The organism is Streptomyces telluris (assembly GCF_024519335.1).
Classification (GTDB): domain Bacteria; phylum Actinomycetota; class Actinomycetes; order Streptomycetales; family Streptomycetaceae; genus Streptomyces; species Streptomyces telluris.
Map to the genome: position 1 here is coordinate 1 of NZ_JANIID010000010.1, position 113,388 is coordinate 113,388.

Here is a 113,388-nt window from a genome sequence, read left to right on the forward strand (position 1 = left end):
CGCGTCCCGTACGGCACCCGCCGCGTCCCGTACGGCGGGCGCGCCTCCCGCCCCTGCCCCCGAAGCGGCGCAGTCCCCCGACGCCCTGCTGATCCGCCGGACCATGGCGGAGATCGAGCCCGTGGCCGACAAGGCGACCTCGTACTTCTACGCGCTGCTGTTCATACAGCACCCCGATCTGCGGGCCCTCTTCCCCGCCGCCATGGACACCCAGCGCGACCGTCTCTTCCGGGCGCTGCTGACCGCCGCCCAGCACGCGGACGACTCCGCCACGCTCACCACGTACCTCTCCCGGCTGGGCCGCGGGCACCGGAAGTACGGCACCCTGCCTGAGCACTACCCCGCGGTCGGCGAGTGCCTGATCGCCGCCCTCAGCCGCTTCGCGCCGGCCACCTGGAACGGGCACACCGAAGCGGCCTGGGTCCGCGTCTACACGGCGATCTCCCAGATCATGATCGACGCCGCGGCGGAGGACGAACGGCACTCGCCCGCCTGGTGGCAGGCCGAGATCGTCACCCACGAACTGCGCACGCCGGACATCGCCGTCGTGACCGTACGGCCCGACCAGCCCTACCCGTTCGTCGCCGGCCAGTACACGAACCTGGAAACCCCCTGGTGGCCGCGTGTGTGGCGGCCGTACTCCTTCTCCGCCGCGCCCCGCCCGGACGGGCTGCTCTCCTTCCACGTCAAGGCCGTACCCGCAGGCTGGGTGTCCGGCGCCCTCGTCCACCGCGCCCGCCCGGGCGACGTCCTGCGGCTCGGTCCCCCCACCGGTTCCATGATTGTGGACCACAGCACTGACAACGGCCTGTTGTGCCTGGGCGGCGGCACCGGCATCGCGCCGATCAAGGCGCTGGTCGAGGACGTCGCCGAGCACGGGCGCTGCCGCCCGGTCGAGGTCTTCTACGGTGCGCGCCAAGCCGGTGACCTCTACGACATCGACACCATGCTGCAGCTGCAGCGTGCGCACAACTGGCTCTCGGTCCGGCCGGTCGTGTCCGACGGCCCGACCCGCGGGCTGAGCGGTCAACTGCCCGCCATCGTGCGCCAGTACGGGCCCTGGACCGCGTACGACGCCTATCTCTCCGGGCCGCCCGGAATGATCCGCAGCGGTGTGGACACCTTGAAGGGCATCGGCATCCCGTCCCACCGCATACGGCACGACACGATCGACGGCCTCATGGCGCCCACGCCGGGCTGATCCGAGCGGTCGCCCGGCTGGTCACCCGAGGTCGTCCGCCAGCAGGGCCCGTACGCCCTCGATGTTCGCGTCGAGGTAGGCGCGCAGCGACGGGGGCACCAGCTCCACCGAGGCGATCCCCTCCCGGGTGAACGGGATCCGCACCACCTCGTACGTCCCGTGCGGCTCGTCCACCTCGGGGCCGTGGCGCTGCGAGAGGTCCATGGACGCGAGCCGGCAGACGAAGAAGTGCTGCACCTTCACGCCGTGGGCGGCGTGGTGGAGCGAGTGGGAGACGGTGTCGACGAATGCGGGGACGACGTCGACGACCTTGGCGCCGAGCTCCTCGTCGACCTCGCGGTGGAGCGCGGCGACCACGGTGCTGTCCTCCGGCTCCATGCCGCCGCCCGGGGTGATCCAGTACGGCGCTTCGCCGGGCTTGGTGCGCTTGATCAGGACCATCTCGAAGGCGGCGTGGGGGCCGGGGTCGCCCCCGCTGTCGAGCAGGATGGCACGCGCGGTGCGCTTGACCACTGGACGTTCGGTCATAGGGGACATCTGCCGCGCGATGCGGTCGGCGAAACCCCTGGCGGCAACCCTTTCTCTCCTCTTTCTCTCCTCTGTCTCACCAGGAAACGGCGGCCTCACCAGGAAACGGCGGCGCGCAGGAGCCACTCGTGTGCCCGGGCGAGGTGCGGGTGGGCCAGCGTTCCGGTTCGTACGACGAGGAAATAGGTGCGCAGCGGGGGGACCGGCGGGTCGAGAAGGGCCACGATCTCCCCCGTGTCGAGGGCGTCCTCACACAGGTAGCGGGGCAGCACGCCCAGCCCGGCGCCCGCGATGACGCAGGAGAGGACGGCCCGCAGGTCGGGGGCGATGACGCTGCCGGAGGCGGCGGGCTCGGTGTCGAAGACGGTGCTCCAGTAGCGCGTGACGAGCGGCAGGGTCTCGTGGACCTCGACCACGGGCAGGTGTTCCAGGGCCCGGACGCCCTTGTCGCGGACGACGGCCGGGCCGCCCAGGCGGGCCGCCCAGCGCGGCGCCGCGACGAGCACGTGCTCCTCGTCGCAGAGCGGGGTGGCTGTTAGCAGGCGTCCGCGTGGGCGCGAGGTGGTGATGGCGAGGTCGTGGTGGCCGGCGGCGAGGCTCTCGAAGAGGTCGTCCGCGGCGCCGTGGGCGGCGCGCACGGCCAGGCCCCGGGCGATGAGGGGCGCGAGGGCGGGGAGCGCGCGCAGGTCGGTGAACTCCGGGGGACCGGCCAGATGGAGGGTCCGGTTACGCGATCCCTCGTCGTCCATGCCCGCTTCGGTGATCTCCAGCAGGGCGTCGACGTGCGGTGCGATCTTGTGGGCGAGCTCCTCGCCGGTGGTGGTGGGGCGCACCCCGCGGGCCAGACGCAGGAAGAGCGGGCGGCCCAACTGGGTCTCCAGCGTGCGGATCTGGCTGGTGACGGCGGGCTGCGAGAGGCCGAGCAGGGCCGCGGCCCGGGTGAACGACCCGGCCCGGTGCACCGTGACGAACGTGCGCAACAGGGCCAGATCCATGCTGTCTCCCTGACTCGGAGCCTCCCGGTCGTAGGGGAACTATAAATAAGTCGATAGGGCTGTGTCGCCGGTGTGATTGGACACTGACGCAGAGTCAACTAGCCTGGACCGGGTGGTCATTCGTGCGTGGTTCGCGCGTCCGACCACGACGGCTCGAGTCAAGAGGGGGGAGACTCGAGCCGTCCTTACGGGCGGGCCGGGCCGTCGTCCGGGCGGGCCGCCTCGTCCAGCGCCGCAAGGACGTCCGCGACGAGATCCTCGGTGTCCTCGACGCCCACCGAGAAGCGGATGAAGCCGTCCGGCACGGCGTCGCCTCCCCACCGCCCGCGCCGCTCGGCCGTGGACCGCACGCCGCCGAAGCTGGTCGCCTCGTCGACGATGCGCAGGGCGGCCAGGAAGCGCTCGGCATGAGCCCGGTCCGGCAGCACGAAGGAGACCACGCACCCGAAGCGCCCGCCGCGCATCTGCTGCAGGGCCAGGTCGTGGGCGGGGTCGGAGGGCAGCCCGGGGTGGCGCAGGGCGGTCACGTCGGGCCGGTCGCGCAGGGCCTCGGCGAGCGCGAGCGCACCGGCCGCCTGCCGGTCCACGCGCAGCTGCAGCGTCGCCAGGGAGCGGTGGGCCAGCCAGGCCTCCATGGGGCCGGGGATCGCGCCGGCGACCTTGCGCCAGTCGCGGACGGCCGCGGTGAGCCGTGGGTCGCGTGCGGCCACGTAGCCCAGGAGGAGATCGCCGTGGCCGGTGAGGGCCTTGGTGCCGCTGGCCACGGAGAAGTCGGCGCCCAGTTCCAGGGGGCGCTGGCCGAGCGGGGTGGCGAGGGTGTTGTCGACCGCGACGAGCGCGCCGCGGCGGTGGGCGGCGTCGGCGAGGCGGCGGATGTCGCACACGTCGAGGCCCGGATTGGAGGGCGATTCGATCCACAGCAAGCGGGCGCCCTCCAGCGCCGCGAGCTGGGCGTCCCCGGCGGTCGGAGCGGTGCGCACGGCGATGCCGAACGCCTCCAGGCGCTCGCGCAGCGCGGGCAGCAGCTGATAGCCGTCCGAGGGCAGGACCGCCGTGTCGCCGGGCCGCAGCTGCGAGAGGAACACGGCGGAGATCGCGGCCATCCCGGAGGGGAAGGCGACGGCCTCCGCCGCCGGGCCGGGGTCGCCGGGGGCCTCCAGCTCGGCGATCGCCGTCTCCAGGGCGGCCCATGTGGGGTTGGCCTCGCGCCCGTAGGTGTACGGGCCGGAGACCTCGCCCGGCAGGTGGTAGTGGGCGGCGAAGGCCGGGCCGGGGAGCGCGGGCTCGTTCGCCCGCGGCTCCGGCAGGCCCGCCCGCACGGCCCGGGTGCCGTCGCCCGTCATGCGCGGACCTCCTCGGACTCCCCGGCCCTTCTCGGACTCCCGGCCCTTCTCGGTTCCCGCCGGCTCTGCTCGGTCCTGGTCAGCTCTCCTCAGCCCCTTCTCAGTCCTTGTCGTCCGGCAGGATCATGTGCATCGCCCAGGCCACCACCGAGATGATCACGCCGCCGACCAGGGCGTTCCAGAAGCCGTCGACGTGGAAGGCCAGCCCCAGCTCCTTGGCGAGGAACGACGTCAGCATCAGCATCAGCGCGTTGATCACGAGCGTGATGAGGCCGAGGGTGAGGATGAACAACGGGAAGGACAGCAGCTTCACCACCGGCTTGACGATGAAGTTGACCACGCCGAAGACGAGCGCGACGAGGATCAGCGTGAGCACCTTGCGCAGCGTGTTCTCACCGGAGAGCGTGATGCCCTTGAGCAGCCAGATGGCGACCGCCAGGGCCGCCGCGTTGGCGATCGTCTTGACTACGAAATTCTTCATGGTGAGATCGTTGCAGACGCAGCATGTGGACGGACCACGACCGAGGAGCGGCGAGGGGTGGACGGCAGATGAAGGCCTTCCGGCTGGATGAACTGGAGGGGGAGCGCCTCGCGAACGACGGCGCCTACCTGCAGTTCCTGGGCGAGCGGAACATGTCGGTCGGGCTGTACGCCCTGGACGCCGGGCAGATGGACCCGCAGACCCCGCACGCCCAGGACGAGGTCTACGTGGTGATGAGCGGCCGCGCGTCGATCACCGTGGGGGAGGAGACGACCCAGGTGGGCCGCGGGAGCGTGGTCTACGTGCCGGCCGGCGTGACGCACCGCTTCCACCACATCAGCGAGGCCCTCAGGGTTCTGGTGGTCTTCTCTCCCCCTGAGAGCTGAGGGTTCGCCCCGGCGACCCGTAGGGGGACGCTCAGGGGTCGACGGGGGCTCCGCAGGCCCCGCCGGACCCCCTGCCCGCCCTAGCATCGAAAGCAAGGCCGGAGCACCCGCGCTCCGGGTCCACGAAGCGGAAAGCAGGGACGAACGACATGGCTGAGAAGGGGATTCTCGCAGGACTCCCGTGGTGGGTGAAGTGGATCGCCGTGCCGGTCCTCGTCCTCGTGGTGTTCGGCAGTCTGATCATGAGCGTGCTCGGCTTCGTCATAGCGCTGGTCTTCAAGGCCCTGCTGCTGGTCGCGCTCATCGGCGGGCTGATCTTCGTCGTCAAGAAGTTCACGTCGTCGTCCTCGTCGTCGAAGGGCGACTGGTAGGGCCCGCCGGCCGGCGCCCCGGCCGCCGCCCCGGCCGGTCGTCGCCTGGACCGGTGTTGACGGCTCTGGCAATTTCTCTGCCCTGAATCCCCCGGAACGACTCCGCCCCGTAGTCGAGTCGCTACGCTCCAGAGTCATAGAGCTCGTAAGCTCAGTCTCGATCTCTATCGGTAGCTGAAGAATCACTCCTGGTGATCTATGGATGCCGTCGAGCGGTGGTGTCTATGGGGCGCGAGGAGCCAATCCCGGGCCAAAACGACGAATACGGGGCATTGGGCGATGCGTGAAACGGTTCAGGCAGAAGTGATCATGACCTTCCTCGTCTCCGAGGAGCTGTCCTTCCGGATCCCGGTGGGACTGGACTACGACAGCAGCGATCCCTACGCGGTGAAGTTCACCTTTCACCTTCCCGGCGACGCGCCTGTGACCTGGGCCTTCGCGCGGGAGCTGCTGCTCGACGGGCTCAGCCAGCCCTCCGGCGAGGGCGATGTGCACATCGCCCCCGCCTCCGCCGAGCACCTCTCGGACGTCTTCATCCGGCTGCAAGTGGGCTCCGAAGGGGCCCTGTTCCGGGCCGGTGCGGCGCCCCTCGTGGCGTTCCTCGACCGGACCGACCGCATCGCCCCCCTCGGCGAGGAGCGCTCGGTCGCCGACTTCGACTACGACCTCGCCGCCGCGCTCGACAACATCCTCGCCGGCAACACCGAGGGGCAGAACGCCGGTTAGCGGCCCGGCGTGCCTCCGCCGGCCACGCCCTCGTCCCGGACCGGCACCCGCTCAGTGCGCGGGGGCGCGCCCTTCGGCGCCGTCCCGGCCCCCAGCGCTCCTGAGCCGGCCTTCTCTCCGGAGTCCGGCGTCCCGCCGGGCCCCGTGGCGCCCGGGAAACCGGCCCCGTTCCCGCCCGGCCCGTCCGCCGCGCCCGCCGTGCCCATGGCGGAGAGCAGCTGTCGCGCCAGGCCCAGACCCGTACCCCCCATCGTCAGCGCCTTCGCAAACATCTCGGACATCCCGTCCGCCCCGTTGAGCAGCACCATGTGGTCAACGTTTCCGAAGGCTTCAGCCCCCGCACGTACGATCTCGGGCCACTTTTCGGCCAGTTGTTGCGCGACCACCGCCTCCTGGTTCTCCGCCAGGGCCGCCGCCCGTGCCTTGATCGCATCCGCCTCCGCCAGACCCCGCGCCTTGGCGGCCTCGGCCGTCGCCAGACCCTTCGCCCGCGCGGCCGCCGCCTCCGCCTCACCGGTCGCCCGGGTCGCCTCGGCGGCCGCGGCGCCGCGCGCCTTGGTGGCCTCAGCCTCGGCGCCGGCGGCGGCCTTCACCCGCGTCGCCTCGGCGGCCGCCGCCAGCTCCGTCTCCCGGGCCCTCGCCTGGGCCGCGGAGATACGGGCGTCGCGCTCCGCCTCGGCCAGGGTGCGCTTCTCGTAGGCCGCCGCGTCCGCGGGCTTGCGCACGTCCGCCTGGAGCTGCTGCTCCCGCCGGTGCGCCGCCAGCTCCGCCACCCGCGTCTCCTGGACCACGACCTCCTGCTGGGCCGCCGCCTCCGCCAGCGGACCGGCCTGCCGCGCCTTCGCCGCCGCGCTGTCCCGCTCCGCCTGATAGCCGGCCTGCAGGATCTCGGAGTCGCGCTGCGCCTGGGACATCCGGGCCGCGGCCTGCTGCTCGGCCTCGGTCGCCAGCCGGTCGGCCTCGGCCTGGGCGATGCGGGCGTCCCGCTGCACCGCCGCCGCGTGCGGCGCCGACAGGTTCTTGATGTAGCCCGTCGGGTCCTGGATCTCGTGGATCTGCAGCGAGTCGATGATCAGACCGAGCTTCTCCATCTCGGTGCCCGAGGCGGCCCGGGTCTCCCCCGTCAGCCGCTCGCGGTCACGGATCATGTCCTCCACGGTGAGCCCGCCGACGATCGAGCGCAGATGGCCCGCGAAGACGTTGTGCACCCGGTCGCCCATGAACTTCTGCTGGTCCAGGAAGCGGCGCGCGGCGTTGGCGATCGACACGAAGTCGTCGCCGACCTTGAATATGACCACGCCGTGGACCTTGAGCGGGATGCCCTGCTTGGTCACACAATCCACATGGAGATCGGCCTCATTGAGGTCGAGCGACAGCTTCCGGACCACCTGGACCCCGGGCAGCACGAGGGTCCCCCGCCCCGTGACGATCCGGAACCCCATCCCCTCCTCAAGGCCCTCGGTCCGGTGCTTGGAACCGGAGATGACGAGCGCCTCATTGGGCTCGGCCACTCGCCACATCAGTTTGAACAGCCCGACCACGACGGCCACGGCGACGAGGACGATCCCCGCCACGATGCCGATGAGCATGCGTGCAGCCCCCCTTCGGGACCCCACGACGGGGCCCCTCAAATCCCTTCTGCCCCGGCGGTATCACCCGTAAGCGGCGGCCGGACCGTGCCTACGCGGCCGGACCATGCCTACGCAGCCGGACCACGTCTACACAGCCGGGTCATGCGTAGGCAGCCGTCACGTACACCGTGCGCGGCGGCTGGTACTCCATGACCACCACCAGCGCCCCGCGCTCGATCCGCTCGCCCGGCTCCACCGCATAGGCCAGGAAGGCCTCGGCCCCGCCCCGGACCCGCACCATCACCTCGCCGACCAGCCCCGGGCCGACCGTGCCCGTCACCCTGCCCTGCTCCCCGACCACCGGCAGCTCCCCCCTCGCGGGCTCACTTGGCCCGGCGGCGCCGGCCACCCTTCGCCCTGGCGCGCCCCCCGGCCCGCGAACCGATCCCGGCGCCGGCACCCGGCCCCGTACCCGCATTGTGCCGGTCGGCACTGACAACGAGGGCCGCCAGCGCGGTCGTCACGGGCACGGAGGCCACCAACCCGATGCTGCCGACGAGCGTCCGTACGATCTCCTCGGCGACGATTTCGCTGGTCGCGACCGTTCCGACGCCGCTGTCGGCGATGGAGAACAGCAGCAGCAACGGCAGCGAGGCGCCCGCGTAGGCCAGTACCAGGGTGTTCACGACCGAGGCGATGTGGTCCCGGCCGATACGCATCGCCGCCCCGTAGAGCTTCCGCCAACTCGCGGTCGGGTCGGCGTCCTTCAGTTCCCACACCGCCGACGTCTGCGTCACCGTGACGTCGTCGAGCACGCCGAGCGAGCCGATGATGATGCCCGCGAGCAGCAGTCCGCGGATTTCGATCTCCGGGTAGAGGCTGTGCACGAGTCCGGTCTGGTCGTCGGTGTTGCCCGTCAGGTGGGCCCAGCTCGTGAAGATCGTGCCGAGCAGGCCGATCAGCAGCAGTGAGGTGAGCGTTCCGATGACCGCCACGGACGTGCGTGCTGTCAGGCCGTGGCACATGTACAGCGCGATCAGCATGATCGCGCTGCCGCCCATGACGGCCACCACCAGCGGATCGGAGCCCTGGAGGATCGCGGGGAGGATGAACAGCGTCAGCACCCCGAAGCTGATCACCAGCGCGATCAGCGCGAAGAGCCCGCGCAGCCGGCCGACGACCACGACGGCCAGTGCGAACACCGCCGCCAGTATCGCCATGGGCAGCGTCCGGTTCACGTCGCTGACCGAGTACTGCAGGTTCTTCGGCGCCTTGGGGGCGTACGCGAGGACGACCTCCTGGCCGACCGTGTAGCGGCGAGAGGCGCTCGGCTGGACGAGCTCGGTGAACGTCCTGCCCTTGTCCGGGCCCGACGTCACCTCGATGTCCGACTTCTCGCAGGGGCCCTTCGGCTTGGCGGGCCCGCCGGGTCCTCCCGGACCGCCCTGCTGCCCGGGAGGCGGCTGCTGCTGGCCGCCGCTGCCCTTCGCGCAGTCGACCTCCTCGATCTTCACGACCCGGCCCGACTCGGTCTTCTGGTCGAGACCGAGCCCGGAGTGCTCGTGCGGGGGCGCACCGCCGGGCCACAGCACGACCAGGCCGGTGAGCACGGCGGCCGCGAAGGGGATGAGGACCGCGGCGATCACCTTGCGCAGGTGCGCGGAGACGGGGGAGGCGGGGCCGTGGGAGTGGCTGTGCCCATGGCCGTGGCCGTGCCCGTGGGCGTGTGCATTGCCTTGGGGCCGGGCCTGGGCCTGGGCCGGGATCTCCTCCTGGGCCCGGCCTTCGCCATGGCCTTGGGGGTGGATCCGGTCATGTGGATGCCCGGGGCTGTGGGGGTGGTCTGGGAAATCATGGTCCGTGGGGGTCACCCCCCGATCATTGCAAGCCCCCCTGGTCCTTCGGACACGAGAGGCGCTAGCGTGGTGGCACCTTTGCAATCGCGGGAGCTCGGAGCACCGGGCTGAGAGGGCGCTGACCTCCGTACGGAGATTCGTACGGAAGACCGCTGCGTCGACCGCCGAACCTGTTACCGGGTAATGCCGGCGTAGGGAGTTCTGGTCTCATGACCTCGCAGGATGCACGCACGTCCGAAACCGGCCGGGAGATCGGCTGGCACAAGGACTACGTGACCGGCTCGCGTCCGGACCTTCGGGTGCCGGTTCGGCGGGTCCACCTCACCAACGGGCAGGACGTCCAGCTGTACGACACGTCCGGCCCGTACACCGACCCGGCGATCGAGACGGACGTCCGGCGCGGCCTCCAGCCGCTCCGGGAGAACTGGATCATCGGCCGTGGTGACACCGAGGAGTACGCCGGGCGCCCGATGCGCCCGGAGGACGACGGCATCAAGCACACCTCGCCGCGCGGGGGGCTGAAGAACCTCGACGCGGTCTTCCCGGGCCGCCCGCGCCAGCCCCGCCGGGGCCGCGGCGGGCAGGCCGTCACCCAGCTCGCGTACGCCCGCCGCGGTGAGATCACCGAGGAGATGGAGTACGTGGCCCTCCGGGAGAACGTTTCTCCCGAGACCGTCCGCGAGGAGATCGCGGCGGGCCGGGCGGTCCTCCCGGCCAATGTGAACCACCCGGAGATCGAGCCGATGATCATCGGCAAGAAGTTCCTGGTGAAGGTCAACGCCAACATCGGCAACTCCGCGGTCACCTCCTCCATCGAGGAGGAGGTCGAGAAGATGACGTGGGCCACCCGCTGGGGCGCCGACACCGTCATGGACCTCTCCACCGGCCGCAACATCCACACCACGCGCGAGTGGGTGCTGCGCAACTCCCCGGTGCCGATCGGCACCGTGCCGCTCTACCAGGCCCTGGAGAAGGTCGACGGCAAGGCCGAGGAGCTCACCTGGGAGATCTACAAGGACACGGTCATCGAGCAGGCCGAACAGGGCGTCGACTACATGACCGTGCACGCGGGCGTGCTGCTGCGCTACGTCCCGCTGACCGCCCGCCGCAAGACCGGCATCGTCTCGCGCGGTGGTTCGATCATGGCCGCGTGGTGCCTGGCGCACCACAAGGAGTCGTTCCTCTACGAGAACTTCGAGGAGCTCTGCGAGATCCTCGCGGCCTACGACGTGACGTACTCGCTCGGCGACGGCCTGCGCCCCGGCTCCATCGCGGACGCCAACGACGAGGCGCAGTTCGCCGAGCTGAAGACTCTCGGCGAGCTCAACACCATCGCCAAGCGCCACAACGTCCAGACGATGATCGAGGGCCCGGGCCACGTCCCGATGCACAAGATCAAGGAGAACATCGACCTCCAGCAGGAGATCTGCGAGGAGGCGCCGTTCTACACCCTCGGCCCGCTGACGACGGACGTCGCACCCGCGTACGACCACATCACCTCCGGCATCGGCGCCGCGATGATCGCGTGGTGGGGCACGGCGATGCTCTGCTACGTCACGCCCAAGGAGCACCTGGGCCTGCCGGACCGCGACGACGTCAAGACGGGTGTGATCACCTACAAGATCGCCGCTCATGCCGCGGACCTCGCCAAGGGCCACCCGGGGGCGCAGGAGTGGGACGACGCGCTCTCGGACGCGCGGTTCGAGTTCCGCTGGGAGGACCAGTTCAACCTGGCCCTCGACCCGGAGACGGCACGGGCCTTCCACGACGAGACGCTGCCGGCCGAGCCGGCGAAGACCGCGCATTTCTGTTCGATGTGCGGGCCGAAGTTCTGCTCGATGAAGATCTCGCAGGACATCCGGCGCGAGCACGGCGGCGATCTCGCCGTCGACCCCGAGGCCGGGATGGCGGAGAAGTCGAAGGAGTTCGCGGCGGCGGGCAACCGCGTCTATCTGCCGATCGCGGACTGACCGGGCAGGCAGACGGCGGACCGGGATCCGGGAGTCCACCGGATTCCGGAAGCCACCCGATTCCGGATGCGCCCCGGATTCCGGCGGCCGGCCGGGGTCCGGCCGGCCCCGGCCGCCGGCGTCCGGAGGGCCGCCCGGAGTCACTCCGGGCGGTGGTCCGGGCCGCCGTAGTCGGGGCTGGTGAAGTCCGGGCTGGTGTAACCGGCGCGGGTGCCGGAGCCGGAGTCGCTGTCCGGGCTGGTGAAGCCGGGCCGGGAGTACCCCAGGTGGGGCGTGCGGCCGTGGCCCTCGCGGCGCCTGGGGACGACCGGGGCGGATCGCCCGGCGCCCCCGCCGGGACCGGCGGGGGCGTTGGCCAGGGCCTCGCGGACGAAGGGCAGCAGGCCGCGGTGGATCAGGGCCTGCCGCCACGCCTCTCTGGCCCGCTCGGCGTCCTCCTTCACCCGCACCCCTCGCGCATCACTCCCCCCGGAGGAGCCGTTGCGCAGGGCCGTGAGCAGGATGCCGACCATGGCGATGAACACACCGGCTGCCGTGAGGCCGGCGAACCACCAGCCGACGTTGACCATGGGGTCCGCGACGGCCGTGTTGGAGCCCACGGTCCGCAGGACGTAGCCGATGGCCAGGAAGATCAGGGCGGCGATGCCGGCGAGGACCGGGGCCAGGACGGCGAGCACCGCTCCGGCACCCGCACCCGAGGACTCCTCCGGCTCGCCGTCCGCGGCAGCGGGGGCGGCCGCGCCGGAGGGAGCGCTTTCGGAATCGGATGCGCCCCCAGCGCCTACGGTTTGGGGGCGTGCCGTCGCGGAGAGCGCGCGCAGTGCATCGCGCGCCCTTACGTAGTTCTGGTATTCGACCGTTGCGCAAGCCGAGATGGCGGGCATGGCGTCGAGAGCCATCTCGCGCAGCTGTTCTGTATTGAGCCGCTGTCCTATCGCGGCGGCAAGTTCCGGGTCATGGTTCGCGGTACGCAGCGCCTGGTCGAGAACCCGCTCGAATTCCGGGTGGTCCTCGGCCAGCAGATGCGGAGCGCTGTTCATGTGCATCCCCCGATGCTCCGTAGGGCCGTGGTGCCGGCTTACACCGGGCAGTGGGCGGAAACGGAGGAGAGCCTGCTACGGATAAGCCGATGGTAGAGCCGTACCGGCGCGGGGTGACAGTGTGTTTCCCGAATTACCCCCGCGGCGGTGGAACTCCCTACCTGCCCGTCCGCCTGCCCGCTGAACCCTCAGTCAGCCAGAGGAAGTTGCACGACCAGCAGTTTTCCGGCCATCGTGACGCCGCCGTCCATGGCGAGGGCGAGCCCGTCGGCGTACAGGTGCGGGCCGTCCACCAGCGGCGCTCCGTCGTCCTCGGCGTCCGGCTCCTCCGTGCCGACCTCTCCCAGGAGGTACGGGATGGGGCTGTGACCGTGCACGATCCGGCCACCGCCGTAGGTGCCCAGCAGCTCGCGGACGGCCGGCGGGCCGGCGTCCTCGTCGCGGAAGGCGAAGCGCTTGGTGAACTTCCGGAAGAGGTCCCAGACCTCGTCCGGGTCGTTGCGCTGCAGGGCCTCGGTGATCGCGTCGTTGACGTCCTCGATGGAGTCGCCGAACTCCAGGTAGGCGGTGGTGTCGGAGTGCACCAGCAGGTGCCCGTCCTCCTTCGCCATGGCGTCGAGCCGGGACATCCACTGCAGGTGGTGGTCCTCCAGGCGCTCCATGTCGCTGCGCTGGCCGCCGTTGAGCAGCCAGGCCGCCTGGAAGGAGGCCGTGCCTGCGCCCGAGTTGACCGGCGTGTCGGCGAACCGCTTCGCGCCGATGATCAGCAGCTCGTGGTTGCCCATGAGGGCCTTGCAGTAGCCGCCCGCGGCCGCGGCCTCGGCCGACAGCCGCATGACGAGGTCGATCACGCCGACGCCGTCAGGGCCGCGGTCGGTGAAGTCGCCGAGGAACCACAGGCGGGCGTTGCCCGCGGCCCAGTGGCCCGCCGCGTCGATCAGGCCCTCCGCGGCCAGTGCCTCGTAGAGCTCGTCCAGATAGCCGTGGACGTCGCCCACGACGTAGAGCGGGCCCAGGCCGGGGTGCTGCGGGGCCGGGGGGTGCGGGTCGGTGAGCGGGGTCAGCTCGACCGTCGGGACGTCCTGAGGGGCCCTCTGGGGGGCGCCACGGCCGATCACCGGGAGGTCCCGCGCGGTCGGCGTGTAGCCGTCGGGGGCGTCCATGGGCGGCTGCACGGGGGGCGCGGACTGTGCGTACGGCCCCACGGGGCCGGGGGCCACGGGAGGCGCAGGAGGCGCGGCGTAGCCGGGGAAGGGCGGGATGCCCGCCGTGTGCCGTGCCGCGGGTCCTTGACCGGCCCCCTGAGTCATCGACCCCTCCACCATTGCGCCGCCGTGCACCTTGTGGACCTTGCCTGGTCGACGGCGGTCCGTGGTGTCGTGCGCCCATCATAGGAATGACCGTCGCGGCTTGTGACGCACCAGGGGCCGCGAATCGGTGCAGGAGAGTGCGCGCGACGGGTTTTTCTCCCCAATTGAGCCATTCGCCCAGGGGTCGTGCGCCCCCCGAGCGCCCTCACGGCGTCCCGGTGAAGGTGGTGGAGACCGGGAACGGTGCGTTGACCGGGAGACCGGGCGGAGGCGAGCCGGCACCCCCGGTCGCCGCCGCCCGGCGTCCGCCACTGCCGGAAGCGGTGGCGGAAGCGGGGGCGGACGGACGGCGGACGCGGAGCTTCCGGATCAGCCGGCGGGACCGCGCGGCGGGCTGACCGTGGTGCGGGGCGGGCGGCGCTGCGAGGAGGTGCGGACGATCAGCTCGGTCGGTATCACCTGCTCGACCGGCCGGCCGCTGTCCAGTCCCTCGATGGCGTCGATGAGGAGCTGGACCACCGCGGTGCCGATGCGCCGCGGCTTGAGGGAGAGCGTGGTGATGGGGGGCTCGGTGGTGGCGTAGACCGTGGACTCGCTGCAGCAGACGAGCAGCAGGTCGTCCGGGACGCGCAGCCCGTAGCGCCGGGCGGCGGCCAGCAGGTCGGTGCCGTTGGGGTCGAACAGGCCGTACACCGCGTCGGGCCGGTCCGGGCGGGCGAGCAGCCGGTCGGCCGCGACGGCGCCGGCGCAGGGGTCGTGGGCGGGGTACTTCTCGTAGACCGGGTCCTGGCCGACCCGCTCGCACCAGTGCAGGTAGGCGTGGGTGGAGAGCCGGGTGTACGTGTCGGTGCTGGTGCCCGTCAGCAGGCCGATGCGGCGGGCTCCGGCGGCGGCCAGGTGGTCGAGGATGCCGAGGACGGCGGCCTCGTGGTCGTTGTCCACCCACGCGGTCACGGGGAGGGTGCCGGCGGGGCGCCCGTCGGAGACGACGGGGATGCCCTGGCGGACGAGGTCGGAGACCACGGGGTCGTGGTCCGAGGGGTCGATCACGACGGTGCCGTCGAGGGCCACGTTGGACCACACGTCGTGACGGGAGGTGGCGGGGAGGATGACCAGGGCGTAGCCGCGGGCCAGCGCGGCGGAGGTGGCTGCCCGGGCCATTTCGGCGAAGTAGGCGAATTCGGTGAAGGTGAAAGGTTCATCCCCGTACGTGGTCACCGTCAGGCCGATGAGGCCGGACTTGCCCGTGCGGAGGGTGCGGGCCGCGGCGGACGGGCGATAGCCCAGCCTGTCGGCGACCTCGCGGACATGGCGGCGGGTCGCGTCCGGTAGCCGGCCCTTGCCGTTGAGCGCGTCGGAGACGGTCGTGATCGAAACCCCGGCGGCGGCGGCCACGTCGCGGATGCCCGCGCGTCCATGCCGGCTGCCCCTGCGGGATGGTTCCGCCCGGCTCACCTGATGCTTCCCTGCTGCTGTCATGGCGAGCCGATAGTAGGGCTCGGGTGGTCCGTTGGCAGGGCGGCATATTTGACTGTTGACAGGCACGTTTCTGCAAGAGGAATTCCCTTCAATGACCATGGAAACGCAGCCAGTTGCGGGCTACGGCAGGGTGCCGGGGGCCTGTGGCATATCCGCGCCTGGTGAATGGTCCAGGTCTCGAAGAGGTCTCAACTCACCTTCATGGGGGATGCGCGCCACGGCGCCCGCCACCGGCGCACGCCATTTACTGAAGCGCTCCCCCTGCTCTGGACGCCGACCCGGTGAATCCTCTTAAGGTGTGCAGTATTCATGTCCGCTATTCGTGTGCGGCTCGTCCCGTGCGGCAGCGAGCGCACGGGATGTCTGAGGAGGACCTGCGGTGACCGAGAAGACCCCCAAGCTGCGCGCTGCGCTGGACGGCGTGCCGACCTACAAGCCGGGCAAGCCCGCCGCTGCCGACGGCCCGGTCGCGTACAAGCTGTCCTCCAACGAGAACCCGTATCCGCCGCTCCCGGGCGTGCTGGAGCGGGCGGTCGCCGTGACGGGCTCCTTCAACCGCTACCCCGACATGGCCTGCACCGGCCTGATGGCCGAGCTGGCCGAGCGCTTCTCGGTGCCGGTCTCCCACCTGGCCACCGGCACCGGTTCGGTGGGCGTGGCCCAGCAGCTGGTGCAGGCCACGGCCGGCCCCGGCGACGAGGTGATCTACGCCTGGCGGTCCTTCGAGGCGTACCCGATCATCACCCGGGTCTCCGGCGCCGCGCCGGTGCAGGTGCCGCTGACCGGTGACGACGTCCACGACCTGGAGGCGATGCTGGCGGCGATCACCGACCGGACCCGGCTGATCTTCGTCTGCAACCCCAACAACCCCACCGGCACGGTGGTGCACCGGGCCGAGCTGGAGTCCTTCCTGGACCGGGTGCCCTCCGACATCCTGGTGGTGCTCGACGAGGCGTACATCGAGTTCGTCCGCGACCCCGAGTTCCCGAACGGGCTCGAGCTCTACCGCGACCGGCCGAACGTCTGCGTGCTGCGCACGTTCTCCAAGGCCTACGGCCTGGCGGGCCTCCGGGTGGGCTTCGCGGTGGCCCACGAGCCGGTGGCGGCGGCGCTGCGCAAGACGGCCGTCCCGTTCGGCGTGAGCCAGATCGCCCAGGAGGCGGCCGTCGCCTCGCTGCGCAGCGAGGACGCCCTGCGCGAGCGGGTGGACGCGCTGGTGGCCGAGCGGGCGCGGGTCGTCGAGGCGCTGGCCGGGCAGGGCTGGACGGTGGCGCGGACGCAGGCGAACTTCGTCTGGCTGCGGCTCGGGGACCGGACGCTCGACTTCGCGGAGGCGTGCGAGCGGGCCGGTGTGATCGTGCGGCCGTTCCCCGGCGAGGGCGTGCGGGTGACGATCGGCGAGACCGAGGGGAACGACATCTTCGTGCGCGTGGCGGAGGAGTTCCGCAAGGAGCTCTGAGCGCGCGGGCCTTCCGGCCCCGGTCGTCTCCGACGCCGTCCGTCTCGGACGCCGTCCGTCTCGGACGCTGTCCGTCTCCGGCGCCGCGCACCCCTGTCCGGGGTGCGCGGCGTTCGCGTGTCCGGATGGGGCGGGGTGCGCATGTCCGGAGGGGGCGGGCTGCGAGGGGGCCGGCGCCGGGACCGGCCCGTCCGGCCGTCCGGGCGGCGGGCGCTAGGGCCGAAGGGGGTACCCCCCTCACTTGTCCGAAAAGCTGGTGCGCCATAATGCTTGTGAATGTGAACGCGTTCACAAGCGCGCCCTATTGTCCTGCTTCACCTGGGGCATACAGGTGCATAACGCCGACGACCCGTGTCGTCGGCGACGCGAGAGGCAAGGAGAGACCGAGTGAATCTGGCTTTGGCTCCTGAGACGCTGGCCCGCTGGCAGTTCGGCATCACGACCGTCTACCACTTTCTCTTCGTCCCGCTCACGATCAGCCTTGCCGCGATCACCGCCGGGCTGGAGACCGCCTGGGTCCGCACGGGCAAGGAGAAGTACTTCCACGCCACGAAGTTCTGGGGAAAGCTCTTCCTCATCAACATCGCGATGGGCGTGGTCACCGGCATCGTGCAGGAGTTCCAGTTCGGCATGAACTGGTCGGACTACTCCCGCTTCGTCGGTGACGTCTTCGGAGCCCCGCTCGCGATGGAGGCCCTGCTGGCCTTCTTCTTCGAGTCGACCTTCATCGGGCTGTGGATCTTCGGCTGGGACAAGCTGCCGAAGAAGATCCACTGCGCGTGCATCTGGATCGTCGCCGTCGGCACGCTGTTGTCCTCGTACTTCATCCTCGCCGCGAACTCCTGGATGCAGCACCCCATCGGCTACGCCGTCGACAAGGCGACCGGCAAGGCGCACCTGACCGACATCTGGGCCGTGCTGACCCAGAACACCACGCTCGTCGTCGTCTTCCACACCCTCACCGCGGCCTTCCTCACCGGCGGCGCCTTCATCGTCGGCATCGCCTCCTTCCACCTGTGGCGCGCCAAGCGCAAGCAGCTGCGCGGCGAGGAGCTGGGGGAGAAGCAGCGCAGCCAGGTCGGTGCGATGCGCGCCTCGCTGCGCGTCGGCCTGACGGTGGCGGTGATCGCCGGCCTGGGCACCGCGATCAGCGGCGACGAGCTCGGCAAGGTGATGTTCGAGCAGCAGCCGATGAAGATGGCCGCGGCCGAGGCGCTGTGGGAGACCAAGGCGCCGGCACCGTTCTCGGTCTTCGCCGTCGGCGACGTCTCCAAGGGCCACAACAGCGTCGAGATAGAGATCCCCGGCCTGCTCTCCTTCCTCGCCCACAACAACTTCAGCGAGGCCGTCCCCGGCATCAACGACATCGCCGCCCGGGAGGCCGCGCTCTACGGCGGCGATCCCGAGGACTACATCCCCAGCATCTTCATGACCTTCTGGGGCTTCCGGCTCATGATCGGCTTCGGGATGACCTCCTTCGTCGCCGCGCTGATCGGGCTGTGGACCACCCGCAAGAAGTTCTGGCTCGCGCCCGCGTTCCGCACCGGCGAGAACGAGGTCCCGCGGCTGATGCTGACCCGGACCCGCGAGATGAGCCCCTTCTTCACCGCCTGGTCCTGGCGGATCGGCGTCCTCACCATGGGCTTCCCGCTGATCGCCAACTCCTTCGGCTGGATCTTCACCGAGATGGGCCGCCAGCCCTGGGGCGTCTACGGCCTGATGAAGACCGCCGACGCGGTGTCGCCCGGCGTCAGCCAGGGCGAGGTGCTCACCTCCATGGGCGTCTTCACCCTGCTGTACGGGGTGCTCGCCGTCGTCGAGGTCAAGCTGCTCGTGAAGTACGCCAAGGCCGGACCGGACACCGACGAGAAGCCGCCCGCGAAGGACCCCCGGCTGCGGCTGCCCTCCGGCGAGAGCCCCGAGGACGCCGACAAGCCGCTGACCTTCGCCTACTGACGCGCTCACCCGCTCGAACGGCGGAACGGAGAACCGACCATGCACCTCCACGACTTCTGGTTCCTGCTGATCGCCGTCCTGTGGACCGGCTACTTCTTCCTCGAAGGGTTCGACTTCGGCATAGGCGTGCTGACCAAGCTGCTGGCCCGGGACCGCACCGAGCGCCGGGTGCTGATCAATACGATCGGCCCCGTCTGGGACGGCAATGAGGTCTGGCTGATCACTGCGGCCGGTGCCACCTTCGCGGCCTTCCCGGACTGGTACGCGACCCTCTTCAGCGGCTTCTACCTGCCCCTCCTGGCCATCCTGGTGTGCCTGATCGTGCGCGGCGTCGCCTTCGAGTACCGCCACAAGCGCAGCGGGGAGCGCTGGCAGAGCAACTGGGAACACGCGATCTTCTGGTGCTCGCTGCTGCCCGCCTTCCTGTGGGGCGTCGTCTTCGCGAACATCGTCCGCGGCGTTCCGATCGGGCCGGACAAGAACTTCACCGGCACCCTCGCCGACCTCTTCGGCCCGTACGCGCTGCTGGGCGGCCTCCTGACCCTCGTGCTGTTCACCTTCCACGGCGCGGTCTTCGCGGCGCTGAAGACGGTGGGCGACATCCGCGACCGCGCCCGCTCCCGCGCCACCGTGCTGGGCATGACCTCGGGCGTGCTCGCCGTGGCCTTCCTCGGCTGGACGCAGGCCGAGTCGGGCAACGGGCGCAGCCTGCCGGCCCTGATCGTCACCGTGGCGGCCCTGGCCGCCGCGCTGGTCGTGAACCACTACGGCCGCGAGGGCTGGGCCTTCGCCTGCTCCGGCGTGGCGGTCGCGGCGGCGTTCGCGCTGCTCTTCCTCGCGCTCTTCCCGGACGTCATGCCCTCCTCGGCCAACGCGTCCTGGAGCCTGACCGTCGAGGACGCCGCCTCCAGCCCCTACACGCTGAAGATCATGACGTGGGTCGCGGTGCCCATGACACCCCTGATCATCGCCTACCAGGCGTGGACGTACTGGGTCTTCCGCAAGCGGATCGGCACCCAGCACATCCCGGCCCCCGCTGCCCACTAGGCCCTTCGGGCCGCCGGTGACCTGAGGGACACCCGCCCTTCGAGGCGCGCGCCCCTCAAGCCACCGGTCCCTCAAGTCACCGGCCCCTCAGGACGGATAGGACGGACCGCCATGAAGCCCGTCGACCCCAGGCTGCTCCGGTACGCCACCGCGACCCGCTTCTTCCTCGCCGCCTCCGTCGTGCTGGGGCTGGCGGGCGCCGGGCTCGTCATCGCCCAGGCGATGCTCATCGCGGAGATCGTCACCGGCGCCTTCCAGGACGGGCGGACGGCGGGCGGGCTGGGCCCGGCCCTGGCGGGGCTGGCGGCCGTCGCCGCCGGCCGCGCCGCCGTCTCCTGGCTCACCGAACTCACGGCCCACCGCGCGAGCGCGGCGGTCAAGTCCGAGCTGCGGGACCGCCTGCTGACGCACGCCACCCGGCTCGGCCCCGGATGGCTGGACGCGCGCAGGACGGGCGAGCTCACCACCCTCGCCACACGGGGCGTCGACGCGCTGGACGACTACTTCGCCCGCTACCTGCCCCAGCTCGGCCTCGCGGTCGTCGTCCCGGTCGCCGTCCTCGCCCGTATCGTCTCCGCGGACTGGATCTCCGCGCTGATCATCGTCCTCACGCTGCCGCTCATCCCCCTCTTCATGGTGCTCATCGGCTGGGCCACCCAGTCGCGGATGGACCGCCAATGGCGGCTGCTGACACGGCTTTCGGGGCACTTCCTCGACGTCGTCGCGGGGCTGCCCACGCTCAAGGTCTTCGGGCGGGCCAAGGCCCAGGCCGAGTCGATCCGTGCGATCACCGCCGACTACCGGCGGGCCACCCTGCGGACCCTGCGCCTCGCCTTCCTCTCCTCCTTCGCCCTCGAACTGCTCGCGACCGTGTCGGTCGCGCTGGTCGCCGTCGGCATCGGCATGCGGCTCGTCCACGGCGAACTGGACCTGTACACCGGGCTGATGATCCTGGTGCTCGCGCCCGAGGCCTATCTGCCGCTGCGGCAGGTGGGCGCGCAGTACCACGCCGCGGCCGAGGGGCTGACGGCCGCGGACGAGGTCTTCGCCGTCCTGGAGACCGGGCCCGCCCCGGCCGGGACCGCACCCGCCCCCGACGCGCGGCAGGCGACCCTGACGGTCGACCGGCTGGCGGTGTGGCACGCGGGACGGGCCGAACCTTCCCTGCCCGAAACCTCGTTCGAGGTGCGGTCCGGGGAGACGGTCGCGCTCGTGGGGCCCAGCGGCTGCGGCAAGACGACCCTGCTGAACGTGCTCCTCGGCTTCGCCCGCCCGGACGCGGGCCGGGTGCTCGTGGACGGTACGGATCTGGCATCGCTCTCCCCCGAAAGCTGGCGGGACCAGGTGGCCTGGGTCCCGCAACGACCCCGTCTCTTCGCCGGGACAGTCGCAGAGAACGTACGACTGGCACGGCCCGGCGCCACGGACGCGCAGGTGCGGGAAGCACTGCGCGCGGCCGGTGCGCTCGACTTCGTCTCCATGCTGCCCCACGGCACTGACACTCGCCTCGGCGAGAACGGAGCCGGGCTCTCCGCAGGGCAGCGCCAACGCCTCGCGCTGGCACGGGCGTTCCTCGCCGACCGGCCGGTCCTCCTCCTGGACGAGCCGACGGCGAACCTGGACGGCGAGACCGAGGCGTCGGTCGTCGAGGCGATCCGCCGGCTGGCCGCGGGACGCACCGTGATCATGGTGGTGCACCGGCCCGCGCTGCTGGCCGTGGCCGACCGGACGGTGCGGATCGCCGCACCGGTTTCCCGGGCCGATGCCGTGCCGGCGCAGCGGGGGGCCGGGGCGGAGGGGAACGCGGAGGGGCAGAGTCAGGAAGCTCCAGCTGCTGCCGGTTCTCCTGATGTTGCTGATGCGTCTGACAAGTCCGATGCATCAGATGTGACCGGTGTCGCCGACGACCCCCGCGTCCTCGGGCGCGTACGGGCCGCCGCCCGCCCTCTGCGCGGCCGGTTCGCCCTGGCGCTGCTGCTGGGAGCCCTCGCCCTCGGCAGTGCCGTCGGGCTGATGGCCGTGTCCGGCTGGCTGATCTCGCGGGCTTCGCAGCAGCCGCCCGTGCTCTATCTGATGGTCGCCGTCACCGCGACCCGCGCGTTCGGCATCGGGCGCGCCGTCTTCCGCTACGCCGAGCGCCTGGTCTCCCACGACGCCGCCCTGCGCACCCTCGCGGGCCTGCGGGCGGGCGTGTACCGGAGGCTGGAGCGCCTGGCGCCCGCCGGGCTGCGCGAGACCCACCGGGGCGACCTGCTGTCCCGGCTGGTGGCGGACGTGGACGCGCTGCAGGACTACTTCCTGCGCTGGCTGCTGCCGCTCGGCTCGGCGGTCCTCGTCGGCGGCGCCGCCGTCGGCTTCACGGCGTGGCTGCTCCCGGAAGCCGGCCTGGTGCTCGCCGTCGGGCTGCTCGTGGCCGGGGTGGCGGTGCCGGTGCTGTCCGGCGCGGTCGCCCGGCGGGCGGAACGGCAGTCGGCTCCCGCCCGGGGCGAGTTGTCGGTCCGGGTCGTCGATGTCCTCGCCGGTACGGACGAGTTGACCGTCGCGGGCGCCCTGCCGGCGCGGCTGACCGGGCTGCGTGCCGCGGATGGCCGGCTCACCCGCATCGCCCGGCGCGCCGCCGCGGCCACGGCACTCGGATCCGGTCTGTCCGCCCTCGCGTGCGGACTGACGGTGGCCGCCGCCGCCTGGACGGGAGTGACGGCCGTGCACGACGGCCGGCTGGACGGACTGTGGCTGGCGGTCGTCGTACTGACGCCCCTGGCGGCGTTCGAAGCCGTGGCGGGGCTGCCGCTCGCGGTGCAGTACCGGCAGCGCGTACGGAAGTCCGCTGAGCGCGTGTACGAGGTGCTGGACGCGCCCCTGCCCGTCCGGGAAGGGACGGCCGGCGCGCCCGGAACGCCCTTCCCGCTGCGGCTGACGGACCTGACGGCGCGCTACCCCGGGCAGCCCGTCCCCGCCCTGGAGGGGTTCGGGCTGGAGCTGGCGGCGGGCCGCAGGGTGGCCGTGGTGGGCCGGTCCGGCGCGGGCAAGACGACGCTGGCCCAGGTGCTGCTGCGCTTCCTCGACGCGGAGTCCGGCACGTACACCCTCGCCGGCCGGAACACCGTGCCGATGGCGGGCGACGCGGTGCGCGAGCTGGTCGGGCTGTGCGCGCAGGACGCGCACATCTTCGACAGCTCGCTGCGCGAGAACCTGCGCCTGGCCCGGCCGGACGCGAGTGAGGCCGCCCTGCGCGAGGCCCTGCGGTCGGCGCGGCTGCTGGAGTGGGTGGAAGGGCTTCCGCGGGGGCTCGACACCCTGGTCGGGGAGCACGGGGCACGGCTGTCCGGCGGCCAGCGGCAGCGGCTCGCGCTCGCCCGCGCGCTGCTCGCCGACTTCCCCGTGCTGGTGCTGGACGAGCCCGCCGAACACCTCGACGTGCCGACGGCGGACGCCCTGACCGCCGACCTGCTGGCGGCCACGGAGGGTCGCACGACCGTGCTGATCACGCACCGGCTGACGGGCCTGGAAGCGGTCGACGAGGTGATCGTGCTGGAACGGGGCCGGACGGTGCAGAGGGGCTCGTACGAGGCGCTGGCGGCCGCCGACGGGCCCTTCCGGCGGATGCTGGAGCGCGAAGAGGCGGCGGACACCGGCCTGGAAGCCCTTTCCCTGACAAATGGTGCTTACTAGGCTCGTGGGTATGGCAGCCACGGCAGACGACTCCAGCCCGCGGGGCGCCGCCGGTCCCAGGGGCGCCGGGGCGCCCGGGAGAGGCCCGGGACCGATGGACCCCCTGGCCATCGCCACGGAGGCCACCCGCAGCCTCCAGGGCATGTCCACGGAGCTCACCGCGCGCGTGCCGCAGCTGCTGGAGGCGATGCGCTCGGTCGGCACCGGCCTGGAGCTGCACACGACCCTCGACCGCATCACCCGGACCGCCGCCGAGCTCGCCGACGCCCGCTACGCCGCCATCGGCGTCATCGACTCCACCGGCGAGGGGCTGGCCGACTTCATCACGTACGGGGTGACCAAGGAGCAGCACGAGCGCATCGGCGCGCTGCCCGACGGCCACCACGGGCTGCTGGGCGCGCTCATCCACCAGCCCGCGCCCGTGATGCTCACCGACCTGTCCTCCGACCCGCGCTCGGCCGGGTTCCCGCCCGGTCACCCGCCGATGCGGACCTTCCTGGGCGTGCCCATCCGCGTCGGGGCCGAGATCTTCGGCAACCTCTACCTCACCGAGAAGCTCGGCGGCCGCGAGTTCAGCCTGGCCGACCTGAACATGGTGAAGATCCTCGCCACCGAGGCCGGCATCGCGATCGGCAACGCGCGCGTGCACGAAGAAGAGCGTCAGCGGATGCGCTGGATCGACGGCTCCGTTGCCGTCACGACGGCCCTGTTGTCGCGCGGCGACGCCGAGGACGCACTGTCCGTCGTCGCCGAGCAGGCCCGCCGCCTCGCGGACTCCGCCGCCGGCATCGTGCTGCTGCCGGACGACGACGGCGGGCTGGAGATGGTGGCCGTCTCGGCCGACGACCCCGCCGGCCTGCTGGGGACCGTGATGCCGGCGCACAGTCCGGTCGTCGCGGACCTGCTGGCCGGGGAGCCGGTCTTCGTCGACGACTCCGCCACCGACCCGCGCATGATCACGGGGGTGGCCCCGCGCTTCGGGCCGAGCATGCTGCTGCCGCTCAAGAGCGGCGACCGGGTGCTGGGGACGCTCGCGACGCCGCGGGCGCGCGGCGCCCGCAAGTTCACGCCCGCCGAGCGCACGCTCGCCGCCCAGTTCGCCGCCCAGGCCGCCCTCGCGCTCGTGATGGCCGAGGCGCAGCGCGACCGCGAGCGGTTGGCCGTCTTCGAGGACCGCGACCGGATCGCCCGCGACCTGCACGACCTGGTCATCCAGCGGCTGTTCGCCACCGGGCTGATGCTGGAGAGCGCGCAGCGCAACGCCGTCGTGCCCGACGTGAAGCTCAAGGTCGGCCAGGCCGTCGACGAGCTGGACGTGACGATCCAGGAGATCCGTACGGCCATCTTCGCGCTGCAGCAGGGCCCCGCCGAGGCGCCCGCGGGGCTGCGTACGCGCGTCCTGCGCGAGCTGGGCACGGCCGCCGTGCCGCTGGGCTTCCAGCCCTCCGCGAGCTTCGTCGGCCCCGTCGACGCGAAGGTCGGGGAGCTCACCGGCAAGAACCTCATCGCTGCGCTGCGGGAGGCGCTCTCGAACGCCTTCCGGCACGCCCGGGCGTCGCGCATGGAGGTGGTCGTCGACGCCACGGTCGCCCTCCCGGACGGCAGGCCCGCGGTGCGGCTGACCGTCGCGGACGACGGGGTCGGCATCCCGGAGGGCGGCCGCCGCAGCGGCCTGAAGAACCTCGCCAAGCGCGCCGAGTCGCTGGGCGGCTCCAGCTCGTACGGGCCCGGGATCGGGGAGGACGGGGGCGGCACGAAGGTGGTGTGGGAGGCACCTCTTTAGACGAGGGTCTCGCCCCGGATCGCCCGGGCGGCCGCAGGTGTTCCTCCGAACGGACCTCAGCGGGCGCGCCCGGGCAGGACACGCGACAAGATCGCGTCCATGCGACGCCTGTACCGCCCGATACGCGGACCGCGCCTGCTGCCGAGGGCCGGCGCCGTGGTCGTCTCCGTCATGTGCGTGGTGTGCGCCGTGTGCGCACTGGGCTTCCCGTCACTTCCCTCACTCCCCTCCGCCCCTCCCGAGACGGTCCGCGCGCCGGACCGTGCGACCCGGGTCACCTCCGAGGTGCTCCGGCTGGCGCAGGAGAAGGAAGAGACGCGGAGGCAGTACGAGAAGGCGCTGCGCGCGGCGAAGGAGGAGAGGGAGCGGGCCCGGGAGATAGACCGCCTGCTGGAGGGCCGGAGGGTCGTCTCGGACACGCTGCGGGAGGACGTGGGGTCCGCCGCCCGCGCGCAGTACCGCACCGGCGGCTTCACCGCCGTCCCTGCGGATGAATCGGCTGCCGAGGACCCCCTTGAGCTGATGGCCGTGCAGGTGCCCGACGCCCGCCGCCGGGCGCGCCTCGCGCGGATGGTGGACGAGGACGACCGCAAGAGCCGCAGGCTGGTCGCCGAAGGGGAGGAGCTCGCCCTCTCCCGGCCCGGGCTCGACAAGCACAGCGAGCGGCTGCGTGAGCAGGTGCGCGCGCTCGAAGGGCGCCTGGTGGAGGCCCGGAGAGATCTCAACACCATGGCGGAGGCGGCGATCGACAACGGCCGCTGCGTCCCGCTCCGGCGCGCCCTCGCCGGCGGCGGGGGAGCGGGTGCGGACCACGCCGCGGCGCAGACGCCCGCGCGCTGGACGCGTCCGGTCACCTCGTACCAGCTGACCGCGGGCTTCGGGGGAGTGGGCGCCAACTGGGCGAATACGCACAGCGGCCAGGACTTCGCGGTGCCCTCCGGCACCCCGGTGCGGTCGATCGGCGCCGGCACGGTGGTCGCGTCCGGGTGCGGAGGGGCGTTCGGCATCAGCCTCGTCGTGCAGCACGACGACGGCTGGTACTCGCAGTACGCGCACCTCGCGGCGACGTTCGTGACGCCCGGGCAGCAGGTGCGCGCCGGACAGTGGATCGGACTGTCCGGGACCACCGGCAACTCCACCGGACCGCACCTGCACTTCGAGATCCGGACCTCGCCCGAGTTCGGGTCGGCGGTCGACCCGGTCCCCTGGCTGAACGCCCGCGGTGTGCGGCTGTAGGCGTGCTGCTGCAGCCGCGCGGGCCGCTAGGCGGAACGCCGGGCGGGGTCCGCGCCGGTGCCGGCGCGGAGGATCTGCTCGATGACGGCCGCGACGCCGTCCTCGGTGTTGGCGACGGTGTGGCGCGTGGTGACCGCCAGCACCTCCGGGTGGGCGTTGGCCATCGCGTACGCGGTGCCGGCCCAGCCGAGCATCTCCAGGTCGTTGGGCATGTCGCCGAAGGCCACGACATCCTCCGGGGCGATGCCGCGCTCGGCGCAGCACCGGGCCAGGGTGCTGGCCTTGCTGACGCCCGGCCCGCTGATCTCCAGCAGGGCGGTGGGGCTGGACCGGGTGAAGGATCCGTGCGCGCCGGCGGCCTCGCGGGCGATGGCGAGGAACTCGTCCGGGGCCAGGTCGGGGTGGCTGGCCAGCAGCTTGAGGATCGGCTCGGTGTACCCGCCGTCCTCGGCCAGCAGCTTCTCCGCGGGGGCGACGACCGCTCCCGGGTCGAGGAAGAACGGCGGGTACTCGGGCTCGTAGTGGATGCCGGCGGTGCGCTCGACGGCGAACGAGGAGCCCGGGGCCGCGGCGCGGACGGCGTGTACGACGGCGAGGGCGTCGGCGCGCTCCAGCGGGCGGACCTCGACGAAGCGGGCGCCGTCGCGCAGGTCCACGACGGCGGCGCCGTTGGCGCATATCGCCAGGCCGTGACCCTGCACGTGATCGCTGACCACGTCCATCCAGCGGGCCGGGCGCCCGGTGACGAAGAAGACCTCGATGCCCGCAGCCTCGGCCGCGGCGAGCGCCGCCACGGTGCGCTCGGAGACCGTCTTGTCGTCCCGCAGGAGCGTGCCGTCCAGGTCGGTGGCGATCAGCCGGGGCATGGCGGCGGGCCGCTGCGCGGCGGGGGTCTCGGGCTGCTCGGTAGCTGAAGTCACGGGTTCCATTCTGGGCCACGGGCATATGCGACGCACAGGTGTACGTAAGGCCGCGTATGCCTTCAAGCCGGTGTGCCCGTCGTCACCCCGGGCGTGCCGGTCCCACCGCTTAGGCTCGGTGACATGCGACTGAGCACCGTGATCCTTCCCGACCGCCGCTGGTCCGAGGGCGGCCGGGCCGCCTGGCAGCGAGCCGAGGAGCTGGGCTTCCACGCCGCCTACACCTACGATCACCTGTCGTGGCGGACCTTCCGCGACGGGCCGTGGTTCGGCGCGATCCCCACGCTGACCGCCGCCGCCACCGCCACTTCCCGGATACGCCTGGGCACGCTCGTCACCTCCCCGAACTTCCGGCACCCCGTCACGCTGGCCAAGGAGCTCATCTCCCTGGACGACATCTCGGGCGGCCGCATCACCATCGGCATCGGCGCCGGAGGCTCCGGCTTCGACGCCACGGCGCTGCTGAAGGACGGCCAGGAGCCGTGGACGCCGCGGGAGCGGGCCGACCGCTTCGGCGAGTTCGTGCCGCTGCTGGACCGCCTGCTCACGGAGGGCGTCGTCACGCACGAGGGCGAGCACTACTCCGCCTTCGAGGTGCGCAACATCCCCGGCTGCGTCCAGCGCCCCCGGCTGCCCTTCGCGGTCGCGGCCACGGGCCCGCGCGGTCTGCGGCTCGCCGCCCGCCACGGGCAGGCGTGGGTGACCACGGGCGACCCGAAGCTCTTCGAGACCGGCACGCCCGAGCAGTCCCGGGCGGCGGTCGCGGGCCAGATCGAGCGGCTGGGCGCGGCCTGTGCCGAGCTGGGCCGGGACGTCTCGGAGCTCGGCAAGACCATGCTGACGGGCTTCAGCCCGGACCGGCCGCTGGACTCAGTGGACGCCTTCGTCGACTTCGCCGGCTCGCACGCGGAGCTCGGGATCGACGAGATCGTGGTGCACTGGCCCGTCGCGGACTCGGTCTTCGCGGCGGACGTCGCCGTCTTCGAGAAGATCGCGACGGACGGGCTCGCACAGCTCTCGCCCTGACCTCATCCGCCGGGATTCCGGCACGGAGGGTGGAGAGGGAGAATCGGGGCATAGGCACCTACGGGGGGCGCGTTCCACAGAGAGCCGGCCTGGGAGGTCCCCCATGCACTCCTCGCACTCCTCGCGCTCCTCGTCGAGCACCCGGTTCGCCCCCGACCGGGGGCTCACCGCCCGCATGGTGAGCACGATGTTCTTCATCGGGCTGCTCTACGTGGTCTTCGTGGGCGTGCTGCTGGCGCTCCTGCGCGGAGCCTGGCCGGTCATCCTGCTCCTCGCGGGCGGCCTGTTCGTCGCGCAGTTCTGGTTCAGCGACCGGATAGCCGCCTTCAGCATGGGGGCGCGCGAGGTCACCCCCGAGCAGGCGCCCGAGCTGCACGGCGCCGTCGACCGCCTGTGCGCGCTCGCGGACATGCCGAAGCCGCGCGTGGCGATCGCCGACAGCGATGTGCCCAACGCCTTCGCCACCGGGCGCAACCGGAAGAACTCGCTGGTCTGCGCCACCACCGGGCTGCTGCGCAGGCTGGAGCCGGAGGAGCTGGAGGGGGTCCTCGCCCACGAGCTCTCCCACGTCGCCCACCGCGACGTCGCCGTCATGACGATCGCCTCCTTCCTGGGCGTCCTGGCCGGGGTCATCACCCGCGTCGGCCTGTGGGGCGGCTTCCGCCGCGCGGGCGAGCGCGACAGCAACACGGCCGTCCTGGTCGTGCTGATCCCGCTGATCAGCGCCGTCGTCTACGCGATCAGCTTCCTGCTCACCCGCCTGCTGTCGCGCTACCGGGAGCTGTCGGCCGACCGTGCCGGCGCCCTGCTGACCGGCCGGCCCTCCGCCCTGGCCGCCGCCCTGACCAAGGTCACCGGTGAGATGGCCCGGATCCCCACCCGCGACCTGCGGCAGGCCGAGCCCTTCAACGCCTTCTACTTCGCGCCCGCCTTCTCCAAGGAGAGCTTCGGGCGCCTGCTCTCCTCCCACCCGACGCTGGAACAGCGGCTGGAGCAGCTCGGCCGGATCTCGGCCCGGCTCGGCCGCGCCTGACAGCCCGATCGCCGTCCCCGCCCGGAAGGAGCGTGCGCCCGTGGGCTTCCTGGACGCCATCCTCGGCCGCAGCAAGCCGGTCCGCCCCGACCTCGACCAGCTCTTCGCCCTGCCCTCCGCCGCGGTCACCCTCCAGGCGGGCGCGGGGTTCGCCCCGACCGGGCTGGGCTCGGTCTGCTTCGCGAGCGTGGAGGGCGGGGCCTTCGTACAGCTGCAGCGGGACGTACGTGACCTGCTGGACGCCGACACGGAGCGCGGCGGAGTGCCCGTGGAGTTCAGCAGGGACGCGTACGGCTACACCTGGCTGCTCGCACGGCAGCCGCCGGAGGACACGGCCGCGCTGGTCAACGACCTGCACGCGGTGAACACGCTGCTCCAGGACGGAGGGTTCGGGCCGCAGCTGCTCTGCTCCCTGATGGGCTTCCGCGACGCCGGCGGGCGCTCGCTGGCTCTGGTCTACCTCTACAAGCGCGGCACGTTCTATCCCTTCGCGCCGGTGGCGGAAGGGCAGGACAAGCGGGACAACGGCCTGGAACTGCAGGTGCGGGCGCTGCTGGCGGACGACCTGCGGGTCGAGGAGGACCTGGCGCGCTGGTTCCCCGTGTGGGGCGCGCCCGGTCTGTGAGCAGGACGGGCCCGCCCCGGGCGGCCGGGGAGGGGCGGTCCGGCGTCGCCGGCCCGGGGCGAGGGCTCAGCCGGGGAAGCGCAGGAACTCGGCCGGTACGCGCTCGACCAGCCACACGCCGTTCTCGCTGACGCGGAAGACGTGCCCCGCACGGTGCATCCCCTGTGCGTCCACGGTCAGCACGACCGCCTTGCCGCGCCGGGCGCCCACGCGCGTCGCGGTCTCGCGGTCGGGGGACAGATGGACGGCGTGCCGGGCCATGGGGAGCAGGCCCTCGGCCCGGATCGCGGCGACCGAGCGCGACACCGTGCCGTGGAAGAGCACGGCAGGCGGTTCGGTGACCGGCAGACCGAGCTCCACGGGCACGGAGTGCCCCTGGTTGGCCCGGATGCGGTCGCCGTCGAGCGCGTAGCGCTGCTTGTCGCTGGCGGCGACGACCTCTTCCAACTCGGCCCGGCTGAAGGGGAAGCCGTGCGCCGCGCTCGCCGCCAGCAGGGCGTCCACGGGCGTCCACCCCTGGGCGTCCAGGGTGATGCCGATCCGGTCCGGCTCGTGCCGCAGGTGCTTGGCCAGGTACTTCGAGATGCGCGTCGCGCGCTGCGCGTCCATTACCGCCTCCGGGCCTTTCCGAGTTCCTCGGCGGCCCAGCGGGCCCATTCCTCGCGCATGGCGGCGAAGCGCAGGCCGTACTCGAGCGCCAGCCGGCCGTTCACGGACAGCGCGTCGTCTCCCCAGTCGACATTGCGCTCGACTTCCTCCAGCGCCTTGTGGAGGCCCGCCGCCCGCTCGGCCTCGCCCATGAGGTAGGCCGTGGCTTCCACGGGCGTGAGGTGGTTGAGGAAGAAGACCCGCAGGAGGGCTTCGCTGCGGCGGCCCGTGCTGGGCGGGGTCTCGGTGAGCCAGTGGTGCAGCTCGGCGCGGCCCTCGTCCGTGATCGCGTACTCCTTGCGGCCGCGCGGGCCCTCCGCCGCGACCTCCAGCATGCCGGCCTTCGTGAGCTTGCCCAGCTCGCCGTAGACCTGGCTCTGGGTGGCGGGCCAGGCGTTGTTCAGCGAGGTCTCGAACCGCTTCATCAGGTCGTACCCGCTGGCGGGCTGGTCGGCCAGCAGGCCCAGCATCGCGTGTCTCAGGCTCATGCCCTCCACTCTACCTTCCACTGTTGACATGTCGAGTGAGGAGCTTCTACCTTTGACCTGTCAGAGTTGGAATGTCGGCGGGAGGGCCGGCGCCGGCCTCCCGAGGAGACTTCGATGAACTATGTGCGTGGCTTCATTCCCTGGATCGCCTTCGCGGTCGTCTCCTCCGCCGGCTGGCAGTGGGGCGCGGTGGCCGGGCTCGTCGCCGGGGCCGGGCTGCTGGTCCAGGAGCGCAAGGCCGGCGCCGCGGGGAGTTCGCTGATCCTGGAGGTCAGCACGGTCTGCTTCTTCGCCGCGCTCGCCGTCCTGGCCTTCGCCCTCCCGCACAGCGGGCTGCGGCACTTCGGCGGTGCCCTGTCCCTGGGATGGCTCGCGCTCACCGCCTGGGCCACGCTGGCCGTCGGCCGTCCGTTCACGACGGGCATCGCCAAGACGCAGGCGCCGCCCGAGGTGTGGGACACCCCGTTCTTCCGCCGTATCAATGTCGTGATCACCTCCGCCTGGGCCCTCGCCTTCACCGTGACGGCCGTCGCGCTGGCCGCCGTGAGCGCCGCCGGCCTCGGCAGTGCGATATCCGTCCCGGTCCAGGCCGCGGGCTTCGCCCTGCCCGCCCTCTTCACCGCCCGTTACCCCGAGCGTGCCCGCGCCCGCCACGCCCCGGCAGCCCGGTAACCCCCTTCACCGCAGAGGAGATCCGCGCCATGACGACGACCGCGCCCGCCCACCTCGCCGGCAACTTCGCGCCCGTGACGGAGGAGCTGACCTCCTACGACCTCCCGGTCACCGGGGCGGTCCCGCCCGAGCTCACCGGCTGGTACCTGCGCAACGGGCCCAACCCCCGGGACGCGGCATCCGGTCACTGGTTCTTCGGCGACGGCATGATCCACGGCGTGCGCCTGGAGGCCGGCCGGGCCACCTCCTACCGCAACCGCTGGGTCCGCACCTCCACGTTCACCGACGGCGCCCGTATCTACGACGAGCGCGGCACCCGCGATCTCGCCGCAGGAGCCGCCAACACCCATGTGGTGCGGCACGCCGGCCGCACCCTCGCCCTGGTCGAGTCCTCCTACCCCTACGAGCTCGACGACCGGCGCGGACACGAGCTGGAGACCGTCGGGCCCCACGACTTCGGCGGCCGTCTGACGACGCCCATGACCGCCCACCCCAAGACCTGCCCGGCCACGGGCGAGCTGCACTTCTTCGGCTACGGAGGCCTGGCCGCGCCCTACCTCACCTATCACCGGGCGGATGCGGACGGCGAGTTGGCGGTCAGCAGACCGATCGACGTCCCCGCGCACACGATGATGCACGACTTCCACCTCACCCGCTCCCACGTCGTCTTCATGGACCTACCGGTGCTCTTCGACTTCGACCGTGCGGTACGGCCCGGCGGCGGCATGCCGTACGCGTGGGACCCCGGCTACGGCGCCCGGCTGGGGGTGCTGCGCCGTGACGACCCCTACGGCGAGGTGCGGTGGTTCGCCATCGACCCCTGCTACGTCTTCCACTCCCTCAACGCCCACGAAGAACAGCACCCCGGCGGGGAGCGGATCGTGCTGTACGTGGCCCGCTATCCGCACTACGGGAGCGAGGCCGGGGAGCGCGCCCACGCCACCTTGTGGCGGTGGACCCTCGACCTGGCGACCGGAGCGGTGGCCGAGGAACAACTGGACGATCAGCCCTGTGAGTTCCCCCGGATCGACGACCGGCTCGCGGGTCTCGCGTCCCGGTACGGGCACGTCACCAGCGCCGCACTCCCCGGCAGGCCCCAGGAGCGGGCCGCCCTGCTCCGCTACGACCTGCACACGGGTTCCGTCGCCCGCCACGACTTCGGGCCCGGGCGGACCCCTGCCGAGGCGGCGTTCGCCCCCGCCGACGACCGCCCGGGCGGCCCCGGATGGCTGCTGACGTACGTCCACGACGCGGCGACCGACCGGAGCGACCTCGTCATACTCGACGCCAACGACCTCGCCGCGGCCCCGGTGGCCACCGTCCATCTGCCGCAGCGGGTGCCCTACGGCTTTCACGGCAACTGGCTCGCGGACCGCTGAAGCGGATCAACGTCCCGGTCACCGGCCCGGTCACCGGCCTGATCACCGGCGGATCGCCGACGGCTATGCGTCCTCCGGGCGGGTGACCAGCGCGTCCATGGTGCGGGCCCGGACCTCGCGCTCCGCGGCAGCGGCGATGAAAGCGGCGACGTTCCCCGGCCCCACGAGAGCCGCCACGGCCCGGACCGTCTCCTCGGGCAGCCTGACGTCTCCCCGGGCGGACGCCGGCGAGCCGACCGCGTCGCCGCCCCCGCCGGCCGTGCCCACGGCGGCCTCGCCGTCCAGGTGGTCGCGGAGGTAGCGCGTGGCCATGGCGCGCATGGCGCGGGCGAGTTCGGCGTCGACCGTCTGCTGGGCCAGGGGGCGCAGGCGGCGCACCAGTGCGGCGGCCTCGGCGGCCTCCTCGTCGGTGGGCGCGTGGTCCAAGTACTGCCGGAAGACGTATTCGGTGGTGAAGTCCAGGAAGCGGCCCGCTATGTGCTCGACTCTCGTGCGCAGTTCGCGCAGGTGGCCGGTGATGGCGGGCAGGGGCACCCCCGCGGCGTGGAGCTCGGCGGCGACTGCCAGCTCCTGCGGGCTCGGGACGAGGAACTCCCCGGGCGAGCCCGGTACGCGCACGAGGACGCCGAGCTGCACCGCCTCCTCCACGGCGGCGTCGTCGGGGACGCCGCCGAAGCGGGCGTCGAGCTCCGCGCGGGTGATCCGGCCCGTCTCCTCGTCCGTCCACGGCCCGTCCACCTCGGCCACCAGCCCGAGGACCCCGCCCAGGCCGCGGCCGGTGTCCCAGGCGTCCAGCAGCTCCTTGATGCTGGCCAGGGTGTAGCCCCGGTCGAGGAGCCCCGCGACCTGGTGCAGCCGCGCCAGGTGCGCGTCCCGGTAGACGTTGGCGCGCCCGCGCCGCTCCGGCTTGGGCAGCAGCCCGCGGTCCTGGTAGGCGCGGATCGTGCGGACCGTGGCGCCGCTGCGGTGGGCGAGGTCCTCGATGCGGTATTCGTGGGGCCGCTCGGGTCGCCCGGGATGCTCGGACAAGTGGGTCGCTCCTTACGAGAGGGCCGCGCGGCCTATCGCGCCCGCCGCGGTCCGTGCCGCGGGTGAGGTCGCCAGATAGTCAACGGCCCTGCGCAGCGACCCCTCCTTCGAGGGATGGTACGACCGCCGGAGGTAGCGGGGCACGGCCGAGCCCAGCTCGCGCCAGCCCGGCAGCAGGCCCTTCGCCACGGCCCGGTTGTGCGCGCGCAGCGAGTAGCGCATCCGCCCCACGAGCCGGGGGTCGTTGCGGATCAGGAACCGGGCGCCGTAGCCCCACAGGTAGAACAGCACGGGCGCCGTCACGGCCATGCCCAGGGCGCGGCGGGCGTAGCGCCCGGGATCCTCCCCGCCGCAGTGCTCGTACATGTCGAAGGCGACCGAGCGGTGCTCGACCTCCTCGGCGCCGTGCCAGCGCAGCAGGTCCAGCATCACCGGGTCGGGCACGGCCCGGTCGAGGCCCTCCGCCTCCAGCACCCAGTTGCCCAGCACGGCCGTGAACTGCTCGATGGCGGCGATCAGCGAGAGCCGGAAGCGCAGCCACTCCGGTGCCGTCACCGGCAGGCCGAACGGCGGTCGCTCACCGAGCAGGACGTCGAAGAGGTAGTCGACGTGGCGGGTGTACGCGCTGGTGTCCAGGCCCTGTGCGGCCAGGTGGCCGAGCACGTACGCGTGCTGCACGCTGTGCGTGGCCTCCTGGCCCATGAACCCCTTGACGTCCTTGAGCAGCGCCGGGTCCCCGACCAGCGGGAGGGCCTCCTTGAACACCTTGACGAACCACCGCTCCCCGGCGGGCAGCAGCAGGTGCAGGACGTTGATGACGTGGGTCGCGGTGGGCTCGTCGGGTATCCAGTGCAGGGGCGTCGTGTCCCACTCGAAGGAGACGCGGCGGGGGGCTATCGTGTGCCCGCCCGCGTGGCCGTCGGTCATTTCTGCTCCTCCGCCGTCCGCTACAGCGGCGGCTCGATCCGGGCGAGGGCCCGCTGCGCCCACGGGGCGAAGCGGGACATGAAGTGGAGGCCGTGGGCCTCGGGGGTGACCGGCACGACCGCCTGGTTGCGGACCACCGCTCGCAGGACCGCCTCGGCGACCTTCTCCGGCGGGTAGTTGCGGCGGCCGTAGGCCCGGCTCGCCTTGGTGCGCATGTGCCGCTGCTCCTCTTCGGAGACCCCGGCGAAGCGCGTGGCGCCGGTGATCGGGGTGTTGACGATGCCGGGGCAGATGGCGGAGACGCCGATGCCCTGCCCGGCCAGCTCGGCGCGCAGGCACTCGCTCAGCATCAGCACCGCCGCCTTGGACGTGCTGTACGCGGGAAGGGTCCGGGAGGGCTGGAAGGCCGCGGCCGAGGCCGTGTTGACGATGTGGCCGCCCTGGCCGCGCTCGGCCATCTGCTTGCCGAAGAGGCGGCAGCCGTGGATGACGCCCCACAGGTTGACGTCGAGCACCTTGCGCCAGTCCTCGGCCGAGGTGTCCATGAAGGATCCGGCGAGCCCGATCCCGGCGTTGTTGACCAGCACGTCCACCACGCCGTACTCGGCGGCGACCTTCGCGGCGAGCTTCTCCATCGCCGCTTCGTCCGAGACGTCGGCGCACTCGCCCCAGGCGCCGGGGGAGCCGATCAGCCGGGCCATGTCGGCCGTACGGGCCGCGCCCTCCGGGTCCCGGTCGACGGCGACGACCCGGGCGCCCGCCTCGGCGAACGCGAACGCGGTGGCCCGGCCGATGCCGCTGGCCGCCCCCGTGACCAGCACCAGCCGTCCGGCGAACCAGCGCGCGTACGGGCCGGCGGGTCCGGTCTCCGCTGCCCGCCCGCCCTCCTGCCGGGACAGTGCGAACTCGGCGATCCATGCCGCCACTTGATCCGGCCGGGTGCGCGGCACCCAGTGCTTGGCGGCCAGATTGCGCCGCACCAGGCCGGGGGCCCACTGCTCCAGGTCGTCGTAGAGCCGCTCCGAGAGGTAGGCGTCACCGGTGGGGGTGATCAGCTGCACGGGCGCGTGGGCGTAGGCGTCGGTGCGCGGGCGGCGCAGCCGGGCGCGGATGTTGTCGCGGTAGAGCCAGGCGCCGTGGGCGGCGTCCGACGGCAGGGAGGGCGTCGGATAGCCCGAGACCGGGAGCTTCTCCAGGCGGGCCATCAGCTTGGGCCACTGCTTGCCCAGCGGGCCGCGCCAGGCGGCCTCCGGCAGCCCGGGGGTGTGCAGCGCGTACACGTACCAGGAGCGGGCGCTCTGGCCGAGCATCTGGGCCACCCGCCGAGGGGTGGGCCGCGCCGCGCGCTTGCGGAACCACATCGCCATGTGGTCGAGGGAGGGGCCGGAGATGGAGGTGAAGGAGGCGATGCGGCCCTCGGTCCGGGCGGCGGTGGCGAACTCCCACGCCTGCACCGAGCCCCAGTCGTGCCCGGCCAGGTGCACCGGGGCGTCCGGGCTCACCGCATCCGCGACGGCCAGGAAGTCGTCCGTGAGCTTCTCCAGGGTGAAGCCCCCGCGCAGCGGCTTCGGCGCGGTGGAGCGGCCGTGGCCGCGCACGTCGTACAGCACGACGTGGAAGCGGTCGCGCAGCCGCTCGGCGACCTCGGACCAGACCTCCTTGCTGTCCGGATAGCCGTGCACGAGCACCATCGTGGGCAGTGAGGCGTCGCCCAGCTCCGCCACGCACAGCTCGACCCCGCCCGTGCGGATCCGGCGCTCCCGCGCGCCCTCGAGTCCCGCGCTGTTGCCGGCGTTCTCGCTCATGCGGCCCTCTCCTCCTGCGTGCGCCGCACGTGCGGCAGGTCGTCGTCCAGCCAGAACGCGCTCTCCTCGGGATCCCGGGAGTCGGTGACCACCAGAAGCTCCTCGAACTTCGCGCCCGTGCCCCGGAAGCCGAGGTGGGGCTCGACCGCCCACAGGCCCGGCCGGGGCGGGTGGTCGGAGAACCGGTGCGGGCTCCACAGCGGGGACCAGCCCTCCCGGTGCCCGCGCAGCGCGTCGGAAGCGAGCCCCTTGAGCGCCTGGGTGCCGAACCCGAACACATGCGGGGACCAGCGGCGCTCCCTGACCCGGCCCACCTTGTGCGCGATCACCCCGAACGGATAGGCGCGGTGCCGGTTGGCATAGCCCTGGCGGACCATGAGCCGGTCCACGTCCTCGTATATCCCGCGCAGGGGGCGGCGCTCGCGCACCTCGCGCAGGACGAGCTCCCGGTGCTCCGCGAGATCGGCCATCAGGCGGTCGTGCAGCGGGTTCGGGCCCAGACAGCCGGAGTAGCCGATGTCGGCCGTGAAGCCGCGGTGGACCGGGGCCATGTCGAGGATGAAGGGCATCCCCGCCTCCAGCCGCCGCTCGGTCGGGAAGAACTGCAGGGGCACCCGGAAGCCCGCGAACGCCGTGCGGTCCCCGAACCAGGCGAAGGGCAGGTGGAACCAGTCCCGCACGCCGCGCCGGCGCAGCCACTCCCGCTGCATCCGGGCCGCCTCGCGCTCGGTGACGCCCGGCCCGAGCTGTGCGGCCACCGCCTCCGCGCAGTCGTAGGCCAGCCGCTGGACTTCCCTGAAGCCCCGCAACTCGCTGCTGAGTTGCCGGGGCACTGCTGAGGTCATGGCCATTCGTCCGTCCCGTGAGCCGACTCCGGTACGCGTCCGTAACGTGACACTGATGAATGTGACAATGACCGGCGGCTGCGTCAAGAGTCGTGCACGGCCTGTGGAAAACCTCTTCGCCGCCCCGCACCCTCCGCCGGCCCCGCACCAGGCCCGGCACCCGGCCCACCCCTCCCTGCGGACCGTTCCCCTACGGGCACGTCAGACCCGAGGACTACACGGAACCAGCCGTCAGGTCTGACGCCTGGTGTGGTACGCGCCACTACCTTCGAAGGTGTGACTGTGATCGCTACCGAAAGCCTCAGCAAGCGGTTCCCCCGGGTGACCGCTCTTGACCGGCTGTCCGTCGACATCACGCCGGGCGTGACCGGCCTGGTGGGCGCCAACGGAGCCGGCAAGTCCACGCTGATCAAGATCCTGCTCGGGCTGTCCCCCGCCACCGAGGGCCGCGCCAGCGTGCTCGGCCTCGACATCGCGACCGAGGGCGCCGCCATCCGCGAGCGGGTCGGGTACATGCCCGAGCACGACTGCCTGCCGCCCGACGTGTCGGCCACCGAGTTCGTCGTCCACATGGCGCGGATGTCGGGCCTGCCCGTCACCGCGGCCCGCGAGCGCACCGCCGACACGCTGCGCCACGTGGGCCTGTACGAGGAGCGCTACCGCCCCATGGGCGGCTACTCGACGGGCATGAAGCAGCGGGTCAAGCTGGCCCAGGCCCTCGTCCACGACCCCCAGCTGGTCTTCCTGGACGAGCCCACCAACGGCCTGGACCCCGTGGGCCGCGACGAGATGCTCGGCCTGATCCGCCGCATCCACACCGACTTCGGCATCTCGGTGCTGGTCACCTCACACCTGCTCGGCGAGCTGGAGCGCACCTGCGACCACGTCGTCGTCATCGACGGCGGCAAGCTGCTGCGTTCCTCCTCGACCAGCGACTTCACCCAGGCCACGGCCTCCGTCGCGGTCGAGGTCACCGACTCCGACACCCACCCGGACGGCACGGCGGCCCTCGCCGCCGCGCTCGCCGCGGCCGGCCTCGCCGTCCAGCCGATCGGCCAGGCCGGGGAGTTCGCTGCAGCAGGTTCCGGCCACGTCCTCCTCGTGGACGTCACCGGCGACGACACCTACGACACCGTGCGCGACGCGGTCGCCGATCTCGGCCTCGGCCTCATCCGCATGGAGCAGCGCCGCCACCGCATCGCGGAGGTCTTCCAGAGCGCACACGAAAGGGGCAGCACCGATGCCGCCTGAGACCGCCTCCGCGCCCGCGCAGGACGTCATCCACAACATCGGCTACCGCAACTACTCCGGTGCCCGCCTCGGCCGCTCCTACGCCCGCCGCTCGCTCTTCTCGCAGAGCCTGCGCGGCGCGTACGGCCTGGGCCGGTCGGCGAAGTCCAAGGTGCTGCCGATGATCCTGTTCGGCGTGATGTGCCTGCCCGCCGCCATCATGGTGGCCGTCACGGTCGCCACCAAGCTCAACAAGCTGCCGGTGGAGTACACGCGCTACGCGATCATCATGCAGGTCGTCATCGGCCTCTACGTCGCGGCACAGGCCCCGCAGTCCGTCTCGCGCGACCTGCGCTTCCGGACCGTGCCCCTGTACTTCTCGCGCCCCATCGAACGCGTCGACTACGTGACCGCGAAGTTCGCCGCGATGTTCTCCGCCCTGTTCATCCTCACCGCGACGCCCCTGCTGATCCTCTACGTCGGCGCCCTGCTCGCCAAGCTCGACTTCGCGGACCAGACGAAGGGGTTCGCCCAAGGACTGGTCTCCGTGGCACTGCTCTCCCTGCTCTTCGCCGGCATCGGCCTGGTGGTCGCCGCGCTCACCCCGCGCCGTGGCTTCGGCGTCGCCGCCGTCATCGCCGTCCTGACCATCTCCTACGGGGTGGTGAGCACCGTCCAGAACATCGCCCTGCAGCGCGACAACACCGACGCGATCGGCTGGATGGGCCTGTTCTCGCCCATCACCCTCATCGACGGCGTGCAGTCGGCGTTCCTCTCCGCGACCTCCGCCTTCCCCGACGGCCACGGGCCGAGCACCGCGGCGGGCTTCGTCTACCTGCTCGTCACCGCCGCCCTGATCGCCGGCTCCTACGGGGTGCTGATGAGCCGCTACCGAAAGGTCGGGCTGTGACTTCGATCCGCATCGACAACGTCTCCCGCTGGTTCGGCAACGTCGTCGCCGTCAACGACGTCTCCATGACCGTCGGCCCGGGCGTCACCGGCCTCCTCGGCCCCAACGGCGCCGGGAAGTCCACCCTCATCAACATGATGGGCGGCTTCCTCGCCCCCTCCACCGGCACCGTCACCCTCGACGGCGCACCCATCTGGCGCAACGAGCAGATCTACCGCCACATCGGCATCGTTCCCGAGCGGGAGGCGATGTACGACTTCCTCACCGGCCTGGAGTTCGTCCGCGCCAACGCCGAACTGCACGGGCTGGGCGCCGCCGAGGCTCAGCGGGCGCTCGCCACCGTCGAGATGGAGTACGCCCAGGACCGCGCGATCAGCACGTACAGCAAGGGCATGCGGCAGCGCGTGAAGATGGCCTCCGCGCTCGTCCACGAGCCCTCCGTACTGCTGCTGGACGAGCCCTTCAACGGCATGGACCCGCGCCAGCGCATGCAGCTGATGGAGCTCCTGCGCAGGATGGGCGCCGAGGGCCGCACCGTGCTCTTCTCCTCGCACATCCTGGAGGAGGTCGAGCAGCTGGCCACCCACATCGAGGTCGTCGTCGCGGGCCGGCACGCCGCCTCCGGCGACTTCCGCAAGATCCGCCGGCTGATGACCGACCGCCCGCACCGCTATCTCGTGCGCTCCAGCGACGACCGCACGCTCGCCGCCGCCCTGATCGCCGACCCGTCGACGGCGGGCATCGAGGTGGACGTCCAAGAGGGCGCCCTGCGCATCCAGGCCGTCGACTTCGGGCGCTTCACCGCGCTGCTGCCCCGGGTCGCCCGGGAGCACGGCATCCGGCTCCTGACGGTCTCGCCCTCGGACGAGTCCCTGGAATCGGTCTTCTCGTACCTCGTCGCGGCCTGAAAGGAGCCCAGCGCCATGTTCAACGCCACCGTCGCACGGCTCACCTACCGGGGCCTCCTGGGCCGCCGCCGTGCCTTCATCCTCTTCGGGCTGCCCGCCCTCCTGATCGGCGTCTCCGTCGTGGTCCGGGTCCTCGTCGGCGCCGACGACGGCACCGCGGGCAGCGTGCTGGGCGGCCTCGCGCTGGCCACCATGGTCCCGCTCATCGGCGTCGTCGCCGGGACCGGCGCGATCGGCCCGGAGATCGACGACGGCTCCGTGGTCTACCTGCTGTCCAAGCCGGTCAAGCGCCCCACGATCATCCTCACCAAGCTGATCGTCGCGATCGCCGTCACCGCCGTCTTCTCGGCCGTTCCCACGCTCATCGCCGGCTTCGTCCTCAACGGCAACAGCCAGCAGATCGCGGTCGCCTACGCCGTCGCCGCGGTCGTCGCCTCCATCGCCTACAGCGCGATGTTCCTGCTGCTGGGCACCCTCACCCGGCACGCCGTCGTGGCGGGCCTGGTCTACGCGCTGGTGTGGGAGTCGCTCTTCGGTAGCCTCGTCCCCGGCGCGCGCACCCTGAGCGTCCAGCAGTGGTCGCTCGCCCTCGCCCAGCGCATCGGGGTGGAGGGCGCCGTCTCCTCGGACGTGGGCCTGCCGCTGGCCCTGTCCCTGCTCGCCGGTGTGACGGTTGCGGCGACGTGGTTCGCGGGCCGGAAGCTGCGCTCCCTGACGCTCGCCGGGGAAGAGTGAGCCTCATCCCCCCGAGGCTCACACCGGCAGCAACCGAGCCTCAATCCCGTACGGCATAACGCTGCAGCGCCCGGGCGATCTCCACCTGCTCGGGCGCGAGCGCGTCCTCTTCGTCCTCGACGTCCCACAGGGCGTTCTGCAGCACCCTGCCCAGCGTCCAGCGCGCCGCCCGCCGCCGGTCCAGCCCCAGGACGTCGGTCATCAGGTCGAAGCGGCGCAGCACTGCCCGCCGTACGTCACCGGTCGCGGTGATGTCGTCCCACCGGTCGTGCAGGGCGGGCAGCAGTTCGAAGCCGGCGTCGCCCACGAGCGGCTTGGGGTCGATGGCGAGCCACGGCTCGCGCGCGGAGCCCGGCACGGGGGCGAGGACGTTGGCGTAGTGGAGGTCCCAGTGCAGCAGCAGACCGCCCGGCTCGCCGACGACCTCCCGGACGGCCCCGGCGCACGTCTCGACCAGTCGGCGCTCCGAGGGGTCGCGCAGCTCCGGCAGCGCCGTGGGGACGTCCTTCAGCATCGCCCCGGCGACGTCCCCGAGGGAGCGCAGCCCGGTGGGCGCGGGAGCCTTCAGGAGCCGCCCCAGCAGCTCGGCGAGCGTCTGCAGTGCGGCTTCGGCATCCGGTATGGACAAGAGTGAACGGTTGGCGTCCAACCGTTCCAGCAGCATCGTGCCGGTCGCGGCGTCGTGGTCGAGGAGCGCGACCGCCCCGTCACCGTTCCAGGCACCCAGGGCGGCCGGTTCCCCGGCGCTCTCGTCGGTGACCGGCTGGAGCTTGAGCGCCGCCGGGGTGCCGTCCTCCCGCAGCACGGGCAGGACGAGGGCGACCATGCCGTGCGAGGCCGGCCCGTCGATCCGCAGGCCCCAGCGGTTGAGGAAGCGGGCCGCGAGCTCCGGCAGAGCGGCGACCCAGGAGCGGCCGGCCTCCCCGTCGAAATCCTCGTGGAACCCGGCGAGTTCCGCCGGGACGGTGATGTGGTGAGCGGCGTGCATGGGCGACGGTCTCCTCACGACGGGTGGGGAGGCCCCGGAGGGCCTCCTGTCCACCCAACGTCTCAGATCTTCCGATCGCGCCCGGCGCCCATGGCGAGAAGCAGCAGTGCCGCGCAGGCGACGAGCAGCAGGGAGACGGGAAGCGTCCAGCTGTCGGTCGCCTGGTGGACCGCACCGATCGCGAACGGGCCGACGGAGGCGAGCAGGTAACCCCATGTCTGCGCCATGCCCGACAGGCGGGACGCGGTGTGGGCGTCGCGCGTGCGCAGCACCATCAGCGTCAGGGCGAGGCCGAGCAGACCGCCCTGCGCGACGCCCATCAGCGTCGCCCAGACCCACGCGCCCGCCACGGGAGCGGTCAGCAGGCCGGTGACCCCGGCGGCCATGAGGACGACGACCCCGGCGCCGAGCAGGCGCTGGTCGCGCATCCGGCCGGCGACCATGGGCACGACGAACGAACCGGCCATCTGCACCAGCGTGTAGAAGGCGTAGACCATGCCGGCCTCGTTCTTGCTCATCCCCCCGTCGGTGAACACCGTGGGCATCCAGGCGATGCACACGTAGGCGATCAGCGACTGGGTGCCCATCATCAGCGTGACCTGCCAGGCGATGGGCGACCGGGTCAGCTTCGGACCGCTCTGCGCCGTCTGCACGGGCGTGGTGGCCGCACGGCCGTGCCGGGTGCCGCGCCGTGCGAGGACGGCCTGCGGGATCCACACGACGGCCGCCACGGCGGCGAGCAGCGACCAGGAGGCCAGGGAGCCCTGCCAGCCGCCCAGGGCGTTCTCCAGGGGCACGGACAGGGCGGCCGAGCCGGTGGCGCCGAGGATCAGCGTGGTCGAGTACAAGGCGGTCATGCTCGCGGCGCGGTCGGGGAAGTCCCGCTTCACCAGGCCGGGCATCAGCACGTTGAGCAGGGCGGTCGCCGTGCCGACGAGCGCGCAGCCGACGAACAGGGCGACGACCGGGGGCGCGATGCGCAGCAGGATGCCGCCGCACAGCAGCAGGAGGGCACCGCACAGGACGGTCTCCGTGCCCCAGCGCCGGGCGAGCTTCGGGGCGACGATCGAGCCCAGGCCCATGAAGACCAGCGGGATGGTGGTGACGAGGCTGCTCGCCGCGGCCGCCAGGTGGAAGTGGTCGCCGATCTCGCCGATGAGGGGCGAGACGCCGGCGAGAGCGGCCCGCATGTTGAGCGAGGCGAGGACGATGCCGGTCATGACGAGCGCGGGGCGGGCGCGCAGGGTGCGGCGCGCGGCGGCCACCGGGGGCGTGGGGGTCGTGTCCTCCTCCGCGTCTATCAGGGGGTCGAGTGTGTCCGGCCTCGTTTCCGACATGGGGGTGCCTTTCCAGGGACGTGCGGTGGGGTGGCGCGGGATGGTGCGGGTCAGCTCTCGGCGAGGAGGCTCTCCACGGCCTGCTTCGGGCGCTCCAGGAGGGCCCGGGCGGCCCGCGCGGCGGCCTCGGGGTCGCCGGAGGCGATGGCGTCCATGAGGGCGTGGTGGTCGCCGTGGATGATGCGCGGCATGTCGCGGTCACCGAGCGCGGTGACCAGCGCCTCGCGCACGGAGCTGCTGAACCAGGCGTAGGTCGCGGTCAGGGCGCTGTTGTGCGCAGCCTCCACGACGGCGCGGTGGAACTCGACGTCGTGGTCGGCGTAGAGCTCCAGGTTGCCGGAGTCGGGCTGGCCCTCGGGGTCCTCGAACGCCGTCTGGGCGTCCAGGGCGGCCTTCATCCGGGCGAGGTCGGCGGGCTCGTGGCGCACGGCCGCGAGGCGCGCGGCCTCCGCCTCCAGCGCGATGCGCAGCTCCAGCACGTCGCGCACCCCGGCGCGCTGCACGCCGCGCATGATCTCGGCCGGGTCGGCCATGGAGACCACGAACGTGCCCTCGCCCTGCCGAGAGCGCAGCATTCCGGCGTGCACGAGGACGCGGACGGCCTCGCGGACCGTGTTGCGGCCGACCTGGAGCTGCTCGGCGAGCGCGTGCTCGGTCGGGATGCGGCTGCCGATCTTCCACTCGCCGGCCGCGACCTGGGCGCGCAACTGATCCACGACGGTGTCCACGAGGGACTGCCGTCCCGCTGCCCGCAGTGCCATTCGTCCTCCGGTCCCGGCCTCGGCCGCACATGATTCACCCGATTGCCCAGTCATCCTACAACTGCGCGCGCAAGGCGCCCAGGGTGCCGGGCGGCTACCGTCGAAAGGTGCGTGGACGGGAAGGGCGCCGCGGCTCCGGCACGCCCGGCCGGTGGCCGGCCGTCGCCGCCCGCGCCGCTTCCCTGGCCCGCTCCGGGATCCGTTCCTGGATCCGCTCCTCGCCGGGGACGCACATATGGCTGCTCGTCATCGGCATCACCAGCCTCGTCATCGCCGCGGCGAGCCAGGACCTGGAGAGGTTCCTGCTGCACCGCACCAGCAGCAACCTCCACCAGCTCACCAAGCACCCGTGGCAGTCGCTTCTGATCAGCGGGTTCTGGATCGAGAACCCCTCGTCGTTCCTGCTCTACGCCGCGCTCTTCGAGGCGCTGCACGCGAACGTGGAGCGCTGGATCGGCACCGCCCGGTGGCTCTTCACCGTCGGCTTCGCGCACATCGCGGCGACGCTCATCAGCCAGGAGATCGTGCTGATGTCGATAGAGGACCACTCGCTGCCGCGGTCGATGAGGAGAGTCGTCGACATAGGCGTCTCGTACGGGCTCGCGGCCTCCGCCGGGATCCTCACCTACCGGATGCCGCGGCCGTGGCGGTGGTTCTACCTCGCCGGAGTGGTGCTCTTCTTCGGCCTCCCGCTGGCCACGGGCGGCACGTTCACCGACGTGGGGCACGCGATAGCCGTGTCCATCGGGCTGGGCTTCCGGCAGTTCACGCACGGCTGCCCGGCATGGGACTTCGCGCGCGTGCCCGAAGCCCTGCGCCGGGCGGTCGCGGCCGCCCGGCCGGACCCGGTCAGCCGAAGAGACGCTCCAGGACCGTAGCGATCCCGTCGTCCTCGTTCGACCCGGTGACCTCGTCGGCGACGGCCCGCAGCTCCGGATGGGCATTGGCCATGGCCACGCCGTGGGCCGCCCAGCCGAACATCGGTATGTCGTTGGGCATGTCGCCGAAGGCGATCGTGTCGGCCGGCTTCATCCCGAGCCGGCGCGCGGCCAGGGACAGGCCGGTGGCCTTGCTCAGCCCCAGCGGCAGCAGCTCGACGATGCCCGCACCCGCCATCGTCACGCCGACCAGGTCGCCCGCCGCCGCCCGCGCGGCCTCGGCCAGGGCGTCGTCGTCGAGCTCCGGGTGCTGCAGGTAGAGCTTGTTGAGCGGCTCGGCCAGGAGCTCGTCCCGGTCGTGGGCCGGGACGGCCGGCAGGGGACCTTCCTGGATGCGGTAGCCGGGGGTGACGAGCACCTGGCCGTCGAGGCCGTCGCGGCCCGCGGCGAGGTGCAGCGGGCCGGTCTCGGCCTCGATCTTGGCGATGGCCAGCCCGGCGAGCCGCCGGTCCAGCGTCACCGACGTCAGCAGCCGGTGCTCGCCCGCGTGGTAGACCTGCGCGCCCTGCCCGCACACCGCCAGGCCCTGGTAGTCCAGCTCCTGGAGGATGTGGCGCGTCCACGGGACGGCCCGGCCGGTCACGACGATGTGCGCGGCACCCGCCTCCGTGGCCAGCTTGAGGGCGGACCGGGTGCGCTCCGAGACGGTCTCGTCGGAGCGCAGCAGGGTGCCGTCGAGGTCGGTCGCGACGAGACGGTAGGGCAGCGGGGAACCAGGGCCGTCGCTCACTGTGTTGTTCCGTTCGCTTCTCCGCCTGTGCGGCGCAGAGGTGCGGGTTTCGTTGCCGGGCGCGCCCCGGCGGCCGCGCTTGCGCCGCTCACCGTGCGACGGGCTCCAGCACCTCGCGCCCGCCCAGGTACGGACGGAGCACCTCGGGCACGCGCACCGAGCCGTCGGCCTGCTGGTGGTTCTCCAGCAGCGCCACGATCGTGCGCGGCACCGCGCACAGCGTGCCGTTGAGGGTGGCCAGCGGCTTGACGGTCTTGCCGTCGCGCAGGCGGACGGACAGCCGCCGCGACTGGAACTCGTCGCAGTTGGAGGTCGAGGTGAGCTCGCGGTACTTGCCCTGGGTCGGGATCCACGCCTCGCAGTCGAACTTGCGCGAGGCGGACGCGCCCAGGTCACCCGTGGCGACGTCGATCACCTGGTAGGGCAGCTCGAGGCTGTTCAGCCACTGCTTCTCCCACTCCAGCAGGCGCGCGTGCTCGGCCTCGGCGTCCTCCGGCGCGACGTACGAGAACATCTCGACCTTGTCGAACTGGTGGACGCGGAAGATGCCGCGGGTGTCCTTGCCGTACGTGCCGGCCTCGCGGCGGAAGCACGGCGAGAAGCCGGCGTAGCGCAGCGGGAGCTGGGAGGCCTCAAGGATCTCGTCCATGTGGTACGCCGCGAGCGGCACCTCGGACGTGCCCACCAGGTAGAAGTCGTCCTTCTCCAGGTGGTAGACGTCCTGCGCGGCCTGGCCGAGGAAGCCCGTGCCCTCCATGGCGCGCGGCTTGACCAGGGCGGGCGTCAGCATCGGGGTGAAGCCGGCGGCCGTGGCCTGGGCGATGGCGGCGTTGACGAGCGCGAGCTCCAGCAGGGCGCCGACGCCCGTCAGGTAGTAGAAGCGCGAGCCGGAGACCTTGGCGCCGCGCTCGACGTCGATCGCGCCGAGCAGCTGGCCGAGCTCCAGGTGGTCCTTGGGCTCGAAGCCCTCGGCGGCGAAGTCGCGCCGCGTGCCGACGGTGTCCAGGACGACGAAGTCGTCCTCGCCGCCGCGCGGCACGTCGGGGTGGACCAGATTGCCGATCTGCAGCAGCAGGCGCTGCGCCTCGGCGGCGGCCTCGTCCTGCTCGGCGTCGGCGGCCTTGACGGCGGCGGACAGCTCGCCGGCCTTCTTCAGCAGCGCGGCCTTCTCGTCGCCGGCGGCCTTGGGGATGAGCTTGCCGAGCGCCTTCTGCTCGGAGCGGAGTTCGTCGAAGCGGACGCTGGACGACCTGCGCCGTTCGTCGGCGGAGAGCAGTGCGTCGACGACGTCGACATCCTCTCCACGGGCGCGCTGAGAGGCGCGCACACGGTCGGGGTCCTCACGAAGCAGGCGAAGGTCAATCACCCCTCCAGGCTACCGTTGCGGACGCGATCACTCGACGGCATATTCCTCTTGATGGTGGTTTGCCCCATTTTGGGTACTTGGAAAAGGCTGTGAATAATCAGAGCCGCAGGTGATCCGGAAGGTGCTGAAAAGCCGTCGGAGCGGACGGCTGGGGGAATGGCCGCGCTTTTGCCGAAAAGTGGGCATAGCGGTGGTGCGGGCTGCTGATCCGCTTGCGGGCGGCGGGAGTTGGGCCGCTCCTTGTCCACAGGAAGGCGCTCCTCCGCTTTCTTTGTCCACAGGCTGTGCGTGAAATCTGTGGATGCCGGAATCGAACGTTCCGTCCGCTTCTGTCCTGCGCCGTGTATTCCTTGGTCAAACCTCGCCCAGCCACTCATTCGGGTGGTATTGACTCGCTCCAAAGGGTTATTCGCAGACATTCCGCTGACGGGTGCGGTGTGGGCAGCCCGATCGGGCGAACCTAGGTGCTGTGGATGACGACCCTATGGCTAGAGCGATTTGTCGACCTTGACCGATTCCCGGGGCGGCGTGGGCGCCTCGATCTGTCGACTTATCCCCAGGTCGAGAACCCCCTGTGGATAACTCTGGGGATGTCCGCGCCGACGGCTACCGTCGAGACGTGGACACCAACGACTCCCGCTTACGCGAGGCCGGCCCGGGTGCGGTCCGCTCAGGCCCGGCCGTCCTGGCAGCGCACCAGCCAGTCCGCCGCCGTCACGAACTCCTCGTCCGACGTGCCGTAGCGCGCCGGACCCACCTCCGCAGGATCCACGCCCGCCCGGGGATACGAGCCGAGGAACCGCACCTGCGGGCAGATCCGCTTCAGCCCCATCAGCGCCTCGCCCACGCGCCGGTCGGTGATGTGCCCCTCCGCGTCGATCGCGAAGCAGTAGTTGCCGATGCCCTCGCCCGTCGGGCGGGACTGGATGAGCATCAGGTTCACCCCGCGCGTCGCGAACTCCTGCAACAGCTCCAGCAGGGCGCCGGGGTGGTCGTCGCGCAGCCACACCACGACGGAGGTCTTGTCCGCGCCCGTCCGCGCCGCGGGCCGCGCCGGGCGGCCCACGAGCACGAACCGGGTCTGCGCGTTCTGCGCGTCGTGGATGTCGGTGACCAGCGGCTCCAGCCCGTAGGTGGCCGCCGCGAACTCCCCGGCGAAGGCGGCGTCGAAGCGCCCCTCCTGCACCAGGCGCGCGCCGTCCGCGTTGGAGGCCGCCGACTCCCAGAGCGCGTCCGGCAGATGCGCGGCGAGCCACTTGCGCACCTGCGGCTGCGCCACGGGGTGGCCGGTCACCGTCTTGATGTCCCCCAGCCCGGTCCCCGGGCGCACGAGCAGCGCGAAGGTGATCTGCAGCAGCACCTCGCGATAGATCATCAGCGGGGTGCCGGTGGCGAGCTGGTCGAGCGTCGCGGTGACGCCGCCCTCCACCGAGTTCTCGATGGGCACGAGGGCGGCCGCCGCCTCGCCGTTCCGCACGGCGTCCAGCGCCGCCGGCACGGACACCATCGGCACCAGCTCCCGCGTCGCCGCCTCCGGCAGCGTCCGCAGCGCGGCCTCGGTGAACGTGCCCTCGGGGCCGAGATAGGTGTAACGGCTGGCCGACATCACGCTGGCTCCTCGATCGTCTGGGGGCTCGCCACGATACCGAGCGCCCCTGTGGCGGGCCCCGCGCGCTGAGCGCCGGCCCGGTCCGTCCCCGCGGGCGAGGAGCACGGCCGGGCCCCGCGGGCCCTCAGCCCTCCGGCCCTATCCCTCCAGCAGCCGCTGCCCCACGTACTCGCCCGGCGCGCAGCCGCCCGGCACCGCGTAGAGGCCGCTCGACTCGTGCCGCAGGAAGCGGGAGAGGCCGTCACCGCGGTCCAGCTTCCGCTGCACCGGCACGAAACCCTTCAGCGGGTCCGCCTGCCAGGCGACGAACAGCAGGCCCGCGTCCGGAGCCCCGTCATCGAGGAAGCCGTCATGGTAGGAGAACGCCCGGCGCAGCATCGTCGCGCCCCGGTTGGACGCCGGCGACGCGACGCGGATGTGCGCATCGCCCGCGATCGCCAGCGACCCGTCCTCACGGAACTTGTCGAGGTCCACCGGAGTCGTCTCCGTGCCGCCGGACAGCGGTGCGCCGTCCGACTTGCGGCGGCCGATCACCTTCTCCTGGCGCTCCAGGGAGAGGTTGTCCCAGCTGTCGAGGAGCATGCGGATGCGCCGCACCACCGCGTACGAGCCGCCCGCCATCCAGGCGTCCGCGCCGCCGCGGTCCTCCGGCACGTAGACGTGGCCCGCGAAGCGGGGGTCCGACGGCTTGGGGTTGTTGGTGCCGTCGACCTGGCCCATCAGGTTCCGGGCGGTCATCGGCTGCGCCGTGGCCCCCGGCGTCCGGTTGAAGCCGTTCATCTGCCAGCGCAGCCGCGCCGCGCTCCCGGCCTGCTGCTGGAGCAGCCGCAGCGCGTGGAAGGCGACGAGCGCGTCGTCGGCGCCGATCTGCACCCACAGGTCGCCTTCGCTGCGCTTGGGGTCGAGGGCGTCGGCGGTGAAGGCGGGCAGCGGCTCCAGGGCGGCGGGCCGCTTCGCGGCGAGCCCGGTCCGGTCGAAGAAGGTCCGGCCGAAGCCGAAGGTGACGGTCAGCGAGCAGGGGCCCGCGTCGAGCGCGACGCCGGAGCCGTCGCCCTGGGGCGTCCGCCCGGCCATGAGGTCGGCAGCGGTCGCCGACCACCGCCGCAGCAGCGCGGCTGCGGCCTTGCGGTCGGCGCCCGGGGCGAGGTCGAAGGCGGCCATGTGGCCGCACGTCTGCGCGGGATCGGCGATCCCGGACTGGTGGGCGCCGTGGAAGGGTCTGCTCGCGGAGCCGACGCCGTTCAGCGGGGCCGGGTCCTTCCGTACGGTCTCGCCGGCGAACGCCCCGGCCGCACCGCCCGCGACGAGCCCTGCCGCGCCCGCGGCGCCGGCCGTGCCGAGCAGCCGGCGGCGGCTGACGCCGTGCGCGGCGCGGGCCTGCGCGGGCCGGCCTGTCTGCTCGCCCCGGCCGGGGCCCGTCTTCGCGGCCCCGGCGCCTCCCGCCGGCGCGGAGGCCTTGGCCTCCTTCACGGCCCGGCCGGCGGCCTTACCCGCCTTGGCAGCCTTCGTGCCCTTCACCGCCTGTGCAGCTTTCTCGGCCTTCTCAGCCTTCCCGGCCTTCTCAGCCTGCGTGGCTTGCGGGGCCTGCGGGGCCTGCGGGGCCTGCGGGGCCTTCCCGGCCTGCGGGCCGCGGGAGGTCTTCTCTTCGTCCTGGGATCGTTCAGTCATCAGTTGATCTTCACGTTCCTGATCTCCGTGATCTGGTCGATGTCGGAGGTCCGTACGGTCAGGGTGAGCTGCCACTCGCCGGCCATGGGCAGCTGGAAGCCGGAGGCCTGCCAGCGGCCGGCCGGGCCGCGCTTGAGGGACGTGCGCAGCGGGCCGATGTTCTTCCGCGTCTCGGTGAAGGACACCTCCAGCTCCGGTACGTCGACGGCCTTGCCGGCCGGGTCGGTCACGGAGACGTCGAGGGAGTTGTTGCCCGAGCGCGCCGGATCGATACGTACGACGGCCGTGCCTCGCCCGTTCGTGCCACCGGTGTCGTACGGGATCTTCACCTCGGCCGGGCCGGAGGCGTCCGGCGCGGTGGTCCGGGCGCCGCCCGACGAGGCGGCCTGCCGCTGTTCGGTCTCGGCCCGCCCGGGCTGGGTGCCGGTGAGGAGGGTGGTGACGGCGAGCACGACGACGGCGACCCCGGCCTCGGCCAGGACGGAGCGCCGCAGCCCGCTGCGCCCTTCGTCCGCGTCGCGCCGCCGCTGCCCGGCGGCCTTCTCCAGGGCCTCCCGCTGGCGTGCGAGCTGGGCGGCCCGCTCGGGAGAGGTGTCCTTGTCCTCCCGGGTGGAGCCCGCCGCCTTGGCGGCACGGGCCTGCCCGGCCGTCTTGGACTGAGCCGTCTTGGACTGAACCGCCTTGGCCTGGGCCGGCCTCGCGGACGGGGCCGCCTTCTTCGCCGCGGGGCGGCGGTCCGTGAGCAGGCCCGTCCAGCGCCGCGAGAAGTACGCGAGGCCGAGCATGCCCGCCACGAGCGCGACCTTGAGGAGGAGCCAGCGGCCGTACTCCGTGCCGGTGAGCGCGCCCCACGAGCCGACCTGCCGCCAGGACTGGTAGAGACCGGTGGCTGCCAGCACGCACACCGAAGTGAAGGCGAGCCGGGAGAAGCGCTGCACGTCCGCCCGCCGCACCGGCTCCCCCGTCCACAGCACGGCCAGGAGGGAGGCCAGTCCCCCCAGCCACACAGCGGCGCCCAGCAGGTGCAGGACGTCGACCGGCATCGCCAGCCAGGGCTGCAGGCCCGCCGAGGCGTGCTCGGCCATGGCCCAGGTCGCCGCGAGCCCGACGGCGACGACCGCGCCGCCGATCGCGAGCCCGTAGGCGACGTCGCGGCGCTCCATGCCCGTGCGGTCGCCGTCCTCGCGGGCGTACGAGCCGAACAGGACGGCGAGGAAGACCGCGGCGGCGCTCAGCAGCAGCAGGCGGGACAGCAGCGCCGCGCCCGGCTTGGTGGCCAGGACGTCACCGAGGAGGGTCAGGTCGAAGGCGGCGCCGATGCCCTTGCCGCCCGTGTACGGGCCGCGCAGCAGCAGGAGCGCCGAGGTCGCGGCGAAGAGGGCGATCCAGCCGCCGACCGCGATGCGCTGCACCGGCCGCGAGGAGCGGCACACGCCTGCGAACACGCAGCCGCCGACGAGGAGGAGGTAACCGGCATAGGCCGCGTAGCGACCTGTGGTGTAGAGAGCGTCGACGACCGGGTCGGCCTCGGCCGTCGTCACTTTCGCCGCCGTCTTCGACGGCGCTCCTATGGAGAAGGTGAAGGCCCCGGCCACCGGGTGGCTGTCCGCGGAGACGGCCTGCCAGGCCACCGTGTAGGTGCCGTCGGCGATTCCGCCGGCGAGCCCGACGGACGCCGTGTTCGACTTGCCGTCCACGTGCGCCGGCCTGCCCTCGTCGACGCGCTTGCCCTGCGGGTCGAGGACCCGCACCGAGTCGGCGCTGAGCAGGACGCCCTCGGAGAAGGTGAGCTTCACCTTCTCGGGCGCGACGGGTACCACCGACCCGGAGGCCGGGTCCGTGGAGGTCAGCGCGGCGTGCGCCGAGGCGCTGCCCGCCCCGGGCCCGAGCGCGCAGAGCAGCGCGGCGAGCAGCGTGCCGAGGACCGGCAGCAGCCGCCCGGCGGTCAGGGTCTTCATCGCACGTCAGTCCTTGGGACGGAACGTCGTGGACTCCACCGGCACCTTGACCTTGACCGGTCCGGCGGTGGCGAAGTGCAGCGTGAACTCGATCTTCTCGCCGACCTTCGGCTTGTGGTCGAGCTTGCCGAGCATCAGGTGCGAGCCGCCGCGCGCGAGCTTCAGCTCGCCCTTGGCCGGCACGTCGAGCGCGGCCGCGTGCTTCATCTGCGAGCCCTCGGTGGTGTGCATGGTGATGTCACCGGAGAGCGGGCTGGTGACCTTGGTGAGCCGGTCGGCCTTGCCGCCGTCGTTGCCGACGGTGAGATAGGCGGCGGCCATGTCGGTCATCGCGGGCTGCGGCAGGTAGGCGCCGCTGACCGAGAGCTGCGGCTTGTCGGACGCCAGGGCGTTCTTCTCGGACTGGCAGCCCGTGAGTAGCAGGAGCCCTCCGGCGAGGACGAGCGGCAGGGTGGCGGCGGTGGCGGCGGTGGTCTTGCGCATTACGGGTTCTCCCCCTTGATGATCTTCGGGAGATCCTTGGAGTACTGGTCCTTGCTGGTTTCGGTGGTGTATATCCAGTGCCCGCCGTTGTCCTTCGGCGAGAAGCCGACCACCTCGGCTCCGTGGCTGACGGTGATGGAGCCGTCCTTCTCCTTCTTCGGCTTCTCCACGAAGATGCCGACGCTCTTCGCCGCCGCCTGGATGGTGGCGAAGTCACCGGTCAGGCCGACGATGTCCTTGCCGCCCTGGGCGTCCAGCCACTCGCGCATGCGCTTGGGCGTGTCGCGCTCCGGGTCGGTGGTGACGAAGACGACCTGGAGCTTCTCCTGGTCCTCCTTGGACAGCGTCTTCTCGGCCGCGGCGATGTCGGCGACGACCGTGGAGCACACGTCGGGGCAGTAGGTGTAGCCGAAGTAGAGGAGGAGCGGGCGGTCCTTGGTCGCGTTGACCAGCTCGTACTTCTTCTCGTCCGTGTCGGTGAGGACCAGGTCGGGCTTGGTCTTCGGGGTGTCGAGGGTGATCGCGGCCTTCTTCGGCGCAGCGGAGACGTCGGCCAGGGGCTTGTCGCCGCCGTCGTCCGAGCCGCCGCCGCAGGCGGTCAGCGTGAGCGCGGCGGCCGAGGCCAGGGCCGCGCCCAGTATGCGGGTGCGCATGGAGCTCTTCTCCAGAGATGGGTCGGTGGTGCGGGGCGGGGCGCCGGCCCGGTGAGGGGCCCGGCGCCCGGCCGGTCCGTGCGTCAGGCCGTCGGGCGGCGGCGCCCGGCGAGCACGCCGAAGGCGACGCCCGCCGCGCCCACGACGATGCCGACGATGCCGAGCGTGCGGGCGGTGGTGTCGGAACCGCCGTCGCCCTCGTCGGTCTTCCGGGACGCGTTCTCGGTCTTGTCATCGCCCTTGGCAGCGTCCTTGGCGCCGTCCTTGGCGTCCGCCTTCTTGCCGTCGGCGGCGGCCTTGGCGACGAGCTTCAGGGTGGGCGCGGGGTGCTCGGCCTCGGCCCCGCCCGGCTTCGAAGCGTCGATCCAGCGGACGACGTCGTCGTCGGAGTACGTCTGGAGCGCCTTGAAGACCAGCTCGTCGGCGTCCTCGGGCAGCTTGCCGACGGACAGCGGGAACTGCTGGAACTGGCCCGGCTCGATCTTGCCGCCGGTCCAGGTGATCTTGCTGACGGCTTCCTCGATCGTCTTGCCGTGCGTCTGCAGCGGCTTCTCCAGCTTGGTCTTCTCGACCTTCACCTCCCAGCCGGGGACCGGCTGGGGCATCACCGAGGAGAGCGGGTGCTTCGGGTCGAGGGTGACCTCGAGCTTCACGGTCGAGGCGTTGTCCTTCTCGTTCGGCACCTTGAAGGCGATGGTGCTGTAGCCGCCCTTCTCGGCGGTGCCGGGCTGGACGCTCACGTGCGCGGCGGCGGGGCCGGCGAGGAGCAGGACGGTGCCGGCGGCGACGGCGCCGATCACAGGGAGGCGGCGGCGAGCGGTCTTGGCGTTCATGGGGACGCTCCAGGGGCAGGAGGAATCGGTGAAGGGGGGTGGCACGCGTGCGGCGACGACCGTGCGACCCACCCTCCTGCCCGGAATGCGCCGTGTGTACGGACGTGCGCGAGCGCGCTGCAGAGCGGGAGGCGCTCGGCTGCTAGGGGGAAGGGAAAGGGGTGTCGCGTCGTCAGGCCGCGAGAGCGAAGGCCGGCGGGCCCCGCCTGATCACGAAGTGCTGGAGCACCGGCTCCGTCGCGGGCCGCTCCTCGTCCCCGGACGGGCGCGGACCGGCGGCCGGCGGCTTCCCGGAAGCCGTCTCCCTCAAGGTGCCCACGAGCGCGAAAGCGGTGCGCAGCGCCCGTACGAGAGAGGTCTCCGCGACCTCGCGCGCGGACCGCTCCGAGAGCGCGACCACGCGCCACAGCGCCACCTCGCCGCGCCGCAGCAGCCAGCCCGCGGCGAGCGCCGCGAGCAGGTGGCCGAGCAGCATCGGCAGTGAGAGGGGGAGGGCGTCGAGCAGCGAGCCGGAGGGCATCGCGGAGTGCGTACCGGAGCCCGCGCCGGTGACCGCCGCCCCCGACTGCTGCAGGGGGTGCACGGCCGGGTCGAGGCCCGCGTCGGTGATGACGCGGCGGGCGTCGGATGCGGACATCAGGTGCGGCTGGTTGCAGACCAGCTTCGAGGCGAAGGTGATCAGCCGGCCTTCGGTGGCCGTCTGCCGCGCGGACACCCCGGCCGCCTGCTGGCCGATGCCGAAGAGCGTGTGCAGCGCGAGCTGCCCGGCCGCCAGACCCGCGGCGATCGACGGCAGCGAACGCTCCCGCCCCGCCAGCGGCACCGCCACGGCGAACACCGCCACGAAGCCGGCCGCGAGGGTCCACAGCGGCACCTTCGCGCACGACGCCAGCACATGCCCGCCCGCGGACAGCAGAACGCAGACCGCGGTGAACACCGCGGCCCGGATCAGTCGCAGATCGGCGCCGACACGCCCGACGGGGTGAGACATGGCTGCGCCATCATCCCACCGGGCTTACCCCTCCCCTACAGCAGGGGGCGCTCGATCTCCACCCGGCAGGGGCGCACCGGCGCACTTCCGTCTACTGCCATACACCGATGCAACCGCCGGGCGCGTCGTCCGAATGAGCGGTCTCACACGCTCCGGAGGCTTACGGGGCGTCAGCGCTGGCTATACGTATCGGTATGTCGAGCCGCGGCCAGGAGGCTGAGCATGAGCATTTGGTGGTCACTCCATCTGCGGCGGGAGGCCGCGAGCGTTCCGCTCGCGCGGCGGTTGCTGATCGGTGCGATGGAGACGGCCGGCGTCGACCCCGACATTTCCTATGATCTTTCGCTCGCCCTGAGCGAGGCGTGTGCGAACGCCGTCGAGCACGGAGGCGATTCCTCCACGGGCTATCTCGTGACGGCGTTCATCGACGGCGACACCTGCCGCATCGAGGTCACCGATTCCGGCCCGGGCTTCCCGGAGCAGCCCCGCTCACACGAACGCCGCCGGCCGCGCCCGCAGCCGCCGCGAGCCCTGGCCCCCGCCGAGGACGAGCACGGCAGGGGTCTCTTCCTCATCGAGTCGCTCACCGACCACGTGCGCGTGCGCAACCGCCCGGGCCGCCAGGGGGCCGTCGTCACCTTCGACAAGATCCTCAAGTGGAGAGAGGACGCGGCACTGCTCCGGGCGTCGTGATCGCCGTTTCGCCGATGGTCACTCGATCGTCAGCGGTACCGGATGGACCTCCGTGACCGGGTGCCCGGCCTGGGCGTGGACGCGCTTGACCGCATCCGCCGAGGGCGCCTCGGACAGGCAGTAGACGGTGCCCGACTTCGGGTCCGCCCAGGCCCGCTCGAAGTGCACGCCCTCCTCCGCCTCGATGGCCAGGTCCCTGCGGTGCGCTTCCCGCAGCTGGTCGGCGGTGATGCCCTTCATGCCGTGATGGACGTCCATGTACTTGCTCATGGCTCCCACACCTCCCTGGGTGCGCCCTATGTGGCCATGATGCGCTCAGGGGCCCCCGCGGACCACCGCAGGGACCCCTGAGCGGACGATCGTCCTCAGCCCTTCAGGGACGCCATCCACGCCTCGACGTCCGCGGACGTACGGGGCAGCGCCGCCGACAGGTTCCGGTTGCCGTCCTCGGTCACCAGGATGTCGTCCTCGATGCGGACGCCGATGCCCCGGTACTCCTCGGGCACGGTGGTGTCGTCCGCCTGGAAGTACAGGCCGGGCTCGACGGTCAGGACCATGCCGGGCTCCAGGACGCCGTCCACGTACGTCTCGGTACGGGCGACCGCGCAGTCGTGCACGTCCAGGCCGAGCATGTGGCCCGTGCCGTGCAGGGTCCAGCGGCGCTGCAGCCCGAGCTCCAGGACGCGCTCCACCGGGCCCTCGACCAGGCCCCACTCCACCAGCTTCTCGGCCAGCACGCGCTGCGCCGCGTCGTGGAAGTCGCGGTACTTCGCACCCGGCGTGACCGCCGCGATGCCGGCCTCCTGCGCCTCGTACACCGCGTCGTAGATCTTGCGCTGGAGGTCGGTGTACGTGCCGTTGATCGGCAGCGTGCGGGTGACGTCGGCGGTGTAGAGGCTGTGCGTCTCCACGCCCGCGTCCAGCAGGAGCAGCTCGCCGGAGCGGACCGCGCCGTCGTTGCGCACCCAGTGCAGGGTCGTGGCGTGCGGGCCGGCGGCGCAGATCGAGCCGTAGCCGATGTCGTTGCCCTCGACGCGGGCGCGCAGGAAGAACGTGCCCTCGATGTAGCGCTCCGAGGTGGCCTCGGCCTTGTCGAGCACCTTCACGACGTCCTCGAAGCCGCGCACGGTGGAGTCGACGGCCTTCTGCAGCTCGCCGATCTCGAAGGCGTCCTTCACGAGCCGCTGCTCGCTGATGAAGACGCGCAGCTCCTCGTCGCGCTCGGCGGTGACCTTGTCGGCCAGGGCCTCCTCGATGCCGGCGTCGTGGCCGCGGACGGCGCGGACCGGGCCGGTGGCCGCGCGCAGGGCGTCGGCGAGCTCGCGGACGTCCTTCGCCGGCAGGCCCAGCAGCTGCTCGGCCTCGGTGAGGCTGTGGCGGCGGCCGACCCACAGCTCGCCCTGGCCGTCGAGCCAGAACTCGCCGTTCTCGCGGTTGGAGCGGGGCAGCAGGTAGATCGTGGCCCGGTGGCCCTCGGCGCCGGTCGGCTCCAGGACGAGCACGCCGTCCTCGGTCTGGTCACCGGTGAGGTACACGTACTCCGTGGAGGCGCGGAAGCTGTACTCGGTGTCGTTCGAGCGGGTCTTGAGGTTCCCCGCCGGAATCACCAGGCGCTCGCCGGGGAAGCGTGCGGAAAGCTCGGCGCGGCGGCGGGCCGTGTGCGGCGCCTGCTCGACGGGCTGCAGGTCGCGCAGCTCGGTGTCGGCCCAGCCGGTCTTCATGTTTTCGGCCAGCTCGTCGGAGACGGCGGGGTAGAGGCCGTTCTTCCGCTGCTTGATCGGCTCGTCGCCTTCGGGGTTCTCGGGCGCGGGCTGCTGCTCGGTCACTGCTTTCCTCCTCGGACGGGGCGTTTCCATCGTATGTGCGACCGAAATACGAGGGAACTATGAGGAAAATCCGAGGAAGGGAACGGGGAAGGCAACGAGGAAGGGAACGGGGTCGGAGGAAGGGAACGAGGAAGGGAACGGGGTCGCAGGGAGCGGTCACTCGAAGTGGGCCGCCAGCAGGATGACGTCCTCGCTCCCGTCCCAGGCGCTGTGCCCGTCCTGCGGCAGCATCGTGCGCAGCACGTGCTCCACCAGGGCCTCCGGGTCCCGGCGCGCGGCCTTCGGCACACCGGCCGCCGCGGTGCGCAGCCGTGCGAAGGCCCGGTCCATCGGGCGGCCGGTCCGGTGCAGCAGGCCGTCGCTGTAGAAGAGGAGCGTTTCTCCGGGGGCGGGCTCGATCTCGACGCTGGGCGCTTCCCAGCAGGCGAGCATCCCGAGCGGCGCGGACAGCGACGTCTCGACGAACTCGACGCGGTGGTCGCCGATGATCAGCGGCGGGCAGTGGCCCGCCCCCGCCAGGAGGACCTTGCGCTCGGCCGGCTCGCAGTACGCGAAGAGCGCCGTCGCGGCGCGGGCCGGCTCGGTGAGCCGCAGCAGCAGTTCGAGGTCGGAGAGGACGGCGACCGGATCCTCCCCTTCCATGACGGCGTAGGCCCGCAGGGAGGCCCGCAGCCGGCCCATGGCCGCAACGGCGCCGGGGCCGGAACCGCCGACGCCGCCCACGGCCAGGCCGAGCGCGCCCTCGGGCAGCGGCAGCGCGTCGTACCAGTCGCCGCCGCCGAGGGGACCGGTGCGGTGCCGGACGGCCAGCCGGATGCCCGGCGTCCGGGGCAGTCTGCTCGGCAGCAGCTCCTCGCGGAGCGTCGCCACGGCCTCCCGGGCCTCGGCCAGTTCGAGCTGGCGGGCGAGGTGTTCGGTGGCGTGGTCGCGGTAGAGGCCGACGAGGTGGCGCTGCCGCTCGGTGGGCTCGGCCGGCTCGTCGTACAGCCAGACGGCCGCGCCGATCCGGCCCGCGTTGTCGGTCTCCAGGGGGACGGCGTAGCTCGCGCCGTAGCCGAGGCGGGCGGCGACCTCGCGGTGACGGGGGTCGAGGCCCTCGTCGGCGGCGACGTCGGGGTGGGCGGTGCCCGTACGGGAGCCCGTCGGGGGCAGGTCGTCGAACAGTCGGCCGTAAGGACCGGGGACGGCCTCCTGCGCGGCCTCCGGCCCGCAGCCTTCGGGGCCTTCGGAGAGCCCGGGGGCTTCGGGGAGCCCGGGCTCTTCGGGAAGCTCGGAGACTTCGGAGGCTCCGGGGTCTCGGGAGGCCGCAGAGGTTCTGGAGACCGAGGCCCCGGCAGCCCTGGAAGCCCCGGCAGCCCCGTACGCCACGGGCCCCGGCCCGCCCTGCGGGATGGTCTCGATGTGTCCGAGGTCCGCGTGGTCCAGTCCGAAGCCGACGGTGACGGGGTGGTCGCGGCCGGGGCCGGTCGCCGGGTGCAGCGTGACCAGGCCACGGCGGGCGCCCACGAGCGTCGCACCCGCCCGCAGGGCCTCGTGGAGGGCGGCGTCGAGGGTGGTGGTGCGGGTGAGCCGCTCGGTCAGCTCCTGGAGCGTGGTGAGGTCGGAGATCCAGCCCGCGAGGCGGTCTTGGACGAGGGCGTTGGGCGCGGGGAGGGAGGGGCCGGGGAGAAGCGCCGGGCCGGAGGAGTCCGAGGAGCCCGGGGAGGCGGCAGCGGCGGACGGGTCCGTGGCGTCGCCGGTGTCTGCTGATGCATCTGTTCCGGGCGCTCCGGAAGCAGCGGGGGAGAGGGGATCTGCGGAGGAGGCGGCAGATGCGGGGGCGGGAGTCTGCGCGGGAGCGGGGAGCGGAGGGTTGATTCCGGCCACTTTCGGCAGGTGGGGCGTGGTCATGACCGGCTACCCGGACCGGGTGGGGGCCCGGCGCGCCGGGCACTCGTGTGCACCAGGGCCCGCGGTACTTCGCCGCTCCCTCTTGACCACCGTCTTGACCTGTGTTTTCTCATGAATAGCATCGCAAACCCCCTGTCGCGTTGCGCGCTATCGGTGCTCCACATGTACACGCCCGGGCAAGGAGATGTCCAGCATTGAACCGGTGGGATTGGTGGTGTCTATGGGGTTTCAAAGTTGGCCGGAAAATGGTCCGGTGGCCATGGATTTGCGGTCGACTGAGGTTGCTCGACAGCGCGTCATATCCACACCGGTGGGTACGTACACGAAGAAGGGCAGGGGCAGTTGGGGCCGCCCCGGAACCCGGCGGCGGGCCCGAGCGTCTTAACCGGCGACGGCCGCGCCCGTACCCGAGGGCGATGGGGAAACCCATGCCGCAAGCGAGGGGCGACAGGCTCGGCACGAAGCGCCATACGCGCGCCACCCCCCGCCATGTTTCACGCTCGGCCCGTGGCGTGATGCGCTGCGTTGTGCAAGCAGTGGCTAGTGATCCACGTGGTGTGCCGGCTTGGAAAGAGCCCCGGCGTGTTGAGCGGCGCGCCATGTCGGGCCGTAGTGCCATGGAGTTCGGACGCGGCCCGAGTGCAGTTCAGGTGCAGTTCCAGTAGGCAGTCCCGCAGTGCCGTGCAATGACCATGCAGGGCTGTGCAGGGTCGTGCAGGACCCTGCAGCGCCTTGCGGGTCTCCGTGGCACGCCGGTGCGCAGGCCGGCTGCTCCGGCGCGCCGGCGGACCCGTTCGGCGCAGCAGTGCAGCGAGTTCCATCCGTACCACCCGTACGGCCGCGCAAAACCGCTAGGCAGTCCCTGAGCAGTCGCCAGGCAGTCACACGGCAGTTGTGAGGTAGTCACAAGGCGGCCGCAAGGCAGTCGCAAGGCAGTTCAGAAATGCGTGCATGCAGTGCATGGAGTGCATGCACGCAGTCCATCAGCGTGATCCGGCCCCTGCCACCGGTGGGGGTCCCGACTTCGGCGTTTACGGAAAGGAACGAGCGCTCATGCGCGAGATCCTCGGAAGGCGACGCAAGCTCTCGCTCAGGCGAGGCGACCGGTCCGCGGTCCTCACCGCGGCCCTGGCCTATGCCACCGAATGGCAGTGGCCCGTGCTGCCCGGCGTGGGCCTGCGGCCCGACGGCGGGCGCGTACGCCGGTGCGGCTGCCCGCAGCCCGACTGCGCGGCCCCCGGCGCCCACCCCTTCGACCCGGGGCTGCTGGCGGCCACCACGGACGCCCGGATGGTCCGCTGGTGGTGGACCGACCGGCCCGACGCGCCCGTCGTGCTCGCCACGGGCGGCCGTGCGCCCTGCGCGGTGAGCCTGCCCGCGGTCGCCGGCGCGCGCGCCCTGGCGGCCTTCGACCGCGCGGGCATCCGCCTGGGCCCCGTGGTCGCCACCCCCACCCGCTGGGCCCTGCTCGTGGCCCCCTACTCCCTGGAGGTCCTGGGCGAGCTGCTCCACCGCCAGGACTGGGTGCCCGGTTCGCTGCTCTTCCACGGCGAGGGCGGATTCGTGGCCCTGCCGCCGTCGCCCACGGGGGCGGGCAGGGTGCGCTGGGAGCGGGCGCCGCTGCCCGGCGGCCGGGGCGGCCCGGCCGGATCTGTCAACGGCGCCTCGGGTGGCGGGATCCGTACGTTCCGCGGGGACCGGGCGGAGCGCGCGGAGCGTAGGGAAGGTACGACCCGGTCCACCGCGCCGTGGCTGCCGGACGTGTCCGCTCTGGTCGACGTCCTCGTCGAGGAGAGCGCGGGCACGCCGGGCGGCGGCAGCCGGCTGGCCTACTGACCGCGGGGATGCGGTCAGGGCGCTCCTGAGAGGCGCCGGTACGAGCACACGGAGAGCGCGTACGGACGGGAGACGCACGCGCTCTCACTCGTACGGGTGTAAGCCCGTCCGAGTTCTGCGGGATTCCACCGCGCGGCCCCGGGGCGAGCCCTGTCCTGACCGCTATGTTCAGGGGTGAGGGCCTGTGCCGGGCGATGCCGGCCGGGCCCGGTCGAACCGAGGCCGGGGTGTCCCGAGCCCGTCCCAGCCGTCCCCGCGATCCATTCAGCGTCCGCGCGGCGAGTCTCAGGTGGTCCCCATGGAGCGTGCGTCTGCATCCGGTGTGCCCGAAGTATCCGGTGCATCCGGTATGTCCGGCGGGTCGAGGGTGCCCGCGGAGCCCGGCGGGGCTTCCGCGGAGGCCGGCCGGAGCGGCGAGCCGCGGGGTGCCAACCTCCGCATGGTCGCGCTGGCGAGCGCCGTGGCGCTGGCCGTAGTGCTGCCGCTGGCCGCCGCCACCGCCGGCCCCGTGGGTCTGCCGGGCCCGGAGCCGGCGCGGGGCGAGCGCCCCGGGAAGCACCCGGGGGCGGGCGAGGGGCTGCGGGGCGAGTCGGCAGGGCTGGGCGGCCCGGGCAAGAACTTCGGCAAGGACCTCGGCCGGGGCCTCGGCCCGGACCTCGGGGAGGACTTGGGCGAAGGCCTCGGCGCGGGAGGGCGCACGGGCCCGGGCGCCGGCCGGGACGGGGTCCGCGGCGGGCGGGGCGCGGACGGCGCCTGGCCCGCGGCCTCGCCGCCGCTGACGGGCTCCGCCGGGTCGGCGGTCTCGGCGTCCGCCCGCTGCGGCCCCGAACTCACCTCGCCCGAAGGCGTGGAGGCTCAGACATGCGTTCTGGAACAGGGGAACGAGACCTGGGCCCGTACGTACTACCGCAACGCGACAGGCGCCCCTCTGCGGGCCGTTCTGACCCTCATGGGCCCCGGCGGCCGGACCGTCCAGGTGCACTGCCGTACGACCGCTTCCGACGACCCCGACGGGTGCGAGACGCCGCGCGCGCGGACGGTCCGGGCGGGGAGCGGGGAGGCGGCGCGGAGCGGGAAGGCCGCCGGGGACGGAAAGGCGGCCGGGGGAGACCTCGGCGGGGACCCGTACGAGGCGGTCGCGGAGATCGCTTCGGCGGAAGGGGAGCTGCTGCTGCGCTCGGGGAGCAACTCGGCGGAGGACCGGGAGGATTAGCCCGGCGGGCCCCCGGCGCGGGCCGTGCGGGCGGCATGCGCCCCGGCGGCCGTCTCGGCGTCGGCTTCGGTGCCGGCCTCGGCTCCGGCTCCGGCCTCGGCTCCGGCCTCGGCGTTTCCGGGCATGGAAACGCCCGGTCGCTGGCGACGGGGGATGCACCAGCGACCGGGCTCCTAGAACCGTAACAAGAGATCGGCCGTTCGCAAATTCGATCGTGGATTTCCGGACGCGTATTTCCGGGCTGACAGCGGGAGTTGTGACAGGAGTCACGTAAATGGCGGCCGATTAGCCGCCGGAATCAACTACTCCGCCGCTTGGAATCCAACAGTCCGCCCCCGGGATCCACTACGTCGGGCCGCTCCGGAGGCGGACCGGCCTCAGTTCAGGGTGATCTGACGGCTGGTGAGGCCGCTGCGCGCCCGCCGCTCGTCGGGCGTCAGGGGAGAGGCGTCGGCGAGTGCCGTGGCCAGCCGCTCCGCGAAGGCCGCGGCCGGCTTCTCGGTGTCCTCCGCGCGCATGTCGCTCGGCAGGTCCCAGACGGGCACGGTGAGGCCGTGCGCCCGGAACGACCCGACCAGGCGGGTGCCTTCGCCCAGCGAGGAGGTCCCCGCGGCGTGCAGCCGGGCCAGAGCGTCCAGAAGCTGCTCCTCGGGGTGGGTCATGACCCAGCGGAGGTGATTCTTCTCGGGGGTCTCGCACCAGTACGCGGCCTCGACGCCGGAGAGGCGGGCCGTGGGGATGGCGGCGGCGTTGGCCCGGTCCAGGGAGGCGGCGACCTCACCCGTCGCGTTCTCGGCGTTCTCGACCCAGAACTCGAAGCCCGTGTGGACCTCCGGCTCGAACGGAGCCTTCGGGTCCAGCAGGTCCTGCAGGCGCGGCCCGTCGGCGTCGGTGCGGCCGGCGGTCACCGGGGTGCCCGGGGCGGCTTCGAGCGCGCGCCGCAGGGTGTCGGCGAGGTCGCGGCTGAGGTCGCCGGAGGCGGTGTCGTTCTGCAGGCCCAGGAGCACGGCGCCGTTGTCGCGGCGCAGGGCGGGCCAGGCCATCGGCAGCACGGTGGCCAGCGTCACCGACGGCACGCCCTCCGGCAGCCCGTCCTTGAGGGTGAGCTCGACGGTCGCCGCGGGGACCAGCTCGCGCAGCGCGACCCAGTCCGCCTCGCCGGGCAGGCCCTCGAAGGGCCGCTGGACGAGCTCGGTGGCCGCCTGCACGGCCGCGCGGCCGTGGCAGGCCTTGTAACGCCGGCCCGAACCGCACGGGCAGGACTCGCGGGCACCGACGACGGGGATCGGACCGTCGACGGCCTGCGGCGATGAGGCCTTGGTCTGGGGCCCCTTGGTCTGGGGGCGGCGCTTCTTGGCCATGGCGTGCGTGTCTCCCGATCGGTGCAGGTGCGTGCGTACGGCGCGGCGGGCACGGTGGCGTGCGTACGGGACTGCGTACGACACGGTGCGTACGACGCGGCGCGTACGGCTCGTACGGGCGCGAGCCTAGCGCTCGCCGCCGCGGCCGGAACGGGCACGCGCGCGGGGCGTCGGGAGGATCGGGAGAGGATCGGGAGGAGAGGACGGCAGGAGGACGGCAGGAGGGCGGCAGGAAGGCACGCGGGAGGTGTGCGGGGAGCATGGACAGAAGCGTGCGGGGAGGCGGTCGGCCGGAGGGTCGGCGGCCGGTGGCGGGGTGCCGCTCTCCGCGGAGCCTTCCCTGGCGGGCGCTCCGGGTACGGGGCCCACCGGCCGTGCACGGGCGTGTTCTGCTCGTCGTTCTGTTGGTTCGTCGTTCTCTTGGCTCGTCGGTTCGTCGGTCCGTCGGCTCGTACGGGCTCTCGCGGCGCTTCCCGGACCGCTCCCGACACTTTGACGTCGGTGTCTCGCGGCAGGATCTACGCGCGTCACGCCACCGTCATGTCAGTTCGTCGATATCTGCGAATGCGGGTCTGGGTCCTGCGGCGACGCGCGTAGCGAAGCTGTCGTGCACCGAGAGCGCGGCCCAGACGGTCACCTCGCCCGATGCGTCACGGACGCCCCAGTCCTGGGAGAGGGCGCTGATGATGTTCAGCCCGCGGCCTCCGCGGGCGGTCACCGAAGGTGTGGCCGGAACCGGGCGGGTCGGGCCTCCGCCGTCCGTCACCTCGACCGTGAGCCGGCCGTGGGCGTCCACTCTCCATGCGGCACGTATTCCCCCGTCCTTGTCCCCCTCTTCTCCGTCTCTGCGACCGTCGCCCTCCGGGCTCAGCGGGCGTCCGTGCCGGTACGCATTGCTGAGCAGCTCCGAAAGGATCAGTACGGCGTCGTCGATGACCGAATCCGGTACCCCGATGATGCGCAGATCCTTGCGCATCCGGTGTCTTGCCTGGCCCACACCGGTTGGACCATGGGGTACGGCCATGATCGACGACGTGGGCACCTCCTGTGCCACCACCAACGCCACCCCCGAGACCTCCTTTGCCCCACGTCAGGGGATGGATGCCCCAATGGACTGGACCGGAAACCGGCCATCCGAGACCCGCCGGGGGCACTCGACCGGCTCGAACACACACCGAACGCGCCGGTGCACTCCTTGTAATGGGGCTGCGGTGTGCGCACGGCCCGGCGGAGCTACGGCTACGACCGGCCGAGCTGGGTGAGCACCCGCTTGGGCCGGTTCGTGATCAGCGCGTCCACGCCGAGGCGCGCGCAGAGCTCGACGTCCTCCGGCTCGTTCACCGTCCAGACGTGCACCTCGTTGCCCGCGTCGTGCAGCCGGGCCACGTAGCCGGGGTCCTTGCGGATGATGCGGATGCTCGGGCCGGCGATGCGGACGCCCGCGGGCAGCCGCCCGTCGCGGTGGCGGGGCGAGAGGAACTGCATCAGGTAGACGGTCGGCAGTGCCGGGGCGGCCAGCTGGACGCGGTGCAGGGAGCGGGCGGAGAAGCTCATGACCCGGACCGGCGAGGGGCCGCCGTCGGCGGGCGGTCCGGCGAGTCCGAAGCGGCCCAGGAGTTCCAGCAGCTTCTGCTCCACCTGGCCCGCCCAGCGGGTCGGGTGCTTGGTCTCGATGGCGAGCTCCACGCGCCGCCCCGCGTCGGCCACGAGCTCCAGCAGCCGCTCCAGGGTGAGCACGGACGTCGCGTCGAGGTCCGGGGCCTCCCTGTCGGAGACGTCGGCCTTCCAGGAGCCGAAGTCGAGGGTGGCCAGATCGGCGAGCTCCAGGGAGGAGACGGCGCCGCGGCCGTTGGAGGTGCGGTTGACGCGACGGTCGTGCACGCAGACGAGGTGGCCGTCGGCGGTGAGCCGCACGTCGCACTCGAGCGCGTCGGCGCCGTCCTCGATCGCCTTGCGGTACGCGGCCAGGGTGTGTTCCGGAGCGTCCTCGGAGGCTCCGCGGTGGGCGACGACGGAGAGCGGGTGCCGCTCGGGGCGGAGGTCCCGGGCCGGGTGCGCATAGGTCACCGCGTTATCGTGCCATCGCCCGGCACCATCGTGCATGCGGTCCCTTTTGATATGGAGTGCCCGGAGCGCAGCGTTGCCGCCGTGGGGGCACAGGGTCCGCTTACGGTGGTCTGACGTGCGGTGGGAAAAGCTTGTACCGGGCTGGTCGTGGGCGGCGGGAAGAACGCCGGCGGCGTGGATCCCGCGGATGACGTGGACACCACACCGCGCATGGCGTAGGCACCATGTAGGAACTGATGTGGCACCTGATGAGGAGAGAGCTGTGAGCACCGAGAACGAGGGCGCCGCCGTCGCGCCTGCGGAGGGCGTTCCGGATGTTCCGGGCGGCTCGTCGGGCATTTCGATGGAGAAGGGCGACGGCGCGGCGGCGGCCGGGGCCGCGGTGACGGGTGCGGACGCGGACGCGGCCGGGGCGCAGGCCCGTACGGAGACGCCTGCGGCCGCTGGTGCCCCTGACGCCCCCGTGGTTCCTGCTGCCCCTGTCGACCCTGCTTCCGGTGCCGCTCCGGCTGCGCCGGCTGCTCCGGTCGCTCCGCCCCAGGCTCCGGTGCCGCCCGTGGCCCCGCCGCAGCCGGGTTACGGGCAGCAGCAGCCGGGCGCGCAGGGCCAGGGCGCGGGCGGTTGGTACGACGCACAGGCCCAGCAGGCCCAGCAGGCCCAGCAGCAGGCTCAGCACCACCAGCAGCCGCCGCAGGCGCCGCAGGCGCAGCCCCAGGCGGGGCCGTACCCGTACGGCGCGCCGGCGGGCGGCGGCCCGGTGGGCCCGACCGGGGTGTGGGCCGGCGGCCCCGAGGCGTACCCGCCCGCCCGCAAGCGCGGCGGCGGGCTCGTGGCGATGGTGCTGGCGGCGACCCTGGTCGCGGGCGGCGTCGGCGGCGGGATCGGCTACTGGGCGGCCAGCCGTGGCGACGGCGGCAGCTCGACGACCATCTCGTCGTCCGGCGACCCGAAGACCGAGAGCCGCGCCCCCGGTTCCGTCTCGGACATCGCCAACAAGGCGCTGCCGAGCGTCGTCACCATCGAGGCGCAGAGCGGCGGCGGCGAGGGCGGCACGGGCACCGGCTTCGTCTACGACACCGAGGGCCACATCCTCACCAACAACCACGTCGTCGCTTCGGCCGCACAGGGCGGCGGCAAGCTCATGGCCACCTTCTCGGACGGCAAGCAGTACGACGCCGAGGTCGTGGGTCGTGCGCAGGGTTACGACGTCGCCGTCATCAAGCTGAAGAACCCTTCCGGCGCGAAGCTCAACCCCCTCCCGCTGGGGAACTCGGACCGGACGGCGGTGGGTGACGCCACGATCGCGATCGGCGCGCCCTTCGGGCTGTCCGGCACGGTCACCACGGGCATCGTCAGCGCCAAGAAGCGCCCGGTGGCCTCCAGCGACGGCGGCGGCATGGGCAAGGCCTCGTACATGAGCGCCCTCCAGACGGACGCGTCGATCAACCCGGGCAACTCCGGCGGCCCGCTCCTCAACGCCCAGGGCGCGGTCATCGGCATCAACTCCGCCATCCAGTCCGCGAACAACGGCGGCGGCTTCGGCGGCGGCCAGCAGCAGGCCGGCAGCATCGGCCTCGGCTTCGCCATCCCGATCAACCAGGCCAGGAACGTCGCCGACCAGCTCATCAAGGCCGGCAAGCCGGTCTACCCGGTCATCTCCGCCTCGGTGAACATGAAGGACGCCGGCGCGGGCGCCAAGATCGCCCCCACCGGCGACAACAACAGCCCGGCCGTGACCCCGGGCGGCCCGGCCGACAAGGCCGGTCTCAAGCCGGGCGACGTCATCACCAAGCTCGACGACACCGCCATCGACAGCGGCCCCACTCTCATCAGCGAGATCTGGACCCACAAGCCGGGCGACAAGGTGAAGGTGACCTACACCCGCGACGGCAAGCAGTCCACGGCAGAGATCACATTGGGCGAACGCAAGGGCGACAACTGAAGCGATAGGCCGGCTCCCGCGCCGCCGAGCACTGGCGGTGCGGGGAGAGTTGCCCGAGCGGCCCAAGGGAACGGTCTTGAAAACCGCAGTGGCGGCAACGTCACCGTGGGTTCGAATCCCACAGTCTCCGCCTTGTAAGCATTAGTGCAGGTCAGAAGGGGTGTCCCGGAATGGGGCACCCTTTTCGTTTTGGTGACGTGTCTCACTTCGTACTGCCGGTATCCCGGATTTGATCAGCCTGCGCGGACCAGGCGCGGACCACATTCGGGGCCGCTGTGGTGTGACGGTACGCAAGCGCTTGTCTGCTGGGTCGCCCCGGTCATGTCTACGCGAGCCCCCTGAGCCGACCGGCCAGGCTGGCCATGGGAGGCCGCGAGGGTGACGGGTGATCGATAGAAAGTCGTCACACGTACCGGTAATCACACATAACTACTTCGGGTCGCTCCCGGTTACAGGGGTGTCGCTCTCGGGCGGTCCGGGGGTGATCGACGGCTGGAGGTCGAGTGGTCATGAAGAAGCTTTCCGGTGTTGTTGGGCTCGTTGCTGCCGTGGGGGGTCTTGCCGGTGTGCTGGGGCTGGCCGCGTCGGGTACGGCTGTGGCGGACACGAGCGTCTGCTCGGACACCGTTCCAGCGCACACGAACGGCAACCCGGCCAACGATGTCCCGCAGCAGTTCAACAAGTTGACTGGCACCCTCCTGGACACCGGGACGTGCACCGCAGTACAGGCGAACTCCGGGCTCAACGGAGCCGACAACGACAGCAACGGCGGATGAGGTAGTCCACGCCGACGTGCACGGGCTGCGGCGACCGGGGCGTGGTGCTGTGGCCATGGCATCGATCCAAGGAGCAGAAACATGTCCACATCCCGAGTTGAAGCAGCCGTTGGGCAGCGCCGGTCCAGGCGGGTGGCAGCCCTGTCCGCTGCGGTGTTGCTCGTGTCGGCCGTCCCGGTTCTGACCGTGCCCGCGGCGCAGGCAGCATCGAAGGCGCCTGAGCCGTTCACGATCTTCAAGAAGGACACCAAGTTCACGGTCCCGAAGGGGGTCACGCAGATCACCGCCTTCGTATGGGGGGCCGGAGCCGGTGGCGGAGGCGGTGGCGGAGGCGGCGGTGGCGGAAGGGGACAGGCTGAGGCCGACCCGAGCAGGGGCGGTGGTGGCGGCGGTTCCGGCGGGGTGGGCGGAGGAGGCAGCGGTGGGGCCTTCGTTCGGTGTGTCCTGAAAGTCAAGCCACACCAGGTTCTCGCCATCAAGGTAGGCAAGGGCGGCAAGGGCGGGAGCCCTGGCAATGGCGGTCCACAGGGCGGACGCCACGTGAACACCTCTGCGCACACATACCGTTTTGAGGAAAACGGGGGCGATGGTGCCGCTGGCGCTCAGGGTAAGCCAGGCGGACGCAGCAGCGTCGGCAGCCTTGTTTGGGCCGACGGTGGCAGGGGGCCCGGCGCAGGCGGTATTGGCGGCTTCGGCGGAAGGTCTGGTGAAGACGGCGGGGCAGGTGGCGCCGGCGGGCGGGGAGGGGCACCAGCCGGGGCCGACAGGGCGTCTTTGGGCACCAAGTGCAGCACCACGAACGGAACGTACATGGCTGCCCTGGGCAAGACCGGAAACGCGGGAGCTGCGGGTGCACAAGGAACGCGCGCAGCGGTGCGCAACGGTGGCGGGCAGAGAGGGAAGGGAGGAGCCCGGCAGCTGTCCGGCGGCGACGGTGGCCGGGGCTATGCGCTGTACCCGAACCTGGCCCCGTTCGACTTCACTTTCGGCAGCGGCGGGAAAGGGGCGCTCTCGGGCGGGGGCGGCGTCGGCGGCCATGGTGGGAGCTCCGACTCTCGACAAGGTAGCAACGGAGCCCCAGGCTTCGGTGGCTCGACGGGCGACTCGGGGGGTAGCGGCGCCGTCATCCTCGACTGGTAGTCATCCGTCCCGCATTCCCGTTCAGGAAATGGGGGCGTGAGTCTGGTCTGTCCCACGCAGCAGTGCAGTCCACCGTTTGCTGGGCGGTGGACTGCACGTGGTTGGGCTGCGGTGTGTCGGGTTCAGATGGGAGAGCGGATGTCGTCGGTCAGGGCGCGTTCGAGGCGGGCGTTGTCTTCGTGGCGATGGCCGTTGATGATCTTGTTGTAGAAGCGGTGGAGTACAGCGATGCTGTGGCCTGCGCGACGGGCGACTTCTGCGGGTGCGACACCGGACTTCAGCCAGAGGGAGATGCCTGCGCGGCGGGCCGAGTAGGCGGTTTCGGCGAGTGGGGTGTCGAACTGGTGAGAGGTGAGGACGACGCGGCGGGCGGCGGTCCAGATCTCCCCGTATTCCTTGGTGAGGACGAGTCCTCCGCGGGCGGCGCGGAAGAGTCGGCCGTCGGGGGCGGTGCCGAATTCTTCGATGTGTCTGCGGAGCATGCGCACGAGGATGGGCGGGATGGGAACCGTGCGAGTGGCGTTGCGGGCGCGTCTCTTCAGCCCGCGGGAGTCGAAGGATTCCCCGGTGTTGGTCCACGCGGACCCGATACGGGCGGTGCTCTTGGCGAAGACGAGTTCACCCCATCCCTCGTCGGGAAGGGTGCAGTCGGGCAGGGCCAGTGAGACGACTTCGGCGGGGCGGGCTCCGGCGTAGTAGATGCAGCCGAAGAATGCCCGCAGGTGCCGGCCGCGGGCGCCTTGATCGGCGACGGCTTCGAGGAGTTGGCGGGTGAGCTGGGGGCCGGGGACGTAGCGGAAGTCGATCTCGTCATCGACCTCCGGCGCCGACCAGTCGATCTTGCCGAGCGGGACGGCGTCGAGGCGGTCGAGTTCGACGGCGTAGCGGAGGGCGTTGCTGAAGACGGGGATCTTGCGGTTGACGGTGTTCGGCGCGGCCGGGGTGCCGTCCATCTTCAGCGACAGAGCCCGGAGCGCGGAGCGGAGGACAACAGGGGTGTCGAGGTCGGTGACCTGGAGGGACTTGCGGGCGATCCAGTCGAGTGCGTGGGCGATGTGCTCGGGCGGTGTCTCCAGGTCGGTACGGCGCTGCCATCTGCCGTCCTCGTCCTTGACGAGTCGAAAGGCCCACGCGTACAGGGCAGTTCGTAGGGCGTGCGCGGTGGGGGCGCCGCGTTCGTCCTTGACGAGGGTAGGGGTGACGGTGGCGAGGGATTCGGCGATGCTGGCGCGGTGCTTGGCCGATACGGTCGGCCACTTCATCTCGACGTAGTCCCGGGCGTGGGCGTACCAGGTGGGGCTGTTCAGGGCGCGGAGTTCGGAGTCCGGCAGGCCGGTGACAGTGTCGAAGGGCTCGCGGTTGCGGAGGGCTGCCATCAGCTCCGCTAGCCGGCCTTCCGCCTGGCTCTTGAGCCGGTAGCTCTTCGAGTGTTCTTCGGGGCCGACGACCCAGCGGAGCTGATAGGGCTTGGCCCGGCCGTCGCGCTGACGGATGGCCCAGAACTTCACGTCGTAGGTCAGCACGCGAAGTCCTCCTCACACTGAACGAACCAGGCGTCGAGGTCGGCGCGGCGAACGCGTATCTGCCCGTTGGGGAGCTTGAGGCACTTGGGTGCCTTGCCGCGGGCGCGCATGCGGTGGAAGGCGGCGCGGGACATGCGGATCTCTTCGAGGACTTCGGGGAGGGTCAAGGCGGGGGTTCGGGTCGTGCTCACTGCCAGGGCTCCCCTTCGGTAGTGGCGCGGCGTGATCACCGTGCATTCGAAGGCCTCCCCCGGGCGGTTCGTGGGTGCCGGGGAGCCGCGGGCAGTGCCGGGTCTGGCCGGGTGGCGGTGGTCCTGGTGGTGGGGCAGCTCGAAGCCCGTCACACCGGACGGCCGGTGGAGGGCGGGCAGGCTGTTCAGAGTTTCTGTACTTGTTCAAGGCGGACCGCTGACGCGGTCCGCGCGCGCTGGCGGCCCGCGGCCGCCGCCCGCTCCTGTCTCCGCCCCGCTACACGGCGGCCGCCAGCCGCTCAGCGCGCATGACCGCTGTCGCACACCGCCCGGAACAGCACCAGCACCCCGACCGCCGGCCAGCACTCCGCGACCACCAGCAGTGAAGGGTTCGAGCAGCCCCACCACCAGGACCACGCCCCCGGCCCGACCAGGCTCCGCCCGAGGCTCACGGCGCCCGCGAACGCCCGTGGTGGGCCAGGTGCTCTGTGGTGCAGAACGCTTCGCGTGCGGCGCCGTGTTCGTCTGCGGGAGGTGTAGCAGCACCAGCGCCGCTGACCCGTGGACGGCTCAGGCCGTGACGAGGGAAAAGACATTGGCATAGTGGCTGATGCCGGGAAGTGGCTCAGGTGCACACATGGCGGACGACCGCCCGGCTGCCCCGCCGTCGTGGCTGACTGTCTGTGGCATAGGAGACCATTGCGCGGCCAGTCTTGGCTCCCCTGCTGTGCGTTGCCGACTACGGAGTCCGAGGCGGGGCACCACGGCACCTTGACGGGGCCGGTTGGCCGGGCCATCGTCTGTGCAACCAGACGCAACCGAGTAGGCAGGGGTCAAGGTCATGGCTCTACTGTTCTTCGGCAAGGACCCGAACACCAACGGCGATGACTGCCCCACGGTGTGGGTGGACGGCGAGACCGCCGACCTCGTGTTCCAGGGCTGGAAGGCCGACGGCGAGACCGAAGACGAGTGTCGTACGGTGGGCCACATCCCCGACACGGAAGCAGTGATCCGGATTCCGGCACGTATGGTGCCGCTGATCAGGAAGGCGTGCGATGAGGCCGAACAGCGTTCCGGCGTTCAGTGACCTGGTCAAGGAGTGCCACCGGTCGGCCGTTCACCTGGAGCTGCGGGATGCGTACAGCGTCGCCTCAGAGGCTGACGACTTCGCGGAGTGGCAAGCCTGCGGACGGATCACGCCCGAGTCGGTGAAGCGCCGTCGCTCCTGGCTCGATCTGGTGCGAAGCACGGTCGCGCGCGGTGTGGAGGTGCGTCGAGCCCGCGTGGTCTCTCTGCCTGCCAGTGAGTACATCCGCTACGAGCACGCCGGCACCTACCTGAACGTTGAGGCCGGGGAGAAGGTCCGTTGGCTGCCCAGAAGGCACGCGGCCACGCTCGCCCTTCCCGGCGCGGACTTCTGGCTGCTCGATGACCGACTGATTCGCTTCGGGCACTTCAGCGGTGAGGGCGCCTCAGCGGGGCACGAACTGTGCGACGACCCGGCAGTGGTCAAACTGTGCGCTGAGGCGTTTGACGCGGTCTGGCAGCGTGCCACGCCTCACGAGGAGTTTGCCGTCTAACGGCGTTAGTAGACGAGCCGGCTCATGCCCAAATACCAGTCATCGAGCGTCGAAGCAGCGCGCAAGGCAGTGGCGGCGAAGCTGCGTGAGGTCCGTCTCGACGCTGGGCTGACAGGGCATGAGCTGGCCGTACGCTGCGGGTGGAACAAGTCCAAGTCCTCACGCGTCGAGAACGCGCGGACGCCCCCGTCCGACGCGGATATCCGGGCATGGTGCGCGGCATGTGACGCCGATGGCCAGGCGGCGGACATCATTGCGGCGTCGCGGACTGCCGACTCCATGTATCTGGAGTGGAAGCGACTGCAGCGCACCGGCCTGCGGCGATTGCAGGAATCACGCATCCCGCTCTATGAGCGTACGAAGCTGCACCGAGGCTACGCGTCACACGTCGTACCCGGCTTGTTCCAGACGCCCGCGTACGCGTCCGCACTGCTCTCGGTCATCCGCCGATTCCACGGCACACCGGACGACACTGCCGAAGCTGTCGACGCCCGTATGGCTCGGGCGCGCGTCCTCCAGGAGGCGGGACACCGATTCACTCTGCTGATCGAGGAGTCGGTATTGAGGTACCAGATCGGCGATGCCGAGACGATGGCCGGCCAGTTGGGACACCTGCTGTCGGTCATGTCGCTCCCCGCTGTCTCCGTCGGGATCATTCCGTTCACGGCCCAGGGCCGCGGCATGTGGACCCTGGAAGGCTTCAACATCTTTGATGACGAGCGGGTCCACGTAGAGCTGCTGACGGCCCAGGTGACCGTCACTGCGCCGGGTGAGGTCGCGATGTACGTCAAGGCGTTCTCAGAGCTGCGGAACCTTGCCGTGTACGGGACGCCGGCCCGAGTTGTGGTGACAGCAGCACTCGACTCCCTCCGGTGAAGAACTCGCGTGCAACAACGTAGAACTCACTGGATGGTCGGACTTTCGTGCTCCTAGCGTGTCGCCATTCGGACGACGCGAGGAGCGGGGATGAGCACTCGTAGGACGACCATGTCATCGGCCCCTCATCTGGGATTGCCGACCTTTGCGCCGCCGGACCCGGTCCCCGGTTGCGGTGAGTGCACGAGATTGGCGTCCACCCGGTTGGACGCCCGGACGGCAGGTGACTACACGACCGTCACGGACTGCGACATCCGGATGCGCAGGCACGCGGAGGGTCACCAGTGAGCCGAGTCTTTCGATCGAGCCGTACACGATCACACAGGACGAGGCGGTGTGTCCGGAGTACACCGCCGAGTGCGTGGCCGGTGACGAGGACGAGTGCGGCGCGCACTCCGGCCGCTTTGTCGACCGCGGGACTGTCGAAGGGTGGATGTTCGAGCACACTCGGGACACGGGACACCAGCCGTTCCGGCGGACCTTCACCGATTACGCCGACATCGACCAGGACCAGGAGCAGAGCCGTGACCGCGGCGAGCGGGCCACGGGGGTCACGGTCGCCCACGGGTTCCCCGTCACGGCCTACGTACTGATCATGGATCGTCTGGGGCGAATGTTGCTGGTGCACCCGGCGAAGGCCGGCGGGCCGTGGCATCTGCCGGGCGGGATCGTTGAACCGGGGGAATCGCCCCTCGACGCCGTCCGGCGGGAAGTCCGTGAAGAACTCGGCCTTACCTTCGATGCCCACTCCTGGCAGTTCCTCGCCGTCGAGTGGCTGCAGGCCACCCGCCCGGGGCGGCGTGACCGGCTGTCGTTCCTCTTCACCGGGCCTCGCCTGTACTCCGGCGACGAGGGCCGCATCGTCCTCCAGCGCGAGGAGCTCGACGCGTGGCGCTGGGAGTACACCGGCTCCGCACTCGAACTGCTCCACCCCCGACTCTCCGCACGCGTCGCACGAGCCCCTGCGTACGCATCGTGCCCACCCTGCCAGTTACCTGGAAGCAAGGAACGAGGAGGCCACACCATGACCGACTTCCCCGCACGCACCCTACGGATCGGCACCCGCAGTTCCCCGATGGCGCTCGCCCAGGTCGAGCAGGTCTCTGCCCTGCTGCGCAAGCATGAGCCGGAGCTGAGCATCGACGTGGTGCCGGTGACGACGGAGGCCGACAAGTGGCAGGGCGATCTCGCCCAGCTCGGCGGTAAGGGCCTGTACGTCAAAGAGATCGACACCATGCTGCAGCGCGGTGATGTCGACATGGCGGTGCACTGCGTGAAGGACGTGCCCGGGGACCGGCCCCTGCCGCAGGGGCTGATCTTCGCCGCCTACCTGCTCCGGGACGACGTGCGGGACGTCCTGCTCTTTCCTGAGGGCTCCGAGCGGCAGACCCTGGACGACCTTCCGCCGGGCGCCATCGTGGCCACCTCTGCCGTGCGGCGGAAGGCGCAGATCAACCGGGTACGACCCGACCTCAGCGTCGTACGGGTCCGCGGCGCGGTCGGCTCGCGGGTCGAGAAGCTCGACGGCAAGCGGAAGGTGGACGCCAAGCTCGACGCGATGGTCCTCGCCACCTCCGGCCTGGAGCGACTAGGGATCGCTCACCGCGGGCGGCAGGTCTTCAGCGTGGACGAGATGCTGCCCGCGGTCGGCGCAGGCACGCTCGGGCTGGAATGTCGGCGGGACGATGCGGCCGTGGCGGCGCTGCTGGCCCGGCTCAACGACGAGCGGACCATGACCGAGATCACCGCCGAGCGCGTCATGCTGCACGGCCTGCGTGGGCACTGCAACAGTCCCATCGCCGGTCACTGCATCACCGACCCTGATGGACAGCTGTCCTTGCGCGGCATGGTCTTCTCCCGCGACGGGTCCAAGTTCGTCCACGCCCACATCTGGGGCGAGAGCGACAACGACCCCGCCACCCTCGGCACCCGCGTCTGCGCCGAACTCCTCCGGCAGGGGGCCCGCGACATCATCGAGGGCATCCCGCACTGACTGTAGACCGCCGGCGAACGCGCACTGCCCCGTACCGCTCACATTCCAGCAGGAAGGAGTACGTGCAGATGGGTAAGAAGGAGTTCGAGAACGCGGGGGAGCCCTGGGACCCGCAGGCCAACCAGGATCAGGCGACCGATCCCGACACCCGTGTCTCGCAGAACGGCGACATGCACAGCTCGGCGGCCGACGACAAGGACCGGGAAGGGCGATGAAGCGGGGCGAGGACCTGATTCAGGATCTGAGAGCGCAGGGCTTCATGCGGTGCGAGACCACCCAGGACGGGAAGGCTGTGGTCATGCGCAAGCGCGACCGGTGGACCGTCGTCCCCCTGCGGTGGCTGACTGATGAGGCCGTGGACACGATCAAGGCTCAAGCCGGGATCAGCCTCGTCTGAGAAGACCCACGCTGACGGAATGGCCGCTCGCGGACCAGGCGCGGACCACCGCCCCCGTTCGAACGGCTCAGACGGTAGGCTGTCCCCGCATCGTTCCAGGTGAGTCGATGCGGGGAGAGTTGCCCGAGCGGCCTAAGGGAACGGTCTTGAAAACCGTCGTGGCAGCGATGTCACCGTGGGTTCAAATCCCACACTCTCCGCCGTTCCTGCGTCAGCGCAGGCAGAAGGGGTGCCCCGTCGGGGCGCCCCTTTCGTGTTGAGGGCCTGTTCCGGTCTGCGGGTGTGCGGCGTTTAACGGCTGCTCAGCTCCGGTCGGCGCCGGGCTGGGAACGGCTCCGGCCGGCACCCGGGGCGGGTGCCGGCCGGAGCCGCGCGGAGCAGTGTGCAGGGGTGCCGAGGGGTCGGGGCGGTCAGGCGGTCGGGGCGGGGGTCTTCTCCGGGGCGGCGGCCTCCTCGGCCGCGGTCTCGGGCTTGTTGTCGCGCATGACCACCACGGCGAGCAGGGCGGCGGCCAGGACGCCGATCGCGCTGAAGGTGAGGGTGGTGGACATCGAGGCGGTGAAGGCTTCCTTGGCGGTCCGGACCAGGCCCGCGTCGCCCTGGGCGACGGACAGCGCGCCGTTGATCGACTGCTTGGCCTGCTCGGGGGTGCCGGCCGGCATCTCCGCGGAGAAGGTGCTGGTGAGCAGCGAGCCGAGGATGGCGATGCCGAGGGCGGTGCCGGCCTGCTGGATGGTGTCGTTCAGGGCGGAGCCGACGCCCGCCTTGTCGGCCGGGATGGTCGCCATCAGGGCGCCCACGGCGGCCGGCATGGCCATGCCGGCGCCGAGGCCGAGCAGACCGAGAGCGACCGACGGGACGGTGAAGCCGCTGTCGGTGGTGACGGTGGTCAGCAGACCGAAGGAGCCCGCCATCAGGAGCATGCCGGCCAGGATCAGCCGGCGGTAACCGGCCTTGGCGGCGAGCTTGGCGCCGACACCGTTGCCGATCAGCGCGGCCACGGCCAGCGGGGTGAACGCCAGGCCGGCCTTGACGGGGGAGTAGCCGAGGACCGACTGGAGGTACTGGGTGAGGACCAGGAGCAGGCCGCCGTTGCCGATCTGGACCAGGGCCAGCGAGATCGAACCGCCGGTGAAGTTGCGGTGCCTGAAGAGGACCATCGGGACCATCGGCGAGGCGGTGGTGTTCTCCCAGACGACGAAGCCGGCCAGGGAGACGACGGCGACGGCGAGGGTGACCAGCCCGCGGCCCTCGAAGGCGCCGTGCTGCGGGATCTCGACGATCCACCAGACCAGGGCGGTCATGCCGACGGCGGAGAGGGCGGCGCCCAGCGGGTCGGGCTTCTGCCAGGGGGCCTTGGACTCGGGCATCAGCAGCAGACCGGCGGTCACGGCCAGGACGACGACGGGGACGTTGATGAAGAAGATCGAGTGCCAGGAGAAGCGGTCGATCAGGACGCCGCCGAGGACCGGGCTGCCGACCAGGCCGAGCATCGACACCGAGCCCCAGGCCGCCATGGCCTTCGGGCGCTCCTCCTCGTCGAAGACCGTGATCAGGATCGACAGCGTGGACGGCATGATCAGCGCACCGCCGACGCCCATGGCCACGCGGACGGCTATGACCTCGCCCGGGGTGGTGCAGAACGCCGCGGCCAGCGACGCCGCCCCGAAGAGCAGCAGACCGATGATCATCACCTTCCGGCGGCCGAACCGGTCGCCGAGGCTTCCCGAGGTCAGCAGCAGACCGGCGAAGACCAGCACGTAGGAGTCGAGGATCCACTGGATCTGCTGGGGGCTCGCCCCGATGTCCTCGGTCATGGCCGGTACGGCGACGGTCAGCGCCATGCTGTCGACCACCAGGACCAGCGTGCTGAGGCACAGCACGATCAGGATCCACCAGCGGTGCGGACTGCGGGTCTCCGACCCTGCGACTGCGGCTGCCATCAGGCTTTCCTTTCGGGTTGCGCACACCGTTCCGGCATTGCGCACACTGTTCCGGGCGATGCGCACACCGTACGCCCGTGCGTACAGTGTTCGCAACCCATGAACCCTGTACGCTGAATGCGCACAACGTACGCAAAGGAGCGCGCCGATGGCCGCCGACAAGAAGCAGCAGCCCATTCCCTCCGTCTGGACCCGGCGCCCGCGCGCCGCGGAACAGCCCGGGCTGTCCCAGGACGCGATCGTCCGGGAGGCGATCGTGATGCTGGACGCCGACGGCATCGAGGCCCTGAGCATGCGGAAGCTGGCCGCCCGGCTGAACGCGGGGGCGACGTCCCTCTACCGCCATGTCGCCACCAAGGACGAGCTGATGGAGCTCGCCGTCGACGAGGTCTTCGGCGAGATGGTCGTACCGCCCGCCGACTCCGCGGACTGGCGGACGGCGGCCGCCCAGGCCGCCGCGTCCTTCCGCGCGACGGCCCTGCGCCACCCCTGGCTGTCCTCGGTGCTGGGCCAGGCCGGCCTGGCCTACCTGGGCCCCAACCTCATGGCCTTCTCCAGCCGGATGGCGGCCCTGTTCATCAAGGCGGGCTTCCCCGATCCCACCCTGGCGATCGACTCCCTCATCGCGTTCGTGATGGGCATGAGCAGCGCCGAGGCGGCCTGGCTGACCACGGTGGCCCGGTCCGGCGAGACGGAGGCCGGCCTCATCGCCCGCCTCATGCCCGAGGCCCAGCAGGCCGCCGAGGGCCACGAGAACCTGACCGAGGCGTACGTCCGGGCCGCGACCGAGGCGGTCGACCCCGTCGGACTGCGTGACTCCAAGTTCGCCTACGGCCTGGAGGTCATGCTCGACGGCCTGGCGCTGCGCCTCCCCGCCGGGACGCCGCCCGCGGAGTGACCCGGCCTCCGCGCGCCCGCGGCGTGACCCCGCCTCCGCGACCGGCCTCCGCCCGCGGAGTGACCCGGGCGCCGTTCGGCGCGGGCCGGGCAGCGGTCCCCGGGGCGCCGGGCCCTCAAAGTCACCGGGCCAGTGCTTCGACGGCTTCGAGGATGGGGGCCGCGCCGTCTTCGGCGGCCAGTGCGGTGCGGAGTGCGGCGGCCCGCGTGCGCCGGGCCGGTTCGCGCACCGCGCGGGTGATCAGGGCCGCGAGGCGGTCCGCCGTCAGGTCCGCCATCGGCAGGACTCCGGGCGCGACGCCGAGGGACCGGAGCCGGGCGGACCAGAAGGGCTGGTCGTAGAAGACGGGCACCGGGACCGCCGGTACGCCGGCGCGCAGGCCGGCCGCCGTGGTGCCGCAACCGCCGTGGTGCACCACGGCCGCGGTGCGCGGGAAGAGCCACTGGTGGGACACCTCGCCGACGGTCAGGATGTCGTCCCGGACGTCGTCCTGGATGGCGTCCTGACCGTCGTCTCGGGCATCGGTGCTTTCGACTCCCAGCCCGGACCACCCGGCCTGCACCACGCCCCGGACCCCGGCCTTGCGCAGTGCCTCGGTGCACACGGCCGAAAGGCGCTCGCCGGTGGCGCGCGGTGACGGCATGCTGCCGAATCCGATGAAGACCGGTGGCGGGCCGGCGGCGAGGAAATCGGCCAGCCTCGCGTCCGGCCGCCAGGCGCTCGTCTCTTCGGGCCACCAGTAGCCCGCCAGCCGGTGCTGGGAGGGCCAGTCGGCCGGGCGGGAGACGACGTGCGGGCTGAATCCGTACCAGACCGGCCAGTTCGCGGCCAGGCGCCGGCGCGCGGTCCGGCTCAGCGGCGGCAGTCCCAGTTCCGCCCGCACCCACCGGACGGTCGAGGCGGATTGATGGTGGAACGCCCGCCAGAGAGCACGGGAGATGAGCCGGTTGCCCGTGCGTCCGGCGGAGCGGCGGCCGAGCGCCATCGGTGCGAAGTCGCCGGTCGGGGCGACGGGTTGCAGCAGCGCGCCCGTACTGGGTACGCCCAGGCCGTCGGCGACCGCCTTGGCCGGCAGCGCCGCCTGCCCGGAGGCGACGACGACGTCCGCGCCCTGCCGCACCGCCTGGAGGATGCCGTGCGCGAGGTCGGCCGTGTAGGCGGCCCCCTGTCTGGCGATCGTGAGCGTCCCCAGGGGGCCGTCCGCGCGGCCGGAGAGTCTTCGCGCGCACGCCTCGTGCATGTCCCCGGGGTCCAGGGGGAGGTGGCGGAAGCCCAGTCCGCAGGCGCGGATCAGGCCGGCGAAGCGCTCGTGGGTGGCCACGGTCACGGCGTGGCCCGCCTGCCGCAGACGGACCCCGAGGCCGGTGAACGGCGCGACGTCCCCCGTGGAGCCGCTGGTGACGAGCAGGACGTGCATGACGCCGACTCCCTCGCGGGAAGGAATGGAGTGAATCGGCACAAACTATAGAGGTGGTGGGGCGTGGCCACGGGGCGGACACGGGGCGGCCACGGCGCGACCACGCACGCGCGACCACGCACGCGCGGCCGCGCCTACCCGGCCCGCCTCAGTTCCACGGCTCGTTGAACGCCCGGCCGGGGACGGGCTTGGCGATGAGGGCGATCGGGACGAAGAAGTTGACCTGGCCGATCGCGATCATCAGGGTGGCGAGCGCTTTGGGCTCGTAGTGCTCGGCCACCTGTGCGTAGAGCTCGTCGGAGACCCGCTCCCCGTGGGCGGAGGGCTGGAGGACGGCCTCCACCAGAGCCAGCGCGGCCCGCTCGGCAGCGGTGAAGTACGGCGCGTCCTGCCAGGACGCCACCGCGGTGATCCGCTCCTCCGACTCCCCGGCCTTGCGCAGGAAACCCGTGTGCAGGACGGTCAGGTACGTGTTGCCGACGATCTGGCCGGCGCGCAGCTGCAGCAGGCTGATCGTGGTCCGCGGCACCGAGCGGTTGCCCGTGGCCTTGAACAGCGCCGCCGACACCTCGGCCAGCTCGGGAACGAGCTCCAGGGGGTCCACGGCCATCCGGGGGGCCGCCGTAACCTCAGCAGTGATCGCACGCGTTTCCATCGTCGTCTCCCTCAGGGCTTCATCATCGCTGTCACTGCACTGACGGATGGCGCCGGGGAAGTGTGACGGACGGGCGAAACTTTTTTGCCCTGCGGAGTTCCGCCCTGGGGAGTTCTGCCCTGCGGAGTTCTGCCCTACGGCGTTCTGCCCACCGGGAGCTCCATGCCCCTCACCGTGGCGCGGATGCCGTCCTTCTCGACCCTCACGTCGCGGAGCTGAAGGTCGCGCGCCTCCTTGGGGAGGGAGAACGAGAAGGTCAGGCGGTCGGAGAGCTCCGGTGGCCTCATCCGGATCAGGCCGCCGATCAGCTTCGGGTCGATGCCGAGCTTCTTCAGCAGCCACGGGTTGTCCATCGCCGCGTCGATGAGGTTGACGTGCGTCAGCCGTTCGACGAAGCGGGGGGCGCCCGTCAGGCGGTGCAGCTTCTCCTCGCTCCTGAGGGCCGCCTCGGCGTCCTGCCGCGACACGCCCAGCCGCTCCGCCAGCGCCGGGACCGAGAACAGCGCCTTCGCGCGCGCCGCGTCGCGGCTGATGCGCTCGGCCGTCTCGCGGTGCAGGGTCAGCCCTCTGCCCTTGCCGGGGCGGTACGTGGCGATGCCCGGCACGTCGAGGCTCATGTCGTCCACCTCCGTGGACAGGCCGCGGCTTCCGTTCAGCTGCAGCTGCGCCTGAGCCCGTACGCGCAGTTCCTGGCCGCCCACAGTCAGCTTTCCGTCGGCGCCGATCGTATGGTCGGTGCGGCGGGTGAAGGCGATCTGCGAGGCGGCGAGCTCGCGGTTCATGTCGGCGAAGGACAGCAGGACTTCGCCTTCCAGGTCGCCGATGACGGCGCCGCGCACGTCGCTCGGCAGGTTTCCGGTCAGCTGGATGTCACGGCTGCTGGCATGGACCTTCGCGAGCGACACGCGGTCCGCGGCCACGTGCGGAACGGTGATGTCCACGCGCTGCAGGCGCTTCTCCAGGACCTGGGTGAGGAACGGGAACCCGTGGATGTCCACCTGGGGAGCGGCCGCCAGGTGGAGCTCCTGCTGGAGCTTCTGCTGCGCCTTCTTCTCCGCGTACATCTGCGCGCAGCGGTCCGCCAGCACCAGGATCCCGGTGCACAGCGAGAGGGCGATCAGCAGCTTGACGGTGCGGGGCGCGGCGGAGAGGGGGCTCCGGCGGCGGCGGTGGCCGCGCTTTCCGCGGCGGTGGTTCGGCGGGGACCAGGGCTCGTCCTCGTCGGGGTCCTTGTGGAGGAGCTGGAGGGGGAGGACCGTGAGGGGCTGGGTGTCCGTCAGCGAGGGTGCCTGGCCGAGTTCCTGGCCGAGTTCCTGGCCTGGCTCCTGGCCTGGCTCCGGGTCCGCCAGTGACGCCAGTTCGTCATAGGGGTTGGGGGGACGGGAAGGTATGCGTGTGGGGGTTCGCATCGCCATATCCCACCACGCGCGATCCCCCGGAACGCAAGCGCTACCGGCAGTACGTCCGAAAACGGAGCCAATGCCCCCGCAGCAGCCCGCCCGCACCCGCGCCGGTGTCCGGGACGGTCGCGCCTCCTGCCGATCATGTACTGTGGCCGCAGTTGGCAGGAAACCGTCCTAGGAGGTGAGACCCATTACCGCTGTTGCAGGCTGGGTGCTCTCTTCTCCTGGTTGTACGGTCGCTTCCTCTCTCTAGCCGACCGCGAGAGCGCCCTTCGGTCATCCGGAAGGCTTCTCCATGTTCGACTCCTCTTTCTCCGCCTCCGCCTCTTCCTCTTCTCTCGCTTCTTCCTTCCCCCTCGTCGTTTCCAGGCTCCGCGCCGCCGGCTGCGTGTTCGCCGAGGACGAGGCCGGGCTCATCCTCTCCGCGGCGCGCACGCCCGACGAGCTCGACGGCATGGTGGAGCGGCGGGCGTCGGGCCTGCCCCTCGAACATGTGGTCGGCTGGGCGGAGTTCTACGGCCTGCGGATAGCCGTCGACGCGGGCGTCTTCGTTCCGCGGCGGCGTACGGAGTTCCTCGTCGGGCAGGCCCTCGCCCTCAGCTCGCCGCGCGCCGTCGTCGTCGACCTGTGCTGCGGCTCCGGGGCGGTGGGGGCCGCGCTGGCCTCGGCCGTGGAGGGCATCGAGCTCTACGCCGCCGACATCGACCCCGCGGCTGTGGAGTGCGCCCGCCGCAACATCGGCGCGAGCGGCATCGTCTACGAGGGGGACCTCTACGAGCCGCTGCCCGGTGCGCTGCGCGGACGCATAGACGTGCTCGTCGCCAACGCGCCCTACGTGCCCACCGACGCCATCGCCCTGCTGCCGACCGAGGCGCGTGACCACGAGGCGCGGGTCGCGCTGGACGGCGGGTCGGACGGGCTCGACGTACAGCGGCGGGTCGCCGCCGCGGCGGCCTCCTGGCTCGCGCCGGGCGGCCACCTGCTGGTCGAGACGAGTGAGCGGCAGGCCTCGCGGACGGTCGAGACGTTCGTGGGGAGCGGGCTGCTGACGCGGGTCGTCGAGTGCGACGAGCTGGATGCGACGGTCGTCGTCGGGACCAGGCCCGGAGGCGGCCGACGGGCGCGGAGCGCGCAGGCCGGGACCGTGCATGCCGACTCCGCGTACGCCGACTCCGCGTACGCCGAGGCCGAGCAGGCCGCGGCCACGCACCTCGCGACCGCGCACGTCGCGACCGCGTACTAGCGGCCCGGCGCCGTTCTCAGCCGGTAGACCGGCCGGCTGCGCGCCGCCGGGCCCGCTCGTTCACCCCAGGTGGTCCGTCGTCGTGCGGACAACCCGCTCCACGTCGATCTCCACCACCCGCTCGACCTCCGGCCCCCACCGCTCCGGCGGCGGCCGGTGGTCGACGGCCGCGCGGCCGCTGATCTGTACGGTCCGCCCGGTCGCGAAGTCGGGCAGCACCAGCCCGACCCGGGGGTGGCTCCACAGGTTGCCGAGGGTGTTGAACAGGGCGTTTCCCGAGTAGTCCGGCAGCTCGACCCGCCCCGGGCCGGTCACCCGGAGGAAGCCCGCCGGTCCGCCGCGGTGGGAGACGTCGGCTCCGGACCCGGGGTGCCGGGTGGCGATGAACAGGGTGTCCCTGCGGGCGATGAACCGGCGCTCCCAGTCGGTCAGCCGGGTGAGCACGGTGGTCTTCGGACCCTGGGAGAACGGTGCGGGGTCCACCAGGCGCTGCCGGATGTGGCGCGGGCAGTTCCCGTACGCCTCCTCCACGTCCATCTCGATCACGGACGGGTCCCAGCGGCGGACACGGCCGTTGACCCGGAACCTGCGGCGCCGGATGAAGTCCATGGCGATGAGGGCGACCTGGCCGGAAGCGCCCGCCGGCACGCAGGGGTCGCCTTCGGGGCGCGCGGCGCAGATGCGTACGGTCTTCGGCCCCGTCTGCACGAACCCCGCCTCGCCGGTCAGGACCGTGGCCCACATCCGGTCCTCCGCGTCGGCCGTGCCCAGGGCCACGCACGACACGGTGGAGAGGAACAGCCCGGCGACGGGGGAGAGCTGCTCGCCGAGGATCCCCGCGACCCGGGCCGCCCTGGCGTCGGCCCCGGCGGCCCGCTGCACGGCCCGCTCACCCTCGTGAAACGTACGCATGCGCGGTGCGGACGTCATGCGGCGGTCCCTAACCGTGGTGCGGGGAAGCGGAGTTGAGGCGTCATGGACGAGACGGTACCGTACGGTACCTTCTCCTGGGGGCCGCCCCTAGACTGACGGCATGCCAGTGAAGCCGGGAGCGACCATCGACCCGCGTGCGACCCGGGCCCGCGTGCTGTCCAGCGCCGTCCAGCTGTTCTACGAACGCGGGGTGCACACCGTCGGGGTGGACGAGATCGCCCGGCACGCGGGTGCTTCGAAGCTGACGATCTACCGCAACTTCGGCTCCAAGGAAGGCCTCGTGGAGGCCGTGCTGGAGTACCGCAGCGAGCACATCCACCGGTGGCTGGTGACCCACCTGGAGGGCGTGCCCGCCGGCCGCGAGCGCGTGCTCGCCCTCTTCGACCTGCTCACGCGCTGGTACGCGCGCGACGGCTACTGCGGCTGCGCCGTGATCAACGCCGCCGTGGAGACGCGCCACCTCGACGGTCCGGTGCGGCAGCTGCCCCGCGCCCACCTGGCGCGCTACCGCGAGCTGCTCGAAGAGCTGCTGGCGGGGGCGGGCGCCGTACGCCCGGAGATCCTCGCCCGGCACCTGCTGATCCTCATCGAGGGCGCCACGACGATCACGGCGATCGACGGGGACCCTTCGGCCGGGCACGATGCGCGGGCCGCGGCGGAAGTCCTCCTCGACGCGGCCTGCGCCGCCTGAGCGTTTTCGCCCCCGGCGGTGTTCACTTCTCGGCCATGTTTACGGAATCGGCCGGAATCTCGCCGGAACGGTTCTGCCCTTGTGATGCATGGGTCCCAAGGGCTCTCTGAGGGGCGCGGGCCGGGGGCTGTCAGGTGTGTCGGGGGTTTATTCGGGAGTGGTCATGCTTGCGAGGGAATGAGGAGGGACGGGTGGTTCGCCGGGGATTCGGTGGGCAAACCTCGGATCGCGACGTCGAATACCCCGCCGGGCGGTCGGCCAACTGCCCGGCACTGCGCAGCAGTTCCGTCCGCTCGGGCTGCTCGCAGCAGTTCCGCTCAGCGTTCTCGTTCTGGAGGAAATAGAAATGGCAAGCACCCGCACTGCTCGCGTCCTCACCACTGCCGCCGCTCTGCCCGTGGCGGCGGTCCTCCTCTCCGGCGTCGCCCACGCCGATGACGAAGGCAATGGCAACCAGGTGGCCAACCGCGGTTCCAACGCGGCTGCCGCGGCGGTCGTGGGGAGCGGCGTCGGGGGTTCCAACCACGGGAACTCCACGACGGGCCAGCAGCAGGCCACGGGTACCGGCGCCTCGAACCAGAACAACACCGCGAGCGTGAGCGGTCCGGCCCGCACGGCCATCCGCCAGGACAACGTTTCGGTGGTCTTCACCAACCTGTGGTAGCCCCTGCGGCCCCGGGGGCGGGGCGGCACGGGTGGCCGACCGACGCGGCCGACTGACGCGGCCGGCTGATGTGATCGGCTCTTGGTGAACTGGGTCCGGTGATGGTGGCGCGACGGCACTCGGGTGCCGTCGCGCAGCCATGTGCGGGGGCCGTCGCCGTCTCCCCGCCGGACGCCGCGGCTCTTGACACCCTCCGCAAATCTGACGGACAGTCAGGAAAACTTGCGAGGAGGGGTCCGCGTGCCCGTTCCCACGCCCTTGTCCGAGCCCGTTCCCGAGCCCGTTCCCGAGCCCGTCCCCGGCGACGTGCACCACCTGCTCAAGCCCTTCGAAGGCAGGCCCGCAGCCGTCTCCGCACGCGCCGCGGACCCCGTCAACGCCCCGATGATCAGGCACTGGTGCGAGGCTCTGGGCGACACCAACCCCGCCTACGCGGGGGACGACCCGATCGCCCCGCCCACCATGCTCCAGGCGTGGACCCTGCCCGGCCTCTCCACGGCCCGCGCCGGGCGCGCCCCCGCCCACGACGAGCTCTTCGCCCTGCTCGACGGCGCCGGGTACACCGCGGTCGTCGCCACCGACTGCGAGCAGGAGTACGTACGCCCGCTGCGGCCCGGCGACGAGATCACGTTCGATTCGGTCATCGAGACCGTCTCCCCCCGCAAGTCCACCCGGCTCGGGGCGGGCTACTTCATCACCACGACGACGCGGCTGCGCGTGGCCGGCGAGCTGGTGGGCACCCACCTCTTCCGGATCCTCAAGTACGCCCCGGCCCCCGCCCCTGCGGGCCCGGCCCCCGCCCGCCCCCGCCCCGTGATCAACCGCGACAACGCCCCCTTCTGGGAGGGCGTCGCCGCGCACAAGCTGCTCATCCAGCGCTGCGCCGCCTGCGGCACGCTCCGCTTCCCCTGGCTGCCGGGCTGCGGCCGCTGCGGCTCGCCCGAGTGGGGGACGGCAGAGGCCTGCGGCTCCGGCACGGTCCATTCGTACGTGGTCGTGCACCACCCGCCGTTCCCGGCCTTCGACCCGCCCTACGCCGTCGCGCTCGTCGAACTGGCCGAAGGCGTACGGATGATCAGCAGCATCACGGGTGTGCCGCACGACCGCGTGCGCATCGGCATGCCCGTCGAGCTGGAATTCATACGAGTGGACGCGGAGTGGGAACTTCCGGTCTTCCGCGCCCACGCGGACCGGGCGGCGGGAGCGGACGCATGACGCCCGGCGACGCGCTCCCGCCCCTCACCGTTCCGATCACCCGTACGCTCGTCATCGCGGGTGCCATCGCCTCCCGCGACTACCAGGACGTGCACCACGACGCCGAGGCGGCCCGTGCGAAGGGCTCTCCTGACATCTTCATGAACATCCTCACCACCCATGGTCTGGTGGGCCGTTACGTCACCGACCGGCTCGGCCCGGAGGCCGTCCTCCGCAAGGTTTCGATCCGCCTCGGGGTGCCCAGTTATCCGGGCGACGTTCTGGTGCTGACCGGAAGGATCATTTCCGTGAACGAGCGCACCATCGAGATCTCCGTGGTCGGGACGAACCGCCTCGGCCGCCATGTCACCGGCCGGGTCGTGGCCGCCCGCCCCTCACCCGCCGGGGCCCGCAGATGACCGGCGGCACCGCCGCCGTCGTCGGCATCGGCGCCACCGCCTTCACCAAGGACTCCGGCCGCAGCGAGCTCGCCCTGGCCGCGGAGGCGGTCCGCGCGGCGCTCGACGACGCCGGGCTCGGCCCCGGCGACGTGGACGGCCTGGTCACCTTCACCATGGACACCAGCCCCGAGATCGCCGTCGCCCAGGCGGCCGGCATCGGCGAGCTGACGTTCTTCTCCCGCGTCCACTACGGCGGCGGCGCCGCCTGCGCCACCGTCCAGCAGGCCGCCCTGGCCGTCACGGCCGGCATCGCCGATGTCGTCGTCTGCTACCGGGCCTTCAACGAGCGTTCCGGCCGCCGCTTCGGCGCCGGGGTGCAGGGGCGCGAGCCCTCGGCGGAGGGCGTGGCGCTCGGCTGGGGGCTGCCGTACGGGCTGCTCACGCCGGCGTCCTGGGCGGCCATGAGCGCCCGCCGCTACCTGCACGAGTACGGCCTGGAGCCCGCGGTCTTCGGGCACGTCGCCGTCACCGACCGGCGCCACGCCGCGACCAACCCGGCCGCTTACTTCCACGGCCGCCCGATCACCCTCGCCGACCACGCCGCCTCCCGCTGGATCGCCGAGCCGCTGCGGCTGCTCGACTGCTGCCAGGAGACGGACGGCGGCCAGGCCCTGGTCGTCACCTCCCTGGAGCGGGCCCGCACGCTGCGCCGGCCGCCCGCCGTGATCGTCGCAGCGGCCCAGGGCGCCGGCCGCGCGCAGGAGCAGATGACCAGCTACTACCGGGACGGCATCGAGGGCCTCCCCGAAATGGGCGTCGTCGCCCGGCAGCTGTGGGGGAGCAGCGGACTGGGCCCCGCGGACGTCGACGTGGCCGTCCTCTACGACCACTTCACGCCGTACGTGCTGATGCAGCTGGAGGAGTTCGGATTCTGCGGGCCCGGCGAGGGGGCCGCGTTCGTCGCGGCGGACGCACTGCCGCTGAACACCCACGGCGGGCAGCTGGGCGAGGCGTACCTGCACGGCATGAACGGCATCGCCGAGGCGGTGCGGCAGCTTCGCGGCACCGCCGTGAACCAGGTGCCGGACGCCTCGCGGGCGCTGGTCACCGCCGGTACGGGAGTTCCCACGTCCGGGCTGCTTCTCGGGGCAGACGGATGAACGGGGGCGTGTCACGGAAGGGGGCCGGTCGGTGGCGCCTTTGACTCCGGGTATGGACCGACGACGGAAGATCATCGGATATCTCCTCGCCCTGACGGCGGTGGTGGCCCAGCTGGCGGGCGCCGATCCCGCGGGCGCCGGTGACCGGGGCGACCCGAGGGACGAGGGGGCTTCCGTCTTCAGGGGCTGGGGCATGGACACCTGCCAGGCGCCGGCGCTGACCACGCTGAGCGCGTGGAAGTCGTCCGACTACCGGGCCGTCGGCGTCTACTTCGCCGGCCGGGCCCGCGCCTGCCCGCACCAGACCCACCTCAGCGAGCGCTGGCTGGAGGGCGCCGACGACCTGGGCTGGCGCGTCCTGCCGATCTACGTGGGCTCGCAGTCCCCGTGCGTGCGGGCGAGCAACAAGCGGGGCTTCCTGATCGGCTCCTACCCCTACGACCAGGGTCAGTCGGAGGGCGAGGACGCCGTCTCCCGGGCCTCCGCCCTCGGCATCGTCTCCCGCAGCGCCCTCTACCTCGACATGGAGGCGTACGACGACAAGGACGGCGACTGCGCCCGAACGACGCTGTCCTACATCCGTGGCTGGAACGCGGCCGTGCGCGCCGGCGGCTACCTGCCGGGCTTCTACAGCAGCGCCGAGTCGGGGGTGCGGCACATGGACCGGGCCCGCCGCTCGGGCACGACCGGGCTGCCCGACGTGCTCTGGTTCGCCCGCTGGCGGGTCGAGCCCACGACGGACCGCGAGCCGCTGATCGGCCGGACGGCCTGGCAGCCGCACCGCCGCATCCACCAGTACCAGGGGAACGTCACCGAGTCGCACGGGGGACGGAAGCTGACCATCGACCGCAACCTGGTGGACGCGCCCGTGGCGATCATCGACTGACGCCGGCCGGGGCCCGGTCCGGGGCCTGACCCGGGCCCGGTCCGGGGCCGGTCCGGGGCCTGACCCGGGCCCGGTCCGGGGCCGGTCCGGGGCCCGCACCCGGAGGAGGCCCCCCGTTCCTCTCCCCCTCCGGGAGGTGGGGCCAGCCCCACCTGTACGACCTGAGGCGGACCGTCCTTCGGCACCTGCGGCCGATCCGCCGGGTACAGGTGCGCTCCTAGCGTTGAAGCATGACAGCAACCACGACGCCTGTGTGCACCAGCGCATCCACCGCCGTGTACCCGTCGTTCTCCTCCTACGTACGGGCACGCGGTCCGGTGCTGCAGCGCACCGCCCGCTCTCTGACCTCGAACCCGTGCGACGCGGAGGACCTGCTGCAGACCGCGCTGACCAAGACGTACCTGGCGTGGGAGCGCATAGAGGACCACCGGGCCCTGGACGGCTACGTGCGCCGGGCCCTGGTCAACACCCGCACCTCGCAGTGGCGCAAGCGCAAGGTCGAGGAGTTCCCCTACGACGAGCTGCCCGAGCGCGAGGCGGCCCCGTCGGCGGACCCCGCCGAGCAGCAGGTGCTGCGCGACGCGATGTGGCGGGCCGTGCTGCGGCTGCCGGCGCGGCAGCGGGCCATGGTCGTCCTCAGGTATTACGAGGACCTGACCGAGGTGCAGACGGCCGAGCTGCTCGGGGTCTCCGTCGGCACGGTCAAGAGCGCCGTCTCCCGGGCGCTCGGCAAGCTCCGCGAGGACCCGGAGCTCTCCTGCGCGGCATGACGGGCGTGTGACGGGCGTGTGACCGGCGGCACGGGGACGACGTGACGCAAAGTGCTCACCGCGGGGGCCCCGGGGTAGTGACTTACCGCGAGATACCCCAGCACAATCAGCGGACCACCACCCGCCGTACAGGTCTTCGGGAGGACCCCGGTGCTGAGCACGATGCAGGACGTACCGCTCACCGTCACGCGCATCCTCGCCCATGGGGCGCGCGTCCACGGGGGCGCCACGGTGACCACCTGGACCGGGGACGGCGAGCCGCTGCGGCGCAGCTTCCGGGAGGTCGCCGAGCGGTCCGTGCAGCTGGCCCACGCGCTGCGCGACGAGCTCGGGGTGGTCGGCGACCAGCGCGTCGCCACGCTCATGTGGAACAACAGCGACCACCTGGAGGCGTATCTCGCGATCCCCTCCATGGGCGCCGTCCTGCACACGCTCAACCTGCGGCTGCCCGTCGAGCAGCTCGCCTACATCGTCAACCACGCGGCCGACCGCGTGGTCATCGTCAACGGCTCGCTGCTGCCGCTGCTCGCCCCGCTGCTGCCGCACCTCGGCTCCGTCGAGCACGTGATCGTCTCGGGCCCGGGCGACCGCTCCGCGCTGGAGGGCTGCCGGCCGCGCGTGCACGAGTACGAGGAGCTGCTCGCGGGCCGCCCCGTGGCCGGCTTCGACTGGCCGGAGCTCGACGAGCGGCAGGCCGCCGCCCTCTGCTACACCTCCGGCACCACCGGCGAGCCCAAGGGCGTCCTCTACAGCCACCGCTCGGTCTACCTCCACGCCATGGAGGTCAACGCCGCCTCGGCCTTCGGTCTGACCCCCGCCGACACCTGCCTGCCCGTCGTGCCGATGTTCCACGTGAACGCCTGGGGCCTGCCGCACGCCGCCTTCATGGCCGGAACGTCCCTGCTGATGCCCGACCGCTTCCTGCAGCCCGCGCCGCTCGCCGAGATGATCGCCACCGAGCGGCCCACGGTCTCCGCCGGCGTCCCCACGATCTGGGCGGGCCTGCTCGCCGAGCTCGACGCGCGGCCGCGGGACCTGACCTCGCTGCGCACGGTCATCAGCGGCGGCTCGGCCGCGCCGCCCGCGATGATGCGGGGCTTCCACGAGCGCCACGGCGTGCGGCTCGTGCAGGCGTGGGGGATGACGGAGACCTCGCCGCTGGGCTCGGTGGCCTACCCGCCGGCCGGTCTGAGCGAGGAGGAGGAGTGGCCCTACCGCGTCACCCAGGGCCGGCTGCCCTCCTCCGTGGAGGCCCGGCTCGCCGGTCCCGGCGGGGAGATCCTGCCGTGGGACGGGCGGTCGGCCGGTGAGCTGGAGGTGCGCGGGCCCTGGATCGCGGGCGCGTACTACGGTGGCGCGGCCGGGGAGCCCGTCCGGCCCGAGGACAAGTTCAGCCCCGACGGCTGGCTGCGCACGGGCGACGTCGGCACGATCACGTCCGACGGCTTCCTCACCCTCACCGACCGCGCCAAGGACGTGATCAAGTCGGGCGGCGAGTGGATCTCCTCCGTCGAGCTGGAGAACCACCTGATGGCCCACCCGGACGTCGCGGAGGCGGCCGTCGTGGCCGTCCCGGACGACAAGTGGGGCGAGCGCCCGCTCGCCACCGTGGTCCTCAAGGACGGCAAGCCCGCCGACTACGCGGCGCTGCGGGCGTTCCTCGGCGAGCGGGTGGCGCGCTGGCAGCTGCCCGAGCGGTGGGCGCTGGTCGCGTCCGTACCGAAGACGTCGGTGGGCAAGTTCGACAAGAAGGTGCTCCGCAAGCAGTACGCGGAGGGCGAGCTGGAGGTCACCGTCCTGGGCGGCTGACCCGCCGCGGACGGATGACACGGAACGCCGGGCAGGGGGCCGCCGATAAGGCCTCCTGCCCGGCGTCGGTGCACGTGCCGCCGGTGCGCCGCCGTCGGCGCTCCGTCAGCGCTTGGCGCCCACCAGCGCGCTGCCGGCCCAGCCCACCGCCACGGCGGCCGCCGCGATGGCGCACACGCCGTTCCAGCCCCAGTGGGCGTACGCCGGGCCCGCGAGGGCGGAAGCGCTCGCGCCGCCGACGAACGCCGTGACGACGTAGGCCGTGTTGGCCGCCGCGGGCGTGCCGGTCGAGGCCAGTGCCCGCGTCTGGTTGGCGACCTGGCCGGCCATCAGGCCCGCGTGGATCAGCACGGCCGCCGTGCACAGCGCCCACAGCCGGTGCCCGCCGAGCCAGAACAGGGGCAGGGAGAGCGCCGTGAGCACGTAGGACGCGGTGACGACCCGGGTCGCGCCGAAGCGGTCGATGAGCGACCCCGACACGGGGGCGACGGCGGTCGAGACGAGACCGAACAGGCCGAAGAGACCCGCGGTCGCCGTCGACATGTGGAACGGCTCGTCCGCGGTCAGCAGCAGGGCGAGCGTCGTCCACAGGGAGCTCCAGGCGCCGAAGAGTCCGGCCTGGCGCAGGCACGCGGCCCGCAGCTCGGGGGAGCGGCGCAGCAGGCCCGGCAGCCCCGCTATGGCCTTCAGCGGCCGGGCGGCGCGGCGCGGCCGGGTCTCGGCCGGGAGCATGACGGCGGTCAGCAGGCCGATCGCGACGGTGAGCGCGGCGGCGCCGAGGAAGACGGCGCGCCAGCCGTACGCCTGCCCGGCCAGGGAGCCGAGGACACGGGCCGCGACGATGCCGGTGAACAGCCCGGCCACGACCGCGGCCACGTGCCGCCCGCGCCGGTCGGCGGGCGCCCGCTCGGCGACCAGCGGGACCAGCAGCTGCGGTACGACCGTCGCGGCGCAGGCCACCAGGACGGCCGCGGCCAGCGCGGGCAGGCCCGGCGCGAAGGCCGCCGCGACCAGTGCCGCGCCGGCGACGCCGGACAGCACGGCCACCAGGCGGCGGCGGTCGGCGGTGTCCCCGAGCGGGGCGAACGCCAGCAGGCCGATGGCGTAGCCGAGCTGGGCCACGGAGGCGATCCAGCCGGCCGCGGAGGGCGCGGCGCCGAAGTCCTGCGCGATGAGGCCGAGGAGCGGGGCCGCGAGGTAGATGTTCGCGGCGGTGACGGCGGTGCAGAGGGCGATGACCGCGAGGAGGACGGTGTTGCCGCCGCGGGCCGGGGCGGGGGCGGGCGCGGCCGGTGCCGCGGGTGCTGCGGACCCTGCGGGCGATACGGGTGCGGGTCCGACTGCGGCTGCGGCTGTGGGTGACGGCGTGGGCGTCGGCATGAGTGGTGAGGCTCCCCCGGGACGGTGCGGCATGCTTATAACCAACTGGTTGGTTATAAGTTTCACGTGAAACGGAACATGCTGTCAACCGAATAGTTGGTTACTCTGGGTGCATGGCAGTCGTAAGGGATCCAGAGGCCACCAAGGCGCGCATCTTCGCGGCGGCCACCGCCGAATTCGCCGCCCACGGCATCGCCGGCGCGCGCATCGACCGCATCGCCCGCGAGGCCAAGGCGAACAAGCAGCTCATCTACGCCTACTTCGGCGACAAGGCGGAGCTGTTCTCCCAGGTCCTCCAGCGGGCCCTGCTCGAACTCGCCTCCGCCGTCCCCGTCGACGCCGACGACCCCGACTGCTACGTCGACCGCCTGATGGAGTACCACAAGGCCCACCCCGAGCTGCTGCGGCTGCTCCTGTGGGAAGGGCTCGAATACGGGGAGGGCGAGATCCCGCACGAGGCCGAGCGGCGCGCCCGCTACGACTCCAAGGCCGCGGCCTTCGCCGTCGCCCAGGAGGAGGGCACGGTCGACGCCGGGCTGCCGCCGCGGCACCTCGTCTTCCTGATCAGCGCGCTCGCCGGGTGGGGCACGGCCGTCCCGCAGTTCCGCCGGCTGCTCGTCGGCGGGGAGGACGGGGACCTGGCCGCGCTGCGGGAGTCCGTGCGGACGGCGGCGCGCAGGATCACCCAGCCGGGCGCCTAGCCGCCCGGCCGCGGGTCCTTCAGTCCGTGCCCACCTTCGACAGCAGGTCCACGATCCGGCCCTGCACCTCCGCGCTCGTCGAGCGCTCCGCCAGGAACAGCACCGTCTCCCCGGCCGTCAGCCCCGTCAGCTGCGCCGGGTCGATCCCGGCCGAGGTGTAGACGACGAGCGGCGTGCGCTTGAGCAGGCCGTTGCCGCGCAGCCAGTCGACGATGCCCGCGCGGCGGCGGCGCACCTGCATCAGGTCCATCACCACCAGGTTCGGGCGCATCTGCGTCGCCAGCGTCACCGCCTCGGCGTCCGTCGCCGCGCGGCCCACCTGCATGCCGCGCCGCTCCAGCGTCTCGGTCAGGGCGATCGCGATCGGCTCCTGCTCCTCGATCAGCAGCACGCGCGGCGGGTGCATCTCGCTGTCGCGCGGCGCCAGCGCCTTCAGCAGCACCGCCGGGTCCGCCCCGTAGGCCGCCTCACGCGTCGCCTGCCCCAGCCCGGCCGTCACCAGGACCGGGACCCCGGCCGCGACGGCCGCCTCGCGCAGCGACTGCAGCGCCGTGCGCGTGATCGGCCCCGTCAGCGGGTCCACGAACAGCGCCGCCGGGTACGCCGACGTCTGCGCGTCGACCTCCTCGCGCGAATGCACCAGCACAGGCCGGTAGCCGCGCTCGGTCAGCGCCGCCTCCGTGGACGGGTCCGGAGCGGGCCACACGAGAAGCCGGCGCGGGTTGTCCAGCGGCTCGGGGGGCAGCTCGTCGTCCATCGGCGGGCGCGGCGCGTTCACGACCTCCACCGCGCCGTTGGGGCCGTCGAGGGGCTCGGGCCCCTCCGAACCCTCGTCCGGAGCTCCTATGGCGAAGGCGCGCCCTGACGGGGCGTCGAGCAGGGGCGTCCGCGGCGCCGGCTGCTGCGCCGGTGCCTGCGGCTGCCCCTGAGGCGGTGCCTGCGGCTCGCGCTCGCCCTCGGCCGGGTTGCCGAGCCGCCGGCGGCGGCCCGAACCGCCCGGCGCCGGCTCCTGGCCGGGCTGCTGGGCGAACGGCGGGGCCTGGCCCAGGGCGCGCACGCTGATCGGGCGCCCCGAGGTGTCCGTGGCGGCGGCGCCGGGCTCCTCCGCCAGGGCCCGGCGCGCCCGGCGGCGGCCGGTCGGGGCGGGGGCGGCGGGCTGCTCCGCACCGGCGGCCGGGCCGCCCGAGCGGGACGGGTCGGTCTCGCGCACACCCGTGGCGCCGTACGACGCGGGGGCGCCTTCCGGAGTGGGCCCACCGGTGTACGGCGCCGGGCCGCCGCTCTGCCCGGGCCGGTCGTGCTCACCGCGGAAGGGGCCGGGCCCGTTCGGCCCGGACTGCATCGTCGCGGCGTCGGGGTCGCCGGCCGGTCGCGCCGGGGCGCCGACGGGCCGGGTGCCCTGAGCGCCGGGTCCGGCAGGACTGGGTCCGGGTGCGGGGCCGCCGGGGCGCGGGCCTGCCGCCGGTCCGGCCGGCCCGTTCGGGCCGGGGAACGTCCCGGGAGCGCTTCCCGCTTCCGCGGGGGCGGGCCCGTTCGGCCCGGGGAAGGACGGGGTGCCGCCCCGGCCGGGAGCATCCGCTCCGGTGGGCGCGGGTCCGTCGGCGCCGGGGAAGGGCGCGGGGACGCTTCCCCGGTCGGCGGGGGCGGGGTCGTTCGTCCCCAGGAAGGCGGACGTTCCGCCGCGCCCCGCCGGGGCGTCCGGGCCGCCCCGGCCCGGGAACGGCGCCGGAGCGGTCCCCGTGGCAGCGGGTGCCGCTCGGCCCGGTGCCGGGAACGGTGCGGGAGCGTTCCCCGCACCGGCGGGCGTGGGGCCGTTCGCTCCGAGGAAGGCGGAGGTGCCGCCGCCCTGCCCGGGGCCGTCCGGGCCACCCGGGGCGGGGAACGGTGCCTGCGGTGCCCTCGCGTCGGCGGGCGCGGGCGCGGGCCCGGGCCGGGCCGGGAACGGCGCCGGAGCGCCTCCCCTGTCCGCGGGGGCGGGGCCGTTCGGGGCGAGGAAGGCGGAGGTGCCGCCGCCCTGCCCGGGGTTGTCCGTGGCGCCGGGTGCGGGGAACGGTGCCTGCGGTGCCCTCGCGTCGGCGGGCGCGGGGCCTGCCTGGCCCGGGAACGGTGCGGGAGCGTTCCCCGGACCGGCGGGGGCCGGTCCGCCCGGGGCGGGGAACGGCGCCGGGGCGCCTGCCCTGTCCGCCGGCGCGGGGCCGTTCGCCCCCAGGAAGGCCGACGTGCCGCCGCGCCCGGCCTGGGCGTCCGCTTCGGCGCCGCGGGCCTCGACCGGGTACGGCGCGCCTGCCGCCGGGCGGCCCGCAGGGCCCTCGTCGTCGGCGGGCTTGCGGGGGGCTCCCGGCAGTCCGCCGGGTTCGCGGGGGCGGTCGGCGTCGGCCGGGGGAAGGGCGAACGGCGCGCGCGGGACGGAGGGCTCCGCGGCGCTCTGGCCGGGGATCGGCCGCTCGGGGGACTCCGCGAGGGCCCGGCGCGCCCGGCGCCCGGTGGGGGCGGCCGCGGCGGCGGACTCGGGCGTGCGGTCGGCCTCGGCGGGCGGCAGGGCGAACGGCGCGCGCGGCGCCTCGGGCTGCTGCGGCTGGTCCCTGCGCGCGCGCCGGCCCGTCGGCCCGGCCGGCGAGCCCTGCGGCGGCACGAGGCCGCTCGCGTCGCCGTCACCGGCCGGCTTCGGCTCCGCGCCCGGCGCGGGATCCGGGCCGGACCCGCCGCCCTGACCCGTACCGGAGGCGTCCTCGGGCCCGCCGCGCCCGTGCCGGGAGGCCCGGCCCGCGGCAGCGGCGTCGCCCCCGTCCGCCGCCGGCGGCACCGGCGGCTCCTCGTCCGTGCGCGGCTTGGCGCGCCGCCGCCCGGTGGGCGGGGTGTCGTCGTTCTGCTCGGGCGGTGCCGGCTGCGCGGCGCCGTCGCCCATGGTGTCGCCGTCCGCGCCCCGGCGCGCCCGCCGCCCGCTGCCCGGTGCGGCGGAGGCGTCGGCGGCACCGGAGGCGGGTGCCTCCGCCGTGCCGCGCGCCCGCTGGGACGGCACCGGCATGACGGTGGTGGCGTTCATCGTGTCCGTGGCGGAGCGCCGCTCCGTGGCGGCGGGGCTGACGGGCCCGCCCTTCGCGGAGACGGGCACCTCCAGGACGTACGCGCTGCCGCCCGACGCGCCCGGCACGTCGTGGGTCTGCAGCACGCCGCCGTGCGCCCGCACGATGCCGCGCACGAGGGGCCCGTGGACGGGGTCGCCCCCCGCGTAGGGGCCGCGCACCTCGATCCGTACGACCTCGCCGCGCTGCGCCGCCGCGACGACGATCGTGGAGTCGCCGGCCGGCGCGCCGCCCGCGGGCGCGTTGCCCGTGGCGTCGACGCCCGCGACGTCCGCGATCAGGTGCGCCAGGGCCTGGGCGAACCGCCCGGGGTCGACCTCGGCGTCGATGGCGGGTGCGTGCACGGCGAACTGCGCCCGCCCGGGGCCGATCAGCTCGACCGCCCCGTCGACGCCCGCGGCCACGACCTCGTCGAGCGGGACGGTCTCCCGCTCCAGCTTGGCCTCGCCGGAGTCCAGGTCCTGATAAGCGAGGACATTGTCGATAAGGGTCGTCATCCGGGCGTATCCGGCGGACAGGTGGTGCAGGATCTGGTTGGCCTCGGGCCACAGCTGGCCGGCCGGGTCGGCGGCCAGGGTGCCGAGCTCGGCGCGCAGTTGCTCCAGCGGGCCGCGCAGGGACTCCTGCAGGACGGCCTGCAGCTGGGCGTGGCGCGCGGCGAGCGCGTCGTACGCCCGGCGGTCGGTGAAGGTCATCACCGCGCCGACGAGCTGGTCGCCGTCGCGCACGGGCGCCGTGGTGAGGTCGACGGGGACCGCCCGGCCGTCCTTGGCCCACAGCGCCTGCCCGCGCACCCGGTGCTTGCGCCCCGAGCGCAGCGTGTCGGCGATCGGGGACTCCTCGTACGGGAACGGCGTGCCGTCCGGCCGGGAGTGGTGGATCAGCGGGTGGAGCTCGCGGCCGCCGAGGTCGCTGGCGCGGTAGCCGAGGATCTGCGCGGCGGACGGGTTGACCAGCACGACCTTGCCGGCGGTGTCGACGCCGACGACGCCCTCCGCGGCGGCCCGCAGGATCATCTCGGTCTGCCGCTGCTGCCGGGCCAGTTCGGCCTCGGTGTCGAGCGTGCCGGTCAGGTCGCGGACGACGAGCATCAGCAGCTCGTCGCCCGTGTAGGGCTGGTGGTCGGCGTACGGGGTGCGGCCGTCCTCCAGGTTCGCGCTCGTCACCTCGACGGGGAACTCCGAACCGTCCGTGCGCCGGGCGACCATGCGCGTCGGCTTGGTGCGGCCGTCGTCGCTGTCGGGCAGGCGCATGGAGCCGGGGATGCGGCGCGAGTCGAAGTCGGGCAGCAGGGAGAGCAGCCCGCGCCCGACGAGCCCCGTGCCGGGAACCTCGAAGGTCTCGAGAGCTATGTGGTTGGCGTTGACGACCGTGCCGTTGCAATTGACGAGCAACAGGGCGTCGGGGAGGGCGTCGAGTATGGCTGCGAGGCGAGCAGCGCCTCGGGATGGCCTGCTGCTCACGACGACGCTTCCTCCCTGGTTACCGCACCTTGCCGACCCTGCCGGGCGGGCGTTCCGCCGCGCCGTGGCGTGTCACTGCAGCGCAGTCTACGGGCTGCCGGGGCGGGCGCGGCGGCGGACGAGGCGTGCGGCGAGGCGCGCCGGACGGGCGCCGTGGGGCGTCCTGCCGCAGGCCCGACATGTCTTACGTGTCAGCCCTTGTGGTGGACGTGGGGGGTACCCGCGGGCGTGCCGAGCAGGCTGGAGAAACGGTCCCAGCGGTCGATCTCGCACCCGTTCTTCCGCGTGAACTCGGCCTTCACGGGGCGGCCGGCCCACCGGCCGGTGACCGTGGCGCGCTGCGGTCCGCCGTAGATCATCGTGCACACCGAGTCCTTGGGGACGGGGGCGAAGGGATCCTTGCCCCAGGTCGTCTGCCCGTCGATCTGGCCGCACGCCTCTCTGACGCGCGGGTGCGTGCCCCCGGACGGGTGGCAGTACAGGTCGTAGGTCCGCACGCCCGCGATGCCGGTGCCGAACTTCCCGGTGTCGCTGACGGTCACCGTGAGGTGGTCGTTGCTCTCGGGGTTGGCCGGGGGCATGGGGAGCCCGGCGGCCGAGGCGGACGGGAGGGAGAGCAGCGCCGCCGGAGCGAGCGCGGCGGCGGCGAGGGCGAGGCGACGGAGCAGCATGCGGGACTCCAGGGTCCGGAGGGGGCAGGCGAGGCGGAAACGGGGGGCGTGCAGGGCCCGGCCGATCCCTTCACCCGTCTAACGCGCCGGGCGGCAACGCGTTGCGCTCGGGAAAACGTCTTTGCCCTGCCTGGTGAAAGCCCGGTACCGTAGGGGTGCGATTGGTGAGCGGCCGCCAGGTTGTGCCATCATCTGCATCGCACCACTCGCGCCTGCGTGGGTGGGCTGGAGGCGTCGCCTAGTCCGGTCTATGGCGCCGCACTGCTAATGCGGTTTGGGACTTAAATCCCATCGAGGGTTCAAATCCCTCCGCCTCCGCAGTCACCGGAAGCCCCGGTCGTCCTTGGGACGGCCGGGGCTTTTGCGTTGCCGGGAGCCTGTCGGCTGATCTTGTCCGGAGGGTGTTTTCGCAGGCCGGAGCCGGTGCGGGGAATGGATTTCGCGTGGCGGCGGAGTTCATGTAATGTTGTCCACGCAACGCCGACCGACAAGAAAACGCCGGGAAGCCGAGCGCTCGTAGCTTAACGGATAGAGCACTTGACTACGGATCAAGAGGTTGCAGGTTCGAATCCTGCCGAGCGCACTGACGGGAGTCTTCCTCCCGTTCGTCGCGGGGTGGAGCAGCTCGGTAGCTCGCTGGGCTCATAACCCAGAGGTCGCAGGTTCAAATCCTGTCCCCGCTACTAAGACCGAAGGCCCGGTACCTCAGGTACCGGGCCTTCGGCGTATCCGGAGCCCTCCCGTCCCGTTCGGGGCGGAAGAGCGCGCGATTCTCAGGAGAATCACAGAGAGCCGAAAGACGCCTCTCACGCGCCGCTCGCACCCTCGTCCCATGACGGCCGACCCCTCCCTCACCCCAGCAGCCCCTGCCGCACCCGCCCCGCTCGTGCGGGACGACGGCGGCCCCATCAGGGTCCTCGTCGTGGACGACGAGGCCTCGCTGGCCGAGCTGCTCCGGCTCGCCCTGCGCTACGAGGGCTGGGACGTGCGCACCGCGGTCGGCGGCGCCGAGGCCGTGCGCGTCGCGCGGGACTTCCGGCCGGACGCCGTCGTCCTCGACGTGATGCTGCCCGACGCGGACGGGCTGACCGTCCTGGGGCGGCTGCGCCGCGAACGCGCCGAGGTGCCGGTGCTCTTCCTCACCGCCAAGGACGCCGTCGAGGACCGCATCGCCGGCCTCACCGCCGGCGGCGACGACTACGTCACCAAGCCCTTCAGCCTGGAGGAGGTCGTCGCCCGGCTGCGCGGGCTGCTGCGCCGGGCCCGCGCCGTCGCGCCGCGCCCCGGCTCCGTCCTCACCGTGGGCGACCTGGTCCTCGACGAGGACAGCCACGAGGTCTCCCGTGGCGGCACGGACATCCACCTCACCGCCACCGAGTTCGAGCTGCTGCGCTTCCTCATGCGCAACCCGCGGCGCGTGCTGAGCAAGCCGCAGATCCTCGACCGGGTCTGGTCGTACGACTTCGGCGGCCAGGCCAACGTCGTGGAGCTCTACATCTCCTACCTGCGGCGGAAGATCGACGCCGGGCGCCCGCCGATGATCCACACGCGGCGCGGCGCCGGCTACCTCATCAAGCCGGCCACGCCGGCGTGAGCCGTCTGTGCCCCTCTCGCCCGCTCCTCGGGCGCCCGCGTCCGCTGCGGACGCGCCTCGTGCTGTCCACCGTCGTGCTGGTCGCCGTCGTCTGCGCGGTGATCGGCACGGTCACGGCCATCGTGCTGCGCAGCTACCTGTACGGGCAGCTCGACACCCAGCTCGGCGAAGCGGCGCGGCGGGCCGCGGCGCCCCACCCGCCGGAGCTCCAGGCCCGCCGGGGCGGCCCGCTGGGCTTCGTGCAGGGCGGCGGCCAGCCCATCGGCACCGTCGGCGCGCTCACCGCGCCCGACGGCCGCGTCGCCGACTCGGCCGTCAGCACGCCCGCCCGCACCACGCGGGGTGGCGAGCCCGTGCGCGAACCGCTGACCTCCGACCAGAGCGAGGCCCTCGCGGCGCTTCCCCGCGACGGCAGGCCGCACGACGTCGCACTGCCCGGGCGCGGACAGTACCGCGCCCAGTCCGTCACCGCCTTCGACGGCACGACGTACCTGGTCGGCATCCCCGCCGCCGCCGTTCAGGAGACCCTCGGCACCCTCGTCGTGGTGGAGGTGTGCGTGACCGCGGCCGGGCTCGTCGCCGCCGGGATCGCCGCCGCGGCCACGGTGCGGATCGCGCTGGGGCCGCTGCGGCGGGTCGCCGCGACGGCCACGCGCGTCTCCGAACTCCCCCTGCACCGGGGCGAAGTGGCCCTGCACGAGCGCGTGCCCGAGGCCGAGGCCGACCCGCGGACCGAGGTCGGTCAGGTCGGTGCGGCGCTCAACCGTATGCTGGGGCACGTGGGTTCGGCGCTGACGGCGCGCCAGGAGAGCGAGACCAGGGTCCGGCAGTTCGTCGCCGACGCGAGCCATGAGCTGCGGACGCCGCTCGCCTCCATCCGCGGCTACGCCGAACTCATCCGCCGGGCCGCGCCCGGCGGGGGCGCCGGTGAAGGCCGCGAAGAGATCGGACCGGTCACCCGGCACGCGCTCGGCCGCATCGAGTCCGAGGCGCACCGGATGACCGGGCTCGTCGAGGACCTGCTGCTCCTCGCCCGCCTGGACGCCGGCCGCCCGCAGGCGCTCGCGGACCTCGACCTCTCTCCGCTCGTGGTCGACGCCGTGAGCGACGCGCGGGCGGCCGGGCCGGGCCACGCCTGGCGCCTCGACCTGCCGGCCGAGCCGGTGGCGGTACGGGGCGACGCGGCCCGTCTGCACCAGGTCCTCGTCAACCTGCTGGCCAACGCCCGTACGCACACGCCGGCGGGGACGACCGTGACCGCTCGCGTACGGGTCGCCTCCGGTGGTTCGCCGCACGGTTCCTCGGGCGGCGGGCTCGTGGAGGTCGAGGTGGAGGACGACGGGCCGGGCATCCCGGCGGAGTTGCTGCCGCACGTCTTCGAGCGGTTCGCGCGGGGGGACGCGTCGCGGACGCGGAACGGGGCGGGTGGTTCGGGTGGTTCGGGGCTGGGGCTTGCGATCGTGCGGGCGGTCGTCGCGGCGCACGGGGGACGGGTGGGGGTGACGAGTGTGCCCGGGCGGACCGTTTTCACGGTGGAACTGCCGGTGCGGCACCTCCCCCAGCTACCACTGGGGGTGCCCCCAGCTGCACCGTCCGGGCTGAGCGCCGTCGCGGCGGGGGATTAGTCCCCCGACTCACAGGGCCGCCACAGGCTGTCCACACCCTCGCGACAGGCGCCCCCGGCAGGGTCGGCTCATGACTGCCGACAGCCCGCCTCTTCCCGCTCGCGCGCCCCTTCTGGTGCGCGGTCGAGGCACCGTGCTCGACGTCGTGACCCCCGTCCACAACGAGGAGGACGACCTGGAGGCGTGCGTGCGCCGGCTGCACGCGCACCTCACGGCGACCTTTCCGTACGGCTTCCGGATCACCGTCGCGGACAACGCGAGCACCGACCGCACGCCCGAGGTCTCCGCTGCCCTGGACGAGGCCTTCGACGAGGTGACCGCCGTCCGGCTGGAGGAGAAGGGGCGGGGGCGGGCGCTGCACACGGTCTGGTCGCTGTCCGAGGCGCCCGTGCTCGCCTATATGGACGTCGACCTGTCCACCGGCCTCAACGCCGTACTGCCGCTCGTCGCCCCGCTGATCTCCGGCCACTCCGACCTCGCCGTGGGGACCCGGCTCGCGGGCGGTTCGCGCGTGGTGCGCGGGCCCCGGCGGGAGTTCATCTCCCGTGCCTACAACGTCCTGTTGCGGACGGGGCTCGCGGCGCGGTTCTCCGACGCGCAGTGCGGGTTCAAGGCGGTCCGCAAGGACGTCGCCGAGAGGCTGCTGCCGCTCGTCGAGGACACGGGGTGGTTCTTCGACACCGAGCTGCTGGTGCTGGCCGAGCGGGCGGGCCTGCGGATCCACGAGGTGCCGGTGGACTGGGTCGACGACCCGGACAGCTCCGTGCGGATCGTCCGCACGGCGGCCGACGACCTGCGCGGCGTGTGGCGCGTGGGGCGCGCCCTCGCCACGGGGGCGCTGCCGCTGGACCGGCTGCGCCGTCCCTTCGGCGACGATCCGCGCGACCGGGCGGTGCCGGGCGTGCCGCGGGGGCCGGCCCGGCAGCTGCTGGGCTTCTGCGCGGTGGGCGTCCTCAGCACCGCCTTCCACCTGGCGCTGTACTCGCTGCTGCGCCAGGCCACCGGCCCGCAGGCGGCGAACGCGGCCGCGCTGCTGCTGTCGGCGCTCGCCAACACCGCGGCCAACCGGCGGCTGGCCTTCGGGGTGCGCGGGCGGGACGGCGCGGTGCGTCACCAGGCGCAGGGCCTGGTCGTCTTCGCCATCGGCCTGGTCCTGACCAGCGGTTCGCTCGTCGCGCTGCACGCGGCGGGCGGCTCCCCGGCCCGAGGAGCCTCTCCCGGCCCCTCCCACGGCGCCGAACTCGCCGTGCTCGTCACGGCCAACCTCGCGGCGACGGTGCTGCGGTTCCTGCTGCTGCGGGCGTGGGTGTTCCCGGCGGCTTCTGCGACAAGGAACGAACGATGACCACGACGACCACCCCGGCCGCGATGACGAAGGCCGCGAAGCTGCGGCTCGCGGCGCTGCTCGCCGTCACCGGCGCGCTCTACCTCTGGGACCTGGGCGCGTCCGGCTACGCCAACCAGTTCTACGCCGCCGCCGCGCAGGCGGGCGGCGCGAGCTGGAAGGCGTTCTTCTTCGGCGCGTCCGACGCCGCCGGGGCGATCACCGTCGACAAGCCGCCGGCCGCGCTCTGGCCGATGGGCCTGTCCGTACGGCTCTTCGGGCTCGGTCCGTGGGCGATCCTGGTGCCCGAGGCGCTGATGGGCGTGGCCGCGGTGGGGGCGCTGTACGCCTCCGTGCGGCGGTACTCCGGGGAGGCGGCCGGCCTGCTGGCGGGTGCGGCGTTCGCGCTGACGCCCGTCGCCGCGCTGATGTTCCGCTTCGACAACCCCGACGCGCTGCTGTGCCTGCTGATGGTGTGCGCCGTGGCGTGCGTCCTGCGGGCGCTGGAGGCCGGGCGGACGGGGTGGCTGCTCCTGGCGGGGCTCTGCTTCGGGCTCGGTTTCCTCACCAAGACGCTGCAGGCGTGGCTGATCCTGCCGCCGCTCGCCCTGCTGTACGCGGTGTGCGCGCCGGTGCGGCCGCTGCGGCGGGCGGGGCAGCTGCTGCTCGCGGGGCTGGTGACCGTCGTCTCCGGCGGCTGGTGGGTCGCCGTGGTGGAGCTGTGGCCCGCGGGCTCGCGCCCGTACATCGGCGGCTCGCAGCACAACAGCTTCCTCGAACTCACCTTCGGCTACAACGGACTCGGCCGCCTCAACGGCAACGAGACCGGGAGCGTGGGCGGGGGCGGCGGGCCCGGCGGCGGCGGGCGCTGGGGCGAGACCGGCATCCTGCGGCTGTTCGGGACGGACATGGGCGGCCAGATCGCCTGGCTGCTGCCCGCGGCGTTCGCGCTGCTGCTGGCGGGGCTGTTCCTGACCCGGCGCGCCGGGAGGACGGACATCCGCCGGGCGGTGTTCCTGGCGTGGGGCGGGTCGCTGCTGATGACCTTCGCGGTCTTCAGCTTCATGTCCGGGATCTTCCACCAGTACTACAACGTCGCCCTGGCGCCGTACGCGGCGGCGCTTGCCGGCGCCGGCGTCGTACTGCTGTGGCAGCGCCGGGCGTTCGCATCGCTGGCCGCGGTGGTGGCGGGGACGGCGGCCTGGGCGTACGTCCTCCTCGGCCGCACCCCGCAGTGGCTGCCGTGGCTGAAGTGGGCCGTGCTGCTGGGCGGTGTCGCGGCGGGGTGCGCGCTGCGGCTCGTACGGCGGGAGCGGGAGCGGCAGCGGGGGAGAGGGGTCGTGGTGGTGGCTGTGGCCCTGTCCACCGGCAGTGCGCTGGCGGCGCCGCTCACGTACACCCTGAACACCGTGCGCACGCCGCACGGCGGGTCGATCGTGACGGCCGGGCCGGCGGTGGAGGGTGCGGGGCGGTTCGGTGGCGGCGGCGTGCGGGCGACCGGGCGGGGCGGCGAACGGTTCGCGGGGCCGGGGGGTGCGCTGCCCGGTCCGGGCGGTAAGGCCCCGGGAGGGGGCCGCGGGCCCGGCGGCGGAGCTGTGGGGGGTCTGCTCGGTGGGCAGCGCGTGGGGGCCGCCGCGGCCGCCGCGGTGAAGAAGGACGCCGCGTCGTACACCTGGGCGGCCGCCGCCGTCGGCTCGCAGAACGCGGCCGCCTACCAGCTCGCCACGCAGGTGCCGGTGATGGCCGTCGGCGGTTTCAACGGGAGCGATCCGTCGCCGACGCTGCGGCAGTTCCAGGCATACGTGGCGGCCGGGAAGGTGCACTACTTCATCGCCTCCGGCGGCGCGGAGCGGCGGGGCGGGCCCGGCGGAGGCGCGCGGGGGAGCTCCGTCTCCGCGGAGATCACGGCCTGGGTGGAGGCGCGTTTCACCAAGGTGTCGGTGGGCGGAGCGACGCTCTACGACCTGACGAAGCCGGTGCGGAAATAAAGCCTTGTACGCCGTAGAAGAAGTCTTGTACAGTGTACGACGCAAGCCAGTCATACGCTGTACAGGGGGGATCGCGCATGTCAGCGCCGACCACGGAATCACCGAGCTCCACCGCATCGCCGCGGCCGGAGCGCAACCCCACCCGGTGGGTGGTGCTCGCCGTGATCTGCCTCGCCCAGCTCACGGTCCTGCTCGACAACACGGTCCTCACGGTCGCCATCCCCTCCCTCACGGAGGAGATGGGCGCCGCGACGTCCGACATCCAGTGGATGATCAACGCCTATTCGCTGGTCCAGGCCGGACTGCTGCTCACCGCGGGCAGCGCCGCCGACCGCTACGGACGCAAGAAGCTGCTCGCCGCCGGGCTCGCCCTCTTCGGCATCGGCTCGCTCGCGGCGGGCCTGTCGGAGACCACCGGGCAGCTGATCGCCGCCCGCGCCGGCATGGGCATCGGCGGAGCGCTGCTGATGACCACCACGCTCGCCGTGATCGTCCAGGTCTTCGACGACGAGGAGCGCACCAAGGCGATCGGGCTGTGGGGCGCGGTCAGCTCGCTCGGCTTCGCCGCCGGGCCGCTGATCGGCGGGGCGCTCCTCAACCACTTCTGGTGGGGCTCGATCTTCCTGATCAACCTGCCGGTGGCGGTGCTCGGCCTGCTGGCCGCCCTCAAGTGGGTGCCGGAGTCCAAGAACCCGGCCGGTGAGCGGCCCGACGTGCTCGGTGCGCTGCTGTCCACGATCGGCATGACCGGCGTGACCTTCGCGATCATCTCCGGGCCCGGGCACGGGTGGACGTCCGCGCGGGTGCTCGTCTCGGGCGCCGTGGGCGTGGTGGTGCTGGCGGCGTTCGCCCTGTGGGAGCGGCGGGCTCCGTACCCGATGCTCGACATGCAGTTCTTCCGCAACCGGCGGTTCGTGGGCGCGGTATCCGGCTCCATCCTCGTCGCCTTCGGCATGGGCGGGTCCTTCTTCCTGCTCACGCAGCACCTGCAGCTCGTGCTCGGCTACGACCCGCTGCAGACCGGGCTGCGGATGTCGCCGCTGGCGCTGGTCATCATCGTCCTCAACCTGACGGGCGTCGGGGCGCGCCTCCTGCCGAAGGTCGGCACGCCGGTCTCGATCGCCGGCGGCATGGGGCTGCTGGCGGCGGGGCTCGCGGCGATCGCGGTCCTCGGTGCGGACGGGTACGGCGGGATGTTCCTCGGGCTCGTACTGATGGGCACCGGCATCGCGCTGGCCATGCCGGCCATGGCCACGGCGATCATGTCCGCGATCCCGCCGGAGAAGGCGGGCGTCGGCGCCGGCCTCAACGGCACGCTGCAGGAGTGCGGCAACGGGCTCGGCGTGGCCGTGCTCGGCGCGGTGCTGAACTCGCGCTTCGCGGCCCTGGTCCCCGCGGTGGCCGCGGGGGCGGGCTCCCTTCCGGCCGCGCTGGCCGACGCCCGCACGGACGGGGACCGCGCGGCGATCGCCGACGCGTTCGCCACGGGCGTGCACACCAGCCAGCTGGTCGGTGCGGCGGCGGTCCTGGCGGGCGGCCTGATCGCAGCGCTCCTGCTGCGCAGGGCGGAGCGGTCGGAGTCACCGCAGTAACGGTTCCCTGGCGGGGGGCGGGCTTGGGCCCGCCTTCCGCCGCGGTGCTTCCGGCGCTGCCGCACCGGCCCGGGGCGGGTCCGGCACCGCCGGGTGGGTGGGCGTTGCGGGCGGGGGTCGGCCCCTTGCTTCCGCCGCGGCGGTGCTCAGTTGTTGTCGCGGTGGGTTTCGGCGGTGCCGTCCGGGCCTGAGGTGGGTCCGGCACCGCCGAGTGGGTGGTGTGGGGTGGCTCGCCGTTGCGGCGGGGGGTGATGGGCCGGGTGGCCCATCGGGCCCTCGGGCCTCGTGGCCCGTCGGATGGCGCGGAGGCATGGGTTCCGGGGCCCCCGGTGGGGGTGGGGCAGGGCCTAGCATTTGTTGCGGATGGGAAATGAGAGGGAGGCGCAGGATGGCGGGCGGCGGTAAGGGCGCGGCGAGCGGGCCGCGGGCCAGTGTGTGGCTGGCCGGGAAGCCCGATCCCGCCCCGCGGCGCGGGGACGACCAGGGCGCGGGCCTCGACCGGCGGCGGATCGTCGCCACGACGATCCGTCTGCTCGACGCCGAGGGCCTGGAGAAGTTCTCCATGCGGCGCCTCGCCGCCGAGCTGGGCGTGACCGCGATGTCGGTCTACTGGTACGTCGACAACAAGGACGACCTCCTCGAGTACGCCCTCGACGAGATCTGGGCCGAGGTGCCGCTCCCGGACCCGTCCGACGAGGGCGCCGACTGGCGCGACCAGCTCCGGAGCATGGCCGAGGCCTACCGCAGGTGCCTCGCCGACCACCCGTGGGTCTCCCACCTGGTCGGCCGGTACCTCAACCTCGGCCCCCACTCCATGGCGTTCTCGAACTCCACCCTCGTCGTGATGGCCCGCAGCGGCATCCCCCAGGAGCGCGTCACCGGCGCGCTCGCCGCCCTCTTCCAGTTCGTCTACGGCTTCTGCACGGTCGAGGGCCTGTACAAGGAGCGCTGCCGGGCGGCCGGCGTCACCGAGGACGAGTACTTCCGGGACGTCATGAACGTGGTCACCGCGAAACCCGAGTGGGCGGAGACCTACCAGGAGGCCGCCGAGGTCACCGAGACCTGGGAGAAGGCGGGGAGCGTCGCGGAGATGCGGCAGCGCGACTTCGCGTACGCCCTCGACACGGTGATCGCCGGCATCGAGGTCATGCGGGACCGCGGCCCCGACGCCTGACCGGCTCCGACGCCTGACCGGCTCCCGGATGACCGAAGGCCCCGGCCGGTGGCGCGCAGGCCGTCCCCTGCCTGTGCGCGCGCCACCACCCGGGGCCCGTCTCCGGGACCTTCATGCCGTTCCGGTCCCGGTTCTCCGTCCGCCGGGGGCGCGTCTCCGCTCGATTCCGCGCCCCGGCCGACGGGGTCTGTCAGCCGCCCTGCCGGGCGGGTTCCGCGTCCTGTCCCACGGCGGGGGCGGCACCGGCCGCCGGCGCCCCGGGCCGTCCCTGCAGGGCGACCTCCTTGATGAACAGGGTCAGGACGAAGGCCAGCAGCGCGCACGGCGCGGCGTAGAGGAACACGTCGCCCACCCCGTGCCCGTAGGCGCTCTCGACGACCGTCCGCAGCGGCGCGGGCATCGCGTCCAGCTTGGGGATGCCGCCGCCGGAGCCGCCGCTCTTCGCCGCGGCGGCCGCGGCCTGCGGGCCGAGCGCGGCGATGCCGTCCTTGACGTAGTCCGTCACCCGGTTGCCGAGCACCGCGCCGAGCGCGGAGACGCCGACCGCACCGCCGAGGGAGCGGAAGAAGGTGACGACGGAGCTGGCGGCGCCGAGGTCCTTGGGGGCGACCTGGTTCTGCGTGCAGAGCACCAGGTTCTGCATCATCATGCCCATGCCGAGGCCGACGAGGGCCATGTAGACGGCCAGGTGCCAGTACGGCGTGTCGTAGCGCATGGTGCCGAGCAGCCCGAGGCCCGCGGTGAGCAGCACGCCACCGCTGACCAGCCAGGCCTTCCAGCGGCCGGTCTTGGTGATGATCTGCCCGGAGATCGTCGACGACAGGAACAGGCCGGCGATCATCGGGATCGTCATCACGCCGGACATCGTCGGCGACTTGCCGCGCGCCAGCTGGAAGTACTGCGAGAAGAAGACCGTGCCGCTGAACATCGCGACACCGACGAAGAGGCTCGCCGCCGACGACAGAGTGATCGTCTTGTTGCGGAACAGCCGCAGCGGGATGATCGGTTCGGACGCCTTGGACTCGACGTAGACGAAGATCGCACCGAGCACGACCGAGCCGCCGACCATGGCGTACGTCTGCCACGAGATCCAGTCGTAGTTCTTGCCCGCGAGGGTCACCCACACCAGCAGCAGCGTCACCGAGGCGCTGATGAAGAACGCGCCGAGCCAGTCGACCTTCACGTCCCGCTTCACCACGGGCAGCTTCAGCGTCTTCTGCAGCACGATCAGCGCGATCACGGCGAAGGGCACGCCGACGTAGAAGCACCAGCGCCAGCCGAGCCAGTCGGTGTCGGTGATGACGCCGCCGAGCAGCGGGCCGCCGACCGTCGCGACGGCGAAGGTCGCACCGAGGTAGCCGCTGTAACGGCCGCGCTCGCGCGGGGAGATCATCGCCGCCATGATGATCTGCGCCAGCGCGGACAGACCGCCGACGCCGATGCCCTGGATGGCGCGGCAGGCGATGAGCGTGCCGGTGTTCTGCGAGAGGCCGGCCACGACCGAGCCCGCGACGTAGACGATCAGGGCTATCTGGACCAGCAGCTTCTTGCTGAACAGGTCGGAGAGCTTGCCCCACAGCGGGGTGGACGCGGTCATCGCCAGGAGCGAGGCCGTGACGACCCAGGTGTAGGAGGACTGGCTGCCGTGCAGATCGGAGATGATCTCGGGCAGTGCGTTGGAGACGATCGTCGAGGACAGGATGGCGACGAACATGCCGAGCAGCAGCCCGGACAGCGCCTCCATGATCTGCCGGTGAGTCATGGGGGCGCCGGCGTCCTGGCCGCCGTGCTTGGCGTGGCCGCCCCCCACACCGGCCGGTGCGGTCGAAGCCATGAAGTTCCTTTGCGGTGCGTGTGTGAGTCCTATGGGTCTTGCGGGTCTGCGGTGCCGGTCCACGCGGTGCGCGGGGTCCGGCAGCCGTCGAAGCTCTCGCGGAAGCGTCCGAGCAGCTCGATGAGCCGGCCGACGTCCTCCGACGACCAGTCCTGCAGGCAGGTCGCGAGCGCCTGGGTGTAGCGCCCGGAGACCTGCCGGAGCAGGGCCTCGCCGCCGGGGCTGATGCGCAGCAGCCGGGACCGCCGGTCGGCGGGGTCCGGGTGCCGTTCGAGCCAGCCCCGGGCCTCCGCGTAGGCGACGTGCCGGCTGGTCACCGACATGTCGATCAGCAGCAGTTCGGCGAGTTTGCCCATGCGCATCTCGCCGTACTGCCGCAGCGTCATCAGCACGACGGCCGAGGCCGGCGAGCAGTCCGCCGGGAGCACGCGGGCGAGGTCGCGCCGGGCGGCGGCGACGGCGCTGAGCTGCCGGGCGAGCTCTTCGTACTGCTCCTGCTCGGCCACGCGCCGCCCTCCCCACCTACAGTTGCTTAGGGCAACGATGTAACCAGGAGTTGGTTGCTACAGGCAAGTGAAATGGGGTTTCCGTGGGTAAAGGTAGGGCCAAGGATTTCTAGAGGGGTGTAAAGCCGCAGGTCGGAGCGGAAACGGACGGAGCGCCTCAGTAGAGCGGGGCGCTGCGCGCCATCCGCCCCTCCTTCGCTAGGGTCCTGGCCTATGGCCAACCCCCATCAGCAGAACCCCGAGGGCTACGACCCGGCGGGCAGCACCCAGATGTTCCGCGCCTTCGTCGACGAGGGCCAGGGCGGCCCCTCGGGCAGGCGCGCGGCGGCACCCGCCCCCGCCCGGTCGTCCGGCCCCCGCGTCGGCCTGATCGCCGGCGTGATCGCGGGCATCGCGGTCGTCGCGGCCGTGGTGTGGCTCGCGCTCGGCTGAGCCCGGGCCGGGGTCCGGGCCCGGGCGGCCTCCCGGCCTAACCCCACTCCACCTTCACGTCGCGCGTCTCGACGTGCATGCCCCACGGCACGCGCCAGGCGTCGACGCACACCGTCCACGCCCCCTCGGCCGCCGCGCCCGCCTCGATCGGCACCGGCAGCGGCTGCGCCGAGGTGATCGTGGACCAGTCCAGGCCGAGCAGGTCGATCACGTGGCTGCCGAAGGTGACGGTGCCCGTGGTGACGGGGCTGCCACCGGAGTTGGCGAGCGGCACGGTGACCTTCTCGCACCAGCGCCGCCCCTCGTCGTCCGCGGACCGGCGCGGCTCGCCGGTCTCCAGCCGGGCGGCCTCGGGAGTGTGCGACGGCTGCCCGGGGCGTGAGGACGGTGAAGGGGGCGACGGCGGCGACGGTTTCGCCGGCGATGCGGGGCTCCCGGTGCGCGAACGGCCCCCGGCGCCCGTACGGGGATCGGTGCCGTGTCCGGCGCCCTGCGGACTGCCGCTCCTGCCGGACGGAGGCAGCGGCGACTGCAGTGATGGTGGTGACTGCGGTGACTGCGGGGACGAAGGGCCTGGCGGTCGGGAAGAACCCGGAGCCGGAGGGCCCGGTGAGTGGCCCGGCGAGCGGCCGGAAGGCGGCGCTGCGGGCAGGGAGTGGAACTCGACGCCCTCGTCGGGCGGAACGGCGCCGCCCACCGGGTGGGAGGACGAGCCGGGGCCTGCCGCCTCGGAGGCGACGTAGGC

At 72.5% G+C, this 113,388-nt stretch carries 97 protein-coding genes, 5 tRNA genes and 3 pseudogenes (1 of these 105 only partly in view); 56 read left to right on the top strand and 49 right to left on the bottom strand.

Annotated features, from left to right (window positions below):
- Positions 1-1,201, top strand: a 1,201-nt coding sequence (locus NQU55_RS13560; RefSeq protein WP_256790610.1) for a globin domain-containing protein, incomplete at its 5' end; no start/stop codon positions are given.
- Positions 1,202-1,222: 21 nt separating this feature from the next.
- On the opposite strand, the gene NQU55_RS13565 is transcribed toward NQU55_RS13560, so the two are convergent.
- The 4 genes from NQU55_RS13565 to NQU55_RS13580 all read right to left on the bottom strand — a co-directional run bounded on the left by NQU55_RS13565 (position 1,223) and on the right by NQU55_RS13580 (position 4,548).
- Positions 1,223-1,729, bottom strand: coding sequence for an NUDIX hydrolase (locus NQU55_RS13565; RefSeq protein WP_168090793.1), 507 nt, complete (start codon positions 1,727-1,729; stop codon positions 1,223-1,225).
- A gap of 95 nt (positions 1,730-1,824) precedes the next feature.
- Positions 1,825-2,724 (bottom strand): LysR family transcriptional regulator, encoded by a 900-nt coding sequence (locus NQU55_RS13570; protein WP_168090792.1) that lies wholly within the window; start codon positions 2,722-2,724, stop codon positions 1,825-1,827.
- Between the two features lie 185 nt (positions 2,725-2,909).
- Positions 2,910-4,067 (bottom strand): cystathionine gamma-lyase, encoded by a 1,158-nt coding sequence (locus tag NQU55_RS13575; RefSeq protein WP_168090791.1) that lies wholly within the window; start codon positions 4,065-4,067, stop codon positions 2,910-2,912.
- Between the two features lie 100 nt (positions 4,068-4,167).
- The gene (locus NQU55_RS13580) at positions 4,168-4,548 is read right to left on the bottom strand and encodes a phage holin family protein (protein ID WP_168090790.1); all 381 of its coding nucleotides are present in this window, start codon (positions 4,546-4,548) and stop codon (positions 4,168-4,170) included.
- Between the two features lie 68 nt (positions 4,549-4,616).
- On the opposite strand from NQU55_RS13580, the gene NQU55_RS13585 reads away from it, so the two are divergent.
- The 3 genes from NQU55_RS13585 to NQU55_RS13595 all read left to right on the top strand — a co-directional run bounded on the left by NQU55_RS13585 (position 4,617) and on the right by NQU55_RS13595 (position 6,031).
- Positions 4,617-4,934: a cupin domain-containing protein gene (locus NQU55_RS13585; RefSeq protein WP_058045357.1), complete on the top strand. Its 318-nt coding sequence runs from the start codon at positions 4,617-4,619 to the stop codon at positions 4,932-4,934.
- Positions 4,935-5,083: 149 nt separating this feature from the next.
- Positions 5,084-5,305, top strand: a complete 222-nt coding sequence (locus NQU55_RS13590) for a DUF5326 family protein (protein WP_168090789.1) — start codon at positions 5,084-5,086, stop codon at positions 5,303-5,305.
- A 279-nt stretch (positions 5,306-5,584) separates the two neighbouring features.
- Positions 5,585-6,031, top strand: a complete 447-nt coding sequence (locus NQU55_RS13595) for an SsgA family sporulation/cell division regulator (protein ID WP_030366799.1) — start codon at positions 5,585-5,587, stop codon at positions 6,029-6,031.
- Here the strand turns inward: NQU55_RS13595 and NQU55_RS13600 are convergent.
- The 3 genes from NQU55_RS13600 to NQU55_RS13610 all read right to left on the bottom strand — a co-directional run bounded on the left by NQU55_RS13600 (position 6,028) and on the right by NQU55_RS13610 (position 9,473).
- The gene (locus tag NQU55_RS13600; RefSeq protein WP_168090788.1) at positions 6,028-7,620 is read right to left on the bottom strand and encodes an SPFH domain-containing protein; all 1,593 of its coding nucleotides are present in this window, start codon (positions 7,618-7,620) and stop codon (positions 6,028-6,030) included. The two genes, NQU55_RS13595 and NQU55_RS13600, sit on opposite strands and share 4 nt — an antisense overlap.
- A gap of 142 nt (positions 7,621-7,762) precedes the next feature.
- The gene (locus tag NQU55_RS13605; RefSeq protein ID WP_058045360.1) at positions 7,763-7,963 is read right to left on the bottom strand and encodes an NfeD C-terminal domain-containing protein; all 201 of its coding nucleotides are present in this window, start codon (positions 7,961-7,963) and stop codon (positions 7,763-7,765) included.
- 22 nt (positions 7,964-7,985) lie between these two features.
- Positions 7,986-9,473, bottom strand: a complete 1,488-nt coding sequence (locus NQU55_RS13610; protein WP_168090787.1) for a YibE/F family protein — start codon at positions 9,471-9,473, stop codon at positions 7,986-7,988.
- 194 nt (positions 9,474-9,667) lie between these two features.
- Between NQU55_RS13610 and thiC the strand changes: the two genes are divergently transcribed.
- Positions 9,668-11,428 carry a phosphomethylpyrimidine synthase ThiC gene (thiC, locus tag NQU55_RS13615; protein WP_030366795.1) on the top strand — a complete coding sequence of 587 codons (1,761 nt, stop codon included), beginning with the start codon at positions 9,668-9,670 and terminating at the stop codon, positions 11,426-11,428.
- A gap of 140 nt (positions 11,429-11,568) precedes the next feature.
- On the opposite strand, the gene NQU55_RS13620 is transcribed toward thiC, so the two are convergent.
- The 3 genes from NQU55_RS13620 to NQU55_RS13630 all read right to left on the bottom strand — a co-directional run bounded on the left by NQU55_RS13620 (position 11,569) and on the right by NQU55_RS13630 (position 15,257).
- Positions 11,569-12,474 (bottom strand): hypothetical protein, encoded by a 906-nt coding sequence (locus tag NQU55_RS13620; RefSeq protein ID WP_168090786.1) that lies wholly within the window; start codon positions 12,472-12,474, stop codon positions 11,569-11,571.
- A gap of 182 nt (positions 12,475-12,656) precedes the next feature.
- Positions 12,657-13,778, bottom strand: coding sequence for a metallophosphoesterase (locus NQU55_RS13625; protein ID WP_372504711.1), 1,122 nt, complete (start codon positions 13,776-13,778; stop codon positions 12,657-12,659).
- 369 nt (positions 13,779-14,147) lie between these two features.
- Complete coding sequence (locus NQU55_RS13630; protein ID WP_168090785.1) at positions 14,148-15,257, bottom strand: LacI family DNA-binding transcriptional regulator; 1,110 nt, start codon at positions 15,255-15,257, stop codon at positions 14,148-14,150.
- A 379-nt stretch (positions 15,258-15,636) separates the two neighbouring features.
- Here NQU55_RS13630 and hisC point away from each other — a divergent pair, with 379 nt between their 5' ends.
- From hisC to NQU55_RS36460, 6 genes are all read left to right on the top strand, one after another.
- A complete protein-coding gene (gene hisC / locus NQU55_RS13635) occupies positions 15,637-16,716 on the top strand; it encodes a histidinol-phosphate transaminase (RefSeq protein WP_168090784.1) in 1,080 nt (359 codons plus the stop codon).
- A 387-nt stretch (positions 16,717-17,103) separates the two neighbouring features.
- Complete coding sequence (locus NQU55_RS13640) at positions 17,104-18,672, top strand: cytochrome ubiquinol oxidase subunit I (RefSeq protein ID WP_168090783.1); 1,569 nt, start codon at positions 17,104-17,106, stop codon at positions 18,670-18,672.
- Between the two features lie 39 nt (positions 18,673-18,711).
- Positions 18,712-19,719: a cytochrome d ubiquinol oxidase subunit II gene (gene cydB, locus NQU55_RS13645; protein WP_168090782.1), complete on the top strand. Its 1,008-nt coding sequence runs from the start codon at positions 18,712-18,714 to the stop codon at positions 19,717-19,719.
- Between the two features lie 111 nt (positions 19,720-19,830).
- Entirely contained in the window at positions 19,831-23,391 is a 3,561-nt protein-coding gene (gene cydD, locus NQU55_RS13650) for a thiol reductant ABC exporter subunit CydD (RefSeq protein WP_168090781.1), read from the top strand.
- Between the two features lie 94 nt (positions 23,392-23,485).
- On the top strand, positions 23,486-25,174 hold the full coding sequence (locus NQU55_RS13655) for a sensor histidine kinase (RefSeq protein WP_168090796.1): 1,689 nt from the start codon (positions 23,486-23,488) through the stop codon (positions 25,172-25,174).
- Positions 25,175-25,273: 99 nt separating this feature from the next.
- Positions 25,274-26,410: a M23 family metallopeptidase gene (locus NQU55_RS36460; RefSeq protein WP_168090780.1), complete on the top strand. Its 1,137-nt coding sequence runs from the start codon at positions 25,274-25,276 to the stop codon at positions 26,408-26,410.
- 26 nt (positions 26,411-26,436) lie between these two features.
- On the opposite strand, the gene NQU55_RS13665 is transcribed toward NQU55_RS36460, so the two are convergent.
- Complete coding sequence (locus tag NQU55_RS13665; RefSeq protein ID WP_168090779.1) at positions 26,437-27,339, bottom strand: Cof-type HAD-IIB family hydrolase; 903 nt, start codon at positions 27,337-27,339, stop codon at positions 26,437-26,439.
- A gap of 114 nt (positions 27,340-27,453) precedes the next feature.
- Between NQU55_RS13665 and NQU55_RS13670 the strand changes: the two genes are divergently transcribed.
- From NQU55_RS13670 to pspAB, 3 genes are all read left to right on the top strand, one after another.
- Positions 27,454-28,356: an LLM class flavin-dependent oxidoreductase gene (locus NQU55_RS13670; protein ID WP_168090778.1), complete on the top strand. Its 903-nt coding sequence runs from the start codon at positions 27,454-27,456 to the stop codon at positions 28,354-28,356.
- 103 nt (positions 28,357-28,459) lie between these two features.
- The gene (htpX, locus tag NQU55_RS13675; protein WP_168090777.1) at positions 28,460-29,389 is read left to right on the top strand and encodes a zinc metalloprotease HtpX; all 930 of its coding nucleotides are present in this window, start codon (positions 28,460-28,462) and stop codon (positions 29,387-29,389) included.
- A 40-nt stretch (positions 29,390-29,429) separates the two neighbouring features.
- Positions 29,430-30,014, top strand: a complete 585-nt coding sequence (pspAB, locus tag NQU55_RS13680) for a PspA-associated protein PspAB (protein ID WP_168090776.1) — start codon at positions 29,430-29,432, stop codon at positions 30,012-30,014.
- 66 nt (positions 30,015-30,080) lie between these two features.
- Here the strand turns inward: pspAB and NQU55_RS13685 are convergent, their stop codons facing one another.
- Both NQU55_RS13685 and NQU55_RS13690 read right to left on the bottom strand, forming a co-directional pair.
- On the bottom strand, positions 30,081-30,623 hold the full coding sequence (locus tag NQU55_RS13685) for an RNA 2'-phosphotransferase (RefSeq protein ID WP_168090775.1): 543 nt from the start codon (positions 30,621-30,623) through the stop codon (positions 30,081-30,083).
- On the bottom strand, positions 30,623-31,150 hold the full coding sequence (locus NQU55_RS13690) for a PadR family transcriptional regulator (RefSeq protein ID WP_168090774.1): 528 nt from the start codon (positions 31,148-31,150) through the stop codon (positions 30,623-30,625). The genes NQU55_RS13685 and NQU55_RS13690 overlap by 1 nt, the downstream gene beginning before the upstream one ends.
- Before the next feature lie 114 nt (positions 31,151-31,264).
- Here NQU55_RS13690 and NQU55_RS13695 point away from each other — a divergent pair, with 114 nt between their 5' ends.
- On the top strand, positions 31,265-31,822 hold the full coding sequence (locus NQU55_RS13695; protein ID WP_168090773.1) for a hypothetical protein: 558 nt from the start codon (positions 31,265-31,267) through the stop codon (positions 31,820-31,822).
- 29 nt (positions 31,823-31,851) lie between these two features.
- Positions 31,852-33,201, top strand: coding sequence for a carotenoid oxygenase family protein (locus NQU55_RS13700; protein WP_168090772.1), 1,350 nt, complete (start codon positions 31,852-31,854; stop codon positions 33,199-33,201).
- A 63-nt stretch (positions 33,202-33,264) separates the two neighbouring features.
- Here the strand turns inward: NQU55_RS13700 and NQU55_RS13705 are convergent, their stop codons facing one another.
- From NQU55_RS13705 to NQU55_RS13720, 4 genes are read right to left on the bottom strand one after another with little or no spacing between them, the layout of a single operon-like run.
- Entirely contained in the window at positions 33,265-34,230 is a 966-nt protein-coding gene (locus tag NQU55_RS13705; protein WP_168090771.1) for a MerR family transcriptional regulator, read from the bottom strand.
- Between the two features lie 12 nt (positions 34,231-34,242).
- Positions 34,243-35,157: a metal-dependent hydrolase gene (locus NQU55_RS13710; RefSeq protein WP_168090770.1), complete on the bottom strand. Its 915-nt coding sequence runs from the start codon at positions 35,155-35,157 to the stop codon at positions 34,243-34,245.
- A gap of 20 nt (positions 35,158-35,177) precedes the next feature.
- On the bottom strand, positions 35,178-36,962 hold the full coding sequence (locus tag NQU55_RS13715) for an SDR family oxidoreductase (RefSeq protein ID WP_168090769.1): 1,785 nt from the start codon (positions 36,960-36,962) through the stop codon (positions 35,178-35,180).
- Positions 36,959-37,807, bottom strand: a complete 849-nt coding sequence (locus NQU55_RS13720) for a M24 family metallopeptidase (protein ID WP_168090768.1) — start codon at positions 37,805-37,807, stop codon at positions 36,959-36,961. The genes NQU55_RS13715 and NQU55_RS13720 overlap by 4 nt, the downstream gene beginning before the upstream one ends.
- A 282-nt stretch (positions 37,808-38,089) precedes the next feature.
- Here NQU55_RS13720 and NQU55_RS13725 point away from each other — a divergent pair, with 282 nt between their 5' ends.
- The 4 genes from NQU55_RS13725 to NQU55_RS13740 are packed head-to-tail and all read left to right on the top strand — an operon-like array spanning position 38,090 to position 41,590.
- Positions 38,090-39,058, top strand: a complete 969-nt coding sequence (locus tag NQU55_RS13725; protein WP_372504712.1) for an ABC transporter ATP-binding protein — start codon at positions 38,090-38,092, stop codon at positions 39,056-39,058.
- Positions 39,048-39,947, top strand: coding sequence for an ABC transporter permease (locus NQU55_RS13730; RefSeq protein WP_168090766.1), 900 nt, complete (start codon positions 39,048-39,050; stop codon positions 39,945-39,947). The genes NQU55_RS13725 and NQU55_RS13730 overlap by 11 nt, the downstream gene beginning before the upstream one ends.
- Positions 39,944-40,855 carry an ABC transporter ATP-binding protein gene (locus tag NQU55_RS13735; RefSeq protein WP_168090765.1) on the top strand — a complete coding sequence of 304 codons (912 nt, stop codon included), beginning with the start codon at positions 39,944-39,946 and terminating at the stop codon, positions 40,853-40,855. Before NQU55_RS13730 ends, NQU55_RS13735 begins: the two co-directional genes overlap by 4 nt.
- Positions 40,856-40,870: 15 nt before the next feature.
- The gene (locus NQU55_RS13740) at positions 40,871-41,590 is read left to right on the top strand and encodes an ABC transporter permease (RefSeq protein ID WP_168090764.1); all 720 of its coding nucleotides are present in this window, start codon (positions 40,871-40,873) and stop codon (positions 41,588-41,590) included.
- 40 nt (positions 41,591-41,630) lie between these two features.
- Here NQU55_RS13740 and NQU55_RS13745 read toward each other — a convergent pair whose 3' ends face one another.
- The 3 genes from NQU55_RS13745 to NQU55_RS13755 all read right to left on the bottom strand — a co-directional run bounded on the left by NQU55_RS13745 (position 41,631) and on the right by NQU55_RS13755 (position 44,676).
- Positions 41,631-42,578, bottom strand: coding sequence for an aminoglycoside phosphotransferase family protein (locus tag NQU55_RS13745; protein WP_168090763.1), 948 nt, complete (start codon positions 42,576-42,578; stop codon positions 41,631-41,633).
- Positions 42,579-42,640: 62 nt separating this feature from the next.
- On the bottom strand, positions 42,641-43,915 hold the full coding sequence (locus tag NQU55_RS13750) for a CynX/NimT family MFS transporter (protein ID WP_168090762.1): 1,275 nt from the start codon (positions 43,913-43,915) through the stop codon (positions 42,641-42,643).
- A 50-nt stretch (positions 43,916-43,965) separates the two neighbouring features.
- Positions 43,966-44,676 (bottom strand): FadR/GntR family transcriptional regulator, encoded by a 711-nt coding sequence (locus NQU55_RS13755; protein ID WP_168090761.1) that lies wholly within the window; start codon positions 44,674-44,676, stop codon positions 43,966-43,968.
- A gap of 107 nt (positions 44,677-44,783) precedes the next feature.
- On the opposite strand from NQU55_RS13755, the gene NQU55_RS13760 reads away from it, so the two are divergent.
- A complete protein-coding gene (locus NQU55_RS13760; protein ID WP_372504713.1) occupies positions 44,784-45,554 on the top strand; it encodes a rhomboid-like protein in 771 nt (256 codons plus the stop codon).
- Here the strand turns inward: NQU55_RS13760 and NQU55_RS13765 are convergent.
- From NQU55_RS13765 to NQU55_RS13805, 9 genes are all read right to left on the bottom strand, one after another.
- Positions 45,526-46,344 carry an HAD family hydrolase gene (locus tag NQU55_RS13765; protein ID WP_256790612.1) on the bottom strand — a complete coding sequence of 273 codons (819 nt, stop codon included), beginning with the start codon at positions 46,342-46,344 and terminating at the stop codon, positions 45,526-45,528. The genes NQU55_RS13760 and NQU55_RS13765 overlap by 29 nt on opposite strands.
- An 88-nt stretch (positions 46,345-46,432) precedes the next feature.
- Positions 46,433-47,710: a serine--tRNA ligase gene (gene serS / locus NQU55_RS13770; RefSeq protein WP_168090760.1), complete on the bottom strand. Its 1,278-nt coding sequence runs from the start codon at positions 47,708-47,710 to the stop codon at positions 46,433-46,435.
- Between the two features lie 670 nt (positions 47,711-48,380).
- Positions 48,381-49,316, bottom strand: coding sequence for a prephenate dehydratase (gene pheA / locus NQU55_RS13775; protein WP_168090759.1), 936 nt, complete (start codon positions 49,314-49,316; stop codon positions 48,381-48,383).
- A 141-nt stretch (positions 49,317-49,457) separates the two neighbouring features.
- Complete coding sequence (efeB, locus tag NQU55_RS13780; RefSeq protein ID WP_256790613.1) at positions 49,458-50,987, bottom strand: iron uptake transporter deferrochelatase/peroxidase subunit; 1,530 nt, start codon at positions 50,985-50,987, stop codon at positions 49,458-49,460.
- Complete coding sequence (locus tag NQU55_RS13785) at positions 50,987-52,945, bottom strand: copper resistance CopC/CopD family protein (protein WP_168096444.1); 1,959 nt, start codon at positions 52,943-52,945, stop codon at positions 50,987-50,989. The genes efeB and NQU55_RS13785 overlap by 1 nt, the downstream gene beginning before the upstream one ends.
- A gap of 6 nt (positions 52,946-52,951) precedes the next feature.
- A complete protein-coding gene (locus NQU55_RS13790; RefSeq protein ID WP_168096445.1) occupies positions 52,952-53,428 on the bottom strand; it encodes a copper chaperone PCu(A)C in 477 nt (158 codons plus the stop codon).
- Complete coding sequence (locus NQU55_RS13795; RefSeq protein WP_168096446.1) at positions 53,428-54,081, bottom strand: SCO family protein; 654 nt, start codon at positions 54,079-54,081, stop codon at positions 53,428-53,430. The genes NQU55_RS13790 and NQU55_RS13795 overlap by 1 nt, the downstream gene beginning before the upstream one ends.
- An 83-nt stretch (positions 54,082-54,164) precedes the next feature.
- Positions 54,165-54,914, bottom strand: a complete 750-nt coding sequence (locus tag NQU55_RS13800) for a YcnI family copper-binding membrane protein (RefSeq protein WP_256790614.1) — start codon at positions 54,912-54,914, stop codon at positions 54,165-54,167.
- A gap of 172 nt (positions 54,915-55,086) precedes the next feature.
- A complete protein-coding gene (locus NQU55_RS13805; protein ID WP_206329982.1) occupies positions 55,087-55,905 on the bottom strand; it encodes a hypothetical protein in 819 nt (272 codons plus the stop codon).
- A gap of 222 nt (positions 55,906-56,127) precedes the next feature.
- On the opposite strand from NQU55_RS13805, the gene NQU55_RS13810 reads away from it, so the two are divergent.
- Complete coding sequence (locus NQU55_RS13810; protein WP_168095734.1) at positions 56,128-56,598, top strand: ATP-binding protein; 471 nt, start codon at positions 56,128-56,130, stop codon at positions 56,596-56,598.
- 18 nt (positions 56,599-56,616) lie between these two features.
- On the opposite strand, the gene NQU55_RS13815 is transcribed toward NQU55_RS13810, so the two are convergent.
- The 3 genes from NQU55_RS13815 to NQU55_RS13825 all read right to left on the bottom strand — a co-directional run bounded on the left by NQU55_RS13815 (position 56,617) and on the right by NQU55_RS13825 (position 60,314).
- A complete protein-coding gene (locus NQU55_RS13815; protein ID WP_168095735.1) occupies positions 56,617-56,868 on the bottom strand; it encodes an SCO4226 family nickel-binding protein in 252 nt (83 codons plus the stop codon).
- A gap of 95 nt (positions 56,869-56,963) precedes the next feature.
- A complete protein-coding gene (locus NQU55_RS13820) occupies positions 56,964-58,424 on the bottom strand; it encodes an aminopeptidase P family protein (protein ID WP_256790615.1) in 1,461 nt (486 codons plus the stop codon).
- A gap of 156 nt (positions 58,425-58,580) precedes the next feature.
- Complete coding sequence (locus tag NQU55_RS13825; protein ID WP_256790616.1) at positions 58,581-60,314, bottom strand: PP2C family protein-serine/threonine phosphatase; 1,734 nt, start codon at positions 60,312-60,314, stop codon at positions 58,581-58,583.
- A 1,053-nt stretch (positions 60,315-61,367) separates the two neighbouring features.
- On the opposite strand from NQU55_RS13825, the gene NQU55_RS13830 reads away from it, so the two are divergent.
- Together NQU55_RS13830 and NQU55_RS13835 are read left to right on the top strand one after the other, a co-directional pair.
- Positions 61,368-62,150 (top strand): bifunctional DNA primase/polymerase, encoded by a 783-nt coding sequence (locus tag NQU55_RS13830; protein WP_168093391.1) that lies wholly within the window; start codon positions 61,368-61,370, stop codon positions 62,148-62,150.
- Positions 62,151-62,589: 439 nt separating this feature from the next.
- A complete protein-coding gene (locus NQU55_RS13835; RefSeq protein WP_168093392.1) occupies positions 62,590-63,363 on the top strand; it encodes a hypothetical protein in 774 nt (257 codons plus the stop codon).
- On the opposite strand, the gene NQU55_RS13840 is transcribed toward NQU55_RS13835, so the two are convergent.
- From NQU55_RS13840 to NQU55_RS13855, 4 genes and pseudogenes are all read right to left on the bottom strand, one after another.
- Positions 63,360-63,488, bottom strand: coding sequence for a hypothetical protein (locus NQU55_RS13840; protein WP_256790617.1), 129 nt, complete (start codon positions 63,486-63,488; stop codon positions 63,360-63,362). The two genes, NQU55_RS13835 and NQU55_RS13840, sit on opposite strands and share 4 nt — an antisense overlap.
- A gap of 252 nt (positions 63,489-63,740) precedes the next feature.
- The gene (locus tag NQU55_RS13845; protein ID WP_168093393.1) at positions 63,741-64,724 is read right to left on the bottom strand and encodes a DUF5926 family protein; all 984 of its coding nucleotides are present in this window, start codon (positions 64,722-64,724) and stop codon (positions 63,741-63,743) included.
- 538 nt (positions 64,725-65,262) lie between these two features.
- Positions 65,263-65,895 (bottom strand): annotated as a pseudogene (locus NQU55_RS13850) (ATP-binding protein).
- Positions 65,896-65,963: 68 nt separating this feature from the next.
- Positions 65,964-66,791 carry a glycerophosphodiester phosphodiesterase gene (locus NQU55_RS13855; RefSeq protein ID WP_256790618.1) on the bottom strand — a complete coding sequence of 276 codons (828 nt, stop codon included), beginning with the start codon at positions 66,789-66,791 and terminating at the stop codon, positions 65,964-65,966.
- A 262-nt stretch (positions 66,792-67,053) separates the two neighbouring features.
- On the opposite strand from NQU55_RS13855, the gene NQU55_RS13860 reads away from it, so the two are divergent.
- From NQU55_RS13860 to NQU55_RS13870, 3 genes are all read left to right on the top strand, one after another.
- Positions 67,054-68,733 carry a S1C family serine protease gene (locus NQU55_RS13860; protein WP_372504715.1) on the top strand — a complete coding sequence of 560 codons (1,680 nt, stop codon included), beginning with the start codon at positions 67,054-67,056 and terminating at the stop codon, positions 68,731-68,733.
- Positions 68,734-68,776: 43 nt separating this feature from the next.
- A tRNA-Ser gene (locus NQU55_RS13865) sits at positions 68,777-68,863 on the top strand.
- A gap of 379 nt (positions 68,864-69,242) precedes the next feature.
- On the top strand, positions 69,243-69,509 hold the full coding sequence (locus tag NQU55_RS13870) for a hypothetical protein (protein ID WP_168093390.1): 267 nt from the start codon (positions 69,243-69,245) through the stop codon (positions 69,507-69,509).
- A 1,262-nt stretch (positions 69,510-70,771) separates the two neighbouring features.
- On the opposite strand, the gene NQU55_RS13875 is transcribed toward NQU55_RS13870, so the two are convergent.
- Both NQU55_RS13875 and NQU55_RS13880 read right to left on the bottom strand, forming a co-directional pair.
- Positions 70,772-72,172: a tyrosine-type recombinase/integrase gene (locus NQU55_RS13875; RefSeq protein WP_168093395.1), complete on the bottom strand. Its 1,401-nt coding sequence runs from the start codon at positions 72,170-72,172 to the stop codon at positions 70,772-70,774.
- Positions 72,166-72,363 (bottom strand): helix-turn-helix transcriptional regulator, encoded by a 198-nt coding sequence (locus tag NQU55_RS13880; protein WP_256790619.1) that lies wholly within the window; start codon positions 72,361-72,363, stop codon positions 72,166-72,168. The genes NQU55_RS13875 and NQU55_RS13880 overlap by 7 nt, the downstream gene beginning before the upstream one ends.
- 841 nt (positions 72,364-73,204) lie before the next feature.
- Here NQU55_RS13880 and NQU55_RS13885 point away from each other — a divergent pair.
- The 8 genes and pseudogenes from NQU55_RS13885 to NQU55_RS13920 all read left to right on the top strand — a co-directional run bounded on the left by NQU55_RS13885 (position 73,205) and on the right by NQU55_RS13920 (position 77,409).
- Positions 73,205-73,450, top strand: a complete 246-nt coding sequence (locus NQU55_RS13885) for a hypothetical protein (RefSeq protein WP_168093396.1) — start codon at positions 73,205-73,207, stop codon at positions 73,448-73,450.
- Positions 73,419-73,943, top strand: a complete 525-nt coding sequence (locus tag NQU55_RS13890) for a DUF6879 family protein (protein ID WP_168093397.1) — start codon at positions 73,419-73,421, stop codon at positions 73,941-73,943. Before NQU55_RS13885 ends, NQU55_RS13890 begins: the two co-directional genes overlap by 32 nt.
- Before the next feature lie 24 nt (positions 73,944-73,967).
- Positions 73,968-74,819, top strand: a complete 852-nt coding sequence (locus NQU55_RS13895) for a helix-turn-helix domain-containing protein (RefSeq protein WP_168093398.1) — start codon at positions 73,968-73,970, stop codon at positions 74,817-74,819.
- Between the two features lie 223 nt (positions 74,820-75,042).
- Positions 75,043-75,705, top strand: a pseudogene (locus NQU55_RS13900) (NUDIX domain-containing protein); the annotation flags it as partial.
- A 138-nt stretch (positions 75,706-75,843) separates the two neighbouring features.
- The gene (gene hemC, locus NQU55_RS13905) at positions 75,844-76,812 is read left to right on the top strand and encodes a hydroxymethylbilane synthase (RefSeq protein ID WP_256790641.1); all 969 of its coding nucleotides are present in this window, start codon (positions 75,844-75,846) and stop codon (positions 76,810-76,812) included.
- 68 nt (positions 76,813-76,880) lie between these two features.
- Positions 76,881-77,027, top strand: coding sequence for a hypothetical protein (locus NQU55_RS13910; protein ID WP_168094569.1), 147 nt, complete (start codon positions 76,881-76,883; stop codon positions 77,025-77,027).
- Entirely contained in the window at positions 77,024-77,209 is a 186-nt protein-coding gene (locus NQU55_RS13915) for a hypothetical protein (RefSeq protein WP_106680798.1), read from the top strand. Before NQU55_RS13910 ends, NQU55_RS13915 begins: the two co-directional genes overlap by 4 nt.
- Positions 77,210-77,322: 113 nt before the next feature.
- Positions 77,323-77,409, top strand: a tRNA-Ser gene (locus NQU55_RS13920).
- A gap of 210 nt (positions 77,410-77,619) precedes the next feature.
- On the opposite strand, the gene NQU55_RS13925 is transcribed toward NQU55_RS13920, so the two are convergent.
- On the bottom strand, positions 77,620-79,152 hold the full coding sequence (locus NQU55_RS13925; RefSeq protein ID WP_168094568.1) for an MFS transporter: 1,533 nt from the start codon (positions 79,150-79,152) through the stop codon (positions 77,620-77,622).
- 148 nt (positions 79,153-79,300) lie between these two features.
- Here NQU55_RS13925 and NQU55_RS13930 point away from each other — a divergent pair, with 148 nt between their 5' ends.
- Entirely contained in the window at positions 79,301-80,050 is a 750-nt protein-coding gene (locus NQU55_RS13930) for a TetR/AcrR family transcriptional regulator (protein ID WP_168094567.1), read from the top strand.
- 121 nt (positions 80,051-80,171) lie between these two features.
- Here NQU55_RS13930 and NQU55_RS13935 read toward each other — a convergent pair whose 3' ends face one another.
- The 3 genes from NQU55_RS13935 to NQU55_RS13945 all read right to left on the bottom strand — a co-directional run bounded on the left by NQU55_RS13935 (position 80,172) and on the right by NQU55_RS13945 (position 83,531).
- Positions 80,172-81,467, bottom strand: a complete 1,296-nt coding sequence (locus NQU55_RS13935) for a glycosyltransferase (protein ID WP_168094566.1) — start codon at positions 81,465-81,467, stop codon at positions 80,172-80,174.
- Between the two features lie 148 nt (positions 81,468-81,615).
- The gene (locus NQU55_RS13940) at positions 81,616-82,122 is read right to left on the bottom strand and encodes a carboxymuconolactone decarboxylase family protein (protein WP_168094565.1); all 507 of its coding nucleotides are present in this window, start codon (positions 82,120-82,122) and stop codon (positions 81,616-81,618) included.
- Positions 82,123-82,256: 134 nt separating this feature from the next.
- Positions 82,257-83,531 (bottom strand): LmeA family phospholipid-binding protein, encoded by a 1,275-nt coding sequence (locus NQU55_RS13945; protein WP_168094564.1) that lies wholly within the window; start codon positions 83,529-83,531, stop codon positions 82,257-82,259.
- A gap of 289 nt (positions 83,532-83,820) precedes the next feature.
- Here NQU55_RS13945 and NQU55_RS13950 point away from each other — a divergent pair, with 289 nt between their 5' ends.
- Positions 83,821-84,768, top strand: coding sequence for a putative protein N(5)-glutamine methyltransferase (locus tag NQU55_RS13950; protein ID WP_168094563.1), 948 nt, complete (start codon positions 83,821-83,823; stop codon positions 84,766-84,768).
- A gap of 60 nt (positions 84,769-84,828) precedes the next feature.
- On the opposite strand, the gene NQU55_RS13955 is transcribed toward NQU55_RS13950, so the two are convergent.
- Positions 84,829-85,698, bottom strand: coding sequence for a pyridoxamine 5'-phosphate oxidase family protein (locus NQU55_RS13955; protein ID WP_256790620.1), 870 nt, complete (start codon positions 85,696-85,698; stop codon positions 84,829-84,831).
- Positions 85,699-85,801: 103 nt separating this feature from the next.
- Between NQU55_RS13955 and NQU55_RS13960 the strand changes: the two genes are divergently transcribed.
- The 8 genes from NQU55_RS13960 (at position 85,802) to NQU55_RS13995 (ending at position 93,276) form a co-directional block, all read left to right on the top strand.
- A complete protein-coding gene (locus NQU55_RS13960) occupies positions 85,802-86,392 on the top strand; it encodes a TetR/AcrR family transcriptional regulator (protein ID WP_168096911.1) in 591 nt (196 codons plus the stop codon).
- Positions 86,393-86,738: 346 nt separating this feature from the next.
- Complete coding sequence (locus NQU55_RS13965; protein WP_168096912.1) at positions 86,739-87,056, top strand: hypothetical protein; 318 nt, start codon at positions 86,739-86,741, stop codon at positions 87,054-87,056.
- A 306-nt stretch (positions 87,057-87,362) separates the two neighbouring features.
- The gene (locus tag NQU55_RS13970) at positions 87,363-88,271 is read left to right on the top strand and encodes a bifunctional MaoC family dehydratase N-terminal/OB-fold nucleic acid binding domain-containing protein (RefSeq protein WP_256790642.1); all 909 of its coding nucleotides are present in this window, start codon (positions 87,363-87,365) and stop codon (positions 88,269-88,271) included.
- Positions 88,268-88,669, top strand: coding sequence for a hotdog family protein (locus NQU55_RS13975; RefSeq protein WP_168096599.1), 402 nt, complete (start codon positions 88,268-88,270; stop codon positions 88,667-88,669). The genes NQU55_RS13970 and NQU55_RS13975 overlap by 4 nt, the downstream gene beginning before the upstream one ends.
- Entirely contained in the window at positions 88,666-89,811 is a 1,146-nt protein-coding gene (locus NQU55_RS13980) for a lipid-transfer protein (protein WP_168096600.1), read from the top strand. The genes NQU55_RS13975 and NQU55_RS13980 overlap by 4 nt, the downstream gene beginning before the upstream one ends.
- A 52-nt stretch (positions 89,812-89,863) precedes the next feature.
- A complete protein-coding gene (locus tag NQU55_RS13985) occupies positions 89,864-90,697 on the top strand; it encodes a DUF1906 domain-containing protein (protein ID WP_256790621.1) in 834 nt (277 codons plus the stop codon).
- A gap of 230 nt (positions 90,698-90,927) precedes the next feature.
- Complete coding sequence (locus NQU55_RS13990; RefSeq protein ID WP_168094185.1) at positions 90,928-91,467, top strand: SigE family RNA polymerase sigma factor; 540 nt, start codon at positions 90,928-90,930, stop codon at positions 91,465-91,467.
- Positions 91,468-91,617: 150 nt separating this feature from the next.
- Complete coding sequence (locus NQU55_RS13995; RefSeq protein ID WP_168094184.1) at positions 91,618-93,276, top strand: long-chain fatty acid--CoA ligase; 1,659 nt, start codon at positions 91,618-91,620, stop codon at positions 93,274-93,276.
- A 105-nt stretch (positions 93,277-93,381) separates the two neighbouring features.
- Here the strand turns inward: NQU55_RS13995 and NQU55_RS14000 are convergent, their stop codons facing one another.
- A complete protein-coding gene (locus NQU55_RS14000; RefSeq protein ID WP_168094183.1) occupies positions 93,382-94,656 on the bottom strand; it encodes an MFS transporter in 1,275 nt (424 codons plus the stop codon).
- A gap of 113 nt (positions 94,657-94,769) precedes the next feature.
- On the opposite strand from NQU55_RS14000, the gene NQU55_RS14005 reads away from it, so the two are divergent.
- The gene (locus tag NQU55_RS14005; RefSeq protein ID WP_168094182.1) at positions 94,770-95,357 is read left to right on the top strand and encodes a TetR/AcrR family transcriptional regulator; all 588 of its coding nucleotides are present in this window, start codon (positions 94,770-94,772) and stop codon (positions 95,355-95,357) included.
- A gap of 19 nt (positions 95,358-95,376) precedes the next feature.
- On the opposite strand, the gene NQU55_RS14010 is transcribed toward NQU55_RS14005, so the two are convergent.
- Both NQU55_RS14010 and NQU55_RS14015 read right to left on the bottom strand, forming a co-directional pair.
- Positions 95,377-99,903 (bottom strand): PAS domain-containing protein, encoded by a 4,527-nt coding sequence (locus NQU55_RS14010; protein ID WP_168094181.1) that lies wholly within the window; start codon positions 99,901-99,903, stop codon positions 95,377-95,379.
- Between the two features lie 191 nt (positions 99,904-100,094).
- A complete protein-coding gene (locus NQU55_RS14015; protein WP_168094180.1) occupies positions 100,095-100,574 on the bottom strand; it encodes an SSI family serine proteinase inhibitor in 480 nt (159 codons plus the stop codon).
- A 227-nt stretch (positions 100,575-100,801) separates the two neighbouring features.
- Between NQU55_RS14015 and NQU55_RS14020 the strand changes: the two genes are divergently transcribed.
- From NQU55_RS14020 to NQU55_RS14060, 9 genes are all read left to right on the top strand, one after another.
- Positions 100,802-100,892, top strand: a tRNA-Ser gene (locus tag NQU55_RS14020).
- Positions 100,893-101,084: 192 nt separating this feature from the next.
- Positions 101,085-101,157: transfer RNA gene (locus tag NQU55_RS14025), tRNA-Arg, on the top strand.
- Positions 101,158-101,183: 26 nt separating this feature from the next.
- Positions 101,184-101,257 (top strand) — tRNA-Met (locus NQU55_RS14030).
- Between the two features lie 149 nt (positions 101,258-101,406).
- Positions 101,407-102,168 (top strand): response regulator transcription factor, encoded by a 762-nt coding sequence (locus tag NQU55_RS14035; protein WP_256790622.1) that lies wholly within the window; start codon positions 101,407-101,409, stop codon positions 102,166-102,168.
- A 5-nt stretch (positions 102,169-102,173) separates the two neighbouring features.
- The gene (locus NQU55_RS14040) at positions 102,174-103,793 is read left to right on the top strand and encodes a sensor histidine kinase (RefSeq protein ID WP_168094215.1); all 1,620 of its coding nucleotides are present in this window, start codon (positions 102,174-102,176) and stop codon (positions 103,791-103,793) included.
- A gap of 70 nt (positions 103,794-103,863) precedes the next feature.
- The gene (locus NQU55_RS14045; protein ID WP_168094214.1) at positions 103,864-105,138 is read left to right on the top strand and encodes a bifunctional glycosyltransferase family 2/GtrA family protein; all 1,275 of its coding nucleotides are present in this window, start codon (positions 103,864-103,866) and stop codon (positions 105,136-105,138) included.
- Positions 105,135-107,105 (top strand): ArnT family glycosyltransferase, encoded by a 1,971-nt coding sequence (locus tag NQU55_RS14050; RefSeq protein WP_168094213.1) that lies wholly within the window; start codon positions 105,135-105,137, stop codon positions 107,103-107,105. The genes NQU55_RS14045 and NQU55_RS14050 overlap by 4 nt, the downstream gene beginning before the upstream one ends.
- Before the next feature lie 77 nt (positions 107,106-107,182).
- Complete coding sequence (locus NQU55_RS14055) at positions 107,183-108,697, top strand: MFS transporter (protein WP_168094212.1); 1,515 nt, start codon at positions 107,183-107,185, stop codon at positions 108,695-108,697.
- A 388-nt stretch (positions 108,698-109,085) separates the two neighbouring features.
- On the top strand, positions 109,086-109,871 hold the full coding sequence (locus tag NQU55_RS14060) for a TetR/AcrR family transcriptional regulator (protein ID WP_168094211.1): 786 nt from the start codon (positions 109,086-109,088) through the stop codon (positions 109,869-109,871).
- A gap of 205 nt (positions 109,872-110,076) precedes the next feature.
- Here NQU55_RS14060 and NQU55_RS14065 read toward each other — a convergent pair.
- Positions 110,077-111,633 (bottom strand): annotated as a pseudogene (locus tag NQU55_RS14065) (MDR family MFS transporter); the annotation flags it as partial.
- Between the two features lie 101 nt (positions 111,634-111,734).
- A complete protein-coding gene (locus NQU55_RS14070; protein ID WP_168094209.1) occupies positions 111,735-112,211 on the bottom strand; it encodes a MarR family winged helix-turn-helix transcriptional regulator in 477 nt (158 codons plus the stop codon).
- A gap of 213 nt (positions 112,212-112,424) precedes the next feature.
- On the opposite strand from NQU55_RS14070, the gene NQU55_RS14075 reads away from it, so the two are divergent.
- Complete coding sequence (locus NQU55_RS14075) at positions 112,425-112,643, top strand: hypothetical protein (RefSeq protein WP_168094208.1); 219 nt, start codon at positions 112,425-112,427, stop codon at positions 112,641-112,643.
- Between the two features lie 37 nt (positions 112,644-112,680).
- On the opposite strand, the gene NQU55_RS14080 is transcribed toward NQU55_RS14075, so the two are convergent.
- Positions 112,681-113,388 carry the 3' portion of a hypothetical protein gene (locus tag NQU55_RS14080; RefSeq protein ID WP_256790623.1) on the bottom strand. 99 nt of this gene lie beyond the right edge of the window, so 708 of the gene's 807 nt are visible here — the last part of the coding sequence; its start codon lies beyond the right edge, outside the window; the stop codon is at positions 112,681-112,683.

Coding starts and splice junctions, on each gene's coding strand:
- NQU55_RS14005 (WP_168094182.1), top strand. CDS start 94,770: ATGGCAGTCGTAAGGGATCCAGAGGCCACCAAGGCGCGCATCTTCGCG.
- NQU55_RS13830 (WP_168093391.1), top strand. CDS start 61,368: ATGCGCGAGATCCTCGGAAGGCGACGCAAGCTCTCGCTCAGGCGAGGC.
- NQU55_RS13750 (WP_168090762.1), bottom strand. CDS start 43,915: ATGTCGGAAACGAGGCCGGACACACTCGACCCCCTGATAGACGCGGAG.
- NQU55_RS13835 (WP_168093392.1), top strand. CDS start 62,590: ATGGTCGCGCTGGCGAGCGCCGTGGCGCTGGCCGTAGTGCTGCCGCTG.
- NQU55_RS13625 (WP_372504711.1), bottom strand. CDS start 13,778: ATGACTCAGGGGGCCGGTCAAGGACCCGCGGCACGGCACACGGCGGGC.
- NQU55_RS13655 (WP_168090796.1), top strand. CDS start 23,486: ATGGACCCCCTGGCCATCGCCACGGAGGCCACCCGCAGCCTCCAGGGC.
- NQU55_RS13740 (WP_168090764.1), top strand. CDS start 40,871: ATGTTCAACGCCACCGTCGCACGGCTCACCTACCGGGGCCTCCTGGGC.
- cydD (WP_168090781.1), top strand. CDS start 19,831: ATGAAGCCCGTCGACCCCAGGCTGCTCCGGTACGCCACCGCGACCCGC.
- NQU55_RS13580 (WP_168090790.1), bottom strand. CDS start 4,548: ATGAAGAATTTCGTAGTCAAGACGATCGCCAACGCGGCGGCCCTGGCG.
- thiC (WP_030366795.1), top strand. CDS start 9,668: ATGACCTCGCAGGATGCACGCACGTCCGAAACCGGCCGGGAGATCGGC.
- NQU55_RS13800 (WP_256790614.1), bottom strand. CDS start 54,914: ATGAACGCCAAGACCGCTCGCCGCCGCCTCCCTGTGATCGGCGCCGTC.
- NQU55_RS13565 (WP_168090793.1), bottom strand. CDS start 1,729: ATGACCGAACGTCCAGTGGTCAAGCGCACCGCGCGTGCCATCCTGCTC.
- NQU55_RS13870 (WP_168093390.1), top strand. CDS start 69,243: ATGAAGAAGCTTTCCGGTGTTGTTGGGCTCGTTGCTGCCGTGGGGGGT.
- NQU55_RS14075 (WP_168094208.1), top strand. CDS start 112,425: ATGGCCAACCCCCATCAGCAGAACCCCGAGGGCTACGACCCGGCGGGC.
- NQU55_RS13930 (WP_168094567.1), top strand. CDS start 79,301: ATGGCCGCCGACAAGAAGCAGCAGCCCATTCCCTCCGTCTGGACCCGG.
- NQU55_RS13630 (WP_168090785.1), bottom strand. CDS start 15,257: ATGACAGCAGCAGGGAAGCATCAGGTGAGCCGGGCGGAACCATCCCGC.
- NQU55_RS13585 (WP_058045357.1), top strand. CDS start 4,617: ATGAAGGCCTTCCGGCTGGATGAACTGGAGGGGGAGCGCCTCGCGAAC.
- NQU55_RS13745 (WP_168090763.1), bottom strand. CDS start 42,578: ATGCACGCCGCTCACCACATCACCGTCCCGGCGGAACTCGCCGGGTTC.
- NQU55_RS13815 (WP_168095735.1), bottom strand. CDS start 56,868: ATGAGCAAGTACATGGACGTCCATCACGGCATGAAGGGCATCACCGCC.
- NQU55_RS13670 (WP_168090778.1), top strand. CDS start 27,454: ATGCGACTGAGCACCGTGATCCTTCCCGACCGCCGCTGGTCCGAGGGC.
- NQU55_RS13620 (WP_168090786.1), bottom strand. CDS start 12,474: ATGCACATGAACAGCGCTCCGCATCTGCTGGCCGAGGACCACCCGGAA.
- NQU55_RS13600 (WP_168090788.1), bottom strand. CDS start 7,620: ATGCTCATCGGCATCGTGGCGGGGATCGTCCTCGTCGCCGTGGCCGTC.
- NQU55_RS13955 (WP_256790620.1), bottom strand. CDS start 85,698: ATGACGTCCGCACCGCGCATGCGTACGTTTCACGAGGGTGAGCGGGCC.
- NQU55_RS14045 (WP_168094214.1), top strand. CDS start 103,864: ATGACTGCCGACAGCCCGCCTCTTCCCGCTCGCGCGCCCCTTCTGGTG.
- NQU55_RS13910 (WP_168094569.1), top strand. CDS start 76,881: ATGGGTAAGAAGGAGTTCGAGAACGCGGGGGAGCCCTGGGACCCGCAG.
- NQU55_RS13975 (WP_168096599.1), top strand. CDS start 88,268: ATGACGCCCGGCGACGCGCTCCCGCCCCTCACCGTTCCGATCACCCGT.
- NQU55_RS36460 (WP_168090780.1), top strand. CDS start 25,274: ATGCGACGCCTGTACCGCCCGATACGCGGACCGCGCCTGCTGCCGAGG.
- NQU55_RS13985 (WP_256790621.1), top strand. CDS start 89,864: ATGGACCGACGACGGAAGATCATCGGATATCTCCTCGCCCTGACGGCG.
- NQU55_RS13715 (WP_168090769.1), bottom strand. CDS start 36,962: ATGAGCGAGAACGCCGGCAACAGCGCGGGACTCGAGGGCGCGCGGGAG.
- NQU55_RS13755 (WP_168090761.1), bottom strand. CDS start 44,676: ATGGCACTGCGGGCAGCGGGACGGCAGTCCCTCGTGGACACCGTCGTG.
- NQU55_RS13730 (WP_168090766.1), top strand. CDS start 39,048: ATGCCGCCTGAGACCGCCTCCGCGCCCGCGCAGGACGTCATCCACAAC.
- NQU55_RS13720 (WP_168090768.1), bottom strand. CDS start 37,807: ATGACCTCAGCAGTGCCCCGGCAACTCAGCAGCGAGTTGCGGGGCTTC.
- NQU55_RS13935 (WP_168094566.1), bottom strand. CDS start 81,467: ATGCACGTCCTGCTCGTCACCAGCGGCTCCACGGGGGACGTCGCGCCG.
- NQU55_RS14035 (WP_256790622.1), top strand. CDS start 101,407: ATGACGGCCGACCCCTCCCTCACCCCAGCAGCCCCTGCCGCACCCGCC.
- NQU55_RS13950 (WP_168094563.1), top strand. CDS start 83,821: ATGTTCGACTCCTCTTTCTCCGCCTCCGCCTCTTCCTCTTCTCTCGCT.
- pheA (WP_168090759.1), bottom strand. CDS start 49,316: ATGTCGGCCAGCCGTTACACCTATCTCGGCCCCGAGGGCACGTTCACC.
- NQU55_RS13895 (WP_168093398.1), top strand. CDS start 73,968: ATGCCCAAATACCAGTCATCGAGCGTCGAAGCAGCGCGCAAGGCAGTG.
- NQU55_RS13980 (WP_168096600.1), top strand. CDS start 88,666: ATGACCGGCGGCACCGCCGCCGTCGTCGGCATCGGCGCCACCGCCTTC.
- NQU55_RS13805 (WP_206329982.1), bottom strand. CDS start 55,905: ATGTCTCACCCCGTCGGGCGTGTCGGCGCCGATCTGCGACTGATCCGG.
- NQU55_RS13790 (WP_168096445.1), bottom strand. CDS start 53,428: ATGCGCAAGACCACCGCCGCCACCGCCGCCACCCTGCCGCTCGTCCTC.
- NQU55_RS13710 (WP_168090770.1), bottom strand. CDS start 35,157: ATGACCGACGGCCACGCGGGCGGGCACACGATAGCCCCCCGCCGCGTC.
- NQU55_RS14050 (WP_168094213.1), top strand. CDS start 105,135: ATGACCACGACGACCACCCCGGCCGCGATGACGAAGGCCGCGAAGCTG.
- NQU55_RS13990 (WP_168094185.1), top strand. CDS start 90,928: ATGACAGCAACCACGACGCCTGTGTGCACCAGCGCATCCACCGCCGTG.
- NQU55_RS13840 (WP_256790617.1), bottom strand. CDS start 63,488: ATGCCCGGAAACGCCGAGGCCGGAGCCGAGGCCGGAGCCGGAGCCGAG.
- NQU55_RS13885 (WP_168093396.1), top strand. CDS start 73,205: ATGGCTCTACTGTTCTTCGGCAAGGACCCGAACACCAACGGCGATGAC.
- NQU55_RS14060 (WP_168094211.1), top strand. CDS start 109,086: ATGGCGGGCGGCGGTAAGGGCGCGGCGAGCGGGCCGCGGGCCAGTGTG.
- NQU55_RS13590 (WP_168090789.1), top strand. CDS start 5,084: ATGGCTGAGAAGGGGATTCTCGCAGGACTCCCGTGGTGGGTGAAGTGG.
- NQU55_RS14000 (WP_168094183.1), bottom strand. CDS start 94,656: ATGCCGACGCCCACGCCGTCACCCACAGCCGCAGCCGCAGTCGGACCC.
- NQU55_RS13810 (WP_168095734.1), top strand. CDS start 56,128: ATGAGCATTTGGTGGTCACTCCATCTGCGGCGGGAGGCCGCGAGCGTT.
- NQU55_RS13690 (WP_168090774.1), bottom strand. CDS start 31,150: ATGAGCCTGAGACACGCGATGCTGGGCCTGCTGGCCGACCAGCCCGCC.
- NQU55_RS13960 (WP_168096911.1), top strand. CDS start 85,802: ATGCCAGTGAAGCCGGGAGCGACCATCGACCCGCGTGCGACCCGGGCC.
- NQU55_RS13695 (WP_168090773.1), top strand. CDS start 31,265: ATGAACTATGTGCGTGGCTTCATTCCCTGGATCGCCTTCGCGGTCGTC.
- NQU55_RS13665 (WP_168090779.1), bottom strand. CDS start 27,339: ATGGAACCCGTGACTTCAGCTACCGAGCAGCCCGAGACCCCCGCCGCG.
- NQU55_RS13890 (WP_168093397.1), top strand. CDS start 73,419: ATGAGGCCGAACAGCGTTCCGGCGTTCAGTGACCTGGTCAAGGAGTGC.
- hemC (WP_256790641.1), top strand. CDS start 75,844: ATGACCGACTTCCCCGCACGCACCCTACGGATCGGCACCCGCAGTTCC.
- NQU55_RS13570 (WP_168090792.1), bottom strand. CDS start 2,724: ATGGATCTGGCCCTGTTGCGCACGTTCGTCACGGTGCACCGGGCCGGG.
- NQU55_RS13575 (WP_168090791.1), bottom strand. CDS start 4,067: ATGACGGGCGACGGCACCCGGGCCGTGCGGGCGGGCCTGCCGGAGCCG.
- NQU55_RS13700 (WP_168090772.1), top strand. CDS start 31,852: ATGACGACGACCGCGCCCGCCCACCTCGCCGGCAACTTCGCGCCCGTG.
- NQU55_RS13595 (WP_030366799.1), top strand. CDS start 5,585: ATGCGTGAAACGGTTCAGGCAGAAGTGATCATGACCTTCCTCGTCTCC.
- NQU55_RS13940 (WP_168094565.1), bottom strand. CDS start 82,122: ATGGAAACGCGTGCGATCACTGCTGAGGTTACGGCGGCCCCCCGGATG.
- NQU55_RS13925 (WP_168094568.1), bottom strand. CDS start 79,152: ATGGCAGCCGCAGTCGCAGGGTCGGAGACCCGCAGTCCGCACCGCTGG.
- cydB (WP_168090782.1), top strand. CDS start 18,712: ATGCACCTCCACGACTTCTGGTTCCTGCTGATCGCCGTCCTGTGGACC.
- NQU55_RS13825 (WP_256790616.1), bottom strand. CDS start 60,314: ATGACCACGCCCCACCTGCCGAAAGTGGCCGGAATCAACCCTCCGCTC.
- NQU55_RS13965 (WP_168096912.1), top strand. CDS start 86,739: ATGGCAAGCACCCGCACTGCTCGCGTCCTCACCACTGCCGCCGCTCTG.
- htpX (WP_168090777.1), top strand. CDS start 28,460: ATGCACTCCTCGCACTCCTCGCGCTCCTCGTCGAGCACCCGGTTCGCC.
- NQU55_RS13785 (WP_168096444.1), bottom strand. CDS start 52,945: ATGAAGACCCTGACCGCCGGGCGGCTGCTGCCGGTCCTCGGCACGCTG.
- efeB (WP_256790613.1), bottom strand. CDS start 50,987: ATGACTGAACGATCCCAGGACGAAGAGAAGACCTCCCGCGGCCCGCAG.
- NQU55_RS13685 (WP_168090775.1), bottom strand. CDS start 30,623: ATGGACGCGCAGCGCGCGACGCGCATCTCGAAGTACCTGGCCAAGCAC.
- NQU55_RS13845 (WP_168093393.1), bottom strand. CDS start 64,724: ATGGCCAAGAAGCGCCGCCCCCAGACCAAGGGGCCCCAGACCAAGGCC.
- NQU55_RS14055 (WP_168094212.1), top strand. CDS start 107,183: ATGTCAGCGCCGACCACGGAATCACCGAGCTCCACCGCATCGCCGCGG.
- NQU55_RS13795 (WP_168096446.1), bottom strand. CDS start 54,081: ATGCGCACCCGCATACTGGGCGCGGCCCTGGCCTCGGCCGCCGCGCTC.
- NQU55_RS13945 (WP_168094564.1), bottom strand. CDS start 83,531: ATGCGAACCCCCACACGCATACCTTCCCGTCCCCCCAACCCCTATGAC.
- NQU55_RS13915 (WP_106680798.1), top strand. CDS start 77,024: ATGAAGCGGGGCGAGGACCTGATTCAGGATCTGAGAGCGCAGGGCTTC.
- NQU55_RS14015 (WP_168094180.1), bottom strand. CDS start 100,574: ATGCTGCTCCGTCGCCTCGCCCTCGCCGCCGCCGCGCTCGCTCCGGCG.